The sequence below is a fragment of the Hansschlegelia beijingensis genome (genome assembly GCF_014196425.1).
Classification (GTDB): Bacteria; Pseudomonadota; Alphaproteobacteria; order Rhizobiales; family Methylopilaceae; genus Methylopila; species Methylopila beijingensis.
This window is the reverse complement of the sequence record NZ_JACIDR010000004.1, coordinates 163,730-274,368: the sequence shown is the minus strand read 5'-3', so window position 1 is coordinate 274,368 and position 110,639 is coordinate 163,730. Positions and strand designations below refer to the sequence as shown.

108 protein-coding genes, 1 tRNA gene and 2 pseudogenes (2 of these 111 running past the window's edge) are annotated in these 110,639 nt (G+C 68.7%); 58 read left to right on the top strand and 53 right to left on the bottom strand.

The window, feature by feature from the left end; genetic code table 11:
• On the bottom strand, positions 1-176 hold the beginning of the coding sequence (locus GGR24_RS13830; RefSeq protein ID WP_183395952.1) for a type I restriction-modification system subunit M. 1,399 nt of this gene lie to the left of the window's left edge; only the first 176 of its 1,575 coding nucleotides appear in the window; it begins with the start codon at positions 174-176; its stop codon lies beyond the left edge, outside the window.
• A gap of 373 nt (positions 177-549) precedes the next feature.
• Between GGR24_RS13830 and GGR24_RS13825 the strand changes: the two genes are divergently transcribed.
• Positions 550-626 (top strand) — tRNA-Arg (locus tag GGR24_RS13825).
• Positions 627-1,253: 627 nt separating this feature from the next.
• On the top strand, positions 1,254-1,931 hold the full coding sequence (locus GGR24_RS13820) for a tyrosine-type recombinase/integrase (protein ID WP_183395951.1): 678 nt from the start codon (positions 1,254-1,256) through the stop codon (positions 1,929-1,931).
• A 50-nt stretch (positions 1,932-1,981) separates the two neighbouring features.
• Here the strand turns inward: GGR24_RS13820 and GGR24_RS13815 are convergent, their stop codons facing one another.
• Both GGR24_RS13815 and GGR24_RS13810 read right to left on the bottom strand, forming a co-directional pair.
• Positions 1,982-2,371: a hypothetical protein gene (locus GGR24_RS13815; RefSeq protein WP_183395950.1), complete on the bottom strand. Its 390-nt coding sequence runs from the start codon at positions 2,369-2,371 to the stop codon at positions 1,982-1,984.
• 206 nt (positions 2,372-2,577) lie between these two features.
• The gene (locus GGR24_RS13810; RefSeq protein ID WP_183395949.1) at positions 2,578-2,943 is read right to left on the bottom strand and encodes a winged helix-turn-helix transcriptional regulator; all 366 of its coding nucleotides are present in this window, start codon (positions 2,941-2,943) and stop codon (positions 2,578-2,580) included.
• Positions 2,944-2,993: 50 nt separating this feature from the next.
• Here GGR24_RS13810 and GGR24_RS13805 point away from each other — a divergent pair, with 50 nt between their 5' ends.
• The gene (locus GGR24_RS13805; protein ID WP_183395948.1) at positions 2,994-3,806 is read left to right on the top strand and encodes an SDR family NAD(P)-dependent oxidoreductase; all 813 of its coding nucleotides are present in this window, start codon (positions 2,994-2,996) and stop codon (positions 3,804-3,806) included.
• Positions 3,807-3,961: 155 nt separating this feature from the next.
• A pseudogene (locus tag GGR24_RS13800) lies at positions 3,962-4,343 on the top strand (IS6 family transposase); the annotation flags it as partial.
• 19 nt (positions 4,344-4,362) lie between these two features.
• On the opposite strand, the gene GGR24_RS13795 reads toward GGR24_RS13800, so the two are convergent.
• Positions 4,363-4,758: a RidA family protein gene (locus tag GGR24_RS13795; protein WP_183395947.1), complete on the bottom strand. Its 396-nt coding sequence runs from the start codon at positions 4,756-4,758 to the stop codon at positions 4,363-4,365.
• A 167-nt stretch (positions 4,759-4,925) separates the two neighbouring features.
• Between GGR24_RS13795 and GGR24_RS13790 the strand changes: the two are divergent.
• Positions 4,926-5,333, top strand: a pseudogene (locus tag GGR24_RS13790) (LysR substrate-binding domain-containing protein); the annotation flags it as partial.
• A 304-nt stretch (positions 5,334-5,637) separates the two neighbouring features.
• Here the strand turns inward: GGR24_RS13790 and GGR24_RS13785 are convergent.
• Positions 5,638-6,480 (bottom strand): alpha/beta fold hydrolase, encoded by an 843-nt coding sequence (locus tag GGR24_RS13785; RefSeq protein WP_343066256.1) that lies wholly within the window; start codon positions 6,478-6,480, stop codon positions 5,638-5,640.
• A 306-nt stretch (positions 6,481-6,786) separates the two neighbouring features.
• On the opposite strand from GGR24_RS13785, the gene GGR24_RS13780 reads away from it, so the two are divergent.
• The gene (locus GGR24_RS13780; protein ID WP_183395945.1) at positions 6,787-7,797 is read left to right on the top strand and encodes a GlxA family transcriptional regulator; all 1,011 of its coding nucleotides are present in this window, start codon (positions 6,787-6,789) and stop codon (positions 7,795-7,797) included.
• 47 nt (positions 7,798-7,844) lie between these two features.
• On the opposite strand, the gene GGR24_RS13775 is transcribed toward GGR24_RS13780, so the two are convergent.
• The gene (locus GGR24_RS13775) at positions 7,845-9,755 is read right to left on the bottom strand and encodes a sigma 54-interacting transcriptional regulator (protein ID WP_183395944.1); all 1,911 of its coding nucleotides are present in this window, start codon (positions 9,753-9,755) and stop codon (positions 7,845-7,847) included.
• A gap of 157 nt (positions 9,756-9,912) precedes the next feature.
• On the opposite strand from GGR24_RS13775, the gene GGR24_RS13770 reads away from it, so the two are divergent.
• The 9 genes from GGR24_RS13770 (at position 9,913) to nhaA (ending at position 19,550) form a co-directional block, all read left to right on the top strand.
• A complete protein-coding gene (locus tag GGR24_RS13770) occupies positions 9,913-11,271 on the top strand; it encodes a CmpA/NrtA family ABC transporter substrate-binding protein (protein WP_183395943.1) in 1,359 nt (452 codons plus the stop codon).
• A gap of 3 nt (positions 11,272-11,274) precedes the next feature.
• Entirely contained in the window at positions 11,275-12,120 is an 846-nt protein-coding gene (gene ntrB, locus GGR24_RS13765; RefSeq protein ID WP_183395942.1) for a nitrate ABC transporter permease, read from the top strand.
• Positions 12,121-12,125: 5 nt separating this feature from the next.
• Positions 12,126-13,034: an ABC transporter ATP-binding protein gene (locus GGR24_RS13760; RefSeq protein WP_183395941.1), complete on the top strand. Its 909-nt coding sequence runs from the start codon at positions 12,126-12,128 to the stop codon at positions 13,032-13,034.
• Positions 13,035-13,073: 39 nt separating this feature from the next.
• The gene (gene cynS / locus GGR24_RS13755) at positions 13,074-13,523 is read left to right on the top strand and encodes a cyanase (RefSeq protein ID WP_183395940.1); all 450 of its coding nucleotides are present in this window, start codon (positions 13,074-13,076) and stop codon (positions 13,521-13,523) included.
• A gap of 155 nt (positions 13,524-13,678) precedes the next feature.
• On the top strand, positions 13,679-14,770 hold the full coding sequence (locus GGR24_RS13750) for a TRAP transporter substrate-binding protein (RefSeq protein WP_183395939.1): 1,092 nt from the start codon (positions 13,679-13,681) through the stop codon (positions 14,768-14,770).
• Between the two features lie 5 nt (positions 14,771-14,775).
• A complete protein-coding gene (locus tag GGR24_RS13745; RefSeq protein ID WP_183395938.1) occupies positions 14,776-15,318 on the top strand; it encodes a TRAP transporter small permease subunit in 543 nt (180 codons plus the stop codon).
• Entirely contained in the window at positions 15,308-16,633 is a 1,326-nt protein-coding gene (locus GGR24_RS13740) for a TRAP transporter large permease (RefSeq protein WP_183395937.1), read from the top strand. Before GGR24_RS13745 ends, GGR24_RS13740 begins: the two co-directional genes overlap by 11 nt.
• A 256-nt stretch (positions 16,634-16,889) precedes the next feature.
• Positions 16,890-18,212 carry a cation:proton antiporter gene (locus GGR24_RS13735; RefSeq protein ID WP_183395936.1) on the top strand — a complete coding sequence of 441 codons (1,323 nt, stop codon included), beginning with the start codon at positions 16,890-16,892 and terminating at the stop codon, positions 18,210-18,212.
• Positions 18,213-18,350: 138 nt separating this feature from the next.
• Positions 18,351-19,550, top strand: a complete 1,200-nt coding sequence (gene nhaA / locus GGR24_RS13730; RefSeq protein ID WP_183395935.1) for a Na+/H+ antiporter NhaA — start codon at positions 18,351-18,353, stop codon at positions 19,548-19,550.
• A 62-nt stretch (positions 19,551-19,612) separates the two neighbouring features.
• Here the strand turns inward: nhaA and GGR24_RS13725 are convergent, their stop codons facing one another.
• The 3 genes from GGR24_RS13725 to GGR24_RS13715 form a co-directional block, all read right to left on the bottom strand.
• The gene (locus tag GGR24_RS13725) at positions 19,613-19,825 is read right to left on the bottom strand and encodes a hypothetical protein (protein WP_183395934.1); all 213 of its coding nucleotides are present in this window, start codon (positions 19,823-19,825) and stop codon (positions 19,613-19,615) included.
• Positions 19,826-19,929: 104 nt separating this feature from the next.
• Positions 19,930-20,847, bottom strand: a complete 918-nt coding sequence (locus tag GGR24_RS13720) for a response regulator (RefSeq protein WP_183395933.1) — start codon at positions 20,845-20,847, stop codon at positions 19,930-19,932.
• On the bottom strand, positions 20,840-24,220 hold the full coding sequence (locus GGR24_RS13715) for a hybrid sensor histidine kinase/response regulator (RefSeq protein WP_183395932.1): 3,381 nt from the start codon (positions 24,218-24,220) through the stop codon (positions 20,840-20,842). The genes GGR24_RS13720 and GGR24_RS13715 overlap by 8 nt, the downstream gene beginning before the upstream one ends.
• 268 nt (positions 24,221-24,488) lie before the next feature.
• Between GGR24_RS13715 and urtA the strand changes: the two genes are divergently transcribed.
• From urtA to GGR24_RS13675, 8 genes are all read left to right on the top strand, one after another.
• On the top strand, positions 24,489-25,748 hold the full coding sequence (urtA, locus tag GGR24_RS13710) for an urea ABC transporter substrate-binding protein (protein ID WP_183395931.1): 1,260 nt from the start codon (positions 24,489-24,491) through the stop codon (positions 25,746-25,748).
• Positions 25,749-26,038: 290 nt separating this feature from the next.
• Complete coding sequence (gene urtB / locus GGR24_RS13705; RefSeq protein ID WP_183395930.1) at positions 26,039-26,965, top strand: urea ABC transporter permease subunit UrtB; 927 nt, start codon at positions 26,039-26,041, stop codon at positions 26,963-26,965.
• A 34-nt stretch (positions 26,966-26,999) separates the two neighbouring features.
• Positions 27,000-28,127, top strand: a complete 1,128-nt coding sequence (gene urtC / locus GGR24_RS13700) for an urea ABC transporter permease subunit UrtC (protein ID WP_428978230.1) — start codon at positions 27,000-27,002, stop codon at positions 28,125-28,127.
• A 10-nt stretch (positions 28,128-28,137) separates the two neighbouring features.
• Entirely contained in the window at positions 28,138-28,896 is a 759-nt protein-coding gene (urtD, locus tag GGR24_RS13695) for an urea ABC transporter ATP-binding protein UrtD (protein ID WP_183395928.1), read from the top strand.
• Between the two features lie 172 nt (positions 28,897-29,068).
• The gene (gene urtE / locus GGR24_RS13690) at positions 29,069-29,758 is read left to right on the top strand and encodes an urea ABC transporter ATP-binding subunit UrtE (RefSeq protein ID WP_183395927.1); all 690 of its coding nucleotides are present in this window, start codon (positions 29,069-29,071) and stop codon (positions 29,756-29,758) included.
• Positions 29,759-29,769: 11 nt separating this feature from the next.
• A complete protein-coding gene (locus GGR24_RS13685) occupies positions 29,770-30,786 on the top strand; it encodes an alpha/beta fold hydrolase (RefSeq protein WP_183395926.1) in 1,017 nt (338 codons plus the stop codon).
• A gap of 35 nt (positions 30,787-30,821) precedes the next feature.
• Positions 30,822-32,051: a formamidase gene (gene fmdA, locus GGR24_RS13680; protein ID WP_183395925.1), complete on the top strand. Its 1,230-nt coding sequence runs from the start codon at positions 30,822-30,824 to the stop codon at positions 32,049-32,051.
• A 61-nt stretch (positions 32,052-32,112) separates the two neighbouring features.
• On the top strand, positions 32,113-32,430 hold the full coding sequence (locus tag GGR24_RS13675; RefSeq protein ID WP_183395924.1) for an FmdB family zinc ribbon protein: 318 nt from the start codon (positions 32,113-32,115) through the stop codon (positions 32,428-32,430).
• A gap of 38 nt (positions 32,431-32,468) precedes the next feature.
• Here the strand turns inward: GGR24_RS13675 and GGR24_RS13670 are convergent, their stop codons facing one another.
• Both GGR24_RS13670 and GGR24_RS13665 read right to left on the bottom strand, forming a co-directional pair.
• Complete coding sequence (locus GGR24_RS13670; RefSeq protein WP_183396030.1) at positions 32,469-32,915, bottom strand: carboxymuconolactone decarboxylase family protein; 447 nt, start codon at positions 32,913-32,915, stop codon at positions 32,469-32,471.
• Positions 32,916-32,978: 63 nt separating this feature from the next.
• On the bottom strand, positions 32,979-33,710 hold the full coding sequence (locus GGR24_RS13665; protein ID WP_183396029.1) for an SDR family oxidoreductase: 732 nt from the start codon (positions 33,708-33,710) through the stop codon (positions 32,979-32,981).
• A gap of 123 nt (positions 33,711-33,833) precedes the next feature.
• Here GGR24_RS13665 and GGR24_RS13660 point away from each other — a divergent pair, with 123 nt between their 5' ends.
• A complete protein-coding gene (locus GGR24_RS13660) occupies positions 33,834-34,748 on the top strand; it encodes a LysR family transcriptional regulator (protein WP_183395923.1) in 915 nt (304 codons plus the stop codon).
• A gap of 68 nt (positions 34,749-34,816) precedes the next feature.
• On the opposite strand, the gene GGR24_RS13655 is transcribed toward GGR24_RS13660, so the two are convergent.
• From GGR24_RS13655 to GGR24_RS13645, 3 genes are all read right to left on the bottom strand, one after another.
• Positions 34,817-35,332 (bottom strand): DUF1097 domain-containing protein, encoded by a 516-nt coding sequence (locus GGR24_RS13655; protein ID WP_183395922.1) that lies wholly within the window; start codon positions 35,330-35,332, stop codon positions 34,817-34,819.
• Positions 35,333-35,400: 68 nt separating this feature from the next.
• Positions 35,401-36,300, bottom strand: a complete 900-nt coding sequence (locus tag GGR24_RS13650) for an SDR family oxidoreductase (RefSeq protein ID WP_183395921.1) — start codon at positions 36,298-36,300, stop codon at positions 35,401-35,403.
• Between the two features lie 65 nt (positions 36,301-36,365).
• Entirely contained in the window at positions 36,366-37,106 is a 741-nt protein-coding gene (locus GGR24_RS13645) for an SDR family oxidoreductase (protein WP_183396028.1), read from the bottom strand.
• Between the two features lie 112 nt (positions 37,107-37,218).
• Between GGR24_RS13645 and GGR24_RS13640 the strand changes: the two genes are divergently transcribed.
• Positions 37,219-38,106 (top strand): LysR family transcriptional regulator, encoded by an 888-nt coding sequence (locus tag GGR24_RS13640; RefSeq protein WP_183395920.1) that lies wholly within the window; start codon positions 37,219-37,221, stop codon positions 38,104-38,106.
• A 52-nt stretch (positions 38,107-38,158) separates the two neighbouring features.
• Here the strand turns inward: GGR24_RS13640 and GGR24_RS13635 are convergent, their stop codons facing one another.
• The 7 genes from GGR24_RS13635 to GGR24_RS13605 form a co-directional block, all read right to left on the bottom strand.
• Complete coding sequence (locus tag GGR24_RS13635) at positions 38,159-38,845, bottom strand: response regulator (protein WP_183395919.1); 687 nt, start codon at positions 38,843-38,845, stop codon at positions 38,159-38,161.
• Entirely contained in the window at positions 38,845-41,523 is a 2,679-nt protein-coding gene (locus GGR24_RS13630) for a sensor histidine kinase (protein ID WP_183395918.1), read from the bottom strand. The genes GGR24_RS13635 and GGR24_RS13630 overlap by 1 nt, the downstream gene beginning before the upstream one ends.
• Before the next feature lie 54 nt (positions 41,524-41,577).
• Positions 41,578-42,147 (bottom strand): potassium-transporting ATPase subunit KdpC, encoded by a 570-nt coding sequence (gene kdpC, locus GGR24_RS13625; RefSeq protein WP_183396027.1) that lies wholly within the window; start codon positions 42,145-42,147, stop codon positions 41,578-41,580.
• A gap of 155 nt (positions 42,148-42,302) precedes the next feature.
• Positions 42,303-44,339 carry a potassium-transporting ATPase subunit KdpB gene (gene kdpB / locus GGR24_RS13620; RefSeq protein WP_183395917.1) on the bottom strand — a complete coding sequence of 679 codons (2,037 nt, stop codon included), beginning with the start codon at positions 44,337-44,339 and terminating at the stop codon, positions 42,303-42,305.
• 149 nt (positions 44,340-44,488) lie between these two features.
• Entirely contained in the window at positions 44,489-46,198 is a 1,710-nt protein-coding gene (gene kdpA / locus GGR24_RS13615; protein ID WP_183395916.1) for a potassium-transporting ATPase subunit KdpA, read from the bottom strand.
• Between the two features lie 564 nt (positions 46,199-46,762).
• Positions 46,763-47,755, bottom strand: coding sequence for an acrylyl-CoA reductase (NADPH) (gene acuI, locus GGR24_RS13610; RefSeq protein WP_246398433.1), 993 nt, complete (start codon positions 47,753-47,755; stop codon positions 46,763-46,765).
• A gap of 2 nt (positions 47,756-47,757) precedes the next feature.
• Entirely contained in the window at positions 47,758-48,522 is a 765-nt protein-coding gene (locus GGR24_RS13605; RefSeq protein ID WP_183395914.1) for a FadR/GntR family transcriptional regulator, read from the bottom strand.
• A 141-nt stretch (positions 48,523-48,663) separates the two neighbouring features.
• Between GGR24_RS13605 and GGR24_RS13600 the strand changes: the two genes are divergently transcribed.
• The 9 genes from GGR24_RS13600 to GGR24_RS13560 are packed head-to-tail and all read left to right on the top strand — an operon-like array spanning position 48,664 to position 57,231.
• Positions 48,664-49,875: an ABC transporter substrate-binding protein gene (locus GGR24_RS13600; RefSeq protein WP_183395913.1), complete on the top strand. Its 1,212-nt coding sequence runs from the start codon at positions 48,664-48,666 to the stop codon at positions 49,873-49,875.
• Positions 49,876-49,918: 43 nt separating this feature from the next.
• Positions 49,919-50,740 (top strand): enoyl-CoA hydratase/isomerase family protein, encoded by an 822-nt coding sequence (locus tag GGR24_RS13595; RefSeq protein WP_183395912.1) that lies wholly within the window; start codon positions 49,919-49,921, stop codon positions 50,738-50,740.
• Positions 50,737-52,149 carry a class I adenylate-forming enzyme family protein gene (locus GGR24_RS13590; protein ID WP_183395911.1) on the top strand — a complete coding sequence of 471 codons (1,413 nt, stop codon included), beginning with the start codon at positions 50,737-50,739 and terminating at the stop codon, positions 52,147-52,149. Before GGR24_RS13595 ends, GGR24_RS13590 begins: the two co-directional genes overlap by 4 nt.
• A complete protein-coding gene (locus GGR24_RS13585) occupies positions 52,146-52,916 on the top strand; it encodes an ABC transporter ATP-binding protein (protein ID WP_183395910.1) in 771 nt (256 codons plus the stop codon). The genes GGR24_RS13590 and GGR24_RS13585 overlap by 4 nt, the downstream gene beginning before the upstream one ends.
• Entirely contained in the window at positions 52,909-53,649 is a 741-nt protein-coding gene (locus tag GGR24_RS13580) for an ABC transporter ATP-binding protein (protein ID WP_183395909.1), read from the top strand. The genes GGR24_RS13585 and GGR24_RS13580 overlap by 8 nt, the downstream gene beginning before the upstream one ends.
• 2 nt (positions 53,650-53,651) lie before the next feature.
• Positions 53,652-54,539 (top strand): branched-chain amino acid ABC transporter permease, encoded by an 888-nt coding sequence (locus GGR24_RS13575; protein WP_183395908.1) that lies wholly within the window; start codon positions 53,652-53,654, stop codon positions 54,537-54,539.
• Complete coding sequence (locus tag GGR24_RS13570; protein WP_183395907.1) at positions 54,539-55,525, top strand: branched-chain amino acid ABC transporter permease; 987 nt, start codon at positions 54,539-54,541, stop codon at positions 55,523-55,525. The genes GGR24_RS13575 and GGR24_RS13570 overlap by 1 nt, the downstream gene beginning before the upstream one ends.
• Before the next feature lie 21 nt (positions 55,526-55,546).
• Positions 55,547-56,002 carry a MaoC family dehydratase gene (locus GGR24_RS13565; protein ID WP_183395906.1) on the top strand — a complete coding sequence of 152 codons (456 nt, stop codon included), beginning with the start codon at positions 55,547-55,549 and terminating at the stop codon, positions 56,000-56,002.
• Positions 56,002-57,231, top strand: coding sequence for an MFS transporter (locus GGR24_RS13560; RefSeq protein WP_183395905.1), 1,230 nt, complete (start codon positions 56,002-56,004; stop codon positions 57,229-57,231). The genes GGR24_RS13565 and GGR24_RS13560 overlap by 1 nt, the downstream gene beginning before the upstream one ends.
• Before the next feature lie 137 nt (positions 57,232-57,368).
• On the opposite strand, the gene GGR24_RS13555 is transcribed toward GGR24_RS13560, so the two are convergent.
• Complete coding sequence (locus GGR24_RS13555; RefSeq protein WP_183395904.1) at positions 57,369-57,761, bottom strand: group III truncated hemoglobin; 393 nt, start codon at positions 57,759-57,761, stop codon at positions 57,369-57,371.
• Positions 57,762-58,157: 396 nt separating this feature from the next.
• On the opposite strand from GGR24_RS13555, the gene GGR24_RS13550 reads away from it, so the two are divergent.
• The 3 genes from GGR24_RS13550 to fdhF all read left to right on the top strand — a co-directional run bounded on the left by GGR24_RS13550 (position 58,158) and on the right by fdhF (position 63,297).
• Complete coding sequence (locus tag GGR24_RS13550; RefSeq protein ID WP_183395903.1) at positions 58,158-58,472, top strand: hypothetical protein; 315 nt, start codon at positions 58,158-58,160, stop codon at positions 58,470-58,472.
• A gap of 63 nt (positions 58,473-58,535) precedes the next feature.
• Entirely contained in the window at positions 58,536-60,254 is a 1,719-nt protein-coding gene (locus GGR24_RS13545; protein ID WP_183395902.1) for an NAD(P)H-dependent oxidoreductase subunit E, read from the top strand.
• 70 nt (positions 60,255-60,324) lie between these two features.
• Complete coding sequence (gene fdhF, locus GGR24_RS13540; RefSeq protein ID WP_183395901.1) at positions 60,325-63,297, top strand: formate dehydrogenase subunit alpha; 2,973 nt, start codon at positions 60,325-60,327, stop codon at positions 63,295-63,297.
• Positions 63,298-63,439: 142 nt separating this feature from the next.
• Here fdhF and GGR24_RS13535 read toward each other — a convergent pair whose 3' ends face one another.
• The 12 genes from GGR24_RS13535 to GGR24_RS13480 form a co-directional block, all read right to left on the bottom strand.
• A complete protein-coding gene (locus GGR24_RS13535) occupies positions 63,440-64,006 on the bottom strand; it encodes a hypothetical protein (protein ID WP_246398431.1) in 567 nt (188 codons plus the stop codon).
• Positions 64,007-64,067: 61 nt separating this feature from the next.
• Positions 64,068-64,307, bottom strand: a complete 240-nt coding sequence (locus GGR24_RS13530) for a hypothetical protein (protein WP_183395899.1) — start codon at positions 64,305-64,307, stop codon at positions 64,068-64,070.
• A 48-nt stretch (positions 64,308-64,355) separates the two neighbouring features.
• Positions 64,356-65,375 (bottom strand): formate dehydrogenase subunit gamma, encoded by a 1,020-nt coding sequence (locus GGR24_RS13525; RefSeq protein WP_183396026.1) that lies wholly within the window; start codon positions 65,373-65,375, stop codon positions 64,356-64,358.
• A gap of 59 nt (positions 65,376-65,434) precedes the next feature.
• Positions 65,435-66,031 (bottom strand): formate dehydrogenase FDH3 subunit beta, encoded by a 597-nt coding sequence (gene fdh3B, locus GGR24_RS13520; RefSeq protein WP_183395898.1) that lies wholly within the window; start codon positions 66,029-66,031, stop codon positions 65,435-65,437.
• A gap of 13 nt (positions 66,032-66,044) precedes the next feature.
• Entirely contained in the window at positions 66,045-68,987 is a 2,943-nt protein-coding gene (locus GGR24_RS13515; protein WP_183395897.1) for a formate dehydrogenase subunit alpha, read from the bottom strand.
• A 7-nt stretch (positions 68,988-68,994) separates the two neighbouring features.
• Positions 68,995-69,246 carry a formate dehydrogenase gene (locus tag GGR24_RS13510; protein ID WP_183395896.1) on the bottom strand — a complete coding sequence of 84 codons (252 nt, stop codon included), beginning with the start codon at positions 69,244-69,246 and terminating at the stop codon, positions 68,995-68,997.
• Between the two features lie 73 nt (positions 69,247-69,319).
• Positions 69,320-69,961: a TorD/DmsD family molecular chaperone gene (locus GGR24_RS13505; RefSeq protein ID WP_428978229.1), complete on the bottom strand. Its 642-nt coding sequence runs from the start codon at positions 69,959-69,961 to the stop codon at positions 69,320-69,322.
• Positions 69,962-70,072: 111 nt separating this feature from the next.
• A complete protein-coding gene (locus GGR24_RS13500; RefSeq protein ID WP_183395895.1) occupies positions 70,073-70,792 on the bottom strand; it encodes a DUF3306 domain-containing protein in 720 nt (239 codons plus the stop codon).
• The gene (locus tag GGR24_RS13495; protein ID WP_183395894.1) at positions 70,789-71,325 is read right to left on the bottom strand and encodes a DUF3305 domain-containing protein; all 537 of its coding nucleotides are present in this window, start codon (positions 71,323-71,325) and stop codon (positions 70,789-70,791) included. Before GGR24_RS13495 ends, GGR24_RS13500 begins: the two co-directional genes overlap by 4 nt.
• Positions 71,322-72,332 (bottom strand): DUF6352 family protein, encoded by a 1,011-nt coding sequence (locus GGR24_RS13490; RefSeq protein ID WP_183395893.1) that lies wholly within the window; start codon positions 72,330-72,332, stop codon positions 71,322-71,324. Before GGR24_RS13490 ends, GGR24_RS13495 begins: the two co-directional genes overlap by 4 nt.
• Positions 72,329-72,892, bottom strand: coding sequence for a DUF6505 family protein (locus tag GGR24_RS13485; protein ID WP_183395892.1), 564 nt, complete (start codon positions 72,890-72,892; stop codon positions 72,329-72,331). Before GGR24_RS13485 ends, GGR24_RS13490 begins: the two co-directional genes overlap by 4 nt.
• Positions 72,889-73,626 (bottom strand): biotin/lipoate--protein ligase family protein, encoded by a 738-nt coding sequence (locus GGR24_RS13480; protein ID WP_183395891.1) that lies wholly within the window; start codon positions 73,624-73,626, stop codon positions 72,889-72,891. Before GGR24_RS13480 ends, GGR24_RS13485 begins: the two co-directional genes overlap by 4 nt.
• Positions 73,627-73,820: 194 nt before the next feature.
• Here GGR24_RS13480 and GGR24_RS13475 point away from each other — a divergent pair, with 194 nt between their 5' ends.
• Positions 73,821-75,884: a 4Fe-4S binding protein gene (locus tag GGR24_RS13475; protein ID WP_183396024.1), complete on the top strand. Its 2,064-nt coding sequence runs from the start codon at positions 73,821-73,823 to the stop codon at positions 75,882-75,884.
• On the opposite strand, the gene GGR24_RS13470 is transcribed toward GGR24_RS13475, so the two are convergent.
• A complete protein-coding gene (locus tag GGR24_RS13470; RefSeq protein WP_183396023.1) occupies positions 75,820-77,091 on the bottom strand; it encodes a c-type cytochrome in 1,272 nt (423 codons plus the stop codon). The two genes, GGR24_RS13475 and GGR24_RS13470, sit on opposite strands and share 65 nt — an antisense overlap.
• A 191-nt stretch (positions 77,092-77,282) precedes the next feature.
• Here GGR24_RS13470 and GGR24_RS13465 point away from each other — a divergent pair, with 191 nt between their 5' ends.
• The 4 genes from GGR24_RS13465 to GGR24_RS13450 are packed head-to-tail and all read left to right on the top strand — an operon-like array spanning position 77,283 to position 82,153.
• The gene (locus GGR24_RS13465) at positions 77,283-78,386 is read left to right on the top strand and encodes a molybdopterin-binding protein (protein WP_183395890.1); all 1,104 of its coding nucleotides are present in this window, start codon (positions 77,283-77,285) and stop codon (positions 78,384-78,386) included.
• Between the two features lie 14 nt (positions 78,387-78,400).
• Positions 78,401-80,362 carry a molybdopterin biosynthesis protein gene (locus GGR24_RS13460; protein WP_183395889.1) on the top strand — a complete coding sequence of 654 codons (1,962 nt, stop codon included), beginning with the start codon at positions 78,401-78,403 and terminating at the stop codon, positions 80,360-80,362.
• Complete coding sequence (gene mobB / locus GGR24_RS13455) at positions 80,359-80,916, top strand: molybdopterin-guanine dinucleotide biosynthesis protein B (protein WP_183395888.1); 558 nt, start codon at positions 80,359-80,361, stop codon at positions 80,914-80,916. The genes GGR24_RS13460 and mobB overlap by 4 nt, the downstream gene beginning before the upstream one ends.
• Entirely contained in the window at positions 80,900-82,153 is a 1,254-nt protein-coding gene (locus tag GGR24_RS13450; protein WP_183395887.1) for a molybdopterin molybdotransferase MoeA, read from the top strand. Before mobB ends, GGR24_RS13450 begins: the two co-directional genes overlap by 17 nt.
• On the opposite strand, the gene GGR24_RS13445 is transcribed toward GGR24_RS13450, so the two are convergent.
• Entirely contained in the window at positions 82,135-83,133 is a 999-nt protein-coding gene (locus GGR24_RS13445; protein ID WP_183395886.1) for a substrate-binding domain-containing protein, read from the bottom strand. The two genes, GGR24_RS13450 and GGR24_RS13445, sit on opposite strands and share 19 nt — an antisense overlap.
• A 65-nt stretch (positions 83,134-83,198) precedes the next feature.
• Here GGR24_RS13445 and GGR24_RS13440 point away from each other — a divergent pair, with 65 nt between their 5' ends.
• From GGR24_RS13440 to GGR24_RS13430, 3 genes are read left to right on the top strand one after another with little or no spacing between them, the layout of a single operon-like run.
• The gene (locus GGR24_RS13440) at positions 83,199-83,900 is read left to right on the top strand and encodes an ABC transporter permease (protein ID WP_183395885.1); all 702 of its coding nucleotides are present in this window, start codon (positions 83,199-83,201) and stop codon (positions 83,898-83,900) included.
• Complete coding sequence (locus tag GGR24_RS13435) at positions 83,900-84,616, top strand: ATP-binding cassette domain-containing protein (protein ID WP_183395884.1); 717 nt, start codon at positions 83,900-83,902, stop codon at positions 84,614-84,616. The genes GGR24_RS13440 and GGR24_RS13435 overlap by 1 nt, the downstream gene beginning before the upstream one ends.
• On the top strand, positions 84,589-85,416 hold the full coding sequence (locus GGR24_RS13430; protein WP_183395883.1) for an ABC transporter substrate-binding protein: 828 nt from the start codon (positions 84,589-84,591) through the stop codon (positions 85,414-85,416). The genes GGR24_RS13435 and GGR24_RS13430 overlap by 28 nt, the downstream gene beginning before the upstream one ends.
• A gap of 103 nt (positions 85,417-85,519) precedes the next feature.
• On the opposite strand, the gene GGR24_RS13425 is transcribed toward GGR24_RS13430, so the two are convergent.
• Together GGR24_RS13425 and GGR24_RS13420 are read right to left on the bottom strand one after the other, a co-directional pair.
• Entirely contained in the window at positions 85,520-86,281 is a 762-nt protein-coding gene (locus tag GGR24_RS13425) for an alpha/beta fold hydrolase (RefSeq protein ID WP_183395882.1), read from the bottom strand.
• A gap of 51 nt (positions 86,282-86,332) precedes the next feature.
• Positions 86,333-86,818 (bottom strand): cupin domain-containing protein, encoded by a 486-nt coding sequence (locus GGR24_RS13420; RefSeq protein ID WP_183395881.1) that lies wholly within the window; start codon positions 86,816-86,818, stop codon positions 86,333-86,335.
• A 181-nt stretch (positions 86,819-86,999) separates the two neighbouring features.
• Here GGR24_RS13420 and GGR24_RS13415 point away from each other — a divergent pair, with 181 nt between their 5' ends.
• From GGR24_RS13415 to GGR24_RS13390, 6 genes are all read left to right on the top strand, one after another.
• Complete coding sequence (locus tag GGR24_RS13415; protein WP_183395880.1) at positions 87,000-88,520, top strand: sensor histidine kinase; 1,521 nt, start codon at positions 87,000-87,002, stop codon at positions 88,518-88,520.
• Positions 88,520-89,182 carry a response regulator gene (locus GGR24_RS13410; protein WP_246398430.1) on the top strand — a complete coding sequence of 221 codons (663 nt, stop codon included), beginning with the start codon at positions 88,520-88,522 and terminating at the stop codon, positions 89,180-89,182. Before GGR24_RS13415 ends, GGR24_RS13410 begins: the two co-directional genes overlap by 1 nt.
• 181 nt (positions 89,183-89,363) lie before the next feature.
• Positions 89,364-89,609 carry a hypothetical protein gene (locus tag GGR24_RS13405; protein WP_183395879.1) on the top strand — a complete coding sequence of 82 codons (246 nt, stop codon included), beginning with the start codon at positions 89,364-89,366 and terminating at the stop codon, positions 89,607-89,609.
• A 214-nt stretch (positions 89,610-89,823) separates the two neighbouring features.
• Positions 89,824-91,770, top strand: coding sequence for an ATP-binding protein (locus tag GGR24_RS13400; RefSeq protein ID WP_183395878.1), 1,947 nt, complete (start codon positions 89,824-89,826; stop codon positions 91,768-91,770).
• Complete coding sequence (locus tag GGR24_RS13395; protein ID WP_183395877.1) at positions 91,736-92,398, top strand: response regulator transcription factor; 663 nt, start codon at positions 91,736-91,738, stop codon at positions 92,396-92,398. Before GGR24_RS13400 ends, GGR24_RS13395 begins: the two co-directional genes overlap by 35 nt.
• A 98-nt stretch (positions 92,399-92,496) precedes the next feature.
• Complete coding sequence (locus GGR24_RS13390) at positions 92,497-92,883, top strand: response regulator transcription factor (RefSeq protein ID WP_183395876.1); 387 nt, start codon at positions 92,497-92,499, stop codon at positions 92,881-92,883.
• Positions 92,884-92,908: 25 nt separating this feature from the next.
• Here GGR24_RS13390 and GGR24_RS13385 read toward each other — a convergent pair whose 3' ends face one another.
• The gene (locus GGR24_RS13385) at positions 92,909-93,241 is read right to left on the bottom strand and encodes a hypothetical protein (RefSeq protein ID WP_183395875.1); all 333 of its coding nucleotides are present in this window, start codon (positions 93,239-93,241) and stop codon (positions 92,909-92,911) included.
• Positions 93,242-93,371: 130 nt separating this feature from the next.
• Between GGR24_RS13385 and GGR24_RS13380 the strand changes: the two genes are divergently transcribed.
• Positions 93,372-93,728: a hypothetical protein gene (locus GGR24_RS13380; RefSeq protein WP_183395874.1), complete on the top strand. Its 357-nt coding sequence runs from the start codon at positions 93,372-93,374 to the stop codon at positions 93,726-93,728.
• Between the two features lie 15 nt (positions 93,729-93,743).
• On the opposite strand, the gene GGR24_RS13375 is transcribed toward GGR24_RS13380, so the two are convergent.
• A complete protein-coding gene (locus GGR24_RS13375) occupies positions 93,744-94,775 on the bottom strand; it encodes an ATP-dependent DNA ligase (protein ID WP_183395873.1) in 1,032 nt (343 codons plus the stop codon).
• A 107-nt stretch (positions 94,776-94,882) separates the two neighbouring features.
• Positions 94,883-95,218 carry a hypothetical protein gene (locus tag GGR24_RS13370; protein WP_183395872.1) on the bottom strand — a complete coding sequence of 112 codons (336 nt, stop codon included), beginning with the start codon at positions 95,216-95,218 and terminating at the stop codon, positions 94,883-94,885.
• A 231-nt stretch (positions 95,219-95,449) separates the two neighbouring features.
• On the opposite strand from GGR24_RS13370, the gene GGR24_RS13365 reads away from it, so the two are divergent.
• Complete coding sequence (locus tag GGR24_RS13365; protein WP_183395871.1) at positions 95,450-95,713, top strand: NepR family anti-sigma factor; 264 nt, start codon at positions 95,450-95,452, stop codon at positions 95,711-95,713.
• A gap of 2 nt (positions 95,714-95,715) precedes the next feature.
• Here the strand turns inward: GGR24_RS13365 and GGR24_RS13360 are convergent, their stop codons facing one another.
• Positions 95,716-96,291, bottom strand: coding sequence for a sigma-70 family RNA polymerase sigma factor (locus tag GGR24_RS13360; protein ID WP_343066255.1), 576 nt, complete (start codon positions 96,289-96,291; stop codon positions 95,716-95,718).
• A gap of 250 nt (positions 96,292-96,541) precedes the next feature.
• On the opposite strand from GGR24_RS13360, the gene GGR24_RS13355 reads away from it, so the two are divergent.
• Positions 96,542-97,309 (top strand): PhyR family response regulator anti-anti-sigma factor, encoded by a 768-nt coding sequence (locus GGR24_RS13355; RefSeq protein WP_343066254.1) that lies wholly within the window; start codon positions 96,542-96,544, stop codon positions 97,307-97,309.
• A gap of 183 nt (positions 97,310-97,492) precedes the next feature.
• On the opposite strand, the gene mscL is transcribed toward GGR24_RS13355, so the two are convergent.
• Entirely contained in the window at positions 97,493-97,921 is a 429-nt protein-coding gene (mscL, locus tag GGR24_RS13350; RefSeq protein ID WP_183396020.1) for a large conductance mechanosensitive channel protein MscL, read from the bottom strand.
• Between the two features lie 140 nt (positions 97,922-98,061).
• Here mscL and GGR24_RS13345 point away from each other — a divergent pair, with 140 nt between their 5' ends.
• A complete protein-coding gene (locus GGR24_RS13345) occupies positions 98,062-101,568 on the top strand; it encodes a hybrid sensor histidine kinase/response regulator (protein WP_183395869.1) in 3,507 nt (1,168 codons plus the stop codon).
• A gap of 82 nt (positions 101,569-101,650) precedes the next feature.
• Here the strand turns inward: GGR24_RS13345 and GGR24_RS13340 are convergent, their stop codons facing one another.
• Positions 101,651-102,322: a response regulator gene (locus tag GGR24_RS13340; protein WP_183395868.1), complete on the bottom strand. Its 672-nt coding sequence runs from the start codon at positions 102,320-102,322 to the stop codon at positions 101,651-101,653.
• An 89-nt stretch (positions 102,323-102,411) separates the two neighbouring features.
• Positions 102,412-102,888, bottom strand: coding sequence for a secondary thiamine-phosphate synthase enzyme YjbQ (locus GGR24_RS13335; RefSeq protein WP_183395867.1), 477 nt, complete (start codon positions 102,886-102,888; stop codon positions 102,412-102,414).
• An 81-nt stretch (positions 102,889-102,969) separates the two neighbouring features.
• Here GGR24_RS13335 and GGR24_RS13330 point away from each other — a divergent pair, with 81 nt between their 5' ends.
• Positions 102,970-103,929, top strand: a complete 960-nt coding sequence (locus tag GGR24_RS13330) for an alpha/beta hydrolase (RefSeq protein ID WP_183395866.1) — start codon at positions 102,970-102,972, stop codon at positions 103,927-103,929.
• Positions 103,930-103,943: 14 nt separating this feature from the next.
• On the opposite strand, the gene GGR24_RS13325 is transcribed toward GGR24_RS13330, so the two are convergent.
• The 3 genes from GGR24_RS13325 to GGR24_RS13315 form a co-directional block, all read right to left on the bottom strand.
• Positions 103,944-104,156, bottom strand: coding sequence for a hypothetical protein (locus GGR24_RS13325; protein WP_183395865.1), 213 nt, complete (start codon positions 104,154-104,156; stop codon positions 103,944-103,946).
• Positions 104,157-104,230: 74 nt separating this feature from the next.
• Complete coding sequence (locus tag GGR24_RS13320; RefSeq protein WP_183395864.1) at positions 104,231-105,043, bottom strand: creatininase family protein; 813 nt, start codon at positions 105,041-105,043, stop codon at positions 104,231-104,233.
• A gap of 18 nt (positions 105,044-105,061) precedes the next feature.
• Positions 105,062-105,709 (bottom strand): pyroglutamyl-peptidase I, encoded by a 648-nt coding sequence (locus GGR24_RS13315; RefSeq protein ID WP_183395863.1) that lies wholly within the window; start codon positions 105,707-105,709, stop codon positions 105,062-105,064.
• A 158-nt stretch (positions 105,710-105,867) separates the two neighbouring features.
• On the opposite strand from GGR24_RS13315, the gene GGR24_RS13310 reads away from it, so the two are divergent.
• A complete protein-coding gene (locus GGR24_RS13310; RefSeq protein WP_183395862.1) occupies positions 105,868-106,350 on the top strand; it encodes a MarR family winged helix-turn-helix transcriptional regulator in 483 nt (160 codons plus the stop codon).
• Positions 106,351-106,353: 3 nt separating this feature from the next.
• Here the strand turns inward: GGR24_RS13310 and GGR24_RS13305 are convergent, their stop codons facing one another.
• From GGR24_RS13305 to GGR24_RS13295, 3 genes are all read right to left on the bottom strand, one after another.
• Positions 106,354-107,064, bottom strand: coding sequence for a GNAT family N-acetyltransferase (locus GGR24_RS13305; protein ID WP_183395861.1), 711 nt, complete (start codon positions 107,062-107,064; stop codon positions 106,354-106,356).
• An 84-nt stretch (positions 107,065-107,148) separates the two neighbouring features.
• Positions 107,149-107,547, bottom strand: coding sequence for a hypothetical protein (locus tag GGR24_RS13300; RefSeq protein ID WP_183395860.1), 399 nt, complete (start codon positions 107,545-107,547; stop codon positions 107,149-107,151).
• 85 nt (positions 107,548-107,632) lie between these two features.
• Complete coding sequence (locus GGR24_RS13295; protein WP_183395859.1) at positions 107,633-108,199, bottom strand: type 1 glutamine amidotransferase domain-containing protein; 567 nt, start codon at positions 108,197-108,199, stop codon at positions 107,633-107,635.
• 137 nt (positions 108,200-108,336) lie between these two features.
• On the opposite strand from GGR24_RS13295, the gene GGR24_RS13290 reads away from it, so the two are divergent.
• Positions 108,337-109,518 carry a pyridoxal phosphate-dependent aminotransferase gene (locus GGR24_RS13290; protein WP_183395858.1) on the top strand — a complete coding sequence of 394 codons (1,182 nt, stop codon included), beginning with the start codon at positions 108,337-108,339 and terminating at the stop codon, positions 109,516-109,518.
• Between the two features lie 34 nt (positions 109,519-109,552).
• On the opposite strand, the gene GGR24_RS13285 is transcribed toward GGR24_RS13290, so the two are convergent.
• The gene (locus GGR24_RS13285) at positions 109,553-109,849 is read right to left on the bottom strand and encodes a DUF2934 domain-containing protein (RefSeq protein WP_183395857.1); all 297 of its coding nucleotides are present in this window, start codon (positions 109,847-109,849) and stop codon (positions 109,553-109,555) included.
• 74 nt (positions 109,850-109,923) lie between these two features.
• Positions 109,924-110,639, bottom strand: the 3' portion of a protein-coding gene (locus GGR24_RS13280) for a tellurite resistance TerB family protein (RefSeq protein WP_183395856.1). Its footprint extends 85 nt past the window's final position; 716 of the gene's 801 nt are visible here — the last part of the coding sequence; its start codon lies beyond the right edge, outside the window — the gene reads right to left on this strand; its stop codon occupies positions 109,924-109,926.

Sequence of the window (110,639 nt, the reverse complement as noted above, 5' to 3'; positions counted from 1 at the left end):
ATCGGCTTGCCGAGCCGGTTGGCCTTGTTCTCCTCGCGGGTGTGGACGTCGTCGAGCCCGCGGATGAACAGCAGATAGGTGATCTGCTCGATCACCTCGAGCGGGTTCGCGATGCCGCCCGACCAGAACGCGTTCCAGACGTTGTCGATCTTGGACCTGAGCTCGCCCGTCAACATTCCACCGCACCCGACTCATCATGCAATTCGCGCAGGATGCTAGAAGGGAGCGGCCAAGGGAGGTAGTGCGGAGAGGCGACACGATGGCTGCCGCGACGACGAGCATCATCGGGTTCGATTCGGCCTGGGTCGACAAACCCACGGCGCCCGGCGCGGCTGCTCGATCCGGCTGGCGGAAGGCCGACGTCCAGAGTTCACCGAGCCCCAGCTCGCGTCCTTTGCTGAGGCGCTCGAGTTCATTCGGGAGGAGCAGCGCCACAGCGAACGCTGCCTGATCGGGCTCGATCAACCCACCATCGTGCCCAACGCCACGTCGCCTCGAAACCCGGATTGCCCCCCGCCTCCGGTTCGGCTAGGTTCCGCGCCGGCTCAGGCACCCGTAGCTCAGCTGGATAGAGCGCTGCCCTCCGAAGGCAGAGGTCAGAGGTTCGAATCCTCTCGGGTGCGCCAGATTTTCCTTAGAACCTCTTCGGAAAACCGCGGCCCGCAAATTCGGCCGACGATTCTTGCCAGCCTTTGTGGGACAGAATTGGGACAAGTCGCCCACCATGGCGGTGATCCCGTGCCTGTGCTCAAGCTCAAGAACCACGACCACATCTACGAGCCGATCTCGGCCGGTGGTCGCCTCACCGGCTACCAGGTCAAGATCCGCCGCAAGGGTTTTCCGGACTTCACCGCGACCTTCGACGACCTCGAGGCCGCCAAGGCGGCCGTGCGGCGGGTCCTCAACGACCATGACGACGGCGTGCGCCGCGATCGGCTGCTCGCCGCCCGCGTCACCTTCGGCGACGTGCTCGATCGGGAGATCGCGAAGCGTGAGAAGGACAGTTGCACGATCAAGGGCAAGGAGTCCGAGCTCTACCGCCTGAAGGCGTTCCGGCGGAACGAGCGGGCGCTTTGCCAGACCGCGCTCTCCGCGCTCGGCTATGACGAGTTCGACGACTGGAAGGAGCGGCGGCTGGAGGAACTCGCGGCCGGGACCGTGCTGCGAGAGCTCCGGCTGTTGCGACCGATCCTGAACGACGCCGTGCCGAGGTATCACCTGGTCGTCTCGCCGCTTCACTACGTGAAGAACCCGTGGTCGACGACGAGCGCATCGCGCGCTTCGGCGTGGGAGAGGAGGAGCAGTTGTTCGCAGCGCTGCGGAGCTCACCGAACTCATGGTTGGCGCCCTGCGCCGAGTTCGCTCTCGAGACCGCTGCCCGGCGGAGCGAGATGCTCGCGGCCGAGTGGAAGCACTATGATCCGGAGGTCGGGACGATCTGGCTGCCGGTGGCAAAAAACGGAAAGGGGCGGTTCCTGCTCTTGACTATCCGCGCCCAGGAGATCGTCGAGAGCCTCCGTGGCCGCGGCGAAGGCGGACGGATTTTCAAGGTCGATCGCGACGCGCTCGTCACCGCGTACCGGCGCGCGCGCGCCATGGCGCAGATGGACCACTGGCGCTGGCACGACTTTCGGTACGAGGCGATCTCGCGCGCCTGCGAGGGCGACATGACCGACATGGAGCTCATGGATTTCTCAGGGCACCTGGACGTGAAGAGCTTGCGCCGTTACCGGCACCCCAGGCCCGAGATCATGGTGCCCGTGTTCGCGCGGCTGAAGCTGCGCGTAGCGGAAAGCCGACGCTGCGGGTTGTGGCGTGAGCCTCGCGGCGCCGCTCAGGCGGCGGCGTCATCATCCTCTCGGAGCGTCGAGAAGGCGCTCGGTTCCAGGTTCTTGCGCGGGCGGCCATGCGGCCGCTCCATCAGGGAGTGAATCAGCGACGGCGCACTCCTTCAATGTTCAAGAATCGACGATGCTCAGGGCTACGTCAGCGGGTGTTCTCCGAACGCAGCTGCGATCAATGGCGTCAAAGGATGAGTCACATCGAGCCAGTGGGCCGCGATCTCTGCAATGAACTTGTCAGGATCAGCCGTCATGTGCGCCGCAGAAAGCGCCTCAGCATGCTGCTCCAACAACTTGGCCAGAGCCTCCCGATCGTAGACGTAAAACGCCCCGCTCTTTATGCAGCATTCGTCTGGACCAAACGACACCGCCACAAGGCCTTGGCGCATGGCATCTTCGCCCAACAGCTTGCCATGCTCGCCCATAGCTTCGAGCGTGTAGAGCGGCAGATAGCCGATCGGTTTGTCGACGCCGACTTCCGACAAGCTTCGCCCCACCAGTCGCAGTTCGTCGTCGCTAAAATTCAGCATCTGCTTCAGGCCGGCTGTCCCGCGAGCATACACCTGAGGAGTTTTTCAACGGCATCGACCCATAGCGGCTGCCGAGAAGGTCCGCTGATAGCGCCTCTCGGTGTAGATGCGGACTAGGCTCTTGCCGATCCACCCAGTCGAGACGCCGGAACCTGCGGCAGCCCCGTTTCTTCAAACGGCATGCCCACGACGGAGCCCGCGGAAGGCTAGCCGTGATCGAGGGAAAAGCTACGCGCCGCGATCAGCACCGGCAGTAGCTGCTTGCCCCTGTCGGACAACCGGTATTCGACGCGCAGAGGCTTTTCTCCGAAGTCTGTCCGCTCAATCAGGCGATCTGCCTCAAGCTCGCGGAGGTGCTGGGTGAGCATCTTCTGCGATATTCCGGCCATGTCCCGCCGCAACTGCGACGTGCGCAGGGAAGGGTCCGCGTAAAGCCGGAACAAGATCGGCAACTTCCATCGGCCCCGGATCATTCGCACGACTCGGGTGACGTGCGCGACCGATCCTTCAGGCCCAAGACAGGCATCCCGCTCGCCCGCGGGCACTTTTAAGTGCGTACTTGTCACGCCCATGCGCTCGAACGACCTAGCCGCCATCAGCGGCAGAGAGTGGGTTTCCAGCGATGGATTTGCAATTGGACGGCAGAACCGCGCTTGTCACAGGAAGCAGTAAGGGAATTGGCGAGGCGATCGCGCGGACGCTCGCGCGTGAAGGCGCGGCTGTCGTCGTGCACGGTCGCGATGCGGCGCAAACGCGGCGGGCCGCAGAGAACATTGTCGAAGGCGGCGGGCGCGCTTACGCGGTCCTTGGCGACCTTACGGAGGAGAAGGCTGTCGAGAGCCTGGTGCGAGAGGCCGAAAACCTCGCTGGCCCCATCGGCGTTCTTGTCAATAACGCGGGTGGCTCCAGCCCAGCGCGGGAGGGCTGGAGCAATACGCGGTCTGCCTCGTGGGCGTCCACATTCGATCGCAATGTGCTGGCGGCGCTCAGGGTCACCACCAGGCTGCTGCCTCGGATGCGGCAAGCGCGTTGGGGCCGGGTGATCAACATCTCCAGTCTCGCGGCGACGGTCGCCCCGCCCACCGCCCCGGACTATTCGGCCAGCAAGGCCGCGATCAACGCCATGACTGCATCAATGGCAAAGGCGGTGGCCGCTGACGGCGTCACGGTCAATGCGGTCTCCCCGGGCCCAATACACAGCACCACCCTAGACGTCCGTTTCCGTGAGGCAGCGGCGGGCCTCGGCGTGGATAGTGACGCCCCCTGGGAGGAGGTGGAGCGCATGGTCCTGCCTCTGTTCGCTCAGGTTCCCATCGGCCGGGTGGGTCGCCTGGATGAGATCGCCGACGTCGTAGCTTTTCTCGCCAGCCCACTCGCCGCCTATATCACGGGCGCGAATCTGCGAGTGGACGGCGGTCTGTCGCCCACCCTTTAATCCGGCGAGCGTGCGACAGACGCGTTCACAACGCCTGAGAAGGGTCGGACCGGGCGCATGCAGCGTAGGGCCAAACGTCTCCTTCTGGCGCGGATCAGGGCCGGCCTGTATCTCCACGGCATTGTCACCTCCGCCGCTCGCGGTAGCATCGGGGAATGCCCCTCTCGCCGTTCCGTGGTCACCGTTTCCCGCCTGATGTCATCCGGCAGGCGGTGTGGCTCTACCCTCGCTTCACGCTCAGCTTCCGGGATGTCGAGGACCTGCTCGCGGAACGCGGGCTCGACATCTCATACGAGACGATCCGGCGCTGGGTGCTCAAGTTTGGGCCGGTCTTCGCCCGTGACCTACCGGCGTCGAAGACCGCGCCCGAGCGCGATCTGGCATCTCGACGAGATGGTGATCCGGATTGGCGGCGAGCGGCTCTGGCTCTGGCGAGCCGTCGACAGTGAAGGCGAGGTGCTCGACATCCTCGTCCAGCGACGGCGTGACGCGAAGGCGGGGCTCTGTCTGATGCGGAAGCTTCTTCGCAAGCAAGGCCGCCGTGGCCGAGCCGGGCTCAGCTTCGCCTTGCGATGAAGTCGATCTCCACCAGAGCGTCGCGGGCGAGGCCCGTGACGCCGACGCAGGTGCGGGCGGGGCGCCGGTCGGGTGGGAAGTAGGAGGCGTAGACGGCGTTCATCGCCGCGTAGTCCTCCTTGAAGCGCGTGATGAACACGCGGGCCTGCACCACGTGCTCAAGGCCGAGCTCCATCCCGTTCAGCACGAGGATCAGGTTCTCCATCACCCGCGCGGTCTGCGCCTCGACGCCCTCCGGCAGCGGCTTTGCGTCATCGTCCGGCCAGGTCGGCATCTGGCCGGTGACGAACACCCAGCCGTCCGCTTCGACCGCGTGAGAGAAGGGCGCGACCGGGGTCGGGGCGTCGGGGATCATGAAGAACAGGGGTTCGGACATCGGGCCTCTCCAAAGCGTCGCACGCTGCGCCCAAGGCAAGCGTCAGGCCACCGGCCGGCGCACCCCGCCGTCGCGCTCCGCAAGGCCGAGCGCCACGAGGTTCTCCCGCAGCGTCCGGTAAGCGTCCTCGATGTGCCGGCGTAGAACCACGGAGGCTCCCGCGGCGCCATGGTCGGCTGAACACGCCCGACGATCTCGCCGTGCATGCATGTCTGGTCGTCGGCACGCTCGATCTCTGGACGTTTCGAGGAAAGGATGGCGAGCGTATCGAGCGGCGCGTCGCCCCCGGGCTTCGGATCAACGACGGCGCGGCGGTGCGCGACGCAGCCTGCGCCGGGCTTGGCGTCGCTCTCATGGCGACCTGGTGCGCCGCGGACGAACTTCGGTCCGGCGCCCTCGTCCCCGTCCTGCCCGATTATCCGCTCGTCTCGACGCAGTCACTTTGGGCGCTCTATCCAAGCTCGCGCGAGCTGGCGCCGAAGGTCCGGGTCATGATCGACTGGCTCGCCAAAAGATTCGGCCGGCGTCCGTATTGGGACCGAGGTCTGGAGGAGATACTTGGAAGTCTTTTCTGAGACCAGCTCCTAAGCGCTGTGACGCCATCTGTTGTGAGGGCGGCGCGCCCGCATCGGGATCACGCACGGCGTCTTCACCATGCCGATGGTCGAGTGGCGACTGCTTCTCACGCCCCCGTATCATCACGCACGAGACGAACTGTTCGAGACGCCGTCCGGGATTACTATAGAAACCTCGCCCTTGCGCCGAGAACGGCCTTGCCGGGCCCGTCGCCGGAGCGATGTCCATGGCCGCGGGCGACACGTCTCAGTCACTTCACGCCCGCGGACGCGCCTTTCTGGCGGCGTCCGCGGGCGATGCGGTTCAGCTCTTCACGAAAGCCAGCAGATCCGCGTTCAGCACGTCCGCGTTCACGGTCAGCATGCCGTGTCCATAGCCCGGATAGGTCTTGAGCTGGCCGTTCTTCAGCAGCGGGGCCGAAAGCCGGGCGCTGTCGTCGATCGGGACGATCTGGTCGTCCTCGCCATGCAGGACGAGCGTCGGGACGGAGATGGCCTTCACGTCCTCGGTCTGATCGGTCTCCGAGAAGGCCTTGATGCCGTCATAGTGCGCCTTCGCTCCACCCATCATGCCCTGACGCCACCAGTTCTGGATCACGCCCTGGTCGACCTTCGCGCCGGGCCGATTGAAGCCGTAGAAGGGGCCCGAAGGCACGTCGAGGAAGAACTGGGCGCGGTTGGCCGCGAGCGCCGCCCGGAACCCATCGAACACCTCGATCGGCAGGCCGCCGGGGTTGTTGGCGGTCTTCACCATCAACGGCGGGACGGCGCTGACCAGCACCGCCTTCGCGACCCGGCCATTGGGCTCGCCATGCCTCGCCACGTAGCGAGCGACTTCGCCGCCGCCGGTCGAATGGCCGATATGGACGGCGTTGCGGAGGTCGAGATGCTCGGCGACCGCTGCGGCGTCGGCGGCGTAGTGATCCATGTCGTGGCCGTCGCTGACCTGGGCGGATCGCCCATGGCCGCGCCGGTCATGCGCCACCACGCGGTAGCCGTTCAGCAGGAAGAACAGGACCTGCGCGTCCCAATCGTCGGAAGAGAGCGGCCAGCCGTGATGAAACACGATCGGCTGCGCATCCCGGGGACCGAGATCCTTGTAGAAGATCTGGACGCCGTCCTTGGTGGTCACGAAATTGCCAGTCATGGTCTTTGCTCCTTGCTTGCTCGGGCGCGATCCGCCCTCGGTTTCGGACGCGGTGGCCGCAGACGTCATCACGATCGCAGCGCCGGCGGCGGCCGCGATCACCGAGCGTCTTGTCAGCCCAGTTGCTTCACTCGTTGCCGCCATGCTCACGGCGCTCTCCCTTCATGACGCGACGTACGAAACGGTGGCCTCGAAGAGCTCCCGTCCGCCTCGGCGAGGCGCGTCGCCTTGTCGTGAGGGAATATGGACGGCGGCATCGGCTCGCGGGATTGGCGCGATCGACAGAGTTCAGGGCATAAGTGACAAATGACGACGCTGGAACCAGTCGCCGAAATCGCCGTCCTGATCTATCCCGGCGCGCAACTCGGCGCGGTCCACGGGATGACCGACCTGCTCTCGGTCGCGAACCTGATGGCGCAGCGGCGTTACGGCGAGAACGCCCCGGCGCTGCGCTTCAGCCAATGGAGGCCGGGGGAGGACGGACAGCGCCTTGAACGCGTCCTCGACAGCCATCCCGGCCGCGCCGGCGAGCCGGACTTCATCGTTCTTCCCCCGGCGGTCGTGGCGCCCATAACGGCGGAGGACGCGGCCCCGCTCGCCTTGTGGCTGCGCCGCAAGCACGACGCCGGCGCCACCCTCGCCTCCGTCTGCGCCGGCGCGTTCCTGCTCGGCGAAACCGGTCTACTGGAGAACCGCTCCGCCACGACGCACTGGTTCTACGCCAACGACTTCGCAGAGCGTTTTCCGAGCGCGCGAATGGAGATCGACAAGCTGGTGATCGACGACGGCGACTTGATCACCGCCGGCGGGATCATGGCCTGGACGGATCTCGGCCTGAAGCTCGTCGACCGCCTGATGGGGCCGACCACGATGCTCGACACCGCGCGCTTTCTGCTGGTCGATCCGCCCGGCCGCGAGCAGCGGCATTACAGCGTCTTCTCACCGAAGCTGCGCCATGGCGACGAGGCGATCCTGCGGGTCCAGCACTGGCTGCAGGCGACCGGCGCGCGCGAGGCCACGCTCGCCGCCATGTCGGACAAGGCCGGTCTGGAGCCGCGCACCTTTCTGCGTCGATTTCGCAAGGCCACGGGGCTGAAGCCGACGGAGTACTGCCAGCACCTTCGGGTCGGAAAGGCGCGCGAGACCCTCGAGGCGACGACCCGCAGCGTCGAGCAGATCGCCTGGGACGTCGGCTACGAGGATCCGGGCGCCTTCCGCAAGATCTTCATCAAGGTGACGGGCCTGAGCCCCAGAGACTACCGCCACCGCTTCGGCCTGGCGCGCCTCCACGGCGCCGCCGAGCCGGCGGACGCCTGAGCGGCGGACGCCTGAGCGGCGGATGCCGGGACCCACGACCGCAGGCGTCAAGCAGGCCGTGGCGCCCGAAAGCTCCGCGCGTCTATGCCTGCGACCTTCATGCGTGAGGCGAGCGTCGTCGGCTTGATCCCAAGGCGCTCGGCCGCGCCTCCCGGTCCGGACACGCGGCCGCCGCTCGCCTCGAGCGCCGCCAGCATGGCGTCACGGTCGCGCGCCCGCCGATCCAGTTCCGAGAGGATGCTTCCTGTCGCGCGGGCGCCGCGCTCCACCGGAGCAGACGCACGGACCTCGACGGGCACATCGATCTTCAGCCGCCCGTCGCGGGCGAGGATGATCGCCCGCTCGATGACGTTCTCGAGTTCGCGCACATTGCCCGGCCACGAGTAGGCGCAAAGCCGCCGCATGTCCCCTTCGCTGAGCGCGGACGTCGATCCGGCTCTCCGATCCAGCCGGTCGAGGATGTGAAGCGCGAGCAGGGGTATGTCCTCCGGCCTCTCCCGGAGGGGCGCGGAGTGGATCGGGAAGACGTTGAGCCGGAAAAACAGGTCGCGGCGAAATGTTCCGCGGCGCACCTCGGCTTCGAGGTCGCGGTTGGTGGCCGCGATGATGCGCACGTCCACCGCGCGCGTCCTTTCTTCGCCGACGCGCTCGATCTGTCCCTCCTGCAGCACCCTGAGGAGCTTGCCCTGCTGCTCCAGCGGGATCTCGCCGACCTCGTCCAGGAACAGCGTGCCGCCGGAGGCGAGTTCGAAGCGGCCGACGCGGTCGCGCAGCGCGCCCGTGAACGCTCCCTTGGCGTGGCCGAAGAACTCGCTCTCGAACAGCTCGCGCGGGATCGCCGCGCAGTTGACGCGGATCATCGGACGGTCGCGGCGGTCGCTCGCGTCGTGGATCGCGCGTGCGATCAGCTCCTTGCCGGTGCCGGACTCGCCGGTGATCAGAACCGTGGCGTCCGTGGGCGCGACAAGCTCGACCTGCCGCAGGGTGGTCTCGATGGCGGCACTCTTGCCGATGATGCCGCGATGGCGGCCCTCGAGCCTGATCTCCTCCTGGAGATAGGCGTTCTCGAGCTCGAGTCTCTCACGGAGGGCGTCGACTTCGGCCAGCGCCGCCTTCAGCTTGGCGTCCGCCTCGCGGCGCTGGCCGATGTCGCGGAACACCACGACGGCTCCGACCACGACGCCCCGGTCGCGGATCGGCGTCGAAGTGTATTCGACCCACAGCGGAGTTCCGTCCTTTCGCCAGAACACCTCGTCGGTCACGTTGTGGACGGCGCCGTCGCGGAAGGCTGCGTAGATCGGACAGTCGTCGTTGGCGTAGTGCGCGCCGTCGGCGTGATGGTGATGGACGGTCGCATGCATGTTGCGGCCGACCAGCTCCTCCGCTGTCCAGCCCAGCATGCGTTCCGCGGCCGGGTTGAGGAAGGTGGTCGCGCCCTCGGCGTTCACGCCGTAGACGCCCTCGCCTGCCGCCTTGAGGATGAGCTGGTTCTCGCGCTCCACCTCCTGAAAGAAGCGCTCCACCCTGCGCCACTCCGCGATGCCGTCGCGGATGTACAGATCGGCCTCCGCGCCGGTCTCGCGCCGGCGGCGCTCGTCGAGATCGGCGAGCGTCAACAGAATGAGCTCGCGGCCCCCTTCGACGATCCGCAACCCTTCATATTCGAGCCGGAGAGAACGCTCGTCCGCGGCCTTCGGGGTCAGCGCGCGCGTCCAGTGGCGGCCGAGCGTCAGCACGGCGTCCGAAAACACGACGAGCGCCGGCCGCTGACCGGGATGAAGAGCCGCGAAGGAGGCGTCGACCAACGCATCGCGGTCGACGCCAAGCAGGCGCGACGCTGCGAGATTGGCGTCGAGCACCCTGTCGGCGAGAGGGTCGACAAGCAATGTCGGGTTGGCCGCCGCCTGAAAGGCGCGTGCGGCGAGCCGCTCCGTCCCGCCGCACCCGACCAACGACATTTCGTTACTTCCCCCGGAGATTTCGTAAGTCACGATATTTCGTTATCGCATCCGGAGGCAAGCGGAGGGCGGATTCTCCGGGCCTGACGCGCCCTCCCCCGGCTGGCACGCCTCCTGCAAGAGAGTTGACCAAAGCCGCTCTCGGGGAAGCCATACGATGACGCTGTTCACCGATCCGTTCGACGCCCGCCACCGTCTCACGAGCGGCTGCGCCTGCGGGCGTCATGCAAGCCAGGCCGATCATGAGGCCGACCCGGCGGCGTCGAGCGAAGCGCACGCCCGCGGAGCGGTCGAAGGCGCGGTGATGCGCGCGCTGTTTCCGCACGACGCCACACGGCGGGCCTTCCTGACGGCGGTCGGCGCCGGAACCGCGTTCGCCGCGATCAACGCGCTGTTCCCGCTCGCGACCGCGACCGAGGTCTTCGCGCAGGGCCTGAAGCCCGAGAAGACCGACCTAAAGGTCGGCTTCATCCCGATCACCTGCGCCACCCCGATCATCATGGCCAAGCCCATGGGCTTCTACGAGAAGCAGGGGCTGAACGTCGAGGTGGTGAAGACCGCGGGCTGGGCGGTGATCCGCGACAAGGCGATCAACAAGGAATACGACGCCGCCCACATGCTGTCGCCGATGCCCCTGGCGATCTCCGTGGGGGCGGGCTCCAACCCGATCCCGTGGACGATGCCGGCCGTCGAGAACATCAACGGCCAGGCGATCACGCTCGCCATGAAGCACAAGGACAAGCGGGATCCGAAAGACTGGAAGGGCATGAAGTTCGCCGTGCCCTTCGACTACTCCATGCACAACTACCTGCTGCGCTACTACCTCGCGGAGCACGGCGTCGACCCCGACAAGGACGTGCAGATCCGGGCCGTGCCGCCGCCCGAGATGGTCGCGAACCTGCGCGCCGACAACATCGACGGCTTCCTCGCGCCTGACCCGGTCAACCAGCGCGCGGTCTATGACGGCGTCGGCTTCATCCACCTGCTGTCGAAGGAGATCTGGGACGGTCACCCGTGCTGCGCGTTCTCGGCGTCGAAGCAGTTCGTCACCGAGATGCCCGGCACCTATCAGGCGCTGCTGAAGGCGATCATCGAGGCCACCGCGTTCGCGCAGAAGCCCGAGAACCGCAAGCAGATCGCGGAGGCCATCGCTCCCACCAACTATCTGAACCAGCCGCAGACGGTCGTGGAGCAGGTGCTGACCGGCACCTTCGCGGACGGCCTCGGGAAGGTCGTGAAGGATCCGGACCGGATCGCCTTTGATCCGTTCCCCTACGAGAGCTTCGCGGTCTGGATTCTCACCCAGATGAAGCGCTGGGGGCAGATCAAGGGCGACGTCGACTACGCCAAGGTGGCGAAGGAGGTGTTCCTCGCGACCGACGCCACCAAGCTGATGGCGGAGGCCGGACTGACGCCGCCCGCTTCGACGACCAAGAGCTTCTCGGTGATGGGCAAGCCGTTCGACGCCTCGAAGCCCGCGGAGTACGTCGAGAGCTTCGCGATCAGGCGGAGCTGAGCGATGCCGGCCTCGCTGACCCTGCGGGCCGGGCTGCTGTCGGTCGCCATCTTCGCGGCCTTCATCGGCGCCTGGTACCTTGCGACGCTCCCGACCGCCGGGAGCGCGGCCAATGTCGACCCCGAATACGCAGCCCTCGTCTCGGGCGCGGCGTCGGAGGGACAGAAGAGCGCGTTTCCGACTCCGATGGACGTCGGCGGCACGCTCTGGGAGCATCTGAAGAATCCGTTCTACGTCCGGGGCGCCAATGACCAGGGGGTGGGCATCCAGCTCGCCTATTCCCTGGGGCGGGTGCTGGTCGGCTACGGCCTCGCGGCTCTCGTCGCGATCCCGCTCGGCTTCCTCATCGGCATGTCGCCGCTGGTCTACCGCGCGCTCGACCCGTTCATCCAGATATTGAAGCCGATCTCGCCTTTGGCCTGGATGCCGTTGGCGCTCTACACGATCAAGGACAGCGGGATCTCAGCTGTTTTCGTGATCTTCATCTGCTCGCTGTGGCCGATGCTGATCAACACGGCCTTCGGCGTCGCGAGCGTCCGCAAGGAATGGCTGAACGTCGCAGCGACGCTGGAGGTCGGCCCCCTCCGCAAGGCCTTCATGGTGATCCTGCCTGCGGCCGCCCCGACCATCATGACCGGCATGCGGATCTCGATAGGCATCGCGTGGCTCGTGATCGTCGCGGCGGAGATGCTCGTGGGCGGAACCGGCATCGGTTACTTCGTCTGGAACGAGTGGAACAATCTTTCCATCGGCAACATCATCACCGCGATCTTGCTGATCGGCCTTGTGGGCATGGCGCTCGACCTCGCGCTCGCCCGCACGGCGCGTCTTGTGGCGTATCGGGAGTGAGTGGGATGACGGAAAAACCCCTCATCTCCATCGAAGCGCTGGCGAGGCGCTATCCCAGGCATGGCGGCGGCGAGACCACCGTGTTCGAGGATGTCTGGCTGCCGATCGCCAAGGGCGAGTTCATCTGCCTGATCGGCCATTCGGGCTGCGGCAAGACCACGATCCTCAACGTGCTCGCGGGTCTCGACCAGCCGTCCGCCGGCGTCGTCATCGTGGACGGCCGCGAGATCGCCGGGCCCAGCCTTGACCGAGCGGTGATCTTCCAGGGCCACTCGCTGCTGCCCTGGATGTCGGTGATGGGCAATGTCGCGTTCGCGGTGAACTCGCGCCGTCCGGACTGGTCGAAGGACAGGGTGCGGGCGCACTGCCAGAAATACATCGACGTCGTGCATCTGACGGGCTCGGAGCACAAGAAGCCTGCGGAGCTCTCAGGCGGGATGAAGCAACGCGTCGGCATCGCGCGCGCGCTCGCGATCGAGCCCAAGATGCTGCTCATGGACGAGCCGTTCTCGGCGCTCGACGCGCTGACGCGCGGCAGTCTTCAGGACGAGGTGCGGCGCATCTGCACCGAGACCGAGCAGACCGTGTTCATGATCACGCATGACGTCGACGAGGCGATGCTGCTCGCGGACAAGATCGTGCTCATGACCAACGGTCCGCACGCCAAGATCGCCGAGATCGTCGAGAACACGCTGCCGAAAGATCGGAGCAGGACCAACATCCACAAGCACGCGAACTACTACGCGCTGAGGAACCACCTGCTCGATTTCCTCGTCACCCGCTCAAAGGCCTTCACGGCCGAAAGCGGCGCCAACGGTTACGATCCCAAGAAGCCTCCGATCGTGCGTCCGGGCGCAAGACCTGTCGCGGTCGAGACCGGGCCGCCGGAACCCGGCCACGCCGTATCCGCCTGATCGCTCCCGCCCTGAACCTAAGCCCAGGAGATCTGCGCCATGATCCGCGCCGAAGTAACCGAACTCGTGCTTTCGCAGAAGCGGATGAAAGGACTGAGCTGGAAGGAGATACACGAAAAGGTCTCGATTTCGACTTCGCCGATCGTGATCACGGCGGCGCTGCTCGGTCAGATGCGGCTCGAGCCGAACGAGGCCGCCAAAGCAGCCGAACTGCTGGATCTTCCGAAGGAGGCGGAGATCCTGCTGACGGAGATCCCCTACAGGGGCTCGCTGACCGAAATCCCGCCGACGGACCCGCTCATCTACCGGTTCTATGAGCTTGTGATGGTCTACGGCACGACCTGGAAGGAACTGATCAACGAGGAGTTCGGCGACGGCATCATGTCGGCGATCGACTTCGACATGACGATGGAGCGGCAGCCCGACCAGAAGGGCGACCGCGTAAAGCTCCAGATGTCGGGGAAGTTCCTGAGCTATAAGCGCTACTAGAAGAGGCTCGGGCGCGCCCTCCCGGCGCGCCCTGCGACTGACTGCTGATGATCTCAGCGCCCGTGATCTCCAGCGTCCCTAATCGGCACGCCAATTGCCTGTCCTTTACTTTCCGAAAATGGATCCTGCCGCGGGGGGCAGGCAAGCGAGGTATTATGAACCGCCGTAAAGTCTTGTCCGCCGGCGCGCTGGGCGCGGTCGCTTCTCTCGCCGCGCCCGCGATCGCGCGCGCCCAGCAGACGTTCTCATGGAAGATGACCAACGCCTACGGGCCCGGCGCGCCGTTCTATGTCACGGGGCCCGGGAGCCCGACCTATTTCTGCGAACTCGTGAAGCAGATGTCCGGTGGCCGGCTAACCATCCAGCACTTCGCCGCCGGCGAGTTGATCCCGGCGCTGGAAGGCTTCGACGCCTGTTCGGCCGGCACAGTCGAGATGAACGCCGCCAACTCCTATTTCTGGGCAGGCAAGGTTCCCGCTGCCCAATTTTTCACCACCGTCCCGTTCGGGCTGAACTTCCAGGGGCACAACGCGTGGATCTACCACGGCGGCGGGCTTGCGCTGTGGGAGGAGCTCTACAAGCCGTTCAACCTCGTGCCCATGCCAATGGGCAACACCGGCGTTCAGATGACCGGCTGGTTCCGCAAGCCGATCGAGAAGATCGAGGACTTCAAGGGGCTGAAGATGCGCATCCCCGGCCTTGCCGGGAAGGTCTATGCGCAGCTCGGCGTCGACGTGAAGCTGCTGCCCGGCGGCGAAATCTTCCCGGCGCTGGAGCGCGGCGTGATCGATGCGGCGGAATTCGTCGGCCCTTACCAGGACCGTCGTCTCGGCCTGCAGAAGGCCGCGAAATACTACTACACGACCGGTTGGCATGAGCCGAACAACGTCACCGAGCTCACGATCAACCAGACCGCGTGGGACTCGCTGCCCGACGATCTGAAGGCCGTGGTGCGGACCGCGGCCGCGGCCTGCAACACGATCAGCCATACCTGGTGCGAGGCCACAAACGCCGAGGCGCTCGACGATCTCGTCAAGAACCAGGGCGTGATCGCGGGGCCCCTGCCCAAGGACGTCGTCGAAGGCCTGCGCGCCGCCACCAAGAAGACGCTGGACGGCCTGGCGGCGTCCGATCCCAAGATCAAGAAGGTCTACGACGCGTTCCTGGCGTTCAAGGAGAAGCACGACAAGTGGGCCGGCGTCTCCGAGGCCGTGTTCCAGGAGCAGATCCGGACCGACGGCGTCTGACCGCCATGTCCGACCGCCTCGAGAACTGGGCCCGGGGCCTCGACGTGATCGTCGAGCTCTCCGGCCGCATCGCCGCATGGACGGGCCTCGCGCTCGTCCTCGTCATGGCGGGCAACGTCATCGCCCGCTACTTCCTTCACATCGGATCGGTCGCGACCCAGGAGCTCGAATGGCACCTGATGGCGCCGCTGACGCTGCTGTGCATCGCCTACACGATCAAGCATGACGGGCATGTCAGGGTCGACATCTTCTACTCGAGCCTGCCGGAGATCGCGCGGCGCGTGATCGATCTGTTCTCGGCGCTGTGCGCGCTCGCGCTGGCGATCCTGATCGTCAAGATCTCCATGCCTTACGTCCTGCAGTCCTACCGGATCGGCGAAGGCTCGCCCGATCCTGGCGGACTGCCCTACCGCTGGATCATCAAGGCCATGATCCCGGCCGGCTTCGCGCTGTTCGGCGTGCAGAGCCTCGCCTCCGTGCTGCGCGCTCTGAAGCCGTTCTTCGGCGGCTCGGACGGCCTCAAGACGGCGTCGATCAATGCCGTATAACGAGATCCTCGCGCTCGCCTGCATCGGCTCCTTCTTCGTCCTGCTGTTCGTCGGCGTTCCGGTCGCGCTGACGCTCGCGATCTCGGGCTTCGTGTTCGGCTGGCTCGGCTTCGGGACGGGCCTGTTCAACCTCCTGCCGGCGCGAATCTACGGCGTGACGGCGAACTACACGCTGATCGCCATTCCGCTGTTCGTGTTCATGGGGGTCATGCTCGAGAAATCGCGCATGGCCGACGAACTCATGGAGGTGATCGGCTATCTGGCAGGCGGCCTGCGCGGCGGCATGGGGCTCGGCATCGTGCTGGTCGGCATGCTGATGGGAGCGACCACCGGCATCGTGGGCGCGACCATCGTCACGCTCGGGCTGCTGACGCTGCCGACGCTCCTGAAACGCGGCTACGACACGCAGCTCTCCTGCGGAGCGATCTGCGCGTCCGGCACGCTCGGCCAGCTCATCCCGCCGAGCACCATCCTGATCCTGCTCGCCGACATCATGGGGCAGTCGGTCGGGACGCTGTTCGCGGCCGCCGTGTTCCCCGGGCTGCTGCTGACCGGGATCCTGGGCGCCTACATCCTGCTGGTCGGGGTGTTCAAGCCCGCCATGGTCCCGCCGATCCCGCTCGCCGAGCGGCAGGCTCTGCCGCGCCGCGAGCTGTGGATGAAGACGCTGAAGGTCGGCCTGCCGCCGATCGCGCTGGTGCTGGCTGTGCTCGGCTCGATCATCGGCGGCGTCGCCGCCCCGACCGAGGCCGCCTCGATGGGCGCGGTCGGCTCGATCCTGGTCGCCGCGGTCGCGGGCAGGCTCTCGATGAAGACGCTGGTCGACGTAGTGAACTCGACCGCGCGCATCACCGCCATGATGTTCTTCATCCTGATCTGCTCCCAAGTGTTCGCGCTGTCGTTCCGCGGCCTTGGCGGGGAGCGGATCGTCCACGACGCCTTCGCGATGGTGCCGGGCGGCGCCACCGGCATGCTGGTCTTCATGCTGGCGATCATCTTCGTGCTCGGCTTCTTCATCGAGTGGATCGAGATCAGCTACATCGTGGTGCCGATGTTCCTTCCCTTGATGCTCGCGGACGGGGTCGACGTCGTATGGGCCGCCTCGCTGATCGCCGTGGTGCTGCAGACCTCGTTCCTGACGCCGCCCTTCGGCTGGGCGTTGTTCTACCTGCGGGGCGTGGCGCCCCCGGAGGTCTCGACGCTCGACATCTACAAGGGCGTCGTGCCGTTCATCGCGCTGCAGCTCGTCGCGCTGCTGCTGGTGTTCTGCTTCCCCGGCATCGCGACCTGGCTTCCGGCCGCAATCGGATGGTGAAAGCTGCGATCGGATTCGGAGAGTGATGGGACGAACTTCCAGCTGACTGCGACTTGACGCGGGGGCGATGCGGCCGCCTGCAGCACTCAGCCGGGACCTGTCCCGCCTTATCCAAGCGACGCGTTAGCCACTCCCGGACCAGGCGGCGGGGCGGTCCGGGGGCGGGAGCGATCCTGTCAGGGTCGCTCCCGCAGGTCGTCGCGCCCGCCAGCTGCATATTGATTGGATCGATCGGCCCCCGGGCCCGTTGGGAGACATGGGCCTTCCCGACACATGGCTTCCCGATCTCTACATTGTCGCCCTTACGGGCGCAGGGCTCCTCATCGCCCTGGTGGTCTGGCTGCCCGTGGCGCTTCGGCGCCTCCCGCTGAGCCTGCCGATCGTCTGCGTCGCCATCGGGGCCGCCCTGTTCGCGCTTCCGCAGGTGGGCTTCCACCCACTGCCGACGCGCTATCCCGAGCTCACCGAACGGCTCTCCGAATTCGTCGTCATCATCGCCCTGATGGGAGCCGGTCTGAAGATCGACCGTGTGTTCGGGTTCCGCCGATGGTCCGTCGCCCTCAGGCTCATAACGATCACGATGCCGCTGAGCATAGGCGCCATCACGCTGATCGGCGGATGGTGGCTCGGCCTTTCCTGGACCATGGCCCTCCTGCTCGGGGCGTCGCTTGCTCCGACCGACCCTGTGCTCGCGTCCGACGTGCAGGTCGGCCCTCCAAAGACCAAAGACGAGGACGAGGTGCGCTTCGGGCTCACCGCGGAGGCTGGCATGAACGACGGCTTCGCCTTCCCGTTCGTCCACCTCGCGATCGCGCTCGCCGCCGCGGCGGCGACCGGCGAGCCCTGGCTGGCGGAGTGGTTCACGGTCAATGTCCTGTGGGAGATCGGCGTCGGCATCGGGGCCGGTTACGCGATCGGGCGAGCGTTCGGGTGGCTGACGTTCCACGTGCCAGCCGAGACGAAGCTCGCAAAGGCCGGAGACGGGCTCATCGCCCTGTCGGCCACGTTCGTGTCCTATGGACTGACCGAGATCATCCACTGCTACGGCTTCCTCGCCGTGTTCGTGACCGCGCTGACGTTTCGGCACGCCCATCGTGATCACGAGCTCCACGTCGGGATGCACGAGTTGTCGGAGCAGGTCGAACGGCTCGCGATGATGGCGCTGTTGCTGCTGTTCGGCGGCGCGCTTGTCAGCGGGCTGCTTGCGCCCCTGCAGTGGATCGACGCCGCGGCGGCGATCCTGATCCTTTTCGTCGTGCGGCCGATCGCGGGGTTGCTCGGGCTCCTCGGGCATCAGGCCGACTGGCGGGAGCGGCTGACGCTGGCGTTCTTCGGGATCCGGGGCGTCGGATCGATCTACTACCTGGCCTACGGCCTCAACCATATGCCCGCGGCCGGCGCCGAGCGCCTCTGGGCCACGGTCGGCCTCGTCATCCTCATGTCGATCCTGATCCACGGCCTGACGGTCACGCCGATCATGAGACAGCTCGACCGGGTCCAAGGCAGGGACCCCGACCTTGATGACGACGATGACGACGCCAGCGGCGCCGAGGCGCGTGCGAAGGCGTCGCCGGCTTGAGGGCGAGCCCCTAGAGGCGATCTCGCGCTCTCGGAGGTGAGACTCCCCTGAATCGCTTGCGCAGTCGTGATGCCAGCTTGGTTGACCCAACGGTCACGGGCCCATCTATGGGGACGAACCTCCCCAAAACGAGCCGCCATGACCCTCGCCCCGCTGCGCCGCCCCATCTCCATGCTCCGCGCCTTCCTCGACAGCGAGGCTTCGGGCGGCATCGTGCTGATGGCGGCCGCGGCCGCGGCTCTGGTCGTCGCGAACTCGCCGCTCGGCGCGACCTATGAGTCGGCCCTCCACGCCTATCTCGGCCCGCTGAGCGTGGCGCACTGGATCAATGACGGCCTTATGGCGGTGTTCTTCCTGCTCGTCGGGCTGGAGATCAAGCGCGAGATGCTGGACGGTCAGCTCTCGACCTGGTCGCGGCGAACCTTGCCCGGGGTCGCCGCGCTGGGCGGCATGATCGTTCCCGCGCTGATCTACGCCGGATTCAACTGGAACGACCCCACCACGCTGCGCGGCTGGGCGATCCCGGCCGCGACCGACATCGCCTTCGCGCTCGGCGTGCTGTCGCTGCTCGGCGACCGCGTGCCGACCTCGCTCAAGATCTTCCTGACGGCGCTCGCCATCATCGACGACCTCGGGGCGGTGATCATCATCGCGCTGTTCTACACGGCGCAGCTCTCGGGCTGGGACCTCGCCGGCGCGGCCGCGGTGATCGGCGTCCTGATCGTCCTGAACAGGCGCGGCGTCACGTCGCTCACCCCGTATCTGCTGTTCGGCGCCGTGCTCTGGGTGCTGGTGCTGCGGTCCGGCGTGCACGCCACGCTCGCCGGCGTCGCGCTGGCGCTGACGATCCCGCTCAAGCCGACCCCGGGCCGGATCGACGACATGGAGCAGTCGCCGCTCCATCGGCTCGAGCATGCCCTGCACGGCTTCGTGCCCTTCGTGGTGATCCCGATCTTCGGCTTCGCCAATGCGGGCGTGTCGTTCGCCGGAATGACGGCTGACGCCCTCACCGACCACCTGACGCTTGGCGTCGCGCTGGGGCTTCTCCTCGGCAAGCTGGTCGGCGTGTTCGGCAGCGCCGCGCTGGTGATCAAGCTCGGCTTCGCCGACCTGCCGACGCGGGCGAGCTGGCCGCAGCTCCTCGGCGTTTCGATGCTGTGCGGCATCGGCTTCACGATGAGCCTGTTCATCGGCCTTCTCGCGTTCGCCGACAACATAGAGCTCCAGAACGAGGTGAAGGTGGGAATTCTGCTTGGCTCGCTGACCGCGGGAGCGATCGGCTGGCTGATCCTGCGCTTCGTCAAGCCGGAGCAGGTCCCGGCTGCGCGAGGCGCCTGATAGCGAGCAGCGGATGGCCGTCGGGACGTCCAGCGGACCAAGCTGAGGCTACGCCTGAAAGATCAATCCTCGGGAGAGCTCTCTTCGGCGAGCTCGGAGGGCTCTTCTTTCTCGAGGATCGTCAAAGCGGCGTAGGCGTTGACCAGCGGAGAAACGTCGGCGCCGAACTCGTATGGGTCGAAGCCTCGGCCGGCGTGCTTCGCGTGCGCTTCGCTCAGGGCTGCAAGCACGATGCTGCGGGCTTGAGCGATCGACTCCGCGTCAGGGATTATCATCGCAAGCCTCCTGGGGTTGTCTGCGTGCGCCGGCGGACAGCTAGGGCGGCTCCGCCCGCGCGCCACGTCGCTCGTCCGCTCGCTTGCGGACCGTGACCGCGAGCTCAGCTCATGTGTCTGACCGCAATCGCCGCGGCGGCGGCGCGGTTCTCGACGCCGAGCTTCACGTAGATCTGCTCGAGATGCTTGTTCACGGTGCGTGGGCTCATGCCCAGAATGTCGCCGATGTCACGGTTGGATTTGCCGCGCGCGATCCACAGCAACACCTCGGACTCGCGCGAGGTGACGCCGAGCTTCTCGCGAAACACGGAAATCTGCTCGGCGACGCTTTCCTCCGTCACCCTGAGCAACACCTCGTCGCGGTCGGCGCGTCCGACAAAGGCGATCGACAGCGTGCGACCGGCGGCCTCGAGCTTCAGCATCATGGCGTTCTGGTCGGGGCGGCCCTCCTGGCGGGTCTCCAGCCAGCGCGCGATCGCCTCCGGCAGAACGGGCTCGCCGCCGCCGCCCTCTGGTGACGCGAGCGCCAACAACCGGCTCGCCTGCGGCGTCGACCAGAGAAGCCGTCCCGAGACGCTCGCCGCGAACAGGTAGCGGCCTGTGGTGTCGAGCGCCGCGCGGGCGCTGCGGGAACGCCGCGCATTTCCGATGTGGACCCGGATGCGCGCGAACAGCTCGTCGAGGACGATCGGCTTGGTGACGTAGTCCACGCCGCCGGCCTCCAGCCCCTCCACGATCCGGTCGGTCTCCTTCAGGCCGGTCATGAAGATGATCGGCACGTCCGCGAGCGCCGACATCCGTTTCAGCCGCCGGCAGGTCTCGAAGCCGTCAAGCCCCGGCATGACGGCGTCGAGCAGGATGAGGTCGGGGGCGACGCGCTGCACGGAGGCGAGCGCGCTTTCGCCGTCCGGCGCGACCAGCACCACGGCGCCGGTCGGCTCGATCGCGGCGGTCAACATCGCGAGCGTGTCGGGGCTGTCGTCGACGACGAGCACGACCGTGCGCGCGTCGGCGCTACTCATCGCCCGCTCCGCGGCTCTGCGGCTCCCGCAGCAGCGCCATGTAGCCGCGCATGTCGAAGGCCTGAATGCGCTCGAGAGCCGCCGCCACGAAGGGCGAACAGCCCGCCTCCGCCTCCTCGAGTTCGGCGAGCTTCGCCTCGATGCCGCTGACATAGCCGATCTCGCCGAGGCGGATGAGCTCCTCGATCTGGGCGGGGCTCGGGCGGCGCTCCGGCGCCTCTGACGTTCGCGCGCCAGGCGTCGGCGTCGCGGCGCCCTCGACGACATAGTCGAGGCCGAGCAGAGCACCCACCCGCTCGAGCAGCGCGGTCAGATCGACGGGCTTGGCGAGTTCGCCGTCATGGGCGGGCTCGCCGGAAGGCTTGGCGGCCGGATCTCCGAGAGTGGCCGACATCATGAGGATCCGCGCCTTGGCGCCCCCCTGCCGGAGCCGCCGGGCGACCTCCCAGCCCGACAGGCCGGGCATGGAGACATCGAGAAGAATAAGGTCCGGCGGGCTCGCCGCGGCCTCCGCAAGCGCCGCTTCGCCGTCGGCCACCGCCGCCACCGTGAAGCCGAGCGGCTCCAGCGCCTCCCTCATCAGTTCGCGATGGTCGGCGTCGTCGTCCACGACGAGCGCGAGGCGGCGCGCGCCGCGATAGCCGATCACACGCGCGGCCGGATCGCGCGGCCGGCGGGCGGAAGGGACGTCGGGCAGCAGCAGGCGGACGCGGAACACGCTACCCTCGCCGAGCCGGCTCGAGACCGAGATCTCGCCCCCCATGATCTCCACCAGCAGCTTGGTGATCGTCAGGCCGAGGCCCATCCCGGGCTGAGTGAGGGCGCGCGCGGCGCCGCCCCGCTCGAATGGCTCGAATATCCGGCCGAGGTCCTCCGACCTGACGCCCAGGCCAGTGTCGCGCACCTCGAACTCAGCGGTCTGGCTGCGATAGCGGACCGCGAGCGTGATCGATCCCGCCTCCGTGAACTTAACCGCGTTCGACAGCAGGTTGATCAGCACCTGCCGCAGGCGCTTGCCGTCGGCCCGCACCACGGCCGGAAGCGTCGCCGCGCCTTCCAGCGAGAAGCGCAGGCCCTTTGCGCTCGCCTGAAGCCGGAACATGTCGCCGAGCTGCTCGAGCAGGTCCTGCGTGCGCACCTCGTCGCGGGCGAGCTGCATGCGGCCGGCCTCCACCTTGGCCATGTCGAGCAGGCCGTCGATCAGGCCCGACAGATGCTCGGCGGAGCGGCGGATGACCCTGAGCCCCTTGCGGGCGCGAGCGGGCATGCTGTCGTCGGAATCGAGCAGCTGGGCGTAGCCCATGACCGCGTTGAGGGGGGTCCGCAGCTCGTGGTTCACGCCGACGACGTAGCGGCTCTTCGCAAGGTTCGCAGCTTCGGCGGCCTCCTTGGCGCGCTGGAGCGCGGCGTCGGTCCGCCGGTGCGCCTCGATCTCGCGCATCAGCAAGGCGGTCTGCCGCTGCGACTCGTCCTGCGCGATCTCCCGGCTTTCATGCGCGAGCACGAACACCCAGGCCGCGACGGCCGCGATGATCGCCACGATCAGGAACACCGCCCAGAGAGCGCCCGCGACCGCCGCGCCCTCGGCCGGGGCCTGAGTCGCGGCGAGGAAGTGCACGAGAAGCAGCACGAAACCAAGCACGCCGCAGAGCGTGAGGAACACGCCGAAGAAGTGTCCGGTCCGCGTGTTCAGCCGCGCGACCGACCAGCGCGGCAATATGGCGCCGAGCGACGAGACAAGCTGCGCCTGATAGCGCGCATGCGGCTTGCAGCCGTCGCGGCAGCGGGCGTCGATGGAGCAGCACAGCGAGCAGATCGGGCCCGAATAGACCGGGCAGTGCGCCATGTCCTCCGGCTCGAACTCATGCTCGCAGACCGAGCAGGCGAGCGACGGCCGCAGCCGCCAGGAGGCGCGCGGCTTGCGCGCGAGATAGAACTTGCCGCGGGTCGCGAGCGCGATGAGAGGAGCGGAGACGAACGCGACCAGCAGCGCGACAAAGGACGCGAGCGCCTGCGGAAAAGGTCCGAAAGCGCCGGCGTAGGACGCGGCCGCGGCGGCCGTCGCGATCACCATCGCGCCGACGCCGACCGGATTGACGTCGTAGAGATGCGCCCGCTTGAACTCGATCCGCCGGGGGCTGAGACCGAGCGGCTTGTTGACGATGAGGTCCGCGACCAGCGCGCCGACCCAGGCGACGGCCACGACGGAGTAGATGCCGAGCGTGTGCTCCAGCGTCTTGTAGATGCCGGCCTCCATCAGGAGCGCGGCGATCACGACGTTGAAGAACACCCAGACGATGCGCCCTGGGTGGGCGTGCGTCAGCCGCGAGAAGAAGTTCGACCAGGCGATCGAGCCCGCATAGGCGTTCGTGACGTTGATCTTGAGCTGCGACAGCACCACGAACACGCCCGTGAGCGCGAGGGCGAGCTGCGGAGACGCGGTCACGTAGCCGAAGGCGACCAGATACATCTGCGTCGGCTCCGCGGCATGGCTGGCGGGAACGCCGTGCCCCAGCGCGAGCACCACCAGGAACGAGCCGATCAGGATCTTGGCGCCGCCCGGGATGATCCAGCCCGGTCCGCCCATGACCAGCGCGGACCACCAGGCGAGCCGGCTGGTCTTCGCGCGGTCCGGCATGAACCGCAGGATGTCGACCTGCTCGCCGATCTGCGCGACGAGCGCGAAGATCACGGCGGAGGCGGCGCCGGCGCCGAGCAGGTTGAGATCCTGGCCGTTCGGCTGCGAGCCCTGGTATCCGGTCCACGCCGCGAAGGCCGCATCATCCTGCAGCGCGATGAACGCGAAGGGCGCGAGATGCAGGATCGCCCAGAGCGGCTGCGTCCAGACCTGAAAGCGACTGATCCAGGTGATGCCGTGCGTCACCACCGGGATCACCACGACCGCGCTGATGATATAGCCAAGAGCAAGCGGCACGCCGAGGCAGAGCTCGAGCGCGAGCGCCATGATCACAGCCTCGATCGCGAAGAATATGAACGTGAAGGACGCGTAGATCAGCGACGTGATCGTCGAGCCGATATAGCCAAAACCCGCCCCCCGCGTGAGAAGGTCGATGTCGACGCCGTCCCGGGCCGCATAATAGGCGATAGGCAGGCCAGCGAGGAAGATCAGGATGGAGACGACCAGCGTCGCCGCGAGGGCGTTCTCGAAGCCGTAGCTCAACGTGATCGCGCCGCCGATAGCCTCGAGCGCGAGAAACGACACGGCGCCGAGCGCGGTGTTGCCCACTTTCGCGGCCGACCACCGCCTCGCCTTCTTCGCCGTGAACCGAAGCGCGTAATCCTCGAGCGTCTCGTTCCCGACCCACTGGTTGTAGCTGCGACGCACGGGAACGATGCGGAGGCGGTTCCTCATGAACCTTGCGCCTCCCCCGAACCTTCGCCACGCGTCTTGCGGTGCAAAATCGCCCCTCCGGCCGCTCCGTCCCTCCTCACCGCCTGCAAGTTTCCTGCCGTTCTGGCGATCCGCTAACCGCTTGATCCGATGCGAACGCGCGGGCGGCGCCACGCTAGGCGGCGAACATCCGGCGGCGTATACGTCAACCGACGTATATGCTGCATCGCAAAACACGGGTCAGCCTTCGTCATCTCGCCCATCGGGGGGCGGAACTGCGGAGGTTGCGATGGCGAGTCAGGACGACAGGCCTCAATCCGAACTGCGCCGGCGTCTCCTGATGGGGATGGCCGCGGCGCCGCTGGCGGGCTTCCTGCCGAAAGCCGCCTTCGCCCAGACGCCGCCGACCTCGGCGGTCAACACCACCGGGCTTGCGGTGACCGACACGGAAGTCACCGTCGGGATCCTGCATTCGGTCACGGGGACGATGGCGATCTCCGAGACCGGCTCGGTTCAGGCGGAGAAGCTCGCAATCGAGCAGATCAACGCCAGCGGCGGCGTGCTCGGCCGCAAGATCAAGTTCATCCAGGAGGACGGCGCCTCCGACTGGCCGACTTTCGCCGAGAAGGCGAAGAAGCTGCTCGTCAACGACAAGTGCGCCGCCGTCATGGGCTGCTGGACCTCGGCGTCCCGCAAGGCGGTTCTGCCCGTCTTCGAGCAGTACAACGGGATGCTGTACTACCCGACCTTCTATGAAGGGCTCGAACAGTCGAAGAACGTCATCTACACCGGACAGGAAGCGACGCAGCAGATCATCGCCGGCCTCGACTGGGTGGTGAAGGAGAAGGGCGCCAAGACCTTCTACCTGCTGGGGTCCGACTACATCTGGCCGCGCACATCGAACAAGATCGCGCGCAAGCACATCGAGAACTTCCTCAAGGGAACGAAGGTCGTCGGAGAGGAGTACTTCCCGCTCGGCCACACCCAGTTCAACTCCGTCATCAACAAGATCAAACTGACCAAGCCGGACGTGATCTATGCGATCATCGTCGGCGGCTCGAACGTCGCCTTCTACAAGCAGCTGAAGGCCGCCGGCATCGACATGTCGAAGCAGACGCTGGTCACGATCTCGGTGACGGAAGACGAGATCGACGGCATCGGCGGCGACAACATCGCGGGCGCCTACGCCTGCATGAAGTACTTCCAGTCGCTCGACAACCCGAACAACAAGGAGTTCGTCGCCGCCTTCAAGAAGATGTGGGGCGACAAGACGGTCATCGGCGACGTCACCCAGGCGGCCTATCTCGGGCCCTGGCTGTGGAAACTCACCGTCGAGAAGGCCGGCTCCTTCGACGTCGACAAGGTGGCGGCGGCCTCCGCCGGCATCGAGTTCAACAAGGCGCCGGAAGGCTACGTGAAGATCCACGACAACCACCACCTCTGGTCCAAGACCCGCGTCGGGCTCGCCCAGAAGGACGGTCAGTTCAAGGTGGTCTACGAGAGCCCGGACCTGATCGAACCGAACCCCTTCCCGAAGGGCTACCAGTGAGTTGAACGCCGCGGCCGGGCGCGCTGAGCGTCGCCCCGGCCGCCGACGACGAGCGTCGTCCCGGCCGAACGGCGAAGCCGCGCAGTGCCGGGATCGTTCTCAAGGTAAAGCGCCGTCGTCCTCCGGCTTGACCGGAGGACCCACGTTCAGCGTCGAGTCCGACGCCGCAGGTGGATGGTCCGGTCAAGCCGGACCATGACGAGCTTCATTCCAGAAGACGATCCCTCTGGGCGGCTCCGCCGCTGTCCCGGATGACGGCCAAGCCCCGAAGCTCCTCACGGAGACCAAAGATGTTCGGCGAATACTCTCTCGGCGATCTCGGCTCGATCTTCGCGATGCAGGGTTTTGCGGGGCTGATCCTGTTCTCGGTCTACCTGCTGATGGCTCTCGGCCTGGCGATCATCTTCGGCCAGATGGGCGTCATCAACATGGCCCATGGCGAGTTCATGATCCTCGGCGCCTACGTCACCTGGCTAACGGCCGAGTTCTTCACCAGCCATCTGCCGGCGCTGTTTTCGATCTACTTCTTCGTGGCGATGGCGCTCGCATTCTGCGCGGCCGGCGCTCTCGGCATGCTCGTGGAATGGGCGCTGATCCGACGGCTGTACAAGCGGCCGCTCGATACTCTGCTTGCGACCTGGGGCCTCAGCCTCATCCTGCAGCAGGTCTACCGCTCGGTGTTCGGCCCGCGTGAGGTCGGCGTCACCCTTCCGGACTGGATGATGGGCTCGCTGCCGATCACGGACGTGATCGAGGTGCAGATCAACGGCCTGTTCGTCATGGGACTGACCGTCATCATCACGATCGCGGTCTTCCTGATGATCTTCCATTCGCGCTTCGGCCAGCAGATCCGCGCCGTCGTGCAGAACCGGCAGATGGCCGGCGCGGTCGGCATCGACACCGAGAAAGTCGACCGCCTGACGTTCGGCCTCGGCTGCGGCATCGCGGGCGTGGCGGGCTCCGCCTTCACCATGATCGGCTCCACGGGGCCGACCGCCGGCCAGCTCTACATCGTGGACACCTTCCTGATCGTCGTGTTCGGCGGCGCGGCCAGCCTGTTCGGCACCATCGCCTCCGCCTTCACGATCTCGCAGACCCAGTCGACGCTCGAGTTCTTCCTGTCCGGCTCGATGGCCAAGGTCATCACCCTGCTGACGGTCGTGGCGATCCTGATGCTGCGTCCGCAGGGCCTCTTCACCCTCAAAGTGCGGCGCTGAGGAGCACACGACGATGAAGCGCGCTCCGACTTTCATGGACCGCAAGGATCTGCTGGCGCTCGCGACCGTCGCGGTGATCCTGCTGATCGTATTTCCCGCTCTGCTGGACGGCTTCCGGCTGAACCTCGTCGGCAAGTATCTGACCTACGCCTTCGTGGCCGTCGGCCTGGTGCTGTGCTGGGGCTATGGCGGCATCCTCTCGCTCGGCCAGGGCGTGTTCTTCGCCCTCGGCGGCTACGGCATGGCGATGTACCTCAAGCTCGAGGCCTCGTCGGTCGAGAACACCAAGATCCAGTCCACGCCCGGCATCCCGGACTTCATGGACTGGAACCAGATCACCGAGCTGCCCCTGTTCTGGCAGCCCTTTCACTCCTTTCCCCTCACGCTGATCCTCATCGTCCTGGCGCCGGCGCTGTTCGCCTTCGTGATCGGCTCGGCGATGTTCAAGCGTCGGGTGTCGGGCGTCTATTTCGCGATCATCACCCAGGCCCTGGCCGCCATCGCCACCATCCTGATCATCGGCCAGCAGGGCTACACCGGCGGCGTCAACGGCATCACCGACCTCAGGACGCTGCACGGCTGGGACATCCGCACCGACCAGGCGAAGTTCATCCTCTACTTCGTCAACGCCGCGCTTCTGCTCGGCGTCGTGGTCGCCGCCATGTTCGTGCGCGACTCCAAGCTCGGCCGCATCCTGGTGGCCATGCGGGACAAGGAGGACCGCGTGAGGTTCTCCGGCTACTCGGTCGCCAACTTCCAGATCTTCGTGTTCTGCCTCGCCGGCGTGTTCGCCGCGATCGGCGGGGCGATGTTCACCCTGCAGGTCGGCTTCATGTCGCCGTCTCTCGTGGGCATCGTCCCCTCGATCGAGATGGTGATCTTCACGGCGGTCGGCGGGCGGCTGTCGATCCTCGGGGCGATCTACGGGACGCTCGCGGTGAACTTCGCGAAGACGAGCCTCTCGGAGAGCTTTCCCGAACTCTGGCTGCTCGGCCTCGGCGGGCTGTTCATCGCCGTGGTGGCGGTCTTCCCGAACGGGCTCGCCGGTCTGTGGCGCGACTACGCGCAGCCCTTCATCGACAAGGCCCTGAAGCTCCGCAGCGTCGATCCGGCGGACCCCGGCGCCGAAGTCGCCAAACAGGCCGCGGCGGCCGCCGAGTGAGGATGAAGCGATGACCCCGATCGGCGCGCAACCCACGCCCTTCCTGCTCTCGGTGGAAGGCCTCACGGTCTCGTTCGACGGCTTCAAAGCCGTCAACGACCTCTCCTTCTACGTCGACGAGAACGAGATCCGCGTGATCATCGGCCCGAACGGCGCGGGCAAGACCACTGTGCTCGACCTCATCTGCGGGAAGACCAAGGCCACCGCAGGCTCGATCACCTTCCGCGACAAGGAACTGACCCGGATGAGCGAGAGCCAGATCGTGCTCGCGGGCGTCGGCCGCAAGTTCCAGACGCCCTCGATCTACGAGGACCTCACGGTCTTCGAGAATTTGGAGATCTCCTATCCCAGGGGCCGCTCCGTATGGGGCGCGCTCACCTTCAAGCGCGACGCCGCGGTGCGAGAGCGGGTGGCGGAGGTCGCGGAGATCATCTTCCTCAAGGACAAGCTGCACGAGCGGGGCGCGTTTCTCAGCCACGGCCAGAAGCAATGGCTCGAGATCGGCATGCTGCTGATCCAGGAGCCCGACCTGCTGATGCTGGACGAGCCGGTCGCCGGCATGAGCGTTTCGGAACGCATCAAGACCGCCGAACTGCTCCGCACGATCATCAAGGATCGCTCGGTGCTGGTGATCGAGCACGACATGAAGTTCGTCGAGGACATCGCGCACAAGGTCACCGTGCTCCATCAGGGCCGAATCCTGTCCGAGGGCTCGATGGAGAAGGTGCAGTCCGACCCGAAGGTCATCGAAGTCTATCTCGGCCACTGAGGAGAGATGCGATGAGCCTCTCACTTCGCCGCCGCCTCATCCGTCATGCCCGGCGGCAGCCGGGCATCCACGACTTGCTGAGCGGCCGGGCTCCACGCCGAAATCGTGGATACCAGCGCGAGGGCGCGGGCATGACGGTCGAGGTTCCTTCTTTTCATTTCGGAGCCGCGTGATGCTCGACGTCGAGAACCTGCACGTCGCCTACGGCCAGAGCGAAGTGCTCCATGGCATGAGCTTCGGGGTCGCGACCAACGAGATCGTCGCGATCATGGGGCGCAACGGCATGGGCAAGACCACGCTCATGAAGACCATGATGGGCATCCTGCCCTCCACCGCCGGTTCAATCCGCCTGCGCGGCGAAGACATCGGCGGCCTGAAGAGCCACCAGCGCGTGCGGAAAGGCGTCGCCTACGTGCCGCAAGGCCGCATGGTGTTCTCCACCATGACGGTCAAGGAAAACATCGAGACCGGCCTCACCGCATCGGGCGATCGCAAGGTCCCCGACGACATCTATGAGCTCTTCCCCGTCCTCCTCGAGATGAAGGGGCGGCGCGCGGGAAATCTCTCCGGCGGCCAGCAGCAGCAGCTCGCGATCGCTCGCGCGCTCGCCACGAAACCCAAGGTGCTGCTGCTCGACGAGCCGACCGAGGGAATCCAGCCCTCGATCATTCGCGAGATGGCCCGGACGCTCCGCCGCATCCGGGACGAGCGCGGCCTGTCGATCGTCGTCTCCGAGCAGGTGCTGAGCTTCGCGCTGGACGTCGCCGACCGGGTGCTCGTCGTCGAGAACGGCGAGATCGTGCACGACGAGCCGCGGGCGGCCCTCAACGAGGCGAAGGTCGCCAGATACCTGTCGGTTTGATGGAGGAGACCATGGCGGACTACGAGATCTTCGAACTCGGCGACTTCGTCCTCCAGTGCGGCAAGACGCTTCGTTCCGCCAAACTGGCCTTCAAGACCTTCGGGACGCTGAACGCCGCGAAAGACAACGCGATCGTCTATCCCACCTGGTATTCGGGACAGCACACAGAGAACGAATGGCTGATCGGGCCCGGCAAGGCGCTCGATCCCGAGAAATACTTCATCATCATCCCGAACATGTTCGGGAACGGCCTGTCGTCCTCGCCGAGCAACACGCCGGCGCCGTGGAACGGCCCGCGCTTTCCGAACGTCACCGCCTACGACAACGTCAAGGCGCAGCATCGGCTGGTCACCGAGCATTTCGGCATCGAGAAGCTTGTTCTCGTGACCGGCTGGTCGATGGGCGCGCTGCAGACCTACCATTGGGCCGCGCTGTATCCGGACATGGTTCCGCGGATCCTGCCGTTCCAGGGATCCGCCAAATGCTCCCGCCACAACTTCGTCTTCCTCGAAGGCGCCAAGGCCGCGCTGCAGGCCGACGCCGCCTACAAGGACGGCTGGTACGACAGCCCGCCCTATAAGGGTCTGCGCGCCTTCGGCCGCGTCTACGCCGGCTGGGGCCTGTCGCAGACCTTCTACCGCATCGAGGCCGACATCACCCACATGGGCTACGCCTCGCTCGAGGACTTCCTCGTCGGCTTCTGGGAAGGCCTGTTCTATGAGCGCGACGCCAATAACCTGCTGGCGATGCTGTGGACCTGGCAGAACGGCGACATCAGCGCGAACGACACCTTCAAGGGCGACTTCAAGGCGGCCCTCGGGGCCATCCGGGCCAAGGCGATCCTGATGCCGGCCTCCACCGACCTCTACTTCCCGCCCGAGGACAACGCGATCGAGGCGGCGGCGATGCCGAACGCCGAATTGCGCACGATCGACACCTGGTGGGGCCATTTCGCCGGCGGCCCGGGCACGAGCCCCGACGACATCAAGATCCTCGACGACGCGCTCAAGGAACTGCTCGCGAGCTGACGGCCCCGTTTCACGATTTTCGGAGGGAGAGAGACATGACCGAGACGCTGATCAAGGTCGACCTGACCCAGTCGGCCTATGAAAACGACATGGTGCACAATCGCTGGCACCCAGACATCCCCATGGTGGCGTGGGTGAAGCCCGGCGACGACTTCATCGTCGAGACCTATGACTGGACCGGCGGGTTCATCAAGAACAACGACGACGCCTCCGACGTCCGCGACATCGACCTCACGATCGTCCACTTCCTTTCCGGCCCCATCGGCGTCGAGGGCGCGGAGCCGGGCGACCTGCTGGTGGTCGACCTGCTGGACATCGGCGCCAAGGCCGAGAGCCAGTGGGGCTTCAACGGCTTCTTCTCGAAGCAGAACGGCGGAGGATTCCTCACCGAGCACTTCCCGCAGGCCCAGAAGTCGATCTGGGACTTCGAGGGCATGTTCACGAAGTCGCGCCACATCCCGGGAGTCCGCTTCCCCGGCCTGATCCATCCCGGCCTGATCGGCTGCCTGCCGGACCCGAAGCTGCTCAAGACCTGGAACGACCGCGAGATCCCGTTCGTCGAGAAGCACAAGGACCGCGTGCCGGCGGTGGGCACCGTGCCGTTCGCGCCGACGGCTCACATGGGCCGGCTGCAGGGCGAGGCGAAGGACAAGGCCGCCGCGGAGGCCGTCCGCACCGTGCCGCCGCGCGAGCATGGCGGAAATTGCGACATCAAGGACCTGTCGCGCGGCTCGAAGATCTACTTCCCCGTCTATGTCGACGGCGGCGGCCTCTCGATGGGCGATCTGCATTTCAGCCAGGGCGACGGCGAGATCACCTTCTGCGGCGCGATCGAGATGGCCGGCTGGGTGCATCTCAAGGTCGAGATCATCAAGGACGGCATGTCGAAATACGGGATCAAGAACCCGATCTTCAAACCGTCGGTGATCACGCCGAAATATGACGACTACCTGATCTTCGAGGGCATCTCGGTCGACGAGACCGGGCAGCAGCATTACCTCGACGTGCATGTCGCCTACCGGCAGGCCTGCCTCAACGCGATCGAGTACTTGAAGAAGTTCGGCTATTCGGGCGCGCAGGCCTATTCGATCCTCGGCACGGCGCCCGTCCAGGGCCACATCTCCGGCGTCGTCGACATTCCCAACGCCTGCGCGACGCTGTGGCTGCCGACCAAGATCTTCGAGTTCGACATCAACCCGAGCGCGGCCGGGCCGGCGAAGTTCCTCGACGGCTCGATCGACATGCCGCTCGCGCCTGATCTCTGACAAGCGAGGCGAGGCCTCAGGCGGCGGGGCGCCGCCTGAGACCTGCAGTCCGGAGGACCCGATGCCCGTCTATGACTATTCTTGCGAGGATTGCGGAACGTTCACGGCGCTCCGGCCCATGTCGGCCTTCGACGCGCCGTGCGGCTGCCCCGGTTGCGGGGCCGAGGCGCCGCGGGTCTTCCTCACCGCGCCCGCCATCGCCGGAATGGATCCGGCCCGCCGGATCGCCGCCGCCACCAACGAGCGGTCATCCAACGCGCCGCGCAGTTCGAAGAGCCACGGCCCCGGCTGCGGATGCTGCTCCGGCCGGGGGCTGAAGGCGCCATCGTCCGCCGCCAAAAGTTTCCCGTCCGCCCGCCCGTGGATGATCAGCCACTAGCGAGCCGGCTTGCGTGATCACGCCCGGCTCCGCCGCGTTCATGGAGCGGGCGGCGCTGCTGCCCTGCGCCGTTCTTCAAAGAGGCTTGAGAGCGCGCCCGCCGCGTCGATCGCACGTGGAAAGCCCGCGTGGACGGTCGTGAGGTACACGACTTCCTTCAGCTCCTCCTCGGTCACCCCCGCGTTCAGCGCGTAGCCGGCGTGGACCTTCATGTATGGAAGATGCCCCAGCGCGGCGAACGCCGCGACGGTCGCGATCTGTCGCGTCCGCGCGTCGAGTCCCGGTCGAGCCCAGACCTCGCCTAGCGCGTAGCGCTCCGTCGCGTCGGCCAGGAACGGGAACTCGCGCCGCAAGGCCTCAAGGGCGGGCTGCGGCTGGCCCTCATTCAGCGAGCGGACGACCGCCTCGCCGCGCTGGCGGCGGTCGTCCGCCGCGGGGTGCGAAAGGGCAGGACCTGCGCCGGCCAACATCGCTGCGGCAAGCATGGTCGTGCGGAGCGGGGCTGATCTCGTCACCGTGCTCTCCTGGGCTGGTTGCTTCGCCGGAGTTCAGTGTGGGCTCGCGGTCGGCCGGACCACGATCTCGCTCACGTCGACGTCGTCCGGCTGGGAGACGGCGAACAGGATGCTCGCCGCGATCGCTTCGGCCGGGATCTGGACCGCGCGGAAGCCGCGCATCTCCTCGCGGGCGATGTCGTCCGAGATCGAGTCGGCGAGCTCCGAGGTGGTCGTGCCCGGGGAGATGACCGTCACCCGGATGCGGTCGGTCTCCTGCCGCAGGCCGTCCGAGATCGCGCGCACCGCGAACTTGGTCGCGCAATAGACCGCGGCCGTCGGCGACACGCGGTGTCCGCCGATCGAGGACAGGTTGACGATCTGCCCCGATCCTTGCGCCTCCATGAGCGGCAGCGCGGCCGCGACGCCGTAGAGCACGCCCTTGATGTTGACGTCGACCATCCGGTCCCACTCGTCGACCTTGAGGGCCGCCAGCGGCGACAGAGGCATCACGCCGGCGTTGTTGATCATCACGTCCAGGCGTCCGAATTCGCTCTGGGCGAACCGTGCGAACGCGGCGACGTCGTCGCGGTCGGTGACGTCGAGGGCGCGATGCCGGACCGTCCCGCCGGCCTCTTCGATCTCCGACGCGAGCCGCTGAAGCCGGTCGGTGCGCCGAGCGCCGATGACGATCCTGGCGCCCGCCGCGGCAAGCGCCTTGGCGGCCGCCTCGCCGATGCCGCTCGAGGCGCCCGTAATGGCGATGACTTTGCCGGTCGCTGCCATGTTCATTGCCGTCTCTCCTTTGCTTCGGCCGGCAGGACGCCGGCGCGACGTTCGGAAGCTAGGCGCGCGCACTGGCCCTATCGAGTTGCGGATCCCGGACGAGTTGGTTAGCTGTGCTTACCAATGAAAGACGAGATCGAAGCTGTCGCGACCTTTGTGGCGGTCGCTGAGCTGCTCAGTTTCCGGCGCGCGGCCGATCGGCTGGGCGTGACCCGTTCGGCCGTCAGCCAGACGATCCAGAAGCTCGAGGCGCAGCTCGGCGTCGCGCTCTTCCACCGCACGACCCGGAGCGTCCGCCTGACGGAGGCCGGGGCGCAGCTGTTCGAGACGGCTGCGCCGGGCCTCGCCGATCTCAGGGCGGCGCTCAAGAGCGTCGGAGAGATGGGCGGTCGTCCGCGCGGTCCCTTGCGCCTCGCGGTGTCGTCCATAGCGGAGAGTTTTCTGGATGGGGCGGTGCTGGGCGGGTTCCTGAAGTCCCATCCCGACATCGATCTCGACGTCCTCGTCACGGACGCCGAGTTCGACATCGTCGCGGAAGGCTTCGACGCCGGCGTGCGCCTTGGCGAGGTGATCGAGGCCGACATGATCGCGGCGCCGGTATCGAGCGACCAGCGGCAGCTGATCGTCGCCTCTCCCGACTACCTGGCCGGGCATGGCCCGCCGGCTCATCCGCGGGAGCTCGTCGCGCATCATTGCATCGGGTGGCGGCCCAGCCCCGACGTCGCGCCCTACCGCTGGGAGTTCACGATCGACGGGCGGGACGTCCCGGTCGCGGTCGAGCCGCGCGTGACCACGAACGACATGGCCGTCATGGTGCGGCTCGCCTGCGCGGGCGTCGGGATAACCTGCGGCATGGAGGAGACCTTCCGCCCCCATCTCGCGAGAGGCGAGTTGCAGGTCGTGCTGGAGGAGTTCTGCCCGCCCTTTCCGGGCTTCTTTCTCTACTATCCCAGCCGGCGCACCATGACCGGCGCGCTGCGGGCGCTCGTCGATCACCTGAAGCGAAACCCGCGGCTCCGGACGCCGCGGGCCGGGTAAGATCGAGCTGTCCTGAGGACCCGAGGCTGCTTCTGGGCCGGAACCTTCGCGTCTCACCGGGCGGGTCCTCAGTGCGGACCAGCGAGCCGCGCCTGCAGACGCTGGGCGATCCAGCCGGCCAGAATCCCTCCGCTCGCGACCGCGCCGAGTTCGGCGATCGAAAGCAGGCTCGGCGGGAGATGCGACGCAAAGAACGCGATCAGGCCGAGGAACCAGGCCACGACATTGTCGAATGGCGGCGCGGAACGGAGGGCGAGCACGACGCACGCCACGACGAACACCACCGGAAGAATGGCCGCGTGGCCGAGCATCGGGCCAAGGAAGCCGAGCGCGAGCGCCGCGACTGCGCCCATGGCGACGCCGAGCCAGACGCACAGGCCAGTCTTGAGACCCTGGACGGCCGAGATCGGGCGGACGAAGTATGCGACCCAGCCGACGAACATGACCCAGGGGGCGAAGCCCAGGTGAAGGGCGCCGAAGGCCGCCCCGGCCGCGATGATCGCCGCGACGCCGGTGAAGATGATGGAGGCCGCCGCAGGGAGCGCAGGCTTCCAGATGAAGCTTTTATCGGTCTCGTTCGACATTGCTGTCTCCCATTGAGCTTGAGGTCTTCAGTCTCCCGGCGTTCGCCGCCGGGCGCGGCGCTCGGTCTTCACCCGGCGACGCGGGGCGAGAGCAGGTCTTCGAGGCCGATGTTGCGGAACATCTCGCGGCGCACCCGGTCCCCGACCGCGAAGACGACGTCGGCGCCGTCCTGGGAGGGGTCGACATGCACGCGGAAGGGGCGCTTGCCGTGCGGCGCGTCGACGATGTCGACGATCGCGCGCGCGACGTCGGCGACATCGGCGTCCGCGGGCTCGAGCGCGGCGAGCCGGGCCATGACCTGCTCGGGCACGCCCTTGTAGGGACCGGCCGCGTAATCGGCGGCCCGCGCCTCGTCGGCGGGCGCGCCGGCATGCGCGAAATGGCTGGTGCCCTTGGTGAAGGCGCCGGGCGCCAGGATCGTCGTCTCGATCCCGTAGCGCGACAGCTCCGCGGCGTAGGACACCGCGACGGAGTCCATCGCGGCCTTCGCGGCGAAGTACGGCGCGAGGTAAGGCGGCGTGCCGCCCCGCGCGCTGCTCGACCCGATCCACAGCAGCAGGGACTGGCCCCGGCTGCGCAGATGAGGCAGCGCCGCGCGGTTGACGCGCTGCGTTCCGAGCACGTTCACGTCGTAGAGAGAGGCGAACTGCTCCGGCGTGAAGGCCTCTGTCGGCCCGAACACCATATGCCCCGCGTTGTGGATCAGGACGTCGATCCGCCCCGCCTCGCCGAGGACCGCATCGATCGCGGCGTCGGCCGAGTCCTGGGACAGCACGTCGAGTTCGACGGTGCGCAGGTCGACCGATGTCTCCGCCGCGTAGGCGCGCGCGGCCTCGACCTGAGGGGCATTGCGCGCCCCGGTCGCGCGCATCGCCGCATAGACGGTGTGTCCGGCGTCCGCGAGACGACGCGCGCCGAGCGCCCCGAAACCCGAGGACGCGCCCGTGATGAGGATGACCTTGCTCATGGCTGCGCCTTTCGCGATTGCATCCGCGAACGGCCGGACGGACGCCCGGTCGATCGGCTCTTCGTTCAGACCATTCCGCCGTTGGCGCGCAGCGTCTGGCCGTTCACCCAGCCGCCATCGGGGCCAACGAGAAACGAGACGGTCGCGGCGATGTCCTCGGGCTGGCCGAGGCGCTCGAGCGGGTTCATTTTCGCCATGCGGTCGATGAGCTCCTGCGGCTTGCCGTCGAGGAACAGCGCGGTCGCGGTCGGACCCGGCGCGACGGCGTTCACGGTGACCCCCCGGCCACGCATCTCCTTGGCGAGGATCGCCGTCATGGTCTCGATGGCGGCCTTGGTGGCCGCATAGACGCCGTAGGTCTCGAGCTTGAGGCCGACGACGCTGGTCGAGAAGTTCACGATACGGCCGCCGTCGCGCAGCCGCCGGGCGCCCTCCCGCATGGCGTTGAAGCTGCCCTTCAGGTTGATTGCGATCTGACGGTCGAACAGCGCGTCCTCGCTCTCGGCGATCGGCTTCAGCGCCATCACGCCGGCGTTGTTGACGAGGACGTCGACGCCGCCATGGGCGCTCTCCGCCGCATCGAACACGCGGGTGACCGCTGCCGGATCGCTGACGTCGGCCTGGGCCGTCACGGCTTCGCCGCCGCGCGCCCTGATCCGGGCCACGACCGCCGCGGCGTCCTTATGGCCGCCGGCGTAGTTCACCACCACAGTGAGGCCGTCGCTGGCGAGGCGCTCCGCCACCGCGGCGCCGATGCCGCGAGAGGCGCCGGTCACGATCGCGACCTTCTTCCGGCTCTGCTCCATCATGTCCCGTCTCCTCCACCGGCCGCGTGACGCGGCGATGAGCGGAAGATGGACCGGCGAATGTCGGAGATAATCCTGTATAGTCCGGCATCATCATTCGGATTTCCGAACAATGGACCGATATGACGCCATGCGCGTCTTCGCCCGGATCGTCGAGCGGCGGAGCTTCACACGCGCCGCCGAGGATCTGGGACTGCCCCGAGCGACGGCGACCGAGGCGATCAAGGCGCTGGAGGCGCGCCTCGGGGTGCGCCTGCTGCAACGGACCACGCGGCATGTCAGCCCGACGCTCGACGGCGAGGCCTTTTATGGCCGATGCCTGCAACTGATCGCGGACCTCGAAGACGCCGAGACCGCGTTCGCGGGCACGAAGCCCAGGGGGATGCTGCGCGTCGAGGTCCACGGGACGCTGGCCGGCCATCATCTCGTGCCGCGGCTGCCCGAGTTCCTCGCAGCCTATCCGGACATCGAGCTTCACCTCAGCGAGGGCGACCGCTTCGTGGACCCGGTGCGCGAAGGCGTCGACTGCGTCATCCGGGTGGGAGTCCTGCGGGACAGCGACATGATCGCCCGCCAGCTGGGCGTGCTGGAGGAAGTGACCTGCGCGTCGCCGGCCTATTGCGCCGGGCGCGGCGTCCCGCGCAGCCTGAGGGACCTTGCGGACCACAGCATGGTGGGATTCCGCTCCTCCGCCACGGGAACGGTCATGCCGCTCGAGTTCACGGTCGGGGCCTCTCTGCGAACCATGATGTTGCCGGCCAGCATCACCGTGACGGGCGCCGAGACCTATACGGCGGCGGCGCTGGCGGGACTGGGGCTCATACAGGCGCCGCGCTATCGGCTGGCGAGGCATTTCGCCTCCGGCGCGCTTCAGCCGCTGCTCGAAGAGTTCCCGCCCTCCCCGAGCCCGGTCTCGATCCTCTATCCGCGCGCGAAGCAGCTTTCGCCGCGCCTCAGGGCGTTCATCGACTGGGCGACCACCGCGATCGACCTTCGCTGAGACTTCGGTCGCGCTAGGTGCAGGCGCGAGTCTCCGGCCCGCAAGTCCCTGCTCACCCCGCGAGCCGGTAGCCGACGCCGGGCTCGGTCAACAGAAGCGACGGACGCGCAGGGTCGGCTTCGAGCTTCACGCGAAGCTGGCGGATGAAGACCCGCAGCGACGTCTGGTCTCCATCGTCCTGGCCCCAGACGGCGCGGAAGAGATGACGGTGCGTCAGCACCTTTCCGGCATGCACGATCAGCTCCTTCAGAATGGCGAACTCCTTGGGGCTGAGCTTCACCTCGACGCCGTCGCGGGTGACGAGATGGCGCGAGAGGTCGACCTTGAGGGGGCCGGCGCTGAAGATCGGCTCGGCGCCGCGGCTCGCCAGTCTGTGACGAAGCGCGGCGCGCATCCGGGCCATCAACTCGTCGGTCCCGAACGGCTTGGTGACATAGTCGTCGGCCCCGAGATCGAGCGCCGTGACCTTGGCGGCCTCTTCGCCGCGGCTCGACAGAACCACGATCGGGACGGGGTTTGCGGCGCGGATCTCGCGGATGAGGTCGAGGCCGTCCTTGTCCGGAAGGCCGAGGTCGAGCAGCACCAGGTCGGGCGGAACATGGCGCATGAGGCGCAGGGCTTCGGCGGCGGTCTCGGCCTCCAGCGTTCTGTAGTCGTTGACGTTCAACGTCGCCCTGAGAAAGCGTCGTATCGGGGCTTCGTCGTCGACGATCAGCACCGTGATCTGGCTTGAGGCCATCAGGTCGCGCTCCGGGGTGCGGCCGGCTCATCCGCCGCGGGCAGCCGCAATGTGAAGCGCGCCCCGCGTCCGGAGGATACCGTCTCCGCCGTCGCGGAGCCGCCGAGCGCCTGCATGAAGCCCCTGGCGATCGCGAGCCCCAGCCCGGCGCCCGGGCTCTTACGGTCTCCGGCGGCCGAACGGTAGAAGCGGTCGAAGATGTGCGGGAGGTCCTCCGCCGCAATCCCCGACCCGTCGTCGGTCACGCTGAGGGCGACGCCGTCCGCCTCCCGCGCGCCGCGGATCTCGATCCGCGCGTCCGGCGGCGTGTGCTTGCCCGCGTTCTCCAGGACGTTCAGCAGCGCGTGTTCGAACAGCACGGGGTCGCCCAGGGCCGTCAGCGGCTCGTCCGGGAAGTCGAGCGTCACCGTGCGCTGGCCCAGCGCGGCGCCGGCGCGCCTCAGCGCCACGCCGGTGATCTCCCCGACGTCGAGGGGCTCGAACTGCGCGGCGAGGCCGCCCGCGTCGAGCTTCACGACGTCGAGCAAATTGGCGACGAATCGGTTCAGGCGCTCCGTCTCGCCCTGGGCGCTCGCCAGCATCTCGTCGCGCGTGGCGTCGTCATAGAGACGGCCGTAGCTCCGAAGGCTGGTGATCACGCCCATGATGGTGGCGATCGGCGTCTTGAGGTCGTGGCTGACGGAGGTAAGCAACGCGCCGCGCAGGCGCTCGGTTTCCGCCTGGAGGCGCGCCTCGTCGACGTCCGCGCCGAGCCGCACGCGCTCGAGCGCGACGGCCGTCTGGTCGACCAGCGCGTCGAGCAGACGGCGTTCGGCGGGGGTGAGCAGCGGGCCCGGCGCCCGGCGGACGACGCCCGCGACGCCCAGCATGCCGCGGCTGGTGCGGAGCGGCAGGAACAGCCGCCTGGTTCCGGGCAGCGTGGCCGCGCCCCGACCGGTCGGCTCGCCATGCTCGTAGGCCCATGTCGCGGCGGCGAGCTCGGCCGGCTCCAGCTCGTCCTCGGGCGGATAGGCGCCGCCGATCGCGAGCCCTCCGCGACCCGCGACCAGCAGCACTGCCTCGACCTTCAGCATCAGCGCGATCTGATGGGCCGCGGCCCACAACAGGTCGTCCTCGGCCGCGACCGCGGCGAGCTTGCGCGAGAAGGCGTAAAGCTCGGCCGTGACGCGCGCCTGGTTCCGCGCCGCGACCGTCTGCGCCCGGACGCGCGCGGCGACCGAGCTCGCAAGGACCGCGGTCAGCGAGAAGAACAGGATCGCCACCACATTGGACGGGTCGTTGACGGTCAGCGAGAAGCGCGGGTCGGTGAAGCAGTAGTTGTAGGCGAGCGCCGCCAGGAACGAGGCCGCGAGCGACGGCGCGAGGCCGTAGCGCACTGCGATCGCCATCACGGCCGGCACGAACACCAGCGAGATGTTCGGCAGGTCGATCACCAGATCTACCGCGAGACCAGCGAACGCGGCGACCACTACGGCGGCGACCGCCGCCGCATAGGCCGGCAGGGCCGGGCCGGATCGGGCGCGCGTCTCCGGGGCCTTCGGCGGGATGGTCTCGTCGCCCGCGACCGCGTGCACCGCGATCGGCCCCGATTGCTCCAGCAGTTCGGCGACGACGGAGCGGCGCGGGACCAGGCGCCATCCGGACCGCGCCCCCTTTCCGACCACGATGGCCGTGACGTTGCGGCTCCGCGCAAAGTCCAGGATCGCCTCCGCGACGTCGCCGCCGGGCAGCGTGATGGCCTCGCCGCCGAGCGCCTCGGCGAGCCGCAGCGTGTCCGCGACTCGGTCGCGCTCGACCTCGGACAGCCGGGCCTGGCGGGGCGACTCGATCGTCACGCAGAGCCAGGGTGCGCGGGCGCGGTCCGCGAGGCGCTTGCCCGCCCGCACCAGCGCCGCAGCCCCGGGCCGCTCGTCGATCGCCACGAGGATGCGCTCGGCCGCGGGCCACGGGCCCTCGATCGCGTGAGCCTCCATGTAGCCGCGCATGTCGGCGTCGACGCGCTCCGCCGTGCGGCGAAGCGCGAGTTCGCGCAAAGCGGTGAGGTTGCCGTGCTGGAAGAAGTGGCGGACGGCCCGCTCCGCCTGCTCGCGCACATAGACCTTGCCGGCCGCAAGCCGCCTGCGCAGCTCGTCGGGCGTCACGTCGATCACCTCGACCTCGTCGGCGAGGTCGAACACGCGGTCCGGAACCGTCTCGCGCACGCGCACGCGGGTGATCTGCGCGACGGCGTCATTCAGGCTCTCGAGGTGCTGAACGTTGAGCGTGGCGTAGACGTCGATCCCCTTGGCGAGGATTTCCTCCACGTCCTGCCAGCGCTTCGGGTGGCGCGAGCCCGGCGCGTTGGTGTGGGCGAGTTCGTCCACCAGAACGAGCTTCGGGGCGCGCCTGAGCACGCCGTCGACGTCCATCTCCTTCAGCGTCCGCCCGCGATAGGCGACCTCGACGAGGGGGACGGTCTCGAGCTCGGAGAGCAGCGCCTCCGTCTCGGCGCGGCCGTGGGTCTCCACCACGCCGGCCACCACGTCGACTCCTTCCCGTCGCGCCGCCTGCGCCTCGCGCAGCATCTCGAAGGTCTTGCCGACGCCCGGGGCCGCGCCGAAGAAGATCTTGAGGCGGCCGCGGCCCTCCCGCTCCACGGCGGGCAGGAAGCTCTCGGGCGAGGGGCGGATTGCGGGCATCGGCGGGAGCTTAGCGGGCTTGCAAGGCGCGCGCCCGCCTCGCGAAGGCCCCGCTCATTTGAGCTCGTCGAGCGCGAGATTGAGCGCGAGCACGTTGACCCGCGGCTCGCCGATCAGCCCGAACAGGCGCTTCTGGACCGTGCGGTCCACCAGGGCCCGCACCTGCGGTTCAGACAGCCCGCGCTCGCGGGCGACGCGCGCGGCCTGCGCCTGCGCGGAGGCCGGCGAAATGTCGGGGTCGAGCCCCGAGGCCGAGGCCGTCACGAGATCGGCCGGAACGGGGCCCGCGAGCCCGTCCTCGCTCCGCGCCTTCGCCACGTCGCCCGCGATGCGCTCGGCGAGCGCCTTCGAGGTCGGCCCGAGATTGGATCCCGAGGAGGAGCTGGCGTCGTAGCCGTTCTGGCCGGCCGCCGAAGGCCGCCCGTGGAAGTAGCGGGGGCTGGCGAACGCCTGTCCGATCAGCGCGGAGCCGACCAGCTGGCCGTTCCTTTCGATCATCGAGCCGTTCGCGGCGGACGGAAAGGCGAGCTGCGCGACGCCGGTGACCGCCAGTGGATAGGCGAGGCCGAGCAGGAGGGTGAACAGGGCCATCAGGACGATGGCGGGACGAAGCTGGGCGAGCATGAGGGTGTCCATTCAACTGCGCGCCAGGGGCGCGACGGATCTCCACTTCGTCCTCCTCCGGCTTGACCGGAGGACCCACCTCGAACGTCGAGCTCGACGCGCGGCGTGGATGGTCCGGTCGAGCCGGACCATGACGCGGTGGCTGGGTCAGGTGTTCAGGCCAGTCCGGCCGCGCTCACCGCGAGGTCCACGAGCTTGATGCCGACGAAGGGCGCGATAAGGCCGCCGAGGCCGTAGATCAGCAGGTTCCGGCGGAGCAGCGCCGCGGCGCTGGACGGCGTGTAGGAGACGCCCTTCAGCGCAAGCGGCACCAGCGCCACGATGATCAGCGCGTTGAAGATGATCGCCGACAGGATCGCGCTCTGAGGGCTGCTGAGCCCCATGACGTTGAGCGCGCCGAGCGGCGGATAGAGCGCGACGAACATCGCCGGCACGATCGCGAAATACTTCGCGACGTCATTGGCGATCGAGAAGGTGGTGAGCGCCCCGCGCGTCATCAGCAGCTGCTTGCCGATCCGCACGATCTCGATGAGCTTGGTCGGATCGCTGTCGAGGTCGACCATGTTGCCGGCCTCGCGGGCGGCGACCGTCCCCGTCTGCATCGCGACGCCGACGTCGGCCTGCGCGAGCGCCGGCGCGTCGTTGGTGCCGTCGCCGCACATGGCGACCAGCTTGCCGCCCTCCTGCTCCTTACGGATCAGCGCGAGCTTGGCCTCCGGCGTCGCTTCGGCGAGGAAGTCGTCGACGCCCGCTTCGGCCGCGATTGCGGCGGCGGTCATCGGGTTGTCGCCGGTGATCATGACCGTGCGGATGCCCATCGCGCGGAGCTCGCCGAAGCGCTCGCGGATGCCGCCCTTCACGATGTCCTTGAGGTGGACGACGCCGAGAATGCGGACGTCGGTCGCGACCACGAGGGGCGTGCCGCCCGCGCGGGCGACCCGCTCCACGATCCCGGCGAGCTCCGCCGGGACCTCGCCGCCGAGCGCCTTCACATGAGCGACCACGGCGTCGGCCGCGCCCTTGCGGATCCTGCGCGCGCCGATGTCGACGCCGCTCATGCGGGTCTGCGCCGAGAACGGGATGAAGCACGGCTCCAGCGGCCCCATCTCGCGGCCTCGAAGCCCATACGTCTCCTTGGCGAGCACGACGATGGAGCGCCCCTCCGGCGTCTCGTCGGAGAGGCTCGCGAGCTGGGCCGCGTCCGCAAGCTCGCTCGCCCGCACGCCCTCGAGCGGCAGGAACTCTGAGGCTTGCCGGTTGCCGAGCGTGATGGTGCCGGTCTTGTCCAGCAGCAGCACGTCGACGTCGCCGGCGGCCTCCACCGCGCGGCCCGACATGGCGAGCACGTTGAAGCGCACCAGCCGGTTCATGCCGGCGATGCCGATCGCCGACAGCAGGCCGCCGATCGTGGTGGGAATCAGCGTCACGAACAGCGCGACCAGAACGATGACCGGGACCGCGCCGCCGGAATAGGCCGCGAAGGAGGGAATGGTCACGGTGGCGAGCACGAAGATCAGGCTGAGACCGGCGAGCAGGATGGTGAGCGCGATCTCGTTCGGCGTCTTCTGCCGCTCGGCGCCTTCCACCAGCGCGATCATGCGGTCGAGGAAGCTCGAGCCTGCGGCGGCCGTGATGCGGACCTTGATGCGGTCGGACAGCACCTTGGTGCCGCCCGTCACCGCCGAGCGGTCGCCGCCGCTTTCGCGGATCACCGGGGCGCTCTCGCCGGTGATCGCGCTCTCGTCCACGGTCGCGACGCCCTCGACCACCTCGCCGTCGCCGGGGATCAGGTCGCCGGGCTCGACCAGCACGAGGTCGCCGCCCCTGAGGACGGGGGCTGCGATCTCCTCATAGCCTCCGCAATCGCCGACGAGCCGCTTGGCCAACGTTTCAGACCGCGTGCGGCGGAGCGCGTCGGCCTGCGCCTTGCCGCGCCCTTCGGCGACGGCCTCGGAGAATGTCGCGAAATAGACGGTGAGCCAGAGCCACGCCGCGAGCTGGCCCGAGAAGGCGGCGTCGAGGCCAAAGGCGAGATCACGGACGAACAGGATCGTGGCCACGAGCGCCACGACCTCGACGGCGAACATCACCGGGTTCCGGATGAGTTCGCGCGGATCGAGCTTGCGGAAGGCGGCGCCGAGGGCGGGGCCGATCAGAGCCGGATCAAGCAGGGAGGCGGATTTTTCCGACATGGGTTTGTCTCGAATTGCGCTCCCCTCGGCCCCCTGGGCCTGGGTCGGGAGCCCGACGCGCTGCGGCGTCGGAGGGAGCGGGAAAAGGGGCGTCGAAGGGGCCGCCGTCGGGGTCCCGGCTCGGGCCGGGACCCGTGGGGAGGCGCGGCTCAGTAGGTTCGTCCGGCCGCGGTCGCGAAGGCGTCGGCGACGGGTCCGAGCGTCAGCGCGGGGAAGTAGGTGAGCCCGCCGACGATCAGGATCACGCCGATCAGCAGCCCGGCGAACAGCCCGCCATCGGTCGGGAACGCGCCTGACGAGGGCGGCAGCCGCTTCTTGCCCCCGAGCGAGCCTGCGACCGCGAGCATCGGCACGATCAGAGCGAAGCGGCCGACCATCATCCCGATCGCGAGCGTGACGTTCCAGAACATGCTGTTCGCGGTGAGCCCCCCGAAGGCCGACCCGTTGTTCGCGGCCGCCGAGGTCGTCGCGTAGAGCATCTCGGAGAAGCCGTGCGGGCCGCTCTCCTGGAGCCCGGCCAGCCCGAGCGGGCTCACCGCCGCCACCGCCACCGCGATCAGCGTCGCCGCAGGCGAGCAGAGCAGCGCCAGCATGGTGAGCTTCACCTCGCGCGCCTCGATCTTTTTGCCGACATATTCCGGCGTGCGGCCGACCATGAGACCCGCCACGAACACGGCCACGATCGCGAACAGCAGCACGCCGTAAAGGCCTGCGCCGACGCCGCCTATCACGACCTCCCCGAGCTGCATGTTGATCATCGGGATCAGGCCGCCGAGCGCCGAGAAACTGTCATGCATGGCGTTGACCGCGCCGCAGGACGCGGCCGTCGTGATCACCGCGAACAGAGCGGACAAGGCGACGCCGAAGCGGACTTCCTTGCCCTCCATGGCGCCGCCTGCGGGATCGAGCCCAAGCGCAACGTGGATCGGGTTTCCTGACGCCTCGGCCCAGTAGACCAGGCCGACGCCGACCAGGAACAGCGCGCCCATCGCGCCGAGAATGGCCCAGCCCTGCCGCTCGTCCCCGACGATGCGGCCGAACACGTTGGTGAGCGCGGCGCCGATTGCGAAGATCGAGACCATCTGGATGAGGTTCACGAGCGCCGACGGGTTCTCGAAGGGGTGCGCGGAATTGGCGTTGAAGAAGCCGCCGCCATTGGTGCCGAGCATCTTGATCGCGAGCTGGCTCGCGACCGGCCCGAGCGCGATGGTCTGGTCGGCGCCCTCCAGCGTCTTTGCGGTCACGTAGGACGACAGCGTCTGCGGCACGCCGAGCGCGACATAGACGAGCGCGAGCACGACGCAGGCCGGCAGCAGCACGTAGAGCGTGGAGCGGGTCAGGTCCGTCCAGAAGTTGCCGACGCCCTGCACAGACCGCCGCGCGAAGCCGCGCACGAAAGCCAGCGCGACCGCCATGCCTGTCGCGGCCGACAGGAAGTTCTGGACGGTGAGCGCCCACATCTGCGAGCCGTAGGACATCGTCGCCTCGCCGCCATAGGACTGCCAGTTCGTGTTGGTCACGAAAGACACGGCGGTGTTGAGCGCCAGGTCGGGAGCGAGCCCTGCCAAGCCTTGAGGATTAAGCGGCAGAGCGCCCTGCAGGCGGAGCGCGGCGTAGACCACAAGGAAGCCCACCAGGTTGAAGGCCAGCATCGCGAGCGCATAGGCGAGCCAGCTCTGGTCCTGCTCCGGCCGGACGCCGGCGAGCCGGTAGAAGCCGCGCTCCACGGGCGCGAGCGCCGGATGAAGAAGGGTCCGCTCGCCGGAATAAAGGCGGGTGAGGAAGCCGCCGAGCGGGCGGACGAGAAGGAGCACGATCACGCAGAACAGCGCGATCTGCCCCCAGCCATTCTGGGTCATGGGTTTAGGTCCGTTGGGCGGTTCAGAACCGTTCAGGCCGCAGCAGCGCGGCGAGGAAAACGGCGGCCACCACGAGCGCGGCCGTCGCGCCGAGCGTCGCGTCGAGCAGCGGCAGGCCGAGCACGGTCATCGCCGTCACAGCCGCACGCAGGCGCGCGCATAGGCTGCGAGCGCGCCGAACGCCGCGATACCCGCGGCAAGCATCAGGATGTCCGTCATCATTCCAGGTCCCGTCGCGGCGGGGTCGCCGCTTGGGGTACTTGGCTTCGCAGCCCGTTGGGCTTGGAGAGGGCGCTTCGCCGTGGGGCGTTAAGGCTGCGTTGGGACAGCGGAGCGGCCGAGCGGGCCGACGCCGGTTCTTCGTTCTGGGCCGGTCGGACCGCGTTCGGGATCCCGCTATGGGCCGGCTGTTCTCGGATCGGCCTTGATGGTTCGGGCGACGAGCGACGAGGTCCGATGCGGATACGCCGGTCTGCCCCACGACGCCGCCGCCCCGATTTCAGAGGCGGGGGACCCGGGCGCCGGCGATCGGGAGAGGTCCTCGGTCGCCGGCGTCGTCGTCTGTTACTTCCGCACGTCCACGATGGTGCGGCCACGAACCTGGCCGGCCAGGATCGCCTCGGCCAGCGCCGGAAGGTCTTCGAGGCCGGCCACGGCGGCCGCGTCCGCCATGTCGTTCTCGGTCAGCTCGGCGGCGAGCCGCCCCCAGGCTTCCTCGCGCCGCGCGATCGGGCACTGCACGGAGTCGACGCCGAGCAGCGCGACGTTGCGCAGGATGAAGGGGAACACGCTCGACGGCAGGTCGGCGCCGGCGGCCAGCCCGCAGGCCGCGACTGCGCCGCCATAGGCCGTCGAAGCGAGGACGTTCGCGAGCAGCGCGCCGCCGGCGGTGTCCACCGCGCCCTGCCAACGCTCCGCCTGCAGCGGCTTGCCGGGGTTCTGGTAGTCCGCGCGGTCGACGATCGCGGAAGCCCCAAGCGAGCGCAGGAACGCCTCCTCGGAGCGACGGCCGGTGAGCGCCGAGACCTTGTAGCCAAGGCGCGACAGCAGACGGACCGCGACGCTGCCGACGCCGCCGGCCGCTCCCGTCACCAGCACGTCGCCGCCCGGCGTGACGCCGTGCTTCTCGAGCGCCATGACGCAGAGCATGGCCGTGAGACCCGCGGTGCCGATCGCCATAGCGTGGCGGGAGGTGACGCCGTCGGGCAGCTTGACCAGCCACTCGCTCTTCAGCCGGGCGCGCTCCGCGAAGCCGCCGGACCAGGACTCGCCGACGCTCCAGCCGGTCAGCACCACGTGATCGCCGGCGTTGAAGCGTTCCGAGGCGGAGGACCGCACCACGCCCGCGAGATCAATGCCGGGGATGATCGGGTAATTGCGCAGGATCCGGTTCTTGCCGGTCAGAGCCAGCCCGTCCTTGTAGTTGAACGACGAGTACTCGACGTCGACCAGAACGTCGGCCTCCGGCAGGTCGGCCTCGGTCAGGCGCTCGACCGCGACGGTCTGACCGCCATCCGACTGCCTGGCGACCAGCGCCCGAAACTCGCTCTCCGGCAACGTCATTCTCCCTTGGTGCTTGTGATCTTGGAGGCGTATTCGAGACGCCCCTTTTCGGCCGCCGCGTACTGATCGCGGACGTAGCGGACCAGGTCGTTGAGAGCCGCCACCGCCCGATCGGCGTCGCGCGCCTCGATGGCGTCGGCGATCCGGATGTGATGATCGACGATCGTCTTCCGGTCGCGGACCCGGAAGATGATCATGTTGCTGACGGGCAGGAGCCCCTCGACGATCGCGTTCATCAGGAAGCGCAGCAGCGGGTTGCCGGCGGCGTCGACGATCAGCCGGTGAAACCGCACGTCGGACGCGCAGAACTCCTCGTCCAGCAGCGGCTCGCTGAGCTGCAGCGCGATCTCGGCGCGCATGCCCGCGAGGTGCTCTGCGCTTCGCTGCTCGGCCGCGAGACGGCAGCAGATCGCCTCCATCTCGGCCCGGACGGTCGCCATCTGGTCGAGCGTGATGCCGCCCGCCGCCACCATCAGGGTCGCGGCCGTGCTGAAGCTCTGCGCCATTTCCTCCGGCGAAGGGCCGTTCACGAAGGTGCCGCCCGCAGGGCCCCGGCGCGAGCGAATGAGATGGCGGGCGGCGAGCCGCTTCAGCGCTTCCCGCACCGTCGGGCGCGAAACCCGGAACTGCGTGGCGAGCTCCTCCTCGGTCGGCAGCCGATCGTCGACCTTGAGGCGCCCGCTCGCGATCTCCTGCTGGATGGCTTCGGCGATCTGGTTCGCGGCTGTCGCCGTGACGATCTGGTCGTGCCGAAATACCATCGAGCGTGTTCCATCTGCCGGCGCCGCAGCATCGCGATCAGGCGCCGGAAAGCAATCCCCTTTTTGTTTGACAAATAACGATACCGGCCACCATCCTTCCGATCTGACCGGACGAAGAGCCGGCGAAACAGGGGGGAAAGCATGCGGAGCACACTCGCGCTCGCCGTGCTGATCGGAGGGGTTTCAGGAGCCCTGGCCGAGGACATGCCGACGTTCCGCGTCGGCGTCCTCAGCGACATGTCCGGTCTCTACGCGGACATCAGCGGCCCGGGCTCGGTCACGGCCGCCCGGATGGCGGTCGAGGACTTCCAGCCGGAGCAGCATGGCTTCAAGGTCGAGATCGTAACGGCCGACCACCAGAACAAGGCCGACATCGGCTCCGGCATCGTCCGCAAATGGTTCGACGTCGACAAGGTGGACGCCGTCATCGACGTGCCGACCTCGTCCGTCGCGCTCGCCGTCGCCAACATCGCCGCTGAGAAGAACAAGCTGCTGATGGTCTCGAGCGCAGGCTCGTCGGACCTCACCGGCAAGGCCTGCACGCCCAACACCGTGCACTGGACGTATGACACCTGGGCGCTCGGCAACAGCACCGCAAAGGCGGTGATCGCGCAGGGCGGCAAGTCCTGGTACTTCCTGACCGCCGACTACGCCTTCGGGCATGCGCTCGAGCGCGACGCCACGCAGGCCGTGAAGGCGAACGGCGGCGAGGTGCTCGGCCACGTGCTGGCGCCGTTCCAGACCAACGACTTCTCCTCCTTCCTGCTCCAGGCGCAGGGCAGCGGCTCGAATGTGGTCGCGGTCGCGAACTCCGGCGGCGACACGATCAACTCGGTCAAGCAGGCGTCCGAGTTCGGGCTCAGGGAGTCCGGGCAGAAGCTGGTCGCGTTGCTGGCCTTCATCTCGGACGTCCATTCGATCGGCCTGAAGACCGCGCAGGGCCTGACCCTCACGGAAGCCTTCTACTGGGACCTGAACGACGGCACGCGCGCCTTCACGAAGCGCTTCCAGACGACCACCAACGGGCGCGTGCCGACCATGAACCAGGCCGGCGCCTACGGGGCGATGACGCACTGGATGAAGGCGATCGCGGCGATGGACAAGACCGCCGCGCGTGACGGCAAGGCGCTGGTCCAGAAGATGAAGGACATGCCGACCGACGATCCGCTGTTCGGCAAGGGCTCGATCCGTCCCGACGGAAGGACCATCCACGACATGTACCTGTTCGAGGTCAAAAGCCCCGAAGAGTCGAAGGGTCCCTACGACTACTACAAGCTTGTGAGCACCATCCCGGGCGACCAGGCGTTCCGGCCGATGGCCGACGGCGGCTGCCCGTTCGTCACCGCCAGGTAGCGGGCTCGACCGCCCGCCCCTCGCCCGCAAGCGGAGCCGCGTCTTGACCTACGCCACGATCCGGGTCGAGCTCATCGACGCCGTCGCCCGCATCACGCTCGACCGGCCCGGCCGGACGAACGCGATCAGCGCCACGATGCTCGACGAGCTCGGCCGGGCCATGGACGAGATCGAGGCTGACGACGCGGCGCGGGCGGTGGTCGTGCGCGGCGCCGGGACGGCGTTCTCGTCGGGCTTCGACCTCAAGGACCAGATGGAGTTGCGCCCGACCGGCGTGACCCAGTGGCGGCCGATCCTGCGCAAGGACTTCGACGTGCCGATGCGCTTCTGGCACTGCCGGAAGCCGACGATCGCGGCGGTGCGCGGGCCCTGCCTCGCCGGCGCCTGCGAGCTCGCGCTCGCCTGCGACATCACCATCGCGTCCGAGGACGCGTTCTTCGGCGAGCCGGAGCTGAAGTTCGGCGCGGGCATCGTGGTGATGATCCTGCCCTGGATCGTCGGCCCAAAGGTCGCCAAGGAGATCATCCTGACGGGCGAGGACCGCATCGGCGCGCGCCGGGCCTACGAGATCGGCATGGTGAACCGGGTGGTTCCGAACGACGAGCTCGACGCGCAGGCCCTGCGGATGGCCCGCCACATCGCGACGATCGACCCGAACCTGGTGAAGGAGACCAAGCGGGCGATCAACCGGGCGATCGAGGCGCGCGGCATGATCGACGCGCTCGAGGCCGCGCTCGAAATCGACCTGCAGATCGAAGGCGCGGGCTCGCCGGACAAGAAGCAGTTCATGGACATCGCGCGCGCGGAGGGGCTGAAGGCGGCGCTTGCCTGGCGCGACGCGCGCTTCGCCGGAGCGGGCGCATGAGCGGCAAGCTGGCCGGCCTGCTGCACGGCTGGCTCCTGGCCTCGCCGAACCCCATCGCTGAAGCGACGAGCGGCGCGTCCTTCGCCGGCTCCGAGATCGCCGCTCTGGCGGAGCGGGCCGCCGCCGCGCTGCGCGCCGGGGGGCTCGAGCCGGACGAGCCGGTCCACGTCACGATCGCCAACCGGCCGGGCGACATCGGCGCGATGCTCGGCGTCTGGCTCGCCGGCGGCGTCGTGGTTCCCGTCCATCAATCCGCCGCGGCCGTCACCGTCGCGGCGCTGACGGCCGCCACCGGCGCGCGGTTCCGGCTCGACGAGGCCGAGCTCACGCGCACCGGCGACGCCGCGCCGCCGGCGCGCCCGGAACTTGCCGGCGCCGCGCTCATCATCTTCACCTCGGGCACCACCGGGGCCCCGAAGGGCGTGGTGCTGGGGCACGACGCGCTTGCGGGCAAGATCGAGGCGCTGGACCGCCTGATCGGCGTCACCCGCAACGACGTCGTGACGCTGCCGCTCCAGCTGATCTTCATCTTCGGGGTCTGGGCGAGCCTGCTTGCGATCCGCGCCGGCGCCAAGCTCGTGCTGGTGCAGAAGTTCACGACGCCGACCATGGCGAGGCTGCTCGCCGAGGAGACCACGGTGCTGGGCGCCGTGCCCTCGATGATCCGGACCCTGCTGGCGGGGGACGCCGGCCCCGCGCCGCGGCTGCGCGCCGTGCTGACCGGCGGCGAGGTTCTCGGCCCCTCGCTCGGCGAACGGCTCGCCGACGCCTGGCCGGACGCCGGCGTGTTCGACCTTTACGGCCTCACCGAAACCGGCTCCTGCGACTTCGTGCTCGCCCCGGCCGCGAGCCGCGAAGGCGCGGGATCGATCGGCGTCCCGACCGAAGGTGTCGACTACAGGCTGGTCCGCGACGACGGCCGCGAGGCCGCGGCCGGCGAGACCGGCGAACTGCGCATCCGCACCCCGTTCGGCATGAACGGCTATCTCGGCGCCCCCGACCTCACCGCGCAAGCCTTCGCGGACGGCTTCTTCCGGACCGGAGACCTCGCGCGGCTCCGGGCCGACGGCCGGGTCGAGCTCGTCGGCCGGTCCAAGGAGATCATCTCCCGGGGCGGCAACAAGATCTCCCCTGTCGAGGTCGAGAACATGCTCTGCGCCCACGCCGACGTGGCGGCGGCGCTCTGCGCCGGCGTGCCTGACGAGCGCCTCGGCGAGGCGATCCACGCCGTGGTGGTGCTGAAGCGCGGCGCCGCCGCGAGCGCCGACGATCTGCGGGCCTGGGCGGCCCAGCGCATCGAGCGCTTCAAGATCCCGGACGTGATCGCGTTCGCGGACGCGCTCCCGCTCGGCGCGACCGGCAAGGCCAGCCGCGCCGCGATCCGCGCCATGCACGGCCCGGCGTCATGAGCGGCCCGCAGGCGGACGAGGTGGTGCTGGCCGCGAGCGGCCTCACCAAGGATTTCGGCGGCTTCCGCGCCGTCAGCAGCGTCGAGTTGCAGGTCCGGCGCGGCACGATCCACGCGCTGATCGGCCCCAACGGCGCGGGCAAGACCACCTGCTTCAACCTGCTGACCAAGTTCCTGACCCCGACGGCCGGAACCATCCGCTACAACGGCCGCGACATCACCCGCATGAAGCCGGCCGACGTCGCCCGGCTCGGGCTGGTGCGGTCGTTCCAGATCTCGGCCGTGTTCCCCAAGCTCAGCGTGCTGGAGAACGTCCGCATCGCCCTGCAACGGCGCAAGCGCGGCGACAGCTTCGACTTCTGGCGTTCCGAACGCGTGCTGCGCGCGCTGGACGAGGAGGCGCTGGCGCTCGTCGAGGATGTCGGGCTCGCGGCCTTCGCGCGGGCGCCGGCGGTCGATCTCTCCTATGGCCGCAAGCGCGCGCTGGAGATCGCGACGACGTTGGCGCTCGAGCCCGACATGCTCCTGCTCGACGAGCCGATGGCCGGCATGGGCCATGAGGACATCGACCGGATCTCGGCGCTGATACGTCGGGCTTCGGCCGGCCGCACCATCCTGATGGTCGAGCACAACCTTTCGGTGGTCGCCTCCCTGTCGGACCGCATCACGGTGCTGGCGCGCGGGCAGGTTCTGGCGGAGGGCGATTACGCCGCCGTCTCCAAGGATCCCCGGGTGATCGAAGCCTATATCGGAGCCGGTCATGGCTGACGCTCACCGCGCCGCCGCCCCGCGGGACGCCTCGGCGCCGTTGCTCGCGATCGAGGGGCTCGAAGGCTGGTACGGCGAGAGCCACGTGCTGCATGGCGTGACGTTCGACGTCAGGCCGGGCGAGGTCGTGACGCTGCTCGGCCGCAACGGCGCCGGCAAGACCACGACGCTTCGCGCGATCATCGGCATCCTTGGAAAGCGGCGCGGCTCGATCGTGTTCGACGGCGTCGAGACGATCGGCATGCCGTCGCGCCTGATCGCCCGGCTCGGCGTCGGCTACGTGCCGGAGGAGCGGGGCATCTTCGCCAGCCTGTCGGTGCACGAGAACCTGATGCTGCCGCCGCGGGTGAAGCCCGGCGGCATGTCGGTGGACGACATCTACGCGCTGTTCCCGAACCTCAGGGAACGCAGCCGCAGCCAGGGGACGAAGCTCTCGGGCGGCGAGCAGCAGATGCTGTCGATCGGCCGCATCCTCAGGACGGGCGCCAAACTGATCCTGCTGGACGAGCCCACCGAGGGTCTCGCGCCGGTGATCGTGCAGCAGATCGGGCGCACGCTGCAGCGCCTGAAGGCCGAGGGCTACACCACCGTTCTGGTCGAGCAGAACTTCCGCTTCGCGCAGACCGTCGCGGACCGTCACTTCGTCGTCGAACAGGGCCGGGTCGTGGACATGATCCCGAACCACGATCTCGACGCCAATCTCGGCAAGCTTCACGCGTATCTCGGGGTCTGACGATGACGACGATCTTCGGCGTCTCCGTGCAGGCGCTGTCCGGGCAGTTGCTCCTCGGCCTGATCAACGGCTCGTTCTACGCAATGCTGTCGCTCGGGCTGGCGATCATCTTCGGCCTGCTCAACGTCATCAACTTCGCCCACGGCGCGCTCTACATGATGGGCGCGTTCGTGGCCTGGATCCTGCTGAACGAGCTCGGGCTCGGCTACTGGTGGGCGCTGCTGATCGCGCCCTTGGCCGTCGGGCTGTTCGGCGCGCTGCTGGAGCGCCTGCTGCTCGCGCGCCTCTACAAGCTCGATCATCTCTATGGCCTGCTGCTGACCTTCGGGCTCGCGCTCATCATCCAGGGCCTGTTCCGCCAGCATTATGGCTCATCCGGCCTGCCTTACGTCATTCCACCGGAGCTGTCGGGGGGCCAGCGCCTGCCGTTCATGTTCCTGCCCAACTACCGCGCCTGGGTGGTGGCGGCGTCGCTCGTCATATGCCTGTCGACATGGCTGCTGATCGAGAAGACCAAGCTCGGCGCCTATCTCCGCGCAGCGACCGAGAATCCGACGCTGGTCGGGGCCTTCGGGGTCAATGTGCCCCTCCTCATCACCCTGACCTACGCGTTCGGGGTCGGGCTCGCGGCCCTGGCGGGCGTCCTCGCGGCGCCGATCTACTCCGTCAATCCCGCGATGGGGGCCGACATCATTATCGTGGTGTTCGCCGTCGTGGTGATCGGCGGCATGGGCTCGATCCTCGGCTCGATCCTGACCGGCTTCGGGCTCGGTCTGGTCGAGGGACTGACCAAGGTGTTCTACCCGGAGGCGTCCTCGGTGGTGATCTTCGTCATCATGGCGGTCGTGCTGCTCGCCAAGCCCTCCGGCCTGTTCGGGCGGTCCGCGTGATGGCCGCCGCTCACGATGCGACCCCGATCGCGGCCGCCCGCCCGGCCGCGGAGGGCGTCGACCCCAAGGCGCTCCACCGCCGGATCATGATCGGGATCGTGGTCCTGCTCGCCCTGCTGCCGCTCGGCGTCTACCCGATCTTCCTCATGAAGGTGCTGTGCTTCGCGCTGTTCGCGTTGGCCTTCAACCTGTTGCTCGGCTTCGGCGGCCTGCTGTCCTTCGGACATGCGGCCTATTTCGGCATGGCCGGCTACGTTTCGGCCTATGCGGCGAAAGCCTGGGGGCTGACGCCCGAGCTCGCGATCGCGTCCGGCACGCTGGCGGCGACGGCGCTGGGGCTCGCCTTCGGGGCGCTCGCCATCCGGCGCCAGGGCATCTACTTCGCGATGATCACGCTGGCGCTGGCCCAGATGGTCTACTTCTTCTCCCTGCAGGCCAGGTTCACCGGCGGCGAGGACGGCATACAGGGCGTGCCGCGGGGCCGGCTGTTCGGGCTGATCGACCTCAGCGACGACCGCGTGCTCTACGCCGTCGTGGCCGTGATCTTCACGGCCGGCATGCTGCTGATCTACCGCGTGATCCACTCGCCCTTCGGGCAGGTCCTGAAGGCGATCCGCGAGAACGAGCCTCGCGCCATCTCGCTCGGCTACCGCGTCAACCGCTACAAGCTCGCGGTGTTCGTGCTGTCGGCGACCCTCGCGGGCGTCGCGGGCTCCACCAAGGCGATCGTGTTCCAGCTCGCCTCGCTCACCGACGTGCACTGGTCGATGTCCGGCGAGGTCGTGCTGATGACCCTCGTCGGCGGGATGGGCACCGTGTTCGGGCCGATCGTCGGCGCCTTCGTGATGATCGCGATGGAAAGCTATCTCGCGCCCTTCGGCGCCTGGGTGACCATCATCCAGGGCTGCGTGTTCGTGGTCTGCGTCCTCACCTTCCGTGACGGGATCGTCGGCATGCTGGGACGCATCCTCAGGCGTCCGCTGTGACGCGCGCGAAAGGAGGCCGCGATGGCGGATGAAACGAAGCCTTCGGGCTGGGCCGGCGCCATCAACGGCATGCCGCGCGAGGGTCAGAGCGCCGAGCGGTCGCGCACCACGACCATGCAGGACATCATCGCCTTCACGGAGATGACCGGCGACCGCAACCCGCTGCACTATGACCGGGAGCTCGCCGAGGCCAGCGTGTTCGGCAAGCTGATCGTGCAGGGCGGCGTGACGTCCGGGATCCTGAACGCGCTGGTGGCCGAGGATCTGCCCGGGCCCGGCACCGTGTTCCTCGGCTGCGAATGGAAGTTCCTGAAGGCGGTCGGCGTCGGCGAGACCATCACGGGTCGCGTCGAAATCCTGACCGTGCGCGCCGACAAGCCGATCTGCACCCTGAAGACCAGCGTGAGGAACGCCGCCGGCGATCTCTGCCTCGACGGCGTGGCGACGACCTTCACGGTCCCGCTGAAGAAGAGCTGATGAACCCGGGCGCGCCGGCTCCGGACGACGGCGCGCGGTGGCGCGTGCTGGGGCTTGTCTGCCTGGCCCTCGTGCTCAGCATGACGACGTGGTTCTCCGCGACCGCCGTCACGCCGGAGCTGATCGCCGCCTGGGGGCTGTCGCCGGCCGACGCCTCCTGGCTCACCAACATGGTGCAGCTCGGCTTCGTGGCGGGAGCGCTCGGCTCGAGCCTCGTCAACCTGCCGGACATCGTCGCGCCGCGAAAGCTGATGGCGGCGGCCGCGGCGCTCGCCGCCCTCGCCAATCTCAGCCTGCTGGTCGCGCCGTCGGTCGCCGCGCTGTTCGTCGCCAGGCTCGTCACCGGCGCCGCGCTCGCGGGCGTTTACCCGCCCGCCCTCAAGCTCATCTCAACCTGGTTCGTCCGCGGGCGCGGGACGGCGCTGGGCGCCGTCATCGGCGCGCTGACGCTCGGCTCGGCCTCGCCGCATCTCGTGCGCGGCGTGGTGGAGCACATCGACTGGCGGGTCGTCGTCGCCGTCGCGAGCGTCGCCACCCTGATCGGCGCCGCGATCTTCGCGGCCTTCGCGCGCGAGGGGCCTGCGCCCTTCAGCCGAGCCACCTTCGACCCCCGCCAGATCACCGCGGTGCTGCGCAACCGCCCGCTGGCGCTCGCGAATATCGGCTATTTCGGCCACATGTGGGAGCTCTACGCGATGTGGGGCTGGTTCCTGGTGTTCGTGACCGCGGCGCCGCCCTCGCTCGGCGTCCCGAGCGCCGCGGCGGCGTCGCTGATCACCTTCGCGGTGATCGGCGTTGGGGCTCTCGGCGCGCTGCTGGGGGGCGTGCTCGCCGACCGGATCGGCCGCACCGCCACCGCCGCCGGGATGATGGCCGTCTCGGGGACGTGCGCGCTGCTGATCGGCGTCGTGTTCGACGGGCCGGTCTGGCTGTTCGCGATCGTGGCGCTGATCTGGGGCGTCAGCGTGGTGGGCGACTCGGCCCAGTTCTCCGCGATGGCGACCGAGGTCAGCGACCCGCGCTATGTCGGCACCGCGCTTGCGGTGCAGCTCGGCGTCGGCTTCGCGCTGACGATCCTGTCGATCCGCCTCATCCCGGTCTTCGTCGACTGGGTGGGTTGGCGCTGGAGCTTCATCCTGCTGACCCCGGGCCCGGTCATCGGGGTCGCCGCGATGCTGGCGCTGCGGCGTCGGCCCGAAGCCCGCAAGATCGCGCAGGGCCTGCGGTAGGTCAGGCATGAGGCGAAGTCAGGCTCATGCGGGGAGCAGGACTCGAACCGAGCGGCGCCGCCGGTCCGACCTCGCTCCGCCGCTCTCATACCTTCGTTTAAGGTCAGGTCGCGCGGCCTCCTTCGTCGCCTTCTCCGTCATCGAAGCGTCTCGCGTTCGAGCGGGGCGAGCTGCGTCACCTCCTCCCCGCGATGCATCCGGACGCTGATGCGGAACGAGTTGCCGATCCTCTCGGCGCGATCCGCCCAGAAGGCCGCCACGGCGGGCGGGCAGAGCTCCTCGACCGTGCGCCGGAACAGCGCCAGCCAACGCTGAAAATGGGCGTCTTCAAGGTTGGGGAGCATCAGGTGCTTGCGCAGCGGCCGGCCTTCGTAGCGGCGGGATCCGAGCAGCATCGAGGTCCAGAAATCGATGATCGTCTCGATGTGGGCGCGCCACCGCTCGTCGGGCACCGCGGCCTTGAACACCGGGCCGATGACCGGATCTTCGCGCGCCGCCGCGTAGAAGCGATCGACGACCCCGCGGATCATCTTTTCGTCAAGACCGTCCGCCGACGACCCCGCCCTGGGAGACGTGACCGGGATCGGACGGGCGGAGTTTGCCAACGGGTGCCTCTTGGGTTCGCATCGACGCCTGAGAAATGGTCAAGCTGAGCTGGTCTTTCCGGGGCCTTGTTGCAAGCGGGCCGATGACCGCTCCGGCCGAGAAGCGAGCCGGCTCTCCAAAAACGGCGGCCCGAAGGATCGGCTCGTGGCATGCCAGACGGATGGCCAGCGGCCGCGATCCCTGCTAAACGTTAGAGCAGTTGAAAACTGCTGCGCCAGATAGAGACGCGGGTGAAAAGGACCGGAGCACGATTCTGCGGCGCTTAGCAGCGTGGTCGGTGACCCTGGGTCTGTGTGGTGATGTTTGGAGAACCGCTCCTGATGGGCGATCCGCGAACTTCGGTAGATTGGCCGGCCGTCATCTGCGAGGCGTACGCTGCAGAAGCGCGTCCGCCATTGACTGAGCAACTCGTCGCGCAGGTCCGCGAAGAGCTGACTCAGGCGCTCTCCGGCGCCGCCGACCAAGCGGCTCATGACCAGGCGGAGCGGGCAAACGAAGCGCTTGACGCGTTCGAGGTGGCCCTGCGCTCCGTGGTGGGCCCGCGGGTCGAGAGCCTCGACGAGCAGGCCGGCGTCGCGATCATGAAGCATCGCTCCGAGGCCGATCGGCCCCTGAGAGCGTTCGGCGGCCAATAATTCCCTACGACCGGGCCCGCGAGTCCGCTAGAACCGTGCGTCTCTAGAACCAGCGAATATGCGATGAGTCAGGCTAACGATCAGAACGTCCAACGTTTCTCGCATCCCGGCCGTGGCAGAAACGCCGCTCGTCCGGTGCCGAAGGGGCGTCAGGTCGAACCGCGCGCCAAGGTCGAGATCGAGTCGCTGCTCGGCGACCGTTCGCGCCAGCGCGACCTGCTCATCGAGCACCTTCATCTGATCCAGGACACCTATGGCCAGATCAGCGCGGCGCATCTGGCGGCGCTGGCCGACGAGATGCGGCTCGCCTTCGCCGAAGTCTATGAGACTGCGACCTTCTACGCCCATTTCGACGTCGTTCGCGAGGGCGAGGCCGACATCCCGCAGCTGACCGTGCGGGTCTGCGACAGCATCACCTGCGCGATGTTCGGCGCCGAGAAGCTGCTGGAGACGCTGCAGGCTGAGCTCAAGGGCGACGTGCGGGTGGTGCGCGCGCCGTGCGTGGGCCTGTGCGACCACGCCCCCGCGGTGGAAGTGGGCCACAATTTCCTGCACCGCGCGACGCCCGAGAGCGTCGCGGCCGCGGTGGCCGCAGGCGACACGCACGCGCATATTCCGGACTATGTCGACTACGACGCCTATGTGCGTGACGGCGGCTACGCGACCCTTAGCCGGCTGCGGAGCGGTGAGCTTTCGGTCGACGACGTCCTCAAGGTTCTGGACGACGGCGGGCTGCGCGGTCTCGGCGGAGCGGGCTTCCCGACCGGCCGCAAATGGCGGTCGGTGCGCGGCGAGCCCGGGCCGCGTCTGATGGCTGTGAACGGCGACGAGGGCGAGCCCGGCACCTTCAAGGACCAGCTCTACCTGAACACCGATCCGCACCGGTTCCTCGAAGGCACGCTGATCGGCGCGCATGTGGTCGAGGCGACCGACGTCTACATCTACCTTCGCGACGAGTACCCGATCTCGCGCGAGATCCTGACGCGCGAGATCGCGAAGCTCCCCGCCGGCGGGCCGGTCATCCATCTGCGCCGCGGCGCCGGGGCCTATATCTGCGGGGAAGAGTCCTCGCTGATCGAGTCGCTCGAGGGCAAGCGCGGGCTGCCGCGCCACAAGCCGCCCTTCCCGTTCCAGGTCGGCCTGTTCGGCCGCCCGACCCTCATCAACAACATCGAGACGCTGTTCTGGGTCCGCGACCTGATCGAGCGCGGCGCGGAGTGGTGGAAGAGCCATGGCCGCAACGACCGCGTGGGTCTGCGCTCCTATTCGGTCTCCGGCCGCGTGAAGGAGCCGGGCGTCAAGCTCGCGCCCTCGGGGCTCACGATCCAGGAGCTGATCGACGAGTATTGCGGCGGCATGGCGGACGGCCACGTCTTCGCCGCCTATCTTCCGGGCGGGGCCTCGGGCGGCATCCTGCCGGCTTCGATGAACGACATCCCGCTCGATTTCGGCACGCTCGAAAAATACGGGTGCTTCATCGGATCGGCGGCCGTGGTGGTTCTTTCGGATCAGGACGACGTCCGTGGAGCCGCTTTGAACCTGATGCGTTTCTTCGAGGACGAGTCCTGCGGTCAGTGCACGCCATGCCGCTCGGGCACGCAGAAGGCGCGGATGCTGATGGAGCAGGGCGTCTGGGACACGGAGCTGCTGGGCGAGCTGTCGCAATGCATGCGGGACGCCTCCATCTGCGGGTTGGGCCAGGCGGCCTCGAATCCGCTGACGAGCGTGATCCGGTTCTTCCCGGACCTGTTCCCGGCGCCCCGGTCGATCGCGGCCGAGTGAACGGACAAGCCGACAACGCCGCGTCTCGCGGCTCTGACCTATTTCCGACGCCAGGTGTTGGAGCGGAATCATGAACGACGACAGCCATAAGAGCAGCGACGAAGTCGGTTCGCCCAAGGCGGAGTTCCGCGCCCCCGGCGTGCAGGACGCCGGCGGCCAGGCCTCGGGCGATCGTCCGGGCGCCGGCGGGACCTATTCGGTAGGCGCCAAGTCGGGCGGCCAGGCGTCGCCCGGACCCAGCGGCCTCGACGGCATCAAGAAGGACGCGGCCGCTCCCGGCGTTGTCTTCGAGCTCGACGGGCAGCAGGTCGAGGCGCGACCGGGCGAGACCATCTGGTCCGTGGCGAAGCGCCTCGGCACGCACATCCCGCACCTCTGCCACAAGCCGGAGCCGGGCTATCGGCCCGACGGCAATTGCCGCGCCTGCATGGTGGAGATCGAAGGCGAGCGCGTCCTCGCGGCCTCCTGCAAGCGGACCCCCGGCGTCGGCATGAAGGTGAAGACCGCCACCGACCGCGCCACCAAGGCCCGGGCCATGGTGATCGAACTCCTTGTCGCCGATCAGCCCGAGCGCGAGACCTCCCACGACCCGACCTCGCACTTCTGGGCGCAGGCCGACTTCGTGCAGGTCGATCAGAGCCGCTTCCCGACCGCCGAGCGGTGGTCGAGCGACATCAGCCACCCGGCGATGAGCGTCAATCTCGACGCATGCATCCAGTGCAATCTCTGCGTCCGCGCGTGCCGCGAGGTCCAGGTCAACGACGTCATCGGCATGGCCTACCGGTCGGCCGGCACCAAGGTGGTGTTCGACTTCGATGATCCGATGGGCGGCTCGACCTGCGTCGCCTGCGGCGAATGCGTGCAGGCGTGCCCGACCGGCGCCCTCATGCCGTCCGCCTATCTGGACGCCGACCAGACCCGCACCGTCTATCCCGACCGCGAGGTCGACTCGCTCTGCCCCTATTGCGGCGTCGGCTGCCAGGTCTCGTACAAGGTCAAGGACGAGAAGATCATCTACGCGGAGGGCCGCGAAGGTCCCGCGAACCTCAACCGCCTCTGCGTGAAGGGGCGCTTCGGCTTCGACTACATCCACCATCCGCACCGGCTGACCGCGCCGCTGATCCGGCTCGACAACGTGCCGAAGGACGCCAACGACGAGGTCGATCCCGCGAACCCGTGGACGCACTTCCGTGAGGCGACCTGGGAGGAGGCGCTCGACCGCGCCGCCGGCGGCCTGAAAGCGATCCGCGATCGTGACGGCGCGAAGGCGCTCGCGGGCTTCGGTTCGGCCAAGGGCTCGAACGAAGAGGCCTACCTGTTCCAGAAGCTGGTGCGGCTCGGCTTCGGCTCGAACAATGTCGACCATTGCACGCGCCTCTGCCACGCCTCCTCGGTCGCGGCCCTGATGGAGGGGCTCAACTCCGGCGCCGTCTCGGCGCCTTTCGCGGCGGCGCTCGACGCCGAGGTGATCATCATCATCGGCGCCAATCCGACGGTGAACCACCCGGTCGCGGCGACCTTCATCAAGAACGCGGTGAAGGAGCGCGGCGCCAAGCTGATCGTGATGGATCCGCGCCGCCAGGCCCTGTCCCGCCACGCCTACAAGCATCTGGCGTTCCGGCCGGGCTCCGACGTCGCGATGCTCAACGCGATGCTCAACGTCATCGTGACGGAGAAGCTCTACGACGAGCAGTACATCGCCGGCTACACCGAGAACTTCGAGGAGCTGAAGGCGAAGATCGTCGACTTCACGCCCGAGAAGATGGCGAGCGTCTGCGGAATCGACGCCGAGACCCTGCGCGAGGTCGCCCGCCTCTACGCTCGCTCCCGCGCCTCGATCATCTTCTGGGGCATGGGCGTCAGCCAGCACGTGCACGGCACCGACAATTCGCGCTGCCTGATCGCCCTGGCGCTCACGACCGGTCAGATCGGCCGGCCGGGCACGGGGCTTCATCCGCTCCGCGGCCAGAACAACGTGCAGGGCGCTTCCGACGCCGGCCTGATCCCGATGGTCTATCCGGACTATCAGAATGTGGAGAAGGCGGCCGTCCGCGAACTGTTCGAGGAGTTCTGGGGCCAGAAGCTCGACCCGCAGAAGGGCCTGACCGTTGTCGAGATCATGAGGGCGATCCACGCCGGCGAGATCAAGGGCATGTTCGTCGAGGGCGAGAACCCGGCGATGTCGGACCCGGACCTCAACCATGCCCGGCACGCGCTCGCGATGCTCGACCATCTCGTCGTGCAGGACCTGTTCCTGACCGAGACGGCGTTCCACGCCGACGTGGTGCTGCCCGCCTCCGCCTTCGCCGAGAAGGCCGGCAGCTTCACCAACACCGACCGGCGCGTGCAGCTCGCCCGGCCGGTGATCTCGCCGCCCGGCGACGCCCGGCAGGACTGGTGGATCATCCAGGAGCTCGCCAGGCGGCTCGGGCTCGACTGGAACTACACGGGCCCGGCCGACATCTTCGCCGAGATGGCGCAGGTCATGCCGTCGCTCAACAACATCACCTGGGAGCGGCTGGAGCGCGAAGGCGCGGTCACCTATCCGGTTGACAGCCCGGACGAGCCCGGCAACGAAATCATCTTCTACGCCGGCTTCCCGACGGAGAGCGGGCGCGCGAAGATCGTTCCGGCGCACATCGTGCCCCCGGATGAGGTGCCGGACGCCGAGTTCCCGATGGTGCTGTCCACGGGCCGCGTGCTGGAGCACTGGCACACCGGCTCGATGACGCGCCGCGCCGGCGTGCTCGACGCGCTGGAGCCGGAGGCCGTCGCCTTCATGGCGCCGAAGGAGCTCTATCGCCTCGGCCTCGAGCCCGGCCAGACGATGCGTCTCGAAACCCGCCGCGGCGCGGTGGAGCTCAAGGTGCGCTCCGACCGCGACGTCCCGATCGGCATGGTGTTCATGCCGTTCTGCTACGCGGAGGCCGCGGCCAATCTGCTGACGAACCCGGCTCTTGACCCGATGGGCAAGATCCCGGAGTTCAAGTTCTGCGCGGCCCGGGTGACGCCTGTGGAGCCGGCCGTGATGGCCGCCGAGTAAGGGCGCCCTCCATACGAGAAAAAAGGCGGGAGCCTCCCGGGCGTCCCGCCTTTCTTTTGTCTGCGGAAAGGGCCGCCGGCGAGGCCGCCTCTTGGTCTGGCGGCTTCGCCGGCGGCCGATGACGCAAACCCGAAACCGCGCCTCAGCGGGCCGCGAAGAACTTCAGATCGAGCGCGCCGAGAGCCAGCAGGGTGCTCGGCATGGTCACGCCTGCGCGACGCATGCTCTGAACCGACGCCCGGCAGGCTGCGGGATCATTGGTTGCGACCGCGGCCTCGGCCTGGGCGACGGCTTCCGGACTGGGCTTGGTTGGAGGCGCCGGCGTCGCTGCGGCCGGCGCCGGCGCCTTGGCGGCCGCGTTGGCCGCGCCGCGTCCGCTCGCCGCGGGCTTCGCGGACTCGCCGCCCGCGGCGGTGGAATCGTTGCTTATGGGGCCGCTGAGCCCGGAATTCTGCTGCACGGCGCCCGCGGCCCCGCCAGGCTTCTGCTCGCCTTTGTTGGTCGGGGCGGACACCGCGACCTGCTGCTGCGGGGCGACGGGCGTCGTGGCCGGCTGGTCCGTTGGGACAGGAGGCTTCACGAAGGCGAGCAGCTCCTGGCATAGATTCGCCGGCTGCCCGCTTGGCGCGGGGGCGGCGGCAGGCTCCTGCGCCACTGCCGGGGCCGCCACGAAGGCGACCGCGACGAAGGCGAGGGCTGGAAGACGCATTGTCATATCAGGTCCTCAGATCTGCCCCTTCCGGCGGCTGCGTGACGAAGCCCTGAGCTCTTCAGGACCCCTTGGCGTCCAGACGTTCTTCCTCGGCCTTGTCTCTCGTCATCTCCGTGATGTCGGCGGGCGTCGGGTCGCCGTTCCACTTGAGGCCGACCAGGTTTGTTCCTGGCGAGGAGAGCCGCACCGCCGACGTCTGGAACTTCTGGTAGGCGAGTTCCTGGACCGCGCCGAGCAGGACGCTCGCGCCAAGAGCGATCGCGACGGCGGCGACGACCGCAACAACAAACGGCTTCATTGCTCTCTCCGATCCCCGACGCGGCGACTGGCCTGCATCGCGTTCCGCCTACTCCGCAGGCTGCGGATGACCCAGATGGGCGCCGCCGGCGGCTTTCGCCTGCTGCTCCTCGACCCACAGATCGTGATGGGCCCGCGCCCAGGCGAGATCCACCTCGCCCTTGCCCATGGCCGCGAAGGAACCCTCGATGCCGACCGTGCCGGTGTAGATGTGCAGAATGATCCCGGCGATGAACAGCGCTCCGATCGAGGCGTGCACGACCTGCATCAACTGCATGCCGTGAATGCCTGCCAGCGTGAACGGGAACAGCAACGCGATGCCTGTGAATCCCATAGCCAGGCCAAACCCGATCACCATCCAGAAGATGACCTTCTGGCCGGCGTTGAACCGCCCGGCGTGAGCGTGGCCGCCGAGCACGCCGCCGCCCGCCTTCAGCCACGCCCAATCGACGCGGTTCGGAATGTTGTCCTTCACCCACAAGGCCAGCATGAGCAGGATGCCGAGCATGAAGGGCCACGCCAGATAGACATGGGAATATTTGGCGAGCTGTGAAGCCGTCCCGAACGCGTCGGGACCTATCAGCGGCATCAGCAGGCGCTTGCCGAAGATGTAGTTCAGTCCTGACAGGGCGAGGACGATGAAGCAGGCCGCCGTCATCCAGTGCGTGAAGCGCTCGAGCACGTTGTAGCGCTTGATCTTCTCCGCGCTCCGCGGCGATTTCATCCGCCCCTTGATCAGAAGGAAGGCGGCCAGCACGACTATCATGCCGAGGATGACCACGGCGGCGATCCAGGGCAGCCATCGCTCATGGAACGCGCGATATTCGCGTCCCTGAGGCTGGATCAGGTTCCCGGCTCTCTTGTCCGGAATGCTGACGACGCCTCGGATCGTGGATTCGTGCTTGAAAAGAAGTTCCTCGTTGACGGCGTCCGCCGTCGGGTCCTGGCCCGTCGGGTTCTGCCCGGCCTGCATCGGCTCCTGGGCCAAGGCCACGCCAACCGCGACCGGTCCGGCCACGAGCGTCACGGCGACGAGGAGTGTGCTGAGAAGCTTCAGCCCTGAGCGCATCGGCAGTCCTCCCGAACGCGTCTTCATGGTCGCGCGGGCGCGGGCGCCCGGGTCGCGGTTCAGATCGTCACCGTCTCGCGGTAAGCCGTTTTCCAGCCCCAGGCGCCTGAGCCGTAGCCCCGCTTGATCACCCGCTGCTTGTAGATCGCGGCGATCATCTCGCCGTCGCCCGCCAGCAGCGACTTGGTCGAGCACATCTCGGCGCAGAGCGGCAGCTTGCCCTCCGCGAGGCGGTTCGAGCCGTACTTCTCATACTCGGCCACCGAGAAATCGGGCTCCGGCCCGCCGGTGCAGTAGGTGCACTTGTCCATCTTGCCGCGCGAGCCGAAATTGCCGATCCGCGGATATTGCGGCGCCCCGAACGGGCACGCGTAGAAGCAGTAACCGCAGCCGATGCAGATATCCTTCGAGTGCAGCACCACCGCGTCGGCCGTGGTGTAGAAGCAGTTCACCGGACAGACCGCCGCGCAGGGCGCGTCGGTGCAGTGCATGCAGGCCATCGACACCGATCGCTCGCCGGGCCTGCCGTCGTTCAGCGTCACGACGCGACGCCGGTTGATGCCCCACGGCACTTCGTGCTCGTTCTTGCAGGCGGTGACGCAGGCGTTGCATTCGATGCAGCGGTCCGCGTCGCAGAGGAACTTCATCCGGGCCATAGCGCGTCGCTCCTCACGCCGTACGGATCTGGCACAGGGTCGCCTTCGGCTCCTGCATGGCCGTCACCGGATCGTAGCCGTAGGTGGTGATGGTGTTGACGCTCTCGCCGAGCACCACGGGATCCGCGCCCTTCGGGTAGAAGCGGCGCATGTCCTCGCCCTCGTACCAGCCGGAGAAGTGGAAGGGCATGAACACCGTGCCCTTGCCGACCCGCTCGGTGATCATCGCCTTCACCTTCACCTTTGCCTTCGCCTCCGGGCCGTCGACCCAGACGAACTGGCCGTCCCTGATGCCCCGCGCGCTGGCGTCTGCGGGGTTGATCTCGACGAACATGTCCTGCTGCAGCTCGGCGAGCCACTGGTTGGAGCGCGTTTCCTCGCCCCCGCCCTCGTACTCCACCAGCCGACCGGACGTCAGGATGAGCGGGAAGTCGCGCACGACGTTTCGCTCGACCACCTCCTTCTGGACGGTGAATCCGATGTTCGGCATGCGGAACTGTCGCTCGTCGGGCCGCGTCGGATATTTCGCCACGAGGTCGGGCCGCGGGGAGTAGATCGGCTCGCGGTGCACCGGCACGGGATCCGGCAGGTTCCAGGCGTTGGCGCGCGCCTTCCCGTTGCCGTAAGGCGACACGCCGTGGTCGAGGCACACCCGCTGGATGCCCCCCGAGAGGTCGTTCGCCCAGCTGACCGCGTCGATCTTGTCGCCGCCGATCTTCTGGATCACCGCCATCTCCTCGGGGGTCAGATCCTTGTCCCAACCGAGCTTCTTGAACACCGCCATGGTGAACTCGGGGTACCCGTCGGTGAGGTCGGACCCCTTGGAGTAGCTGTCCTCCGCGAGCAGCGTGACGCCCTTGCGCTCGGTGCCGAAGCGCGCCCGGAAGGTGCCTCCGCCTTCCCGCACGTTCAGGTTCGTGTTGTAGAGGATGGCCGTTCCGGGGTGGCGGATCTCCGGCTTGCCCCAGCACGGCCATGGCAGGCCATAGTAGTCGCCGCCGACCTCGGGGTCGTCTTTCGGCGCCCTCAGCGTCACCAGGTCGAACTTGCTCTGGTTCTTCATATGCGCCTTGAGGCGCTCGGGGCTCTGGCCGCAATATCCGGTCGACCAGCCGCCTCGGTTGATCTCCCGAAGCACGTCCTCGGCGGACGGCACGTTGTTCTCGACCTTGATGTTCTTGAACATCGACTCGGCGAAACCGAGCTTCTTCGCGAGCAGATAAAGCGTTTCGTAGTCGTTCTTCGACTCGAAGGCGGGCTTCACCACCTGCTCGCCCCACTGGAGCGAGCGGTTCGACGCGGTGCGGGAGCCGTTCATCTCGAGGGAGGTGCAGATCGGCAGCAGATAGGTGTTGTCCTGGCGCGCGTTCAGCGCCGCGAAGGTAGTCGGGTGCGGATCGGCGACCACCAGCAGTTCGAGGTTGCGCATCCCCTCAATGGCCTCGGGGATGCGCGTCACGGTGTTTCCGCCGTGCCCGAACACCACCATGGCCCGCAGCGGGCTCCTCTGGTCGATCTGGTCGGGGGGCAGGTCCACGCCGTCGAACCACCGCGTCGAGGTGATCCCCGGCGTCTCCATGTTCTCCTTGCGGGTGCGCGCCTTGCGGCCCGCTATCGCCGGAACCTCGTCGAAGCGCGACTGGAGCCATTCGTACTCGACTTCCCAGACGCGCGCCCAGTGCCGCCAGGCGCCTTCAACGAGGCCGTAGTAGAGCGGCAGGGTCGTCACGTCGAGGCCGAGATCGGTCGCGCCCTGCACGTTGGTGTGGCCGCGGAAGATGTTCGCGCCGGTGCCGGGCTTGCCGACGTTTCCGGTCGCGAGGCACAGCATGCAGAAGGCGCGAACGTTGGCGGTCCCGACGGTGTGCTGGGTCGCGCCCATGCACCAGATCAGCGTCGCGGGCTTCTCCTTGGCGAACATTTCGGCGATCCGCCTCAGCTGCGCGCCCGGCGCGCCCGAGACGCGCTCGACCTCGTCAGGCGGCCATTTCGCGACCTCCTTGCGGACGTCCTCCATCGCGTAGACGCGCTGGCGGATGAACTCCTTGTCCTCCCAGCCATTCTCGAAGATGTGCCAGAGCAGGCCCCACATCACCGGGATGTCCGTGCCCGGGCGGATCCGCACATAGTCCGTCGCGTGCGCCGCCGTCCGGGTGAACCGCGGGTCGATGACGATCATGTTGGCGCGGTTGAGCTCCTTGCCCGCCAGAATATGCTGCATCGAGATAGGATGCGCTTCCGCCGGGTTCCCGCCCATGATGATCATGGTCTTGGCGTTGCGGATGTCGTTGTACGAGTTGGTCTGGGCGCCGTAACCCCAGGTGTTCGCAACCCCGGCGACCGTCGTCGAGTGGCAGATGCGCGCCTGGTGATCGACCGAGTTGGTGCCCCAGAACGCCCCGAACTTGCGGAACAGATAGGCGGCTTCATTGGTGAACTTGGCGGAGCCCAGCCAGTAAACGGAATCCGCGCCGTTCTTCTCGCGGACTGCGGTGAGCTTGTCGCCGATCTCGTTGATCGCGTCTTCCCAGGAGATGCGCTTCCACTCGCCGCCGACGAGCTTCAACGGATACTTCAGCCGCCGGTCACTGGTGACGAGTTCGCGGATCGCCGCGCCCTTCGCGCAATGCGTGCCGCGGTTGATCGGACTGTTCCAGGACGGCTCCTGGCCCACCCACACGCCGTTGAGGACTTCGGCGGTCACGGTGCAGCCCACCGAGCAATGGGTGCAGATGTTCTTCTTGACGACGACTTCCGGGCTCACCGCGGAGGAGCCCGCCGCCTGCGCCTTGCGCACCGCGCCGAGCTGTATCGAACCCGCCGCCGCGAGGGCGCCGGCCGTGAGGCCCGACCTGCGGAGGAAACTGCGGCGGTCGACCGCGCCGGCCGCCAATCCGGCGGCGGCCGCCTGGAGTCTCGTGGCGCCCGCCTGCCCGTTCTTGCGCTTGATCAGCATGGCCGCCTCACTTGAGCTTCGCGATGAACTGGTCGAACACGTTGTCGGGCAGCGTCTCGTAAGCGTTGGTGCGGTAGAACGCCTTCACGTCCGCCGTCACTCTGTACAGCGACCTGAGCTGGTCGCTGCCGGGGTCATAGGCCTGCGCGTCGGTGGCGGTCAGCGGAGAAGCGGCTGCGGTCGCCGTCACGACCGCTCCGCCGCCCAGCGCGCGGAAGAACTGCCGGCGTCCAAGCCCTTGGTTCCTGTCCTGGCGCATCCTCATTCCTCCTAGGCCCGCGCAGATCCGCGGATTGCAGGGACGCCGCGGCGCGAGCCGCGACGCCGGGACCTCACGCACTCATGGCGAACGCTTCGGCCTCGATCTCGAGGAAAGCGCGGCCGAGAGCGCCCACCGAGCGGTAGAAACGCGCGGCGTTCGCCGCCTCGAGATCGGCCAGGAAACGCCCGGCCCAAGATTGTAAATTCCGCTCGAAGAACCTTTGTTCCTCGCCGGGCGGCGCAGCGAAGCGGCCGGCCGCGAGCCCCGCCATCGCCTCGAACAGAACCGCGACGTGGTCTTCCGGCTCGCTCACGCGTTCCTGCCGCTCGATCGCGAGCGCGGCCAAGTCGCCGCGGACCCGCGCCAACGGCCGCTCATTGAGAAAACCGGTCAGGTAATATGACGCGTAGGGGAGCAGTTCGCCGCGCCCGACGCCGATGAAGAGGTTGAAGAACTCGCGCTCGACCGCCGCAGCGTCGGTCTGGGCGGCGGCCCGGGCGAGGTTCGCCGTCAGCCGGCCCAAGGCGCTGTCGTCTCCGGAGAGGAGCGCCAGCCTGTCCAGCAAGGGCTGATCCGGCGCGCGGCCCAAAAGAACGGCGAGCAGGTCGTAGTGCCGGGCGCGGAGCAGATCGACGTCGTCGACATGCCCGCAAGGCAGCGCGACGGGCCCCGCCTCGTTTGGTCCCCGGGCGTCCGACTCGGTCGCAGCCACTAGGTCCACTCCCAAAAGCCTCTGATCAGGCTTAGTTTTTGGTCTTATTTTGAGGCATGATAAGAAGCGTTCGAAACTTCTGCAATCACGATTTCGGATCGCCCGTGATGGTCAGGCTGGCGTGGCGCCGCCATGGCGGCGGAAGCGCCCGGGAGCAGGCTCGCCTGCGGCATCCCGCGCCTCGGCCGGGCGCGCCTCAATCGTCGCGAGCCGCCCGTCCGGAACGGCTGCGGCGGACGCGGCTTCATCGAGCCGCGCCGGGGCGTGTCCGAGGCTCTGCGGCGCTTCCTGGAGAGGCTCCGGGGGCCGGTCGGCCCCGTCTGAAGGGCCGGTGACGTCGGGCTCCTCAACGCCGGCGGCGGTGTCCTGCCGCGCATTCGCTCGACGGGCCTGACCGTCGAAGACGCAGCGAACCATCTCTCTTACGTCGTCGGAGGGCAGCAATGGCCCGAGCCCCGGCACGCCGCCGGGCGTATTCCAGTCATAGGCGTATTCGCGGGCGTCGTTGAGGAAGTCCCGGATGGCCGGATCGATGGCCCACATCCGCCGGAGCGCCGCGTTGCGCAGCAGGGTCGGCACGCCGGCGCGAAGGAAGGGAGCGAGGTCGCTGCCGGGCGTCAGCTCCTCGACCGGCGGCAGCGCGGCGATCTCCTCGGCGCTGAGTTCGACAGGCGCCTCAGCCTCCTCGCCGACCAGAGCCTCCGGAGGCGGCGAGGCCTCCTGTCCGAGCGCCTCGATCGACTGCGGCTCCGGACCGGCGTCGCTCGGCGGAGAGGGCGCGGCCGCCTCCGCCTTGCGCCGTGACCAGCGGGAGAGGAAATCGCCGCTCATCTCTCCCGCCTCCCCTGGCCGCCCAGCCCCCCGCGCGCCAGCGCCTCCGGGTCAGCGCGGTCGCGCTTCCGTTTCTCGAACCTGCGCTCGACGTGGAAGGCCTCGACAAAGGCCATGACCTTCGCCTGCAGCTCACGAGGCATGGGCACCGCCTCCACCACCTCGCCATTCCCCTCCGCCATGGCCTCCCCTTCGTAGGGATCGGCGGTGACCGCCGCGACCGAGCAGCCTTCGCCATCCTCTCGCAGGAGAATCCAGAGCTTCGGCGGATCCATGACGAGGTTGTCGCGGTAGTGCGAGGTCTCCGCAGGATGCAGCGACACGTCGTAGGCGCCGGCGAAGAAGGTTTCGCCGTCATCGTCCTCGGAAAGCCTCGTCCAGGGCGCGGCGGCCGGCGCGGCGGGCAGCACGGCGATCGGGAGCCAGGCGTGGCTCGCCCACGGGCCCTTCAAACGGCGGCGCGCGACGATGACTCCGACCTCGAAGTGGCTTTCCGGCAGGGATCGGGCCGGGATTCGCGGTTCTTCCATCATGCGGCCTCCCTGTTCGACGCCAGCGGGAGGCCGACGATCAGGTTGTGCGGCTTCACCCGCAGGGTCTTCTCCGGCGTCATCGCCAGCAGCAGGGAGAGCGGCCGGTCGCCAACGCGGGCGTCGACGTCTCGCGTATCGGCGAAGGACAGGCTCAGAAGCCCGATCAGCCGCTCCTGGTCCTGCGCCGTGATCTCCTCGCCTCGCCAGAGGGCGTTGCCGATCCGGGTCGCTTCAGCGTCGAGGCCCACGAACCAGCGCCAGTCCGGGTCCTCAAGCCGCTCGAGCGGCGCGACCCGGACCTCCACGTTGAGCAGATGCCTGATCCAGACCTCGATCACCGTGGCGAGGGCGGCGCGGCTTTTCGGGCTCGAGCCGAGGTTGAGCGCCATGGTGAAGGCGTCGGATCGGCTCCAGTAGCTCCAGGCGTTGTCGTCGTTCAGCACGTCGAGCTCGTGCGCCGCTTCCTGCCCGAGCATGGCGACCAGCGGCGACAGCGGCGCGGCGCCTTCTCGCGCACCGATCACTTCGGCGTCCGCAAGCAGCGCCGCCCCCTCGAGCCGCGTCACCCGCTGCTCCCGGAAGAACAGCTCCGCGGCGCGCAGCACATACGGGTCCTCGCAGCCGTCGAGCGCGTTCCGAAGGATCAGGTGGACGAGCTGGTTGACGAACAGCGACGGCACGCCCTGCAGGCCGTCCCGCACGAGCGAGAGATAGGCGGCCTCGATGGAGCGGGCGCTAAGCAGCCGGTCGCGGAAGGCGAGCATCACCTCCCAGTTCTCGCGCGCGTCGGGGTCAGCGATCGCAGCGATCTCCTGCGGGATCACGCCCCGGCGCGGCGCGTCCAGCAGCGCCGCGTGGAGCGCGCGCTCGGCGGCGCAGGCCTCCGGAGGCGGCGTCAGTTCAGGGCGCGCCAGATAGGCGAGGATCAGTTCGTCGGTGACCGCGAGGCCGCCGCCTTCGGTCCGCTGCACGAGGTGATGGCCGCTCGACACCCAGAACTCGGTCATCGTCCTGCTTCCCCGCTCTGGAGCCCGAGCAGGTCGACATGCTCCTCCGGCTGCTCCTCGTCGTCGGCCTCGATGAGCCGGAAGGCCCGGAGGCCGCCGTGAAGCCTGTCCTCGCCCGGCGCGCGCCGGCGCAGGGTTCTGAACGATTCGCGGATCTCGCCCTCCTCCCACGTCCGATGCATGGCGATCAGGGTTCCGATCTCGGGCCCGCAGAGCGAGACCGCGACCTCGATCTCTTCCCTGGCGGCGGCGCGCGCCGCCTCAAAATCGGGAGCGCCGAGACGTTCATGGATGTGGCGCGCGAGATCCTCGATGGCCTCGTCGCGCTCGGCCTCGCTCGCCTCGACGATCACAACCAGCGTCGAGAAGCCGAGCGAGCGCACGCCGACGAAGCCGGCGCGGAAGGCGGCCCTGGCCTTGCCTACAAGGTTGGGGACAACCTGGTCCCAGAACAGGAAAGAGCCGGGCACGGCCCATTCGCCGGGCTCGGCCGCGCGCTCGAACACGAGGGTGTCGGACGGATCGAACCTGATGGTGCGGGGGAGCCTGAGAGCAGTCACAGCCGCACCGCTCCCGTCGCTGGGTCGAGCCAAGCCACGGCGTCCAGGGCCTGCGCGAACGCAAGGCGCTCCCCTTCGGCGCCGACGAGGCAGTCGCCGTTCAGATCGATCCGCCTCGGCCTTGTCGCCGGCTCCGGCATGTAGGCGAGGAAGCGCGCCGCCATCGCCTCGAATCCGTCTTCGCTCCAGATCTCGAAGGCCTTCATGAGGTGGCGCGCAAAGCTCTCGGGGATGAGTTCGCGTGCGCCCGGCCCGAAGCTCTCCTCCTCCAGCGACGTGGAGCCCGGGGTCAGGCCGGGATCGCCCGCATGCGCCTTGGAGGCGATCAGCATGGCGCCGAACACCAGCCAGTCCGGCGCGGCGTCCTCCGCGCAATCCTGCGGCCAGCCCAGGCGGCCGCCGCCCAGCCGCGCGCGGTCGTAGAGCAGCGTGTCCGGCCAGCCGATCGCGACCGGCATCTCCGCCGGACCGGCCGACGCGACCGCCTCGGCGAGCGCCAGCATTCCGGCGAACAGCGCCCGGCGGGCGGACGCGAGCGGCTCGTCCGGCGCCAGCACCACCGCGAAATCGATGACGTCCTGCCGGTCTGTCACCACGAAGGCGCCCGGTCCCGCAGAGCCCGCCATGCGGCGCGCGGCGGCGAAGGCGGCCTCTCCCGGCGCGGCTTCGACCTGCGAGAAGGCCGGCGGGAGCATGAGACGCGTGGCGGTCCGGCTGGGCGTAAGCACGGTCATGCGCAGCGGCCATGTCGGGGTCGGTTGCAGACTGCGGACACGCACAGCCCCCTGATGCCGATATCGGATCGCAGTTTCGAACGCTTCAAACTATAAGGGAGGCTTGTCGCTCCGCGAAGGGGCGTGTGTCGACCCAGGGATGCTGACGCTCCGTGACCGACCGTATCGTATTCGCCTGCTCCTGCGAGAAGACGATGCCGCTCGACGAGGCGGCGATCGCCCCGGCCTGCGGCGGGACGCTGAGAACCGCCGACCAGCTGTGCGGCCTTGAACTCGACCGGTTCCGCGACGCCGCGGCGAGCGGGGCGCCGGTCACCGTCTCGTGCACGCTGCAGGCGCCGCTGTTCGAGGAGGTCGCGGCCGAGCTCGGCGCCGACCAGCGCATCGCCTACGTCAACATCCGCGAAAACGCCGGCTGGTCGGCGGACGCGCGCCGGGCGGGCCCGAAGATGGCCGGCCTGCTCGCGGCCGCGGCGGAGCCGCCGCCCCAGGCCACGATGGTGTCCCTGGAAAGCGAAGGCGTGGCGCTCGTCTACGGCCGCGACGAGAGCGCGGTGGAAGCCGCGAGGCGGCTCGCCGACCATCTCGACGTCACTGTGCTGCTCGCCCGGCCAGGCGAGGTCGCGCCGCCGCTGCGCTACGAGTTTCCGATCTTCCGCGGCGTGATCCGGAACGCGAAGGGCCGGCTCGGCGCATTCGAGCTCAAGGTCGACGACTACGCGCAGCCCGCGCCCTCCTCCCGCGACCATCTGGTGTTCGGCGCGCCCCGCGACGGGGCGACCTCCCATTGCGACCTGATCCTCGACCTGTCGGGCCAGACGCCGCTGTTTCCCGCCCACGAGGTCAGGGCCGGCTACCTTCGGGCCGACCCGCGCGATCCCGCGGCGGTGGAGCGCGTCGTGGCGGAGGCCTCCCATCTCGTCGGGACCTTCGACAAGCCGCGCTATGTCGATCTCGACGCCGGGATCTGCGCGCATTCGCGGTCGAGGATCACCGGCTGCACGCGCTGCCTCGACGTATGCCCGACCGGCGCGATCTCGCCCGCGGGCGAGTCCGTGGCGATCGACCCTTACGTCTGCGCAGGCTGCGGGAACTGCGCTTCCGTCTGCCCGACCGGCGCCGCCGGCTACGCCCTCCCCCCGGCCGACGCGCTGATGCGACGGGTGCGGGCGCTGCTGCTGGCCTACCGCGCCGCCGGCGGCGAGCAGCCCGTCGTCCTGTTCCACGACGGCGACCACGGCGAGCCGCTGATCCATGCGCTCGCGCGCTACGGCGAAGGGCTGCCGGCGGAGGTTCTGCCGGTTGAGGTGAACGAGATCACGCAGATCGGCCCCGAGCAGTTCGCGGCGCTGTTCGCCTACGGCGCCGTCGGGGCGCACGTCCTGACAAGGGCGCGGCCCCGGCACGACCTCGACAGCCTGCTGCGCGGGATCGCGCTCGCGAACACGCTCGCCCTCGCCCAAGGCTATGGCGGCCCGGAGGGAACTCTCCCGGTCTCGATCATCTCGGCCGACGATCCCGACCATCTCGCGGAAGCGCTGGCGAGCGCGGAGCGCGGCGCGCCGGCGCCCGATCCGGCGACCTTCATGCCGTTTGGCGGCAAGCGCGAGACGTTCCGGTTCGCGCTCCGCCAGATGCATGCGGTCGCGCCGGCGCCCGTCGCCTTCGTGCCGCTCGAGCCCGGCGCGCCGTTCGGCGGCCTGGAGTTCCGCACCGAGGCCTGCACGCTCTGTCTGGCGTGCGTGGGGGCCTGCCCGACCCAGGCCCTCTCGGACAACCAGGATCGGCCTCAGCTGACCTTCAAGGAAGATCTCTGCGTGCAGTGCGGCCTGTGCGCAGCCACCTGCCCGGAGAACGTCATCAGCCTCAAGCCGCAGATCGACTTCGACGCGTGGGCCGCTCCGCGGCGCGCGGTGAAGGAGGAGGAGCCTTTCGAATGCGTCGTCTGCGCCAAGCCCTTCGGGACGCGCAGCACGATCGAGCGGGTGATCGAGAAGCTCCACGGCCGGCACTGGATGTTCGCGGGCGCCGAGGGCGAACGCCGCATCCGCATTCTCAAGATGTGCGACGACTGCCGCGTCGAGGCCGCCTTGAACGAGGAGTTCGATCCGCACTCCGCGCCGCAGCGGCCGCCCACCCGGACCACGGAAGACTATCTGCGCGAGCGCTCGGCGCCGGCCATGGAGGCGCCGCTCAACGGGGCGCTGTCGCCCTCTGGAGGAACTGGACCAGCGCTTCCCGATCCGCCGCGCTCGTGATCCTCTGCTCCGGCATCTTGGTGCCCGGCGTGTAGCGCGCGGGCCCGACGTCGAAGAGTTCGGCGATGGTGCGCGCGTCCCAGACGATGTCCATCTTCCGCAACGGCTCGGAATAGCGATAGTCCGGCGCGGTGGCGATCCGTCGCCCGAACACGCCGGCCAGGGTCGGTCCGGCGCGTTCGCCTTCGCTGCTCTTCAACGTGTGGCAGGCGACGCAGGCGCGGAACACCTCGGCGCCGCGATCGCCGGCGTACTCGGCGAGCGGATCGGCGAGCTGGGACATGGCGATCGGACCGACGGGCGCGCCGGTCTCGGCGCTCCAGCGCCGCACCAGCCGATCGCTCCCGCCCGTGACGATCTCCGCGCCGCCCGGTCGCCAGGCGAGCGACCAGACCGGCAGGCCGGGGCCCACAAGCCTGTTCAGGATGCGCCCGGTCGCGCGCTCCACGATGGCGACCGCGCCCCCCGCGGTCGCGGCCGCGACCCTCGCCCCGTCCGGCGACATGTCGAGCGCGATGACAGGCGCCGGGGCGATCTCGACCTCCGCCCGGACCGCTCCGTCCGGCGCCAGGAACCGCACGGTGAAGTCGGCGCCGGCGGCCGCGACCTCGCCATCGGCCGCGATCGCGAGCGCGTTCACCGGAGAGGAAAGCTGCGCCGTGACGGGCGCCGCCGTATCGCCCGCCAGCGGCCAGATCCGAACCGTGGCGTCATGGCCTCCGGTGACCACCCGCCCGTCAGGCAGGAAGGCGACCGCGTTGACCGGGCCCTTGTGCTCCTCGATCACGCGCCCAGCGCCGCCGCCGGCCAGGGGCCAGATTCTGGCCGTCCCGTCCCACGAAGCGGACGCGAGCAAGGCGCCGTCAGGAGAGACCGCCAGCCCGGCGATCGGCCCCTCGTGGGCGGAGATGACCTGAACCGGCCCGCCTCCGGCGCTCGTCCAGAGCGCGATGCGTCCGTCTTCGGAGGCGGTGGCGAAACGGCCGTCCGGCAGCGCCGCGACCGCATTCACGGCGCCGTCGTGGAAGCGCAGCACCTTGCGCGCGACTCCGGCCTCGATATCCCACAGGATCGCGGTCTGGTCGAAACCGCCGGAGATCGCCATCCGCCCGTCGGGCGAGACCGCGACCGCCCGCACGGGGCCGCCATGGCCGCGCATCTGCGCCTGCGCCGGCCCGCCGAGAAGCAGGAGGGCCGTGGCCAGCATCCAGAGGATCACATGCGTCGCTCGCACGGTCTCGCGTCTCACTGATGCGTCCAGGCCCGATCATAGCCGATCCCGGCCGGCCGCGCGCGCCGCGGTCCCGGCCTTGATCATCGCGCCGGCATGACGCATCGGTTTGCGATGAAATCGATGTCCCCCGCCGGATCCGCTCCGCCGGCCAGCGCCCGCGGCGCATGAGCGGAGCGGCGTCTCGCGCGCTGGCGCCGCTGGACGAGGCGCTCGCGCTTCTGGCCGGCCTCGCGTCACCGGTGGCGGCCACGCAGGTCCTCTCCGCCGCCGCCATCGGGCGCGTCTCGGCCGCGGACGTGCTGGCGCCCGTGGACGTCCCCGCCTGCCGCACCGCGTTGCGCGACGGCTGGGCCGCCGATGCGGCGTCGATCACCGGCGCTTCTCCCTACGCGCCGGTGACGCCGCGGCGGCCGCCCGTCTGGGTGGAAGCGGGAGCTCCGCTGCCTCCCGGCGCCGACGTGGTGCTGCCGCCCGAAGCGCTCGTCGGGCGCGAGATCATGGAGGACGCCCCCGCCCTCGACGGCGTCCGCAACGCCGGCGAGGAGGTTCGCGCGGGCGCGCTGCTGCTCGTGGCCGGAGAGCGCCTGACGCCGATGCGCCATGCAGGGCTTGCGGCCGCGGGCGTCACCTCGATCGCGATCCGGGCGCCTCGCCTGCGCCTGATCATGACCGGCGCTCCCGCCCCCGCCGTCGGCGACGCTCTCTCGGCCGCCATCGCGGCCCTGAGCGCGGCGGCGGGCGCCTCGGTGGAGACGCTCGCGGCGCCGGATGACGTCGAGCGGATCGCGAAGGCGATCGGAGCGGACGGCGCGGACGCGATCTTCGTCGTCGGCGGCACCGGAGAGGGGCGCACCGACCGAAGCGCGGAAGCGCTCGGGGCGGCGGGCGATCTGATGCTGCACGGGCTTGCTCTGAGGCCCGGCGAGACCGCCGGCCTCGGCGCCGCGGCCGGACGGCCCGTGCTGCTGTCGCCCGGTCGGCCCGAGGCCGCGCTGGCGGTGTTCGTCGCGCTCCTGCGCCCGCTCCTGGGCGTTCTGTCCGGCGCTGGCGCGCCCCCCACACAGCGCGCGCCGCTGACGCGAAAGATCGCATCGACGATCGGCTTGACCGAGGTGGTGTTCGTGCGGCGCGTGGACGGCGGCGTGGAGCCGCTCGGCGGCGCGGGGCTACCGATCGCGCAGCTCTCGCGCGCCGACGGCGCGGTTCTGGTCAACCCCGATCGGGAAGGCTATCCAGAGCGCGCCGAAGTCGAGGTGACGCCGCTTTGAACGAGCATCATCCCGTGAGGGACGCCGCCTTTCTGGACCGTCTCGCGGCCGCGTCCCGTCAGGAGCAGTTCCTGACGGTCGCCAGCCGCGAAGAGGCCCTCCAGCGGTTCAGGGACGCCATTCCCCATCAGGCCCTGCCCTCGGAAAAGGTCGAGCTCGGGGTGGCGCTCGGCCGCGTGCTGGCGGCCGACCTGGCGTCTCCGATCGATGTGCCGCCGTTCGACCGGGCGCTGGTGGACGGCTTCGCACTCCGGGCCGGCGACACCGAGGGCGCGAGCCAGGCGGCGCCCCGGCGGCTTCGTCTGAACCATGAGATTCTCGCCTGCGGGACCGCGCCGACGCTTCCGGTCTCGGCGGGGACCGCGACCCCGATCGCGACCGGCGGCGTTGTCCCCCGGGGAGCGGACGCGGTCGCGATGGTCGAGCACACCGAGCTCGAGCCGGACGCGCTCACGATCGATCTGACCCAGGCGGCCCGCCCCGGCCAGTTCATCGGCTACGCCGGCGCCGACATGGCGATGGGCGAGACGGTGCTGCGCAAGGGCACGCTGATCACGGCGCGCGAGATCGGCATGCTGGCCGCTTGCGGGCTGGCGCAGGTCGAGGTGGTGCGACGGCCCAAGGTCGCGGTGCTCTCCACCGGAGACGAGCTCGTGGCTCCCGGAACGGCTTTGCGCCCGGGCGCGATCTACGATTCCAACGGCGCGATCGTCGCGGCGTCCGTCGTGGAGAATGGCGGCGAGGCGAACCTGCTCGGCATCGTGCCGGACGACGAGGCGGCGCTCGAGGCCGCCCTCGCCCGCGCGATCGAGACGCACGATCTGGTGGTGCTGTCCGGCGGCACCTCGAAGGGCGCCGGCGACGTCTCGCATCGGATCCTGTCCCGGCTCGGAGCGCCGGGCGTGCTGGTGCACGGCGTCGCGCTGAAGCCCGGAAAGCCGCTCTGTCTCGCGGTCTCCCGAGGCAAGCCGATCGTCGTGCTGCCCGGCTTCCCGACCTCGGCGATGTTCACCTTCCATGAGTTCGTGGCGCCGCTGGTGCGGGCGTTGGCCGGGCTTCCGCCGCGCGAGGAAGAGGCGATCGAGGCCGCGCTGCCCCAGCGGACTGCGTCCGAGCTTGGCCGAACCGAGTTCGTGATGGCGTCGCTCGCCCATTCGCCCGAAGGGCTCGTCGCCCTCCCCCTGCCGAAGGGGTCCGGTTCCGTCACGGCCTTCTCTCAGGCCGACGGCTACTTCTCCATCCCGGCCAACCGCGCCGGCGTCGAGGCCGGCGAGACGGTCTCGGTCATCCGCCTCGGCGCCGGCGTGCGGCCCCCGGACCTCACCATCATCGGCAGCCACTGCGTCGGGCTCGACCGCGTCATCGGACTTTTGATCGACCGCGGCGTCCGGGCGCGGGCGATCTGGGTCGGTTCGGCCGGAGGGCTCGCGGCGCTGAAGCGCGGCGAATGCGATCTCGCGGCCATGCACCTGCTCGATCCGGAGACCGGCCGCTACAACGCGCCCTTCCTCGGCCAGGGCCTCGCGCTTGCGGAAGGCTGGCGGCGCCTGCAGGGGATCGTGTTCCGCCCGGGGGACGAGCGCTTCGAAGGTCGTTCGGCGGCCGAGGCGGCGGCTGCGGCCGTCACGGACGAGAGCGTTGTGATGGTCAACCGCAACACCGGGTCCGGCACCCGAGCGCTTATCGACGGCCTCATCGGCGACGCCAGGCCGCCCGGCTTCTGGAACCAGCCGCGCTCGCACAACGCGGTGGCGGCGGCTGTCGCGCAGGGGCGCGCGGACTGGGGGGTCGCCATCTCGAGCGTCGCGAAGGCCTACGGGCTCGGTTTCCTGCCGCTCACCGAAGAGCATTACGACTTCGCCTATGCGGCCGGGTCCCGGTCCGAGGCGCTCGCCGCGTTCCTGAAGACACTCTCGGATCCGGAAACGGCGGCCACGCTCAGGACGCTTGGCTTCTCGCCGGCCGCGGGCTCATGAGCGGGCCGAGCGTCATCGGGCTCGCCGGATGGAGCGGCGCGGGCAAGACCACGCTGCTGGTCAAGGCGATCCCCTTGCTGGTCCGCCGCGGCCTGCGCGTCGCAACGCTGAAGCACGCCCACCACGCATTCGACGTCGACCAGCCGGGCAAGGACTCCTTCCTGCATCGGCAGGCCGGCGCCAGCGAGGTGATCATCTCCTCGGCGCGTCGCTGGGCGCAGATCCATGAGGTCGGCGACGGCGCCGAGGCGACGCTGGCGGAGCTGCTCGAGAAAGTGAGCGCGGTCAATCTCGTGATCGTGGAGGGCTTCAAACGCGACGTCCACGCCAAGATCGAGGTGTTCCGCGCCGCGAACGGGCGGCCGCCGCTGCATCCGGACGACCCGCGCATTCTCGGGGTGGCGAGCGACCAGCCTTTTGCGGACGCGGCGGTCCCGGTCGTCCCGCTGGACGACGTGGCTGCGGTCGCGGACCTGCTGATCGCCAGCGCCGAGCCGCTCGACGCGACGCTGGCGCGGCTCCGGACGGGAGGCCCGGATGGCGCAGCTCGCTGACGATTGCTTCGCGTTCGGCGGCAGGCTGATGACGATCGAGGAAGTCCTCGCGCTCATCCACGAGCGGCTTCCGGTGGTGGCCGGCGTGGAGACCGTCCCGCTCGCGCTCGCCGACGGCCGGGTCGCGGCCGAGGACATCCTCGCCCGCAACGACGTGCCGGGGTTCGCGAATTCCGCGGTCGACGGCTATGCGGTGCGTTACGCCGATCTCGCCGCGGACGGCGAGACGCTGCTGCCGGTGACGGCGCGGATCGCGGCTCGCATCTCGGGCGACGCCGCCCCGGCGATCGAAGGCGCGGCCCGGATCTTCACCGGCGCGCCGATGCCGCCGGGCGCGGACACGGTCTTCATGCAGGAGGATGTGCGGCTCGAAGGGAGCCATGTCGCGCTTCCGCAGGGCCTGACACCCGGCGCCAACATGCGCCCGGCAGGCGAGGACATCGCCGCCGGCGCGATCGCGATCTCGGCCGGCCGCCGCCTGCGCCCGCAGGACGTCGCGCTCGCCGCCGCGACCGGCCACGCCGACCTGCCCGTGAGGAAGCGTCTGCGGGTGGCGCTGTTCTCCACCGGCGACGAGCTGGTCGCGCCGGGAGAGCCGCTGCCGCCCGGCGGCGTGTACGATTCGAACCGCGTGATGCTCGGCGCGCTGTTGCGGCGGCTCGGCGCGGAGGTCAGCGACCTCGGCGTCCTGCGCGACGATCCGGGCGCGCTGGCGGAGCGCATCGCGGGCGCGGCGCGCGACCACGACCTGATCCTGACTTCGGGCGGCGTCTCGACCGGCGAGGAGGATCACGTGAAGGCGGCCGTCGAGGCGGTCGGCCAGCTGGTGTTCTGGCGGCTCGGCATCAAGCCCGGCCGCCCGCTCGCCATGGGCGCGGTCGGCGGGGCCGCGTTCGTCGGGCTGCCGGGCAATCCGGTGGCGGTCTATGTCACGCTGCTGTTCGTGGTCCGCCCGCTGATGGCGCGGCTCGGCGGCGCCCTGCACGAGCCGCTCCCGCCGAGAATGGTGCGCGCCGCGTTCCCGTACCGGAAGAAGTCCGGCCGGCGCGAATTCGTGCGCGTCAGCCTCGCGCAAGGGCCCGACGGCGTCACCGAAGCGCACAAGTTCCCGCGCGACGGCGCCGGCGTGCTGACCTCGCTCACCGAAAGCGACGGCCTTGCGGAGCTTGCAGACGACCTCACGCGCGTGGCGGAAGGCGACATGATCCCCTTCCACCCTCACGGGCTGCTGTGGTGAGGCTCGCCGTAGCCGGCGGTTTCGCGCGCGGCGGAACGCGCGGCCTCGATCAGGGGCGCCAGCCGTTCCGCCGGAACCGAGGCGCGCGCCGCAAGGAAGTAGATCTCCCAGCCGAGCGGTTTGAAATCGAGGCCGAAGGCTTCGGCCGCCGCGCGCGTGCCCATGCCTGAGTCCGCTGCGCCGGAGGCGATGAGCGCCGCGACCGCCTGATGGGTGAACTCCTCGGAGTGGAAGCCCACGATGTCCTCCGTCGCGACCCCGCACTCCGCGCAAAGCCGCTCGAACCAGATGCGCGTGCCGGCCCCCCGTTGCCGGTTCACGAAGCGCGCCCGCCGCGCGACGAGGTCGGGGATGCCCTCGAGCCCGAGGGGATTTCCACGCGCGAACATCAGCCCCTGCTCCCGGCGGAACAGAGGCCGCACCGTGAGGTCCGGATCCCGGAAGAGGCCGTCGAGCGGCGGCGGCGCCTCTCCTTCCGAGCCGTAGTGGAAGCCCGCGGCGTCGGCCCCGCCGGCGGCGAGCTTCGCGACAGCGTCCATGCTGCCGGCGACCGAGAACTCGACGTCCGCCACGCGTTCGATGACCGAGAGCAGCAGCGGATCGTGGCTGCCGCAGACGCGCAGGCGCCTCCCGGCGGAGCCGAAAAGCCCGGCGAGGCTGGCGTTCAGGGCCGCCTCCTCCGCGGCCCGCACAGGTTCGATCCGGTCAAAGGCGGCCGCAAGGGATCGCCGCAACTCCGCGCCGAATGGGGTCAGCGCGCTGCCATGCCCCTTGGTCTTCACCACCACGGCGCGGCCCAGCGACGTCTCCAGCCGGGCGAGCTGTCCCCAGGCGGAGCGGTAGGAGACGCCCATCCGCTTCGCCGCGCCCTGAAGCGAGCCTGTTCGATCCAGTTCGTCGAGCAGCGAGAGCGTGGCCGCAAGCAGGACCGTCTCGCCGCCGGCGCGGAGATCGCCGTCGAGGCGCAGGCGGACGTTCATATGCACCCCCTTTCCTATTGATCAGGCTGAACGGTCCATATCATTGGAAGAGGAGTTCGGCGTCCATGCTCGATACGTTCAACGAGACGATCTTCCGGCTGGCGACGCTCGACCGCGACGTGGTCTCGATCGCGGCGTTGTCGCTCCGCGTCAGCCTGGCTGCGGTCGGCGTCGGGCTTCTGCTCGGCGTGCCTCTGGGCGCGCTGGTCGCTGTGGCGCGGTTTCCCGGCCGGGGGGCGGTGGTCGCCCTGCTCAACGCCTTCATGGGCCTCCCGCCGGTGGTGGTCGGCCTCTTCGTCTATCTTCTTCTGTCGCGCTCCGGACCGCTCGGAGCCGCCGGCCTGCTGTTCACGCCGTCCGCTATGATCGTGGCGCAGACCGCGCTCGCCACGCCGCTGATCGCCGCCCTGACGCGGCAGATCGTGGCGGACGCCGAGGCCAATCTTGGCCCCCAGCTGCGTTCGCTCGGCCTCTCCGCCGTCCGGCGCTCGGCCGTGGTGATCTACGACGTGCGCTTCTCGCTGGTGACGGTCGCGCTCGCCGCCTTCGGACGGCTGGTCTCCGAGATCGGCGCCGTGCTGGTCGTGGGCGGCAACATCGACGGCTACACCCGGACCATGACGACGGCGATTTCGCTCGAGACGCAGAAGGGCGATCTCAGCCTCGCGCTCGCGCTGGGCCTTGTCCTGATCGCGCTGGTGGTCGCGATCAACGCCGCCGCGCTCGGGCTCCGGGGCTACGCCGCGCGCGCCTATGGAAGCGCGTGATGGCGGCGATCACGCTCGACAAGGTCGAGGTCGCGTTCAACGGCAAGACCGTGCTCGATCGCCTGACCACTGAACTTCCGCCGACCGGCGTGACCGCGCTGATCGGCCCAAACGGCGCCGGAAAGAGCGTGACGCTGCGGGTGATCGACGGCCTCGTCGCGCCCAATTCCGGCTCGGTCCGGATTTCCGGCCAGCGCCCGCCGCGACGCGCCTTCGTGTTCCAGCGTCCCGTCCTGGTGCGAGCCAGCGCCGCCGCCAATGTCGAGCTGGCGCTGACGCCGCTGCGGATCACGCGCGCGGAGCGCAAGGCGCGGGCGCGCGCCGCGCTCGACCGGCTCGGCCTCTCGGCCCGCGCCGATCACCCGGCCACGCTGCTTTCGGGCGGCGAGCAGCAGCGCCTCGCCCTCGCCCGCGCCTGGGCGATCGAGCCGGACCTCGTGCTGCTCGACGAGCCCACGGCCAATCTCGATCCGGCCGCGACCGAACTCGCCGAGGGGCTCGTCGACGAGATCAGCCGCCGCGGCGCCAAGGTCGTGCTCGTCTCGCACAATCTCGGACAGGTCGTGCGGCTCGCCGACGACGTGGTGGTGCTGTCGCGCGGCCGCGCCGTCGAACACGGGCCCACCCGGGCGGTGCTGACGTCGCCGCGATCGGCGGAAGCTCAGGCCTACATCAAGGGAGAACTGCCTTGGACATTCTTCGCCGCGGCGTCCTGACGTTCGGACTCATCGCCGCCCTCGGGTTTGGGCCGCAACTCGTCCTGGCGGAGCCGGCCTCGATCATCGTCGCCTCGACGACGTCGACCGAACAGTCCGGACTGTTCAAGCACATCCTCCCGCTCTTCAAGGACAAGACCGGGATCGAGGTGAAGGTGGTGGCCCTCGGCACGGGCCAGGCGCTCGACGTCGCGCGGCGCGGGGATGCGGACGTCGTTCTGGTCCACGACCGCCCGGCTGAGGAGAAGTTCCTCGCCGAGGGCTTCGCCAAGGCCCGCCACGACGTCATGTACAACGACTTCGTGCTGATCGGGCCAAAGGACGACCCCGCGGGCGTCAAAGGCCTCGACGTGCTGGAAGCCTTCCGCAAGCTCGCGGCCGCGGAGGCCCCGTTCGTCTCGCGCGGCGACCGCTCCGGCACGCACAACGCCGAACTCCGTCTCTGGAAGAACGCGGACGTGGACCTCGCGGCCGTGCGCGGGGAGTGGTACCGCGACGTCGGCCAGGGCATGGGCCCCGCGCTGAACACGGCCTCGGCCAGCAACGCCTACCTGCTGGCCGACCGCGGCACCTGGCTCTCCTCCAAGAACCGGGGCGACCTCACGATCCTGGTCGAAGGCGACAAGCGCCTCTTCAACCAGTACGGCGTCATGCTCGTGAACCCCGAAAAGCACCCGACCGTAAAGGTCAAGGAGGGCCAGGCGTTCGTCGACTGGCTGATCTCGAAAGACGGCCAGGACGCGATCGCCGCATACAAGATCGGCGGCGAGCAGTTGTTCTTCCCGAACGCCGCGAACTAGCCGGGCGGCATCCAGGCAGACGTCGTCGCCTTCCGGGCGATATGTGCGCCGCAGGTCGAGCGAGGCCGGGATCGCGCCGCAGAACGCCTCCGGCGCCGGCCGGTCATTGGGCGAGCGCGTTGGCGGCCGTCTCGATCAGCCCCGCGACCGCCTCCGGCTGAGACAGGAAGGGCGCGTGGCTCGACTTCACCTCGATCGCCGTGCTGCCCGCCCGCTTCGCCATCATCCGCATCAGGTCCGGGTTGATCGCGCGGTCCTCGGTCGCGATCAGGGCCCAGTTCTTGCGCGTCTTCCAGGCCGGCTGCGTGATCCTGGCCTCGAAGCTCGCCTTGGCCGGCAAGACCTGGGAGTGAGCCATGAAGGTCGCTTCGGCAAGCGGGACGTCGGCCGCAAAGTCTGCGGGATAGACCTTGGGGTCGAGATACAGATAGCCGTCGGGCGTCGCCTTTATGCCGGTGGTGGCCGGCGGCATCCGGCCCGCGAGGTCCAGCAGGTTCTCGCCCTCGTCGGGCTGGAACGCCGCGATATAGACCAGCCCGGCGACGTTCTCCGCCGAGCCGGCCTGGGTCACCACCATGCCGCCATAGCTGTGTCCCACAAGCACGGACGGGCCGTCCTGCAGATCGAGGATGCGGCGGGCGGCGTCGACGTCGTCCTTGAGCGAGGTCATCGGGGGCTGGACGACCGTGACGCGGTAGCCCTTGTCCCGCAGCAGGTCGTGGACCTTGCGCCATCCGGCGCCGTCCGCCAGCGCGCCATGGACGATGACCACGTTCTTGATCGGCGCGGCGAAGCCGGGAGCGAGCGCCGCCATCGCCAGCAGCGCCCCTCCGGCCAGCGAAAGCGAGAGCCTGAACAGTCCCATGGCTGAACCCTTTTCGGCCGTGACTTCCGTTATGGGGACCGCGCAGCCGCCTCAGCGGGCCTTGCTCGGGTCGTCCGCGGGATTGACGTAGTTCAGGCCGAACGGGCCAGTGCCGTTCACCTGGATCACCGCGGCCTCGTCCTTGGTCCAGAGCGAGTGGGGCATAAGGGCCGGCAGATAGAGGAAGCCGCCCGCCCCGAACGCCTGGCCGCGGCTCTCGACCATCTTCTCCCCCATGTCATGCACGAGGCTGCCTGACAGCAGGGTGACCGTCTCGTCGGTCGCATGCGTGTGCGGGGCGATCGTGGTCCCGGCCGGGATCCGGAGCCTGAGCGCGAACGGCCCCGGCTTCTCGGGGTCGCCCATCACGACGCTGATCTCGATGCCCTTCGGAAGCGCGGCCGGAGCCGGCTTCCACTGGACGGCGGCCGCGTCCGAAATGGCGATCATCTGCTTGTGGGCGGAGGAGTCCGCCACTGCGGCGCCGGATAGCGCAACAGCCGCCGCGAGGGCCGCAAAACCGGTCGCTAGTCTCACAGGCAAACCCTCCAATGCTTTGGCGCTCACTCAAGAGAGCGCGCAATGTCGATCGGCGACCTTGCGATCGCGCGTCATGACTTCCCGTCATCCCGAGCTTGCGTCGCCTTTAGTCAAAGGCTCTATGATCGGGCGACCCTATAGTGAGGGTCCCGGGCCGGCTTGGAATGGCGATCCGCACATGAACCCTTGGGCATTTTTCCTGAGAGCGCCGCAGGCGCGATGGCTGCAGGCCGCCGCAACGTCGAGCGCGGCCGCGGCGGCCGCGCTCGACGTTGCTTCCGAGTTGAAGCGAGCCCGGAGCCTCGACCTCAAATGGGCGCTGGTCCGACGCATCGTCATCGTCGCGCTGCTCTGCCTGTCGGCCGGCGCGATCTTGGCCGCACATGGGGTGGCGAGCGATGCGCGGCGGCAGAACGAGGACGCCGCGGAAGCGGTCGAGAAGCAGCTTCGGGTCCAGATCATCCGCATCACGCGGGGGCTCGATCTCGTGGAGCGGTTTCCCGACTGGGAGTCGGTCCTGAAGTTCGCGCTCGGACCTGGCCAATGCGTGCGGCTGCTGGGAGCCGACGGGGCGATCCGGAACGCGAGCTGCGTGGGCAGCGACGAGCGAGCCGAGAGCCCGCCCGGCTGGTTCGTGGACGCCTACCGGGCGCTGTTCTTCGACCAGTCGGTCGCCGAGCGCCGGCTTGTCCATCGCGGCCAGTCCTGGGGCGTGATCCGCGCCACGATCGACCCCGCGGTGGTCGCAGGCCGCGCCTGGACTGAGCTGACCCGGACCCTCGGCCTGTGGGTCGCGATGATCGGCGCGTTGTGCTTGCTCGTATACTTCGTGGTCGACCATGCGCTGCGGCCGACGACCGAAATTCTCGCCGGCATCAGCCGCCTGGCGGAAGGCGACCTGTCGAGCCGACTGCCCGCCTTCCGCCTCTACGAGCTTCAGCGGATCGCGTCGGTGTTCAACGGCCTGGCGCGAAAGCTTCAGGCGACCACGTCGGACCGCGCCGAACTCGCCCGCAGGCTGGTCGACGCGCAGGAGCGCGAGCGACGGCTCATCGCCCGCGAACTCCACGACGACATCGCGCAGCGGCTGACGGCGCTGAGCTGCGTGGCGGCGTCGATCGGCAAGACGGTCGCGGCGAAGGCGCCCGAGGCGTCCAGGGAGAGCGGCGAACTGGTCGCGCTGGCGTCGAGCGCGATGCGGTCGCTGCGCGAGACGCTCGCCAATCTCCGGCCCCCGGAGATCGATGATCTCGGCCTGCTCACGAGCCTCCGGGAACTGGTCGCCGGTCAGGCCCGGCTGGCGGCGGGGCGCACGCGTTTCACGTTCCATCCTGAGGGCCGGTTCGAGGACGTCCCGGCGGAGGCGGCCGCTCACATCTACAGGATCGTGCAGGAGGGTCTGAACAACGCCGCCCGTCACGCCTCCGCCGAGACTGTCGAGGTCGTCTTGCGCGAAGGCCCGGAAGCGTCCTCCTCTGGGGGAGAACGCTCGCGGTCGATCGAGTTGCGGATCACGGACGACGGACTGGGCCTGCGCCGCGCCCCTTCGTCCGATCCGCTGACGGGCGCCGGCCTCATCGGCATGCGCGAGCGGGTCTATGCGCTCGGCGGCGATTTCACCGCCGGCCCGCGGGCCGAAGGCGGCTTCGAGTTGCGGGCGAGCTTTTCTGTCCGCCTCGGTCAGCGGGAGCGAGCCTGATGAGCGTCTCGATCAGGGTGATGCTGGTCGACGACCACGCCATCGTGCGCGAAGGCTACCGGCGGCTCCTGGAGAAGGAGGACGGCATCAACGTGGTCGCGGACGCAGGCGACGGCGCAGCCGCCTATTGCCTCTACAAGGAGAGCGCGCCCGACGTGGTCGTGATGGACATCAGCATGCCCGGCCGCGGCGGCATCGACGTGATCCGGCAGATACGCCAGTGGGACCCGCATGCGCGCATCCTCGTGTTCAGCATGCACGCCAATTCGAGCTACGCCCTCCAGGCGTTCCGCGCGGGCGCCAGGGGCTACATGACCAAGAGCAGCGCGCCGGATCTGCTGGCCGGCGCGGTGCGGAGCGTCGCCCGGAACCGCACGGCTCTCTGTCCGGAGATTTCGGCCGCCCTCGCCGCGACCCGGCTGGAGGAGGAAGCGTCCGCGCTCGAGCGGCTGTCGCCGCGAGAGTTCGAGGTGCTGCGGATGCTGCTCGACGCGAAGTCGACGGAAGAGATCGCGAGCGCGCTCAACCTCACGGCCAAGACTGTCGCGAATTACCATTACGCCGTGAAGACGAAGCTCGGCGTCTCGTCCGACATTGACCTTGTCTATTATTGCATGCGCAACGGCGTGGTGTCGCCGCTGGCGGAGACCGGGCCCAGGTGAAGAGCCGCTTGCGGCGCTTCGAGAGCTTGGAATTCGATGGCGAAAAGCCGGAAAGCGCCCTCATACGAGGGTATGAAGCAGCGACCTCATTGTTCAATAAAAAGATCGCCGCGAAAATCCAAATATGTCTCCAGCAGACGCCGCGGTTGGCGCCTCGAAACAAAGATGATGGAGACGTACAATGAAGACCATGATGATCGCCGCCGCGCTGGCCAGCCTCGTTTCCACCGCCGCGTTCGCCGAACCCTCCGCGCAGGATTGGTCCCGCATGCACTCGCAGCGTCCGGCGGCCGCCATGAGCTACGCCCCCAAGGCGGCCGAGCACGTCGCTCCGGTGCGGCTCAAGAAGATGATCCGGACGGGCGACCAGGGCCAGTCGCATCGCTACGATCCGACGACCTGGGACGCCGACGAGAACAATGGTTGACGTCGCCCGGACCCGGTCCGCAGCTCACGCGGACCGGGTCCCGGCTGACCGACGGGCGTCGGCGGTCAAGAAGATCCGCGGCCTGGCCGCGGCCGAGACGTAGATTCCACTGTCTCTTTCCAAAGCATCAGGCGACATTCCAGGCTCGCTGCGGGGAGCATGGGCAAATGCGAGCGCTCGGCTGAGAGCGGCGAAGCAATCGGGGGCGCAAGTGGTGGCGACGAGCACGACGGAGCCCGCGACGCCGCGGCTTGATCAAGCAGCGGCCCTGCGGGCGCTTGCTTTCGTGTTGACCCTGGGGGTGTTCCTCGTCGACGTCCTGACGCCCCTCGAGGGCGCGGTCGCCGTCCTCTACGTCATCGTCATCCTGGTCGCGGCGAGGATCTCGCTGCCGGATCTTCTGGCCGCCTCCGCGGCGAGCGTGGCTCTGACGGCGCTCGCCTATGTCGTCATGCATGGCTTCGGTCACGTCGGCTCCCCGACCTTGCGGGTGCTGGCGAGCTTCTCGGCGATCGGCATCGCGACCCTCCTCGCCATCCAGAACCGGAAGGCGACGGCGAGGCTTCGCGAGCAGGCGCAGCTGCTCGATCTTTCGCACGACATGATCTTCGTCCGCGACGCGCAGGGGGTGATCAGATTCTGGAACAGCGGCGCCGAGAATTGCTACGGCTGGACCTCCGAGGAGGCCGTCGGCAGGGTGGCGGATGATCTGCTCGCGACGGAATATCCGACGAGCCGCGACGAGATCGAGGCGGAGTTGCTTCGCACGGGACGCTGGGAGGGGATGCTGCGTCAGCGCACCCGAAGCGGCGCGACCATCATCGTCGAAAGCCGCTGGGTCCTGCAGCGCAGCGGCCCTGGCCAGCCGGACCGGGTGCTCGAGACGCACCGTGACGTCACCGAGCGCGAAGCCTCGCACATGGCGCTGGCCCAGAGCGAGCGTCGTTTCCGGCGGATCTTCGACGCCAGCCGGGTCGGCCTGCTGCAGGAGGACTGGTCGGCGCTCCGGGCGGAACTGAAGCGCCGGATCGCGGACGGCGAGACCGACCTCCCGGGCCAGATCGAGCGCGATCCTGATTTCGTGGCGCGCGCCAAAGCATTGGTGACGATCACCGACGTCAATGCGGCGTTCCTCGAGATCGCCGGGGCCGACAGCCCTGCCCGCTTCGCGGGATCGCTTGACACTGTGCTGAGCGAGGCTGATCAGACCTTCGCGGCCTCCCTTATCGCATTCTGTCGCGGCGACAGGTTCTTCGAGGGCGAGACCGAAATCCGCGCGGCGGGCGGCAGGCGCGTTCCGGTCATCTTCGGACTGACCTTCCCGGACGCTGACGAGAGCATGGATGGCGAGGTCCTCGCCTTCGTGGTGGACGTGACCGAACGCAACAACGCTCAGCACGCGCTGATGGCCGCCCAGGCGGAGCTCGCCCACGCGGCCCGCGTCGCCACGCTTGGCGAGTTGACCGCCTCGATAACCCACGAGGTCAACCAGCCGCTCGCGGCCATCGTGACCAATGGCGAGGCGGCGCTGCGCTGGCTCCGGCGCAAGGAGCCGGACCTCGAAGAGGTCTCCACGGCGCTGACGCGCGCGATCGACGAGGGCAAGCGCGCCAGCGCGATCGTCGGCCGCATCAGGTCGTTTCTGAAGAAGGGGCCCATCAGGCGCGATCTGCTCGACGTCTCCGAATTGGTCCAGGACGCGATGCTCCTGGTCGAGCGGCAGCTCATGACCTCAGGCGTGACGCTCCGGCTGGCGATCGACCCCAAGCTTCCGACGATCGTCGGGGACCGGGTGCAGCTGCAGCAGGTCCTCGTGAATCTCGCCGTGAACGGCGCGCAGGCCATGCTCGCGACGGGTGGCGGCAGCCTTTCCGTGCAGGCCTGCGCCGAAGGCCCCGAGCACATCCGGATCAGCGTCCAGGACAGCGGCCCCGGCATCTCGCAGGAAGACGCCGCGAGACTGTTCGAGCCGTTCTTCACGACCAAGCAGGACGGCATGGGCATGGGTCTTGCGATCTGCCGGTCGACGGTCGAAGCTCACGGCGGTCAACTTTCTGTCGAGAGCGAGCCGGGCGAAGGCGCCCGTTTCACGTTCACGCTCCCGGCCGCCCCCACAGAGTCTCAAGATGATCCGGCAAGGCAGCAGCGGCTCGAAGGATGAGCGCCCGGCGAAGCCGGTCGTTCTGGTGGTGGACGACGACGCCGGCGTCCGCGACGCGCTCGGCAGCCTGTTTCGCTCGGTCGGCCTCGACGCGGAGCTGTTCGGATCGCCCGCCGACCTTCTGCGCCGTCCCGTGCCCGACAACCCGAGCTGCATCGTCCTCGACGTGCGGCTCCCGGGCGTGAGCGGGCTCGACTTCCAGCAACAGCTCGCGGCCTCGGGCGTCGATCTTCCGGTGATCTTCATGACCGGGCATGGCGACATCCCGATGTCCGTGCGCGCCATGAAGGCCGGCGCGATCGACTTCCTGGCGAAGCCGTTCAGGGACCAGGACATGCTCGACGCCGTCATGAGCGCGATCGAACGCGACGCGCGCCGACGGCGGGAACAGGCGGCGGAAGCGGATCTGAAGTCGCTTTACGAGAGCCTGACGGCCCGCGAACGCGAGGTGATGGGATACGTGACCTCAGGCCTCATGAACAAGCAGGTGGCGGGCGAACTCGGCCTCAGCGAGATCACCGTAAAGATCCACCGCGGCAACGCGATGCGGAAAATGAAGGCCAAGTCTTTGGCCGAATTGGTCCGGATGGCGGAGGCGCTCGGCCTCTCCCGGCCGCAGTCTTCGTAAGGCACACTAGTGTATGATTCCCGGCCCGATTGGACGCGCCTAGGCTCGAACCCTAACTGAGTACCTTACGCTGCATCCCAAGGATGCGAGAGGATGTTATGGCCGAGGCGCCGATCATCGCGATCGTCGACGACGACGACGGCGTTCGCGCCTCGCTCGCCAGTCTCGTGAGATCGCTGGGCTACCATGCCCGGACCTATTGCTCCGGGGGCGACTTCCTCGCTCATGGGCCGGGAGATGAGCCCGACTGCATGATCGCCGACGTCCAGATGCCCGTGATGACCGGCGACAGGCTGCAGGAAGTGCTGGTTTCGAGCGGACGCCGCTTCCCGATCATCTTCATGACCGCGTTTCCCACGGAAGACGTGCGTCGGAGGGTGATGGCGAACGGCGCGCACTGCTTCCTCACCAAGCCTTCCGATGGCGCCACGATCATTCGCTGCATCGAGGACGCCTTGGGCCGGCCGGGCGATCCTCGCCCCTGAGTTGCGGCCGAATCTGCGGCTCGGGCTACCAGCGCGGCCCGTCGTAGCGGGTGATCTCTTCCTCGACGAACGGCCGGTCACGTCGGACGTGGCGCCAGTCATGGTCGGGCGGAAGCTCCTCGACATGGGCGCGCCGGACCACCACCGGCGGGGGCCGCCGCACGATCACCCGCTCCTCGATCGGCTCCTCCTCCTCGATCGTGACGCTGCGCCAGGCCGGCTCCTCGACCACGGTCTCGCGCTCGAGCGGCGCCCGCTCGTAGCTGTGACGCTCATAGTAGCTCTCGGGAACATCGGCGGCGAAGGCGGGCGCTGCGGCCATTCCGGAGAGAAGCGAAAGCGCGATCAGACGACGCATGACGAGAACCTCGATTGCCCCGTCCAGAGAGTGGCCTCCCAAGCTTGGCCGGATCATGGCGGGAACGATCTCCGGAACGGGCGCGGCGCCTCGTCTGTTGTTCCGGGGACAGAAAATCAGGAGGCGCCTCATGGCACGACTGGATCGAGACCCGCCCGAGCCCACGAGCCCCTACGCCAACACGTCGCAGACGGACCCGGGCGATCGCGCCATTCTGGAGTCCGCCACCGGGCGCGTCGCTCCGGATGATGACGGCGAACAGTCGGACATCGAAAGCGTCAGGGAAGACGAGATCCGCGAGAAAAGCTTCGGGGGCGAGCCGGCCAGCGAGCGGACGAACTTCCATACTTCCGGCTCCGGCGCGATCGAGACCGACGACGGGCTCGACGAGATCGAGGAGGCCGTGCGTCAGGTCGCCGAGGATGTTCGGGAGAACGACGCCGCTGACCGCGACGGTCCGGTGTTCGACAGGGGGGAGCAGAGCTGACCTGTCGGGGCGCCGTCACCCGGGAGCGATCTGCTCCATGCGGCACTGGCCGGGCGATTTGTCCGGCCGCCACCGCAGCAGCTTGGTCCCGTGGCGGAACCGGTCGCCGGTGACGTGATCGAAGCGCACCTCGACGACCAGTTCCGGTCTCAGCGGCTCCCATTGGCCGCTTCGCTCGTTGCTCCAGCGGCTGGGCCCACCCGGCGCGCGGCCCGTGAAGCCCGGCGGTTCGCGCAGCGCCTCGAGCCGCCGGGTCAGCTCCGGCCGTTCGGCGTTGGAGATCGTCGAGGTGAAGCCGACGTGATCCAGCCGCCCCACGGAATCATAGAGCCCGAGCAGCAGCGAGCCGACCAGCGGTCCCGCGCTCTCGTACCGGAAGCCGCCGACGACGCAGTCCGCGGTGCGCAGGCGCTTGACCTTCACCATCGCCCGCTCGCCGGCCGCGTAGGGCCCGTCGAGGCGCTTGGCGACGACTCCATCGGTCGCGCCATGTCCGGCGTCAGCGAGCCAACGCCCGGCTTCGTCTGGATCGTCGGTGAACCTCGAAACGCTCACGTCAGGCGTCTTCAGAAAGAGACCCGCAAACCTCTCGAGCTCGAGCCGGCGTTTCGCGAGGGGCTGGGCGATAAGAGACCCGCCGTCCGGAGAAACCAGCATGTCGAACAGGATCAGCTGCGCTGGCGTCGCGGCCGAAAGCTTGCGGATCCGGCTCTCCGCCGGGTGCAGCCGCATCTGAAGCGCATCGAATGACAGGCGGCCGTCGATCTCGATGACCAGTTCGCCATCGAGCACGAAGCGATCGACCTTCAGGCTGCGCAGGAACCGAACGACCTCGGGGAAGTAGCGGCCGAGCGGCTTGCCGGATTTCGCCCTGAGCTCGACCGCATCGCCGGCTTTGAAGGCGAGGCAGCGAAAGCCGTCCCATTTCGGCTCGTATCGCCAACCCTCGCCCTCAGGCAGCGCTTCCGCGGCGCGCGCCTCCATCGGAGGCGTCGTCAGGGGAACGCCGAATTGCTCTTCCGGAGGAGCGGCGGGCGCGACGGTCATCCCTGCGTTCTCGCGCGGGCAGCCGTCGTTTCAAGGACGACGGCGGCGCTGTGCCCGGGATGTCGGCCCTACGAGGTGAAGAAAGGGCCGTGCCGTCCGGGTCGGAGCTACCAGTCCGCGTCGAGCGCGCGGAACGACGGAAGAACCTCGGGCTCCTCGGGGCTCGTGAGGTCCGGCGCCAGAGGCGGGTCGATCCGCAGCGCAAGCGACGGCTCCATCACCTCGAAATCGACCCGCGCGCCCTCGATCCGGTTCAGACGGATCAGCAGCCTGCCGAAGTGGCCGCTGTCGATGGCCGCAGTCTGACAGGCGCCGCAGGCCGCAAGCGTCTCGCCGCGGGCGAGCAGGTACCCGGAGGCGGAGCTGCGCCTCGAGGCGGCGTCGCGTCGCACCGAAATCGAGTAGTCGACCGCTCCGGCCTCTTCGCCGTCGCAGATCAACACAGCCTTGTCCGCACAGACCGTTTCGAGCATCGGACGATGGAACCTGTTGCTCGCGGAGCGCGAGGAAGCAGAACATAGCGTCTCCACGTTAGAACGCTAGATGGCCGGCGCTATCTGGCGATTGACGCAGCGCAAGCGCGGGCGCAGGAACATTCTGACGTTGTGGCGCTTCATGCGTTCATTCGCGGCCTGCACAACCGGACGCCAGTTCGCCGGTCGGAGCAACATCGAATGACGGCGGCGCCGGCGGCTACCGAGGGGCTCTCGGTTGAAGAGATGACCATGATGCAAGGCGACGAAACCGAGGACGACGGCATCGCCCGCCAGCGCGCGCTGGGAGCGGAGTTGAAGCGGGTCTTCGGCAGCGTGGTGGAGGAGCAACTGCCCGAGCGGCTCCAGGACCTGGCTGCGCGCCTTGAGTCGATGCTCGCGCAGAACCGCTCCGAGGACGACGAGGCCCCCGCGCCGCAACCCGGCGAGACGCGGGCCGACTGACGTCAGATCTCGTCCGCGGTGGTGGCGTCGAGCAGCGTCGCCAGCCTGGCCCGAGCCCGGTTCAGCCGGCTCTTCACCGTACCGATCGGACAGCCGCAGACTTCGGCGCATTCCTCGTAGCTGAGGCCGAGCGCGCCGATCAGGATCAGCGCCTCCCTCTGTTCCTCCGGCAGCTGCTCCACCGCGGACCGCAGAGCGGAGGTCGCCGGCAGCCAGGCTTGCGAGGCGGCGGCCCCGACATCCTCCGGCGCGGTCTCCGACATCATGTTTCGTTCGCGGCTGCGCCGCTTCGACAAGGAGATGTGGGTGTTGCGCAGGATGGTGAAGAGCCAGGCCTTGAGGTTCGTGCCGGGCGCGAACTGGTGGATGTTCGCCAGCGCGCGAACCAGCGTCTCCTGAACGAGATCGTCAGCCTCGGTCACGTCGCGCGTCATGGAGCGGGCGAACGCGCGGAGCGCGGGGATCAGATCCGTCACCGACCGCGCGAGATCGGATTTGGCGTCGCGCGACGGCGCAGACGGCTCCCGCGCCTGCTCGCCCGCGTTGGGAGGCTCCGTAGCCGCCGGATTGTCCGTCACTCTTGGCACCTACGCCGGTGTCTCTGGGCCGCGCGAAACTGGCCGTGCGCCCCCGTCTCACGAGGCGGAGGCGGAACGGATTTGCGCGGGCTTTGTTCCCGGCCGTGATTCCGGGGTAGTCGGGCGCCCACTTCCGTGCAAGGGTGCAGGTCTGCGAGCGCTCCGCCAACGGCGACGTGACGCGCTCCGGGCGACCAGCAAAACATGCGTCGGTCAGGGCTGGTCTCAGGCCCAAGAGGAGCGTCGACCAATGGATATGGGCGAGTTGACGCGGCAATTGCCGTACCTTCGACGTCATGCGCGGATGCTGCTCGGGCGGCAGGATCATGCTGACCTCCTCATCGAGGAGGCGCTGCGCGAGCTCCTGGTGGCAGGCGACAGCCTCGCGATCCGCCGCGACCCGCGGCGCGAGCTTCTCAAGGCCCTGTATGCGGCGCTGCGCGACCTGGGGCTGCCTGGACCGGCGGCGCCTTCCACCGAGTTCCGCCCGCCGGCGGATGCGCGGCTGCAGAATCTGCCGCTGCCGCAGCGATCGGTGCTGCTGCTGCTCGCGGTCGAGCGGCTGAGCGTCGCCGACGCCAGCGAGGTCACGCGGTTGAGCGGAAGCGATGTTCTCCGGCTGGCGCACGAGGCTCAGAGCGACGTGGAGCGCACGCTGGAGACCGACATTCTCATCATCGAGGATGAATGGGCGATCGCGAGGGATCTCCGCCACATCGTGAGCGACCTCGGCCATCGCGTGACCGGCGTCGCGGCCAGCCGCGAGCAGGCGCTCGAGCTCGCCGCCCGTGACGCGCCCGGTCTGGTTCTCGCCGATCTGAACCTCTCCGACGGCGATTCCGGGGTTGATGCGGTCCGCGAGATCTTCCGGGATCGTCCGACGCCGGCGATCTTCGTGACCGCCTTCCCGGAGCGGCTGCTGGCGCGCGCCCGGCCGGAGCCGATCTACCTGATCACCAAGCCGTTCTCGCCTGCGATGATCAAGTCGACCGTCAGCCAGGCGCTGTTCTTCGCCTGACTCCGACGGTCGAGCGGCGTCGTCTCAGGGGCGGTCCGCGCTGAGGCGCGGAAGACTGCACGCTTGAACTCGCGCGCATGCGGCTCGCCAGGCGGGACCTGGCCAGCCCATATCGTCCGCGGCTGTCGCATTCCGCGGCGGACGATACGTGCCCGTCGGACGGGGCAAGCCCGCCGCCAGCCGTCAGACGCGCGCCGAGGCGCCCGCCAGTATGTCGCGGATCTCGCTCAGCAACTTGACGTCCTCGGGCTTCTCCGGCGCCGCCGCGGGCTTGGCCTCTTCCTTCCGCTTCATCCTGTTGATGCCCTTGATCAGCAGGAACAGGATGAAGGCGATGATCAGGAAGTTGAGCGTCACCGTGAGAAACTCGCCATAGGCCAGCACGGCGCCCTGCTTCTTCGCGTCAGCCAACGATGAGGCGGTGACGGCGGAGGAAAGCGGGAGAAAATAGTTCGAGAAGTCCAGCCCGCCGATCACGGCGCCGACGATCGGCATGAAGACGTCGCCGACGAGACTCTCCACGATCCTTCCGAAGGCCGCGCCGATAATGACGCCGACCGCGAGGTCGACGACGTTGCCCTTCATGGCGAATTCTTTGAATTCCTGGACCATCGACATTGTGTCGCTCTCCTCCTCGGCCGATGACAAGCCGGGCTCTCCCCCGCTAGAGGTTATTGACGCCGCGATGGGATCGACAAGGCTTCGACCTTGATCGGTTTTTCCAGCGCGCTGATCGTTTGGGAGCGTTTGTCTTGCAGGCCTGGATCGTGACCGCGATCGCCCTCCTCTATCTGGGCGGGCTGCTGGCGCTCGCGGCTTACGCCGATCGCAAGCGTCCGCTGTGGATGACCGGCCGGGCCAGGCCGTGGGTCTACGTCCTCGGCCTCGGCGTCTACTGGACCTCCTGGGGCTTCTATGGCGCGGTCGGTTTCGCGGCGACGAACGGCTGGAGCTTCCTCGGGCTGTCCCTTGGCCCGGCGCTCGCGCTCCTGCTGCTCGGGCCGCTGATCCGCCGCATGATCAGGGTCGCCCGCGCCAACAACATCACGTCGGTGGCCGACTTCGTCGGAGCCCGTTACGGCAAGAGCGAGCTCGTCGCCGGCGCGGTGGCCGTGACGGCCCTGCTCGGCGTTACGCCTTACATGGCGCTGCAGCTCAAGGCGGTCGCCATGTCGTTCGCGCTGCTGACCGGCTCGGAAGGGGCTGGCGGGCTCGACCCGGCGCTCGGGGCCGCGGCGGCGCTCGCCGTGCTCGCGATGCTGCTCGGAGCGCGCAAGGTGGCGGCCACGGAACACCAGGACGGGCTGATGCTCGCGGTGGCGACCGAGTCCGCCGTGAAACTCGCCGCATTCCTGGCCGTCGGCCTCTTCGTCGTCTTCGCCCTCCATGACGGCGTGGCGGATCTGGTCCAGGCGGCGCAGGCGGCAGGCGCCGCAGGTCTCTTGGCGCGGCCGCCGGACCTCCTGCAGATACTGGCGCTGACGTTTCTTTCGCTCATGGTGTTCCTGCTTCTGCCGAGGCAGTTCCATGTCACGGTCGTCGAGAACCGGAGCGAAGACGAACTGCGCCGCGCGACCTGGGCGTTTCCGCTCTATCTCCTCGCCTTCAACCTGCTCATTGCGCCGATCGCGCTTGCCGGCTTGCTGGCCTTCCCGCCGGCCGCCGGGGTGGCGCCCGACGCCTTCGTGCTCGCCCTGCCTCTGCAGAACGGCGCGGCCTGGCTCGCCGCCATCGCCTTCCTCGGCGGACTTTCGGCCGCGAGCGCGATGGTGGTCGTGGAGTCGGTCGCGGTCGCGGTCATGATCTCCAACGACCTCGCCATGCCCATCCTGCTGCGCCGGCGCGGGGCGCGGCGACGGAGCATGGCGGAGCAACTGCTCACGCTGCGGCGGCTGGCGATCGTGGCCGTCATCCTGTCCGCCTACCTTCTGCACCGCTGGACGAGCGGAGCGCAGCTTTCGGCGATCGGCCTCGTCGCCCTTGCGGCGATCGCGCAGTTCGCCCCCGCCTCCTTCGGCGGCCTGTTCTGGCGTCGCGCGACCGGGCGCGGAGCTGTGGCGGGCGTCGCGGCGGGCGTCGCTGTCTGGAGCTGGACGCTCGTCCTGCCGGCGCTCTCCACGCGGCTGCCGATGCTGCAGGGGCTGGTCGCGGACGGCCCATGGGGGCTCGCCTGGCTTCGCCCCGAGAGCCTCTTCGGCGTCTCGCTCGGCGATCCGCTGGCGCATGGCCTCGTCATGAGCCTTGCCGCGAACCTCCTCGCCTTCCTGACCTTCTCGCTGACGCGCGCCGCGACGCCGATCGAGCGCCAGCAGGCCGCGCTGTTCTGTGACGAGCCTGCTCCACGCCTCGCCGAGGATGCGGACCAGCCGCTGCGGCGGCCGCTGCGGGCGCGCGCGACCGTCGGGGAGCTGATGCAGACCCTGTCCCGCTATCTGGGGCCGGACCGGGTCGAGACCGCCTTCCGGGGCTTCGCGATCGCGCGCAACGCCGAGCTCGAGCCCAACGCCGCGGTCGACCTGCAGACGCTTCGCTTCTCCGAGCATCTGCTCGCCTCCGCGATCGGGCCCGCCTCCTCGCGGCTCGTGCTCTCCATGCTGCTGACCCGGCGCAATCTGACCACGCAGGCGGCCCTCAAGCTGCTCGACGAAGCCTCCGCGGCCATGCAGACCAGCCGCGACGTGCTCCAGAACGCGCTCGACCATGCGCGGCAGGGCGTCACGGCGATCGACCGGGACATGAAGCTCGTGTGCTGGAACCGCGAGTTCCGAGAGCTGTTCGACCTGCCGGAAGGGATGCTGCATCTCGGCGTCGGCCTCGAGGACATCTTCCGGTTCAACGCCGCGCGCGGTCTCTACGGGCCGGTCAACGCCGACGAATTCATCGCGGACCGCCTCGAGCGGTTCGTGGTGAAGCTGGAGACGCTGAGGACACGCCTGCATCCCTCGGGCCGCGTCATCGAGATCCGCTCGGCCCGCATGCCGGACGGCGGCGTGGTGACCACCTACACGGATATCACCGAGACGGTCGCGGTGCAGGAGGCGCTGGAGCGCGCCAACGAGACGCTGGAGCGGCGCGTGCGCGAGCGCACGCGCGAACTGACGCGCCTCAACCAGGAGCTCGCCCGCGCCAAGACGGAGGCCGACGAGGCCAACATCTCGAAAACGCGATTCCTGGCTGCCGCGAGCCACGACATCCTGCAGCCGCTCAACGCCGCGCGCCTGTTCGCGACCAGCCTCGTCGAGCGGGCCGAGGCCGAAAGCGATCAGGCGCGGCTGGCGAGGAACGTCGACTCCTCGCTCGACGCCGTCGAGGAGATCCTCTCCACGCTGCTCGACATCTCGCGCCTCGACACCGGCGCGATGAAGCCGGAGCTTTCGAACTTCAGGCTCGACGAGATCGTCTCCCAGCTCGCGCGCGAATTCGCGCCGGTGGCGGCCGAGAAGGGTCTGAAGCTCAAGGTGCTGCCCACGAGCCTGACCGTGCGGTCCGACCGGCGGCTGCTGCGGCGCGTGCTGCAGAACCTCGTGTCCAACGCGATCAAGTACACCCCGAAAGGGCGGGTCATCGTCGGCTGCAGGCGGCTGCGGGGCCGGGTCAGGATCGAGATCTGGGACACCGGGCTGGGGATCGCCTCCGGCCAGCAGCGGCTGGTGTTCCGCGAGTTCAAGCGGCTCGAGCAGGGCGCGAAGGTGGCGCCAGGCATCGGCCTCGGCCTGTCCATCGTCGAGCGCATCGCCCGCGTCCTCGAGCATCCGATCACCCTGCGCTCGCAGCCCGGCCGCGGTTCGGTCTTCGCGCTCGAGCTGCCGACCGCGGCGGCCATGCCCGTGGTCGCTTCACTGGAAGTGCTGCCGGCGCATCGCGCCTCCGCCCTCAAGGGGCTGGCGATCCTGGTGATCGACAACGAGCCCGCGATCCTCGACGGCATGAAGACATTGCTGGAGAGCTGGGGCTGCACGGCCGTCACCGCCTCCAGCGAGAGGGAGGCCGAGCAGGCCATCGTCAGGAACAAGCTGACGCCCGACGTCATACTTGCCGATTACCATCTCGATGAGGCCGACGGCCTCGAGGCGATCGTCAAACTGAGATGGAAGCTCGGCGCCCCGATCCCGGCCGCGCTGATCACGGCGGATCGCTCCCCGGGGCTGCGGGAGAAGGCGGCCTCCAAGGACCTTCAGATCCTGCCGAAGCCGGTTCGTCCGGCGGCGCTGAGGGCCCTGCTCGCGAAGGCGCTGACGAGGCGTGCGGCCGCAGAATAGAGCGCGCCGCAGGGACAGGCCGGAGGCTGGCTCGCGGCGTCGCAGCCTCGCCGCCAGCCTCTATTCAAGCTCCGGTGAAGTCTCAGCCGGGCATCCGCTCCGGCCACTGGCCGGCCTCGATCTTCGAGGCCGCGATGACCGCCTGGGTGCGGCTTTCGACCCCGAGCTTGGCGAGGATCGCCGACACATGCGCCTTCACGGTCGCCTCGGAGACGCTGAGCTCGTAGGCGATCTGCTTGTTGAGCAGACCCTGGCTCAGCATCATCAGGACGCGGACCTGCTGCGGCGTGAGCGTGCCGAGACGCGCGGCGAGCTTCGCCGTCTCATCGTCGCCGGCGGCGCCGAGATCGACGTCCGGCGGCGTCCACTCGTCGCCCTTGAGGACGGCGCGAACCGCCTCGCGCATCTTTTCAACTTCGAGCGTCTTGGGAATGAAGCCCGACGCGCCGAACTCCATGCAGCGGCGGATGACCTTGGGGTCCTCGTTGGCCGAGACCACCACGACCGGGACCGCCGGATACTGCGCGCGCAGGTACATCAGGCCGGAGAAGCCGCTGACCCCCGGCATGTTGAGGTCGAGCAGCACAAGATCGAAGGACGGGTCGGCCTCGAGCGCCTTGGAGGCCTCGTCGAAGGAGCCGGCTTCCGAGATCTCGGCCGCGCCGCCCGCCATGGCCTCGCGGAGGGCGCCGCGAAACAGCGGGTGATCGTCGGCGATCAGGAGACGGTAGGAATCGTCATCGGCGGTCGTCATGTCGGCTTCATAGTCCTTCGCGCCTGCAAAATCGATGCGTTACAACGCCTCCTCTCACAATACCTCAAAGCTCGTTGCGAATTTACCGCTCAGGCGCGCCCGCCGATAAAATGAACAACGATTTCGCGGGAATGCGGCCGGTCGCGATGCTCGATCAGGAAGATCGCCTGCCACACGCCGAGCGCCATCCGCCCGCCGATCACCGGGACCGCCACGGAAACGCCGGTGAGCATCGCCTTCACATGCGCCGGCATGTCGTCGGGACCTTCGAGATCGTGCCGCCATCCGGCGTCGCGCGGCGCGAGCCTATCGAGGGCGCCGACGAGATCGTCGCGCACCTCCGGGCTGGCGTTCTCCTGGATCGCCAGCGAGCAGGAGGTGTGCCGCACGAAGACGGTCACAAGGCCGTCGCCTGCCCCGGCCTGTTCGAGCGCCGAGGCGACCGCCGCCGTGATGTCGACGAGCCCGATCCCGCGCGTATGGACCGTCAGGCGCGCGAGCGCCTGATGGCCGGCCTCGCCGGTGCGAATCTCCCCGACCGCGGCTCTGTCTGACTGACGCCTCATGGGGCGAACATGACGCGCCGCGCGCTTGCGGCGAAGCCCCCTGTCGCGTTTTCTCGGTCCAGGGCCCCGGGGAGAACCGAGATGCCGCGAACGCTCACGATCGACCCGGCCTGGTTCGCGCCTGAGGCGGCCCCGGAAGGCACACGCGCGCATGCCCGCACGCTGATCGAGCAAGCCAAGGAGGCGCCTGACATCTGGGCGCTCGGACCGGCCGCGGTGCGAGAGCGCCGCCGGCAGGGTCTGACGGCCTTCGTGATCGAGCCCAGGAGCGCCCGCGCCGAGGCGCTGACGGTGGAGGGACCGGCGGGTCCGATCCCGCTGCGCGTCATCGCGCCGGAGCAACCGAGCGCGGTCTATCTCCACATCCACAGCGGCGGCTGGACGCTCGGCTCCAACGACCAGGACGACCCGAGGCTGGAGCGGCTGGCGACCGAACTCGGCCTTGCGTGCCTTTCGGTCGAATACCGGCTGGCGCCCGAACATCCCTATCCGGCCGGTCCCGACGATTGCGAAGCGGCCGCGCTCTGGGTCGCGCGCGAGGCGGCGCGACGGTTCGGCGTGGACAGGCTGCTGATCGGCGGCGAGTCGGCAGGAGCGCATCTCGCTGTCGTGACGCTGCTGCGGCTGCGCGACCGGCACGGCCTCACGCCATTCGCCGCCGCCAACCTGACGGCCGGGAGCTATGACCTCGGCCTGACGCCGAGCGCCCGCCGCGCGAAGGAGAAATTCGTCCTCAACGGCCGTGACATCAGGATGTTCGTGGCGAACTACCTGCAGAACGGCGAAGATCCGAGCGATCCCGACATATCGCCGCTCTATGCCGGTCTCGCCGGGCTGCCGCCTGCGATCTTCACGGTCGGCACGCGCGATCCGCTGATCGACGACACGCTGTTCATGGCCGCGCGCTGGGCCGCAGCCGGCAACGACGCGGAGCTCTCGGTATGGCCGGGCTCGGGCCATGTCCACACGTCGCTGCCGGAGCCGAACGCCGCGCCCGCCTTCGAGCGGGTCATGCGGTTCCTGAGCGGCGGATCAGGCTGATGCGGCAGCCGCGCTCAGTGGTTGCCGGAGACGACGCTGAGCAGGGCCTTCGCGACCTCGGCGGTGACGCGCCGGCGGTACTTGCGGTGAACCAGCTGGCCGTTGTGGTAGACGTCCTGCTCGACGTAGAGCGTCACGCCGTCCCAGCGCAGAATGTTGTCGCTCTCGGTCGTCTCGATGACCTTGAGGCCTTCGATCAGCCGCTCATCGCGCTGCGCATCAGGCATTCCGTTCCCCGTCCTTCATTGTTCGTCCCGCATCGTGTGCCGGGGGCCACGAATTGTCGACCCGGCGGGGCGCCTCAAGAGCCGAGCGGCCCCGCCGCAAGGCGGTCGAGCGGAAAGCGGCGCACGTCCTCGAGCAGCTCGACGAAGGCGCGCGCTCCGAACCCGGCGGCCGCCTCGCCGGCCTCCCGGGTCGCCCCGGCGGCGTCGCCGATCGCGCCCGAGGCGTTCAGGTCCTGCGACATCCAGCCGAAGCCGGCGGGCGAGCCGGCCCTCAGATGGCTGAACTCGCGCTCCATCTCGTAGGTCGCCGAGCGGAAGTGGTCCGCCTTCTCCATCCGCGGAAGATCCGGCCGGAAGGCCAGCATCAGCGAGGTCTCGATCGCGCCGCCATGAATGCCGTGGCGCACCTCCTGCGGGGAGAAAAGACCTTCGGGATAGCCGAAGCGCTGCCAGCTCACGGTCACGGCGAGCATGCCGTGATCGACGCGCAGCGACCGGGCGACGACGTCGAGCAAAGGCGAGTTCCCGCCGTGGCTGTTGAGAAAGACGAGCCGCCGGACGCCCGCGCGCGCGACGGACGCGCCGATCTCGGTCCACGCCCGGATGACGGTCTCGGGCGACAGCGTCAGCGTCCCGGGGAAAGCGAGATGCTCGGCCGAGGCTCCGACCGTCTGCATCGGCAGGAACGTCACCGGCATCTCGTCCGGGATCAGCGCCGCGGCGCGGGCGAGGTAGCCCTCCCCGATCATGGCGTCGACGCCGACCGGCAGGTGCGGCCCGTGCTGCTCCACCGCCGCCACCGGCAGGACCGCGATCCATGAGGCGACGTCCGGATCGGCGAAGTCTTCCGTGGTCATCTCCACCCAGCGGCGGCGCGGGCACGGCATCGATCGGGCTTCCTTCGGTCAGACGGCTGCTTCGCGGGTATGGCGCAGAATGGCCCGCGTCGCACGCATCATGTCGTCGAGCGTGATCGAGGCGGGCGCGCCGTGCGCCGCCGGGATGCCGGCTGCGAACTGTTCGGGAAGCAGCGGCAGATGCAGGAAGGTCGCGACGAAGGGGCGCCCGGCGGCCTGTTCGGCCGCTTCGAGCGCGAGGTAGAGCATCTGGTTGCAGAGATGCGCGCCGGCCTGATCGGAAAGCTCGGCCCGGACGCCCTCCGCCCGCGCCGCGGAGATCGCGCCCTCGAGGTCCGGCCAGGTCGAAAGCCGTTGCCCGGGTCCTGCTGGATCAACGGGCCCGATCGGCCCGAGCCGACCGGCGGCGTCGGGAACCCGCAGGTCGATCAGATTGCGCGCCACGCGCTCGAGGCAGATCGCCTCCCGGCCGCCGGCCTGCCCCATGAGCAGGACGTGCGTGGGGCGGGCGGCCTGCAGCGCGCGCGCCAAGGCCGGCGGCGCGGCCTCTACATCCACCGGTAGCAGCTCCAGAGCGACCGGGCCGCCCCAGATCCCCTCCAATCCGGCGCGGTCAGCCGCGAGCGCCGACAGAAGAATCTCGCTGCAGTTCGGGCCGCCCATAAAACGCCCGAAACCTGTAATTAGCAGGCTCATGACGCAGCGCCGACTTGTTCCGAAATGATCCAGTCCGTTTTTTGCAGGAATTCATAGCCGGCGCACAATACCGATTTCGTTTTTCCAAGAAACAAATTCCCGAAAATAACCTTACACTCTCTGGACGCTGCCTTTGCAGGCGGCGAGGTGTTCATCCGATGAAAAGTCCTTACGCCAAGACGGTCGGCTATGAATTGCTGCACGCCGCCCGCCTCCACCGCGCCCGCAGCGCCCAGCTTCTTGGGGAGCTGGGACTGTTCCCCGGCCAGGAGCAAGTGCTCACGCTTCTGACGGACGAGGATGGCCGAACCATGAGCGACCTCGCCGCTCAACTCAGGGTTAGGCCGCCCACAGCATCGAAGACCATCGCCCGGCTCGCCGCGCACGGGCTGGTGGAGCGAAGGGCCAGCGATGGCGACGCGCGGGTCGTTCGCGTGGGGCTGACCGAGGAGGGCCGCCGGCGGGCGGAGGCCGTCTTCGCGCTCTGGGAGACGCTGGAGGAGGAAGCGGTCGCGAATTTCGACCCTAAGGACCGCAGAAGGCTCCGGAAGCTGCTCCGACGACTCGGGCGCAACGTCTCCGCCAATCTCCGGGGCCGCCCGGCCGAAGAGGAAGCCGAGGACGAACTCCCGGAGGAATGATCCTCAGCCGCGCTCCATGAGGTCGCGGAGCCGACGCTTCTGCCGGCCGGCGGCGTCGAAGTTCTCCGGGGCCAGCCATGCTTCCATCGCGCGCTTCACGGCGGGCCATTCGTCCTCGGTGATCGCGAACCACGCAGTGTCGCGGCTGCGGCCCTTGATGATCATGTGCTTGCGGAAGACGCCCTCGAAGCGGAACCCCAACCGCTCGGCAGCAGCCCGCGAGGGCGCGTTCAGGGCGTCGCATTTCCACTCGTAGCGGCGGAAGCCGAGCGAGAAGGCGTGGTCGGCCATCAGATACATGGCCTCCGTGGCCGCCGCGGTGCGGGCGAGCGCGGGCGAGAACAGGATCGAGCCCACCTCGACGGTCCTGTGAGCGAGCTCCACGCGCATGAAGGTGGCGCGGCCAAGCGTCCTGGCTGTGGCCGCATCGCGGATCGCCAGCGTGGCGTTTTCCGAGGAAGCAGCGGCGACGCGCAGCCCCTCGGCCATCGCGGCCTCGCTCTCATATGGGCCGTCGAACAGATAGGCGAACAGCCGCTCCTTCTCGGAACCATGCGTCGCGGCGTAGAGATCGGCCGCGTCCTTTTCCGGCGCCAGCGGACCGAGCGTCACGTGACGGCCGTTCAGAACGACCGGCCGCGGCCGGGGAGGCGTCGGGCCGCCGACCAGGAGGCCTCTGGGAGGAGAAAGGGCGGGGTCGATCTCGGCGGTCATCGGTCGTCCACGTTGCGGATTGTCGCCGCCTTTTTCCTGAGGCATCGCCGCCTCACGGACCAATGACTTTTCGTGACCGGCGCCTCAAAGGCGCATCATGGGTGACCACCCTGCGCCGCGCTCGTAGCGCGTGACCGACCTCTCCTTGCCTTCGGCCGGAAAGGCGATCCACGCGCCTCCGTCCGCCGGGCAGCCGGCCAGCATGCTGACGCCGAAGAACTCCTTGTCCCCGCTCGCGTTGGTCCCGCTCTTCGCGATGATCGCCTTCAGCCTTTTGCCGACATGATCCTGGGCGATCGCGACGGCGCGCTTGCGGATCTCGGCCATCTGCCGCGGGGAGCAGCGATCGACCTGCGGATGAAGCACCACCCGGACCCGCACGTTCGAGGCGCCCACCCGGGTGGGCTCCTCGAATGATTTCGGAGCTGCGCTCGCCGGAAACGCTAACAGAACCAGCGCCGCCAAAGCCGCCACGATCCTCATGGCTCTCTCCCATTCGGGCGATCAGACGCGCGAAAGCGGCGGGCCGCCGCCCGCCGCTTCCGATCCACCGCCGAGGCGGCTTGATTCAGGCGGCGCGCCGCCCGGCGTGCCGGCCTTCCGCGAACTCCTCGCTCATCTTGGCGTTGAACGCCGGGATGTCATCGGGCTTGCGGCTGGTCACGAGCCCCTGATCCACGACCACCGGCTCGTCCGACACGGTCGCGCCGGCGTTCTTGAGGTCGATCTGGATCGCCTCGAAGCCGGTCATCTTGCGGCCCTTCACCACCCCGGCCGTGATCAGCACCTGGGGGCCATGGCAGATCGCCGCCACCGGCTTGCCGGCTTCGAAGAACGCGCTGGCGAAGGCGACCGCCTTCTGGTCCCGGCGAAGCGTGTCGGGGTTGAACAGCCCGCCCGGGATCAGCAATCCGTCGAAGGCGGCCGGATCGGCGGACGACAGCTCCTGATCGACCGTCACGTCGTCGCCGGGCTTGTCATGCTTGAAGCCCTTGATCGAGCCGGATTTCGGGCTGACGACGGCGACCGTTGCGCCGGCGTCCTTCAAAGCTTTCATGGGCTCGGTGAGCTCCACCTGCTCGAACCCGTCAGTTGCGAGAATCGCGATTTTGCGGCCGTCGAGGCGATTGGCCATGACATCCTCCTTGAATTCGCGCTGATTGGCATGGAGCGTCGAGGGGCGTTCGGACGCCCAGCGCGTCACCGCTCTCGCCTACCCAACACGCTCGGCGCCGGGATCGTTCCCGGGCCCGGCGGACCGCGGAGAAGACCATGCTGACGACTGTCGACGCCTTCGGCCGCATCGGCGAGGAGAACGCTTTCGCCGTCCTGGCGCGCGCCACCAAGCTCGCCTCCGAGGGGCGGGACATCATCAATCTCGGCATCGGGCAACCGGATTTCCCCACGCCGCCGCACATCGTCGAGGCAGCCATCAAGGCGCTGAAGGACGGCCATCACGGCTACACCCCCTCGACCGGCATCCTGCCCTTGCGGGAAGCGGTGGCGAAGGACGTCCACCGCCGCTTCGGCGTCGACGTCGACCCGGACCTCGTGATGATCGTGCCCGGCGGCAAGGTGACGATGTACGCGGCCATCCGGCTGTTCGGCGAGCCCGGCGCGGACATCCTCTACCCGGATCCGGGCTTTCCCATCTACCGCTCGATGATCGAGCACACCGGCGCGAACCCGATCCCGGTGCCGATCCGCGAGGAGAACGGCTTCGCCTTCTCGGCCGAGGAGACGCTCTCGCTGATCACCCCCGATACGCGCCTGCTGATCCTGAACTCGCCCGCCAATCCGACCGGCGGGGTGACGCCGGCGAGCGAGATCGACAAGCTGGTCGAGGGGCTCGCGCGCTTCCCCAACGTGGCCGTGATGTCCGACGAGATCTACGACCAGCTGATCTTCGACGGGCTCGAGCACCGCACCCTGCTGGCCTACCCGGAGATCCGCGACCGGCTCATCGTGCTGAACGGGTGGTCCAAGACCTATGCGATGACCGGGTGGCGGCTCGGCTGGTCGATCTGGCCGAAGGCGCTCTACGACGACGTTCGGAAACTCGCCGTCAACGCCTGGTCGTGCGTCAACGCGGCCGCGCAATGTGCCGGCATCGCCGCCCTTGAGGGACCGCAGGACGCAGTCGTGCGCATGCGGGAGGAGTTCGACAGGCGCCGCAAACTCGTGACCGACGGCCTGAACGCGCTGCCGGGCGTGCGCGCGGCGACGCCGAAGGGCGCGTTCTACGCCTTCCCGAACATCAAGGAGACCGGCTGGAAAGCGAAGCCGCTCGCCTCCGCCCTTCTCGAAGAGGCGGGCGTCGCGGTGATCGGCGGGCCGGACTTCGGCGTGCTCGGCGAGGGCTACATCCGCCTGTCCTATGCGAACTCGGCGGAGAACATCGCGCGTGCGCTGGGCCGCATGCGGAAGTTCCTCTCCGACCGGAAGGCGCCTTAGCGGCTCCGGACCAGCCGGAGCCGCCGCCCGTCGCTCACTCGCGCGGGCGCGGGGTCTGGAGGCGGTCGCCCTGGTCGGTCTCGAGGCCCGGGAATTCTCCCAGGTTCTCCTGGATGCTGGCTTCCTCGATATACTGGCCGCGTTCCGCCGGGGTCACGATCCCGTCGGCCAGCGGGTTCGGCTCCAGCCCGGCCTGAGGGTTGGATTCGAGGGCGGCGAGTTCACGGGCGCGCTCGAGGTAATCGTCCTCGCGGCCTTCGGGGCTGCCCGCAGCCTCCCACAGCTTCCGGGCGCGCTCGCGGATTTTGGGAGTGATGGGGGTCTCGGCCATCTCGATCTCGCAGTTTGTGTGGCGGCTCCGGCTGACGCCGGAGCTTCAACGCAATAACGCTCGAGCGAGCGAAACTACGCCGCCGAGACGCCAGATTGTTTCGCCTGCGCGGCGGTCGCCTCAAGATGAGCGACGAGCGGCGCGCCGAGGCCGAGCTTGTCCGCGAACGTCTTCAGGAAAGCCTGCTCGGCGGGCGTGTCGGCGTCGATCGTAAGCCGAGCCGCGAGCCAGACCTCGGAGGCGATCTGCGGGCCGCGGGCCTCGGCCGCGATGCCGTCGAGGTCGTCCGGCCGTCCGAGCTGCTCCAGCAGGAAGGCCTGCTCGTCCGCGGCCGAGCCAGACGCCTGGAGACCCTGGCGGATCTTCGAGATTTCTTCGCCGTCGATCCGGCCATCGGCGCGCGCCGCCGCGATCATCGCGCGCACCAGCAGCAGGCCGAGCGTCTGTTCCTCGTTGGCGGTTGAGGGCGCGAAAGGCGTCTCGGCCGGCGGCGGCGCGATCTGCACCGGGCCAGGCTCCGGCGCCGCCGGCTGCTGCTGTCCGCCGCCCTGCTCCGCCTGCTTCGCCTGATAATTCTGCCACGCCTTGTAGGCGAGCCCGCCCAGGATCGCGAGGCCGCCAAGCTGCATGCCCGAGCCGGACAGCGGAGACTTCTTGCGGCCGCCCAGCAGGACAGTGGCGAGGCTGCCGGCGATCGCGCCGCCGGCGAGGCCGCCCAGATTGCCGCGCGCCAGGTCCTGCACCTGCTTCATCAGGTCGCCGGAGCCGCCGCCCTGCGGAGCCGGACGCC

Excerpts from the sequence above, each read along its gene's own strand:
- GGR24_RS13555 (WP_183395904.1), bottom strand. The coding sequence starts at position 57,761 with ATGATCCGCGGGGTCGTCGATCGCTTCTACGCGGCGGCGCGCGAAGAT.
- GGR24_RS13585 (WP_183395910.1), top strand. The coding sequence starts at position 52,146 with ATGAGCGGCCCGCAGGCGGACGAGGTGGTGCTGGCCGCGAGCGGCCTC.
- GGR24_RS13325 (WP_183395865.1), bottom strand. The coding sequence starts at position 104,156 with ATGCCTGATGCGCAGCGCGATGAGCGGCTGATCGAAGGCCTCAAGGTC.
- GGR24_RS13470 (WP_183396023.1), bottom strand. The coding sequence starts at position 77,091 with ATGCTGGCCACGGCCCTCCTGCTTCTCGGCGGGCCGGCGCAGGCGCAG.
- GGR24_RS13285 (WP_183395857.1), bottom strand. The coding sequence starts at position 109,849 with ATGGCCGAGACCCCCATCACTCCCAAAATCCGCGAGCGCGCCCGGAAG.
- GGR24_RS13435 (WP_183395884.1), top strand. The coding sequence starts at position 83,900 with ATGGCGGCGATCACGCTCGACAAGGTCGAGGTCGCGTTCAACGGCAAG.
- GGR24_RS13330 (WP_183395866.1), top strand. The coding sequence starts at position 102,970 with ATGCCGCGAACGCTCACGATCGACCCGGCCTGGTTCGCGCCTGAGGCG.
- GGR24_RS13685 (WP_183395926.1), top strand. The coding sequence starts at position 29,770 with ATGGCGGACTACGAGATCTTCGAACTCGGCGACTTCGTCCTCCAGTGC.
- GGR24_RS13745 (WP_183395938.1), top strand. The coding sequence starts at position 14,776 with ATGTCCGACCGCCTCGAGAACTGGGCCCGGGGCCTCGACGTGATCGTC.
- GGR24_RS13465 (WP_183395890.1), top strand. The coding sequence starts at position 77,283 with ATGAGCGGAGCGGCGTCTCGCGCGCTGGCGCCGCTGGACGAGGCGCTC.
- GGR24_RS13655 (WP_183395922.1), bottom strand. The coding sequence starts at position 35,332 with ATGTCGAACGAGACCGATAAAAGCTTCATCTGGAAGCCTGCGCTCCCT.
- cynS (WP_183395940.1), top strand. The coding sequence starts at position 13,074 with ATGATCCGCGCCGAAGTAACCGAACTCGTGCTTTCGCAGAAGCGGATG.
- GGR24_RS13480 (WP_183395891.1), bottom strand. The coding sequence starts at position 73,626 with ATGACCGTGCTTACGCCCAGCCGGACCGCCACGCGTCTCATGCTCCCG.
- GGR24_RS13300 (WP_183395860.1), bottom strand. The coding sequence starts at position 107,547 with ATGAGGATCGTGGCGGCTTTGGCGGCGCTGGTTCTGTTAGCGTTTCCG.
- kdpB (WP_183395917.1), bottom strand. The coding sequence starts at position 44,339 with ATGTCGGAAAAATCCGCCTCCCTGCTTGATCCGGCTCTGATCGGCCCC.
- GGR24_RS13635 (WP_183395919.1), bottom strand. The coding sequence starts at position 38,845 with ATGGCCTCAAGCCAGATCACGGTGCTGATCGTCGACGACGAAGCCCCG.
- GGR24_RS13660 (WP_183395923.1), top strand. The coding sequence starts at position 33,834 with ATGAAAGACGAGATCGAAGCTGTCGCGACCTTTGTGGCGGTCGCTGAG.
- urtC (WP_428978230.1), top strand. The coding sequence starts at position 27,000 with ATGGACCGCAAGGATCTGCTGGCGCTCGCGACCGTCGCGGTGATCCTG.
- GGR24_RS13450 (WP_183395887.1), top strand. The coding sequence starts at position 80,900 with ATGGCGCAGCTCGCTGACGATTGCTTCGCGTTCGGCGGCAGGCTGATG.
- kdpC (WP_183396027.1), bottom strand. The coding sequence starts at position 42,147 with ATGCTCGCCCAGCTTCGTCCCGCCATCGTCCTGATGGCCCTGTTCACC.
- GGR24_RS13645 (WP_183396028.1), bottom strand. The coding sequence starts at position 37,106 with ATGGAGCAGAGCCGGAAGAAGGTCGCGATCGTGACCGGCGCCTCTCGC.
- GGR24_RS13415 (WP_183395880.1), top strand. The coding sequence starts at position 87,000 with ATGAACCCTTGGGCATTTTTCCTGAGAGCGCCGCAGGCGCGATGGCTG.
- GGR24_RS13775 (WP_183395944.1), bottom strand. The coding sequence starts at position 9,755 with ATGTCGTTGGTCGGGTGCGGCGGGACGGAGCGGCTCGCCGCACGCGCC.
- GGR24_RS13815 (WP_183395950.1), bottom strand. The coding sequence starts at position 2,371 with ATGCTGAATTTTAGCGACGACGAACTGCGACTGGTGGGGCGAAGCTTG.
- nhaA (WP_183395935.1), top strand. The coding sequence starts at position 18,351 with ATGACCCTCGCCCCGCTGCGCCGCCCCATCTCCATGCTCCGCGCCTTC.
- GGR24_RS13475 (WP_183396024.1), top strand. The coding sequence starts at position 73,821 with ATGCCGCTCGACGAGGCGGCGATCGCCCCGGCCTGCGGCGGGACGCTG.
- GGR24_RS13640 (WP_183395920.1), top strand. The coding sequence starts at position 37,219 with ATGGACCGATATGACGCCATGCGCGTCTTCGCCCGGATCGTCGAGCGG.
- GGR24_RS13795 (WP_183395947.1), bottom strand. The coding sequence starts at position 4,758 with ATGTCCGAACCCCTGTTCTTCATGATCCCCGACGCCCCGACCCCGGTC.
- GGR24_RS13560 (WP_183395905.1), top strand. The coding sequence starts at position 56,002 with ATGAACCCGGGCGCGCCGGCTCCGGACGACGGCGCGCGGTGGCGCGTG.
- GGR24_RS13390 (WP_183395876.1), top strand. The coding sequence starts at position 92,497 with ATGGCCGAGGCGCCGATCATCGCGATCGTCGACGACGACGACGGCGTT.
- GGR24_RS13365 (WP_183395871.1), top strand. The coding sequence starts at position 95,450 with ATGACGGCGGCGCCGGCGGCTACCGAGGGGCTCTCGGTTGAAGAGATG.
- GGR24_RS13530 (WP_183395899.1), bottom strand. The coding sequence starts at position 64,307 with ATGAAGCCGTTTGTTGTTGCGGTCGTCGCCGCCGTCGCGATCGCTCTT.
- GGR24_RS13305 (WP_183395861.1), bottom strand. The coding sequence starts at position 107,064 with ATGACCGCCGAGATCGACCCCGCCCTTTCTCCTCCCAGAGGCCTCCTG.
- GGR24_RS13375 (WP_183395873.1), bottom strand. The coding sequence starts at position 94,775 with ATGACCGTCGCGCCCGCCGCTCCTCCGGAAGAGCAATTCGGCGTTCCC.
- fdh3B (WP_183395898.1), bottom strand. The coding sequence starts at position 66,031 with ATGGCCCGGATGAAGTTCCTCTGCGACGCGGACCGCTGCATCGAATGC.
- GGR24_RS13535 (WP_246398431.1), bottom strand. The coding sequence starts at position 64,006 with ATGCGTCTTCCAGCCCTCGCCTTCGTCGCGGTCGCCTTCGTGGCGGCC.
- GGR24_RS13550 (WP_183395903.1), top strand. The coding sequence starts at position 58,158 with ATGGGCGATCCGCGAACTTCGGTAGATTGGCCGGCCGTCATCTGCGAG.
- GGR24_RS13670 (WP_183396030.1), bottom strand. The coding sequence starts at position 32,915 with ATGCTTGCCGCAGCGATGTTGGCCGGCGCAGGTCCTGCCCTTTCGCAC.
- GGR24_RS13715 (WP_183395932.1), bottom strand. The coding sequence starts at position 24,220 with ATGAGGAACCGCCTCCGCATCGTTCCCGTGCGTCGCAGCTACAACCAG.
- fmdA (WP_183395925.1), top strand. The coding sequence starts at position 30,822 with ATGACCGAGACGCTGATCAAGGTCGACCTGACCCAGTCGGCCTATGAA.
- GGR24_RS13805 (WP_183395948.1), top strand. The coding sequence starts at position 2,994 with ATGGATTTGCAATTGGACGGCAGAACCGCGCTTGTCACAGGAAGCAGT.
- GGR24_RS13740 (WP_183395937.1), top strand. The coding sequence starts at position 15,308 with ATGCCGTATAACGAGATCCTCGCGCTCGCCTGCATCGGCTCCTTCTTC.
- GGR24_RS13395 (WP_183395877.1), top strand. The coding sequence starts at position 91,736 with ATGATCCGGCAAGGCAGCAGCGGCTCGAAGGATGAGCGCCCGGCGAAG.
- GGR24_RS13665 (WP_183396029.1), bottom strand. The coding sequence starts at position 33,710 with ATGGCAGCGACCGGCAAAGTCATCGCCATTACGGGCGCCTCGAGCGGC.
- urtD (WP_183395928.1), top strand. The coding sequence starts at position 28,138 with ATGACCCCGATCGGCGCGCAACCCACGCCCTTCCTGCTCTCGGTGGAA.
- GGR24_RS13410 (WP_246398430.1), top strand. The coding sequence starts at position 88,520 with ATGAGCGTCTCGATCAGGGTGATGCTGGTCGACGACCACGCCATCGTG.
- GGR24_RS13500 (WP_183395895.1), bottom strand. The coding sequence starts at position 70,792 with ATGAGCGGCGATTTCCTCTCCCGCTGGTCACGGCGCAAGGCGGAGGCG.
- GGR24_RS13320 (WP_183395864.1), bottom strand. The coding sequence starts at position 105,043 with ATGCCGTGCCCGCGCCGCCGCTGGGTGGAGATGACCACGGAAGACTTC.
- GGR24_RS13440 (WP_183395885.1), top strand. The coding sequence starts at position 83,199 with ATGCTCGATACGTTCAACGAGACGATCTTCCGGCTGGCGACGCTCGAC.
- GGR24_RS13380 (WP_183395874.1), top strand. The coding sequence starts at position 93,372 with ATGGCACGACTGGATCGAGACCCGCCCGAGCCCACGAGCCCCTACGCC.
- GGR24_RS13310 (WP_183395862.1), top strand. The coding sequence starts at position 105,868 with ATGAAAAGTCCTTACGCCAAGACGGTCGGCTATGAATTGCTGCACGCC.
- urtE (WP_183395927.1), top strand. The coding sequence starts at position 29,069 with ATGCTCGACGTCGAGAACCTGCACGTCGCCTACGGCCAGAGCGAAGTG.
- GGR24_RS13295 (WP_183395859.1), bottom strand. The coding sequence starts at position 108,199 with ATGGCCAATCGCCTCGACGGCCGCAAAATCGCGATTCTCGCAACTGAC.
- GGR24_RS13760 (WP_183395941.1), top strand. The coding sequence starts at position 12,126 with ATGACGGAAAAACCCCTCATCTCCATCGAAGCGCTGGCGAGGCGCTAT.
- GGR24_RS13575 (WP_183395908.1), top strand. The coding sequence starts at position 53,652 with ATGACGACGATCTTCGGCGTCTCCGTGCAGGCGCTGTCCGGGCAGTTG.
- GGR24_RS13675 (WP_183395924.1), top strand. The coding sequence starts at position 32,113 with ATGCCCGTCTATGACTATTCTTGCGAGGATTGCGGAACGTTCACGGCG.
- fdhF (WP_183395901.1), top strand. The coding sequence starts at position 60,325 with ATGAACGACGACAGCCATAAGAGCAGCGACGAAGTCGGTTCGCCCAAG.
- GGR24_RS13340 (WP_183395868.1), bottom strand. The coding sequence starts at position 102,322 with ATGACGACCGCCGATGACGATTCCTACCGTCTCCTGATCGCCGACGAT.
- GGR24_RS13720 (WP_183395933.1), bottom strand. The coding sequence starts at position 20,847 with ATGAGTAGCGCCGACGCGCGCACGGTCGTGCTCGTCGTCGACGACAGC.
- GGR24_RS13780 (WP_183395945.1), top strand. The coding sequence starts at position 6,787 with ATGACGACGCTGGAACCAGTCGCCGAAATCGCCGTCCTGATCTATCCC.
- GGR24_RS13490 (WP_183395893.1), bottom strand. The coding sequence starts at position 72,332 with ATGACCGAGTTCTGGGTGTCGAGCGGCCATCACCTCGTGCAGCGGACC.
- GGR24_RS13650 (WP_183395921.1), bottom strand. The coding sequence starts at position 36,300 with ATGAGCAAGGTCATCCTCATCACGGGCGCGTCCTCGGGTTTCGGGGCG.
- GGR24_RS13425 (WP_183395882.1), bottom strand. The coding sequence starts at position 86,281 with ATGGGACTGTTCAGGCTCTCGCTTTCGCTGGCCGGAGGGGCGCTGCTG.
- GGR24_RS13335 (WP_183395867.1), bottom strand. The coding sequence starts at position 102,888 with ATGAGGCGTCAGTCAGACAGAGCCGCGGTCGGGGAGATTCGCACCGGC.
- GGR24_RS13565 (WP_183395906.1), top strand. The coding sequence starts at position 55,547 with ATGGCGGATGAAACGAAGCCTTCGGGCTGGGCCGGCGCCATCAACGGC.
- GGR24_RS13510 (WP_183395896.1), bottom strand. The coding sequence starts at position 69,246 with ATGCGCCAGGACAGGAACCAAGGGCTTGGACGCCGGCAGTTCTTCCGC.
- GGR24_RS13570 (WP_183395907.1), top strand. The coding sequence starts at position 54,539 with ATGGCCGCCGCTCACGATGCGACCCCGATCGCGGCCGCCCGCCCGGCC.
- GGR24_RS13495 (WP_183395894.1), bottom strand. The coding sequence starts at position 71,325 with ATGATGGAAGAACCGCGAATCCCGGCCCGATCCCTGCCGGAAAGCCAC.
- GGR24_RS13405 (WP_183395879.1), top strand. The coding sequence starts at position 89,364 with ATGAAGACCATGATGATCGCCGCCGCGCTGGCCAGCCTCGTTTCCACC.
- GGR24_RS13600 (WP_183395913.1), top strand. The coding sequence starts at position 48,664 with ATGCGGAGCACACTCGCGCTCGCCGTGCTGATCGGAGGGGTTTCAGGA.
- GGR24_RS13385 (WP_183395875.1), bottom strand. The coding sequence starts at position 93,241 with ATGCGTCGTCTGATCGCGCTTTCGCTTCTCTCCGGAATGGCCGCAGCG.
- GGR24_RS13445 (WP_183395886.1), bottom strand. The coding sequence starts at position 83,133 with ATGAACGTCCGCCTGCGCCTCGACGGCGATCTCCGCGCCGGCGGCGAG.
- mobB (WP_183395888.1), top strand. The coding sequence starts at position 80,359 with ATGAGCGGGCCGAGCGTCATCGGGCTCGCCGGATGGAGCGGCGCGGGC.
- GGR24_RS13545 (WP_183395902.1), top strand. The coding sequence starts at position 58,536 with ATGAGTCAGGCTAACGATCAGAACGTCCAACGTTTCTCGCATCCCGGC.
- GGR24_RS13735 (WP_183395936.1), top strand. The coding sequence starts at position 16,890 with ATGGGCCTTCCCGACACATGGCTTCCCGATCTCTACATTGTCGCCCTT.
- GGR24_RS13515 (WP_183395897.1), bottom strand. The coding sequence starts at position 68,987 with ATGCTGATCAAGCGCAAGAACGGGCAGGCGGGCGCCACGAGACTCCAG.
- GGR24_RS13605 (WP_183395914.1), bottom strand. The coding sequence starts at position 48,522 with ATGGTATTTCGGCACGACCAGATCGTCACGGCGACAGCCGCGAACCAG.
- kdpA (WP_183395916.1), bottom strand. The coding sequence starts at position 46,198 with ATGACCCAGAATGGCTGGGGGCAGATCGCGCTGTTCTGCGTGATCGTG.
- GGR24_RS13770 (WP_183395943.1), top strand. The coding sequence starts at position 9,913 with ATGACGCTGTTCACCGATCCGTTCGACGCCCGCCACCGTCTCACGAGC.
- urtB (WP_183395930.1), top strand. The coding sequence starts at position 26,039 with ATGTTCGGCGAATACTCTCTCGGCGATCTCGGCTCGATCTTCGCGATG.
- GGR24_RS13750 (WP_183395939.1), top strand. The coding sequence starts at position 13,679 with ATGAACCGCCGTAAAGTCTTGTCCGCCGGCGCGCTGGGCGCGGTCGCT.
- GGR24_RS13315 (WP_183395863.1), bottom strand. The coding sequence starts at position 105,709 with ATGAGCCTGCTAATTACAGGTTTCGGGCGTTTTATGGGCGGCCCGAAC.
- GGR24_RS13725 (WP_183395934.1), bottom strand. The coding sequence starts at position 19,825 with ATGATAATCCCTGACGCGGAGTCGATCGCTCAAGCCCGCAGCATCGTG.
- urtA (WP_183395931.1), top strand. The coding sequence starts at position 24,489 with ATGGCGAGTCAGGACGACAGGCCTCAATCCGAACTGCGCCGGCGTCTC.
- ntrB (WP_183395942.1), top strand. The coding sequence starts at position 11,275 with ATGCCGGCCTCGCTGACCCTGCGGGCCGGGCTGCTGTCGGTCGCCATC.
- GGR24_RS13580 (WP_183395909.1), top strand. The coding sequence starts at position 52,909 with ATGGCTGACGCTCACCGCGCCGCCGCCCCGCGGGACGCCTCGGCGCCG.
- GGR24_RS13290 (WP_183395858.1), top strand. The coding sequence starts at position 108,337 with ATGCTGACGACTGTCGACGCCTTCGGCCGCATCGGCGAGGAGAACGCT.
- mscL (WP_183396020.1), bottom strand. The coding sequence starts at position 97,921 with ATGGTCCAGGAATTCAAAGAATTCGCCATGAAGGGCAACGTCGTCGAC.
- GGR24_RS13630 (WP_183395918.1), bottom strand. The coding sequence starts at position 41,523 with ATGCCCGCAATCCGCCCCTCGCCCGAGAGCTTCCTGCCCGCCGTGGAG.
- GGR24_RS13355 (WP_343066254.1), top strand. The coding sequence starts at position 96,542 with ATGGATATGGGCGAGTTGACGCGGCAATTGCCGTACCTTCGACGTCAT.
- GGR24_RS13785 (WP_343066256.1), bottom strand. The coding sequence starts at position 6,480 with ATGACTGGCAATTTCGTGACCACCAAGGACGGCGTCCAGATCTTCTAC.
- GGR24_RS13525 (WP_183396026.1), bottom strand. The coding sequence starts at position 65,375 with ATGCGCTCAGGGCTGAAGCTTCTCAGCACACTCCTCGTCGCCGTGACG.
- GGR24_RS13590 (WP_183395911.1), top strand. The coding sequence starts at position 50,737 with ATGAGCGGCAAGCTGGCCGGCCTGCTGCACGGCTGGCTCCTGGCCTCG.
- GGR24_RS13810 (WP_183395949.1), bottom strand. The coding sequence starts at position 2,943 with ATGGGCGTGACAAGTACGCACTTAAAAGTGCCCGCGGGCGAGCGGGAT.